99 protein-coding genes, 1 tRNA gene, 1 other RNA gene and 2 pseudogenes (1 of these 103 only partly in view) are annotated in these 115,343 nt (G+C 59.2%); 70 read left to right on the top strand and 33 right to left on the bottom strand.

What is annotated here, in order from left to right; translation table 11 throughout:
* Positions 1–111 precede the first annotated feature (111 nt).
* Positions 112–315 carry a hypothetical protein gene (locus ACA060_RS08880; protein WP_497316671.1) on the top strand — a complete coding sequence of 68 codons (204 nt, stop codon included), beginning with the start codon at positions 112–114 and terminating at the stop codon, positions 313–315.
* Here ACA060_RS08880 and ACA060_RS08885 read toward each other — a convergent pair.
* The 3 genes from ACA060_RS08885 to ACA060_RS08895 form a co-directional block, all read right to left on the bottom strand.
* Positions 300–560 carry an ogr/Delta-like zinc finger family protein gene (locus ACA060_RS08885; RefSeq protein WP_221106938.1) on the bottom strand — a complete coding sequence of 87 codons (261 nt, stop codon included), beginning with the start codon at positions 558–560 and terminating at the stop codon, positions 300–302. The genes ACA060_RS08880 and ACA060_RS08885 overlap by 16 nt on opposite strands.
* Before the next feature lie 80 nt (positions 561–640).
* Positions 641–1,507 carry a phage portal protein gene (locus tag ACA060_RS08890; RefSeq protein WP_497316673.1) on the bottom strand — a complete coding sequence of 289 codons (867 nt, stop codon included), beginning with the start codon at positions 1,505–1,507 and terminating at the stop codon, positions 641–643.
* The gene (locus tag ACA060_RS08895; protein ID WP_497316675.1) at positions 1,419–3,482 is read right to left on the bottom strand and encodes a terminase large subunit domain-containing protein; all 2,064 of its coding nucleotides are present in this window, start codon (positions 3,480–3,482) and stop codon (positions 1,419–1,421) included. The genes ACA060_RS08890 and ACA060_RS08895 overlap by 89 nt, the downstream gene beginning before the upstream one ends.
* 162 nt (positions 3,483–3,644) lie before the next feature.
* On the opposite strand from ACA060_RS08895, the gene ACA060_RS08900 reads away from it, so the two are divergent.
* The 26 genes from ACA060_RS08900 to ACA060_RS09025 all read left to right on the top strand — a co-directional run bounded on the left by ACA060_RS08900 (position 3,645) and on the right by ACA060_RS09025 (position 23,540).
* Entirely contained in the window at positions 3,645–4,547 is a 903-nt protein-coding gene (locus ACA060_RS08900) for a GPO family capsid scaffolding protein (protein ID WP_497316676.1), read from the top strand.
* A gap of 1 nt (position 4,548) precedes the next feature.
* On the top strand, positions 4,549–5,565 hold the full coding sequence (locus ACA060_RS08905) for a phage major capsid protein, P2 family (RefSeq protein ID WP_221106935.1): 1,017 nt from the start codon (positions 4,549–4,551) through the stop codon (positions 5,563–5,565).
* A complete protein-coding gene (gene gpM, locus ACA060_RS08910) occupies positions 5,565–6,278 on the top strand; it encodes a phage terminase small subunit (protein ID WP_497316678.1) in 714 nt (237 codons plus the stop codon). Before ACA060_RS08905 ends, gpM begins: the two co-directional genes overlap by 1 nt.
* 97 nt (positions 6,279–6,375) lie before the next feature.
* Positions 6,376–6,837: a head completion/stabilization protein gene (locus tag ACA060_RS08915; RefSeq protein ID WP_497316680.1), complete on the top strand. Its 462-nt coding sequence runs from the start codon at positions 6,376–6,378 to the stop codon at positions 6,835–6,837.
* On the top strand, positions 6,834–7,277 hold the full coding sequence (locus ACA060_RS08920) for a phage tail protein (RefSeq protein WP_497316682.1): 444 nt from the start codon (positions 6,834–6,836) through the stop codon (positions 7,275–7,277). The genes ACA060_RS08915 and ACA060_RS08920 overlap by 4 nt, the downstream gene beginning before the upstream one ends.
* Complete coding sequence (locus tag ACA060_RS08925; protein ID WP_497316684.1) at positions 7,267–7,947, top strand: virion morphogenesis protein; 681 nt, start codon at positions 7,267–7,269, stop codon at positions 7,945–7,947. The genes ACA060_RS08920 and ACA060_RS08925 overlap by 11 nt, the downstream gene beginning before the upstream one ends.
* Before the next feature lie 11 nt (positions 7,948–7,958).
* Positions 7,959–9,074 (top strand): DUF2586 domain-containing protein, encoded by a 1,116-nt coding sequence (locus tag ACA060_RS08930; RefSeq protein WP_497316686.1) that lies wholly within the window; start codon positions 7,959–7,961, stop codon positions 9,072–9,074.
* 5 nt (positions 9,075–9,079) lie between these two features.
* On the top strand, positions 9,080–9,529 hold the full coding sequence (locus tag ACA060_RS08935) for a phage protein (RefSeq protein WP_497316688.1): 450 nt from the start codon (positions 9,080–9,082) through the stop codon (positions 9,527–9,529).
* On the top strand, positions 9,529–9,741 hold the full coding sequence (locus ACA060_RS08940; protein ID WP_497316690.1) for a TraR/DksA C4-type zinc finger protein: 213 nt from the start codon (positions 9,529–9,531) through the stop codon (positions 9,739–9,741). The genes ACA060_RS08935 and ACA060_RS08940 overlap by 1 nt, the downstream gene beginning before the upstream one ends.
* Positions 9,738–9,944: a hypothetical protein gene (locus ACA060_RS08945; RefSeq protein WP_123434210.1), complete on the top strand. Its 207-nt coding sequence runs from the start codon at positions 9,738–9,740 to the stop codon at positions 9,942–9,944. The genes ACA060_RS08940 and ACA060_RS08945 overlap by 4 nt, the downstream gene beginning before the upstream one ends.
* Positions 9,941–10,468 carry a lysozyme gene (locus ACA060_RS08950; protein ID WP_497316692.1) on the top strand — a complete coding sequence of 176 codons (528 nt, stop codon included), beginning with the start codon at positions 9,941–9,943 and terminating at the stop codon, positions 10,466–10,468. The genes ACA060_RS08945 and ACA060_RS08950 overlap by 4 nt, the downstream gene beginning before the upstream one ends.
* Positions 10,465–10,932, top strand: coding sequence for a lysis system i-spanin subunit Rz (locus ACA060_RS08955; protein ID WP_497316694.1), 468 nt, complete (start codon positions 10,465–10,467; stop codon positions 10,930–10,932). Before ACA060_RS08950 ends, ACA060_RS08955 begins: the two co-directional genes overlap by 4 nt.
* Positions 10,933–10,963: 31 nt before the next feature.
* Positions 10,964–11,251 (top strand): putative phage tail assembly chaperone, encoded by a 288-nt coding sequence (locus ACA060_RS08960; RefSeq protein ID WP_497316696.1) that lies wholly within the window; start codon positions 10,964–10,966, stop codon positions 11,249–11,251.
* Positions 11,252–11,274: 23 nt separating this feature from the next.
* Positions 11,275–11,415 (top strand): DUF6890 family protein, encoded by a 141-nt coding sequence (locus ACA060_RS08965; protein WP_185045103.1) that lies wholly within the window; start codon positions 11,275–11,277, stop codon positions 11,413–11,415.
* Positions 11,416–11,421: 6 nt separating this feature from the next.
* Positions 11,422–13,404 (top strand): phage tail tape measure protein, encoded by a 1,983-nt coding sequence (locus ACA060_RS08970; RefSeq protein ID WP_497316698.1) that lies wholly within the window; start codon positions 11,422–11,424, stop codon positions 13,402–13,404.
* Positions 13,401–13,718 carry a DUF2590 family protein gene (locus ACA060_RS08975; RefSeq protein WP_419711598.1) on the top strand — a complete coding sequence of 106 codons (318 nt, stop codon included), beginning with the start codon at positions 13,401–13,403 and terminating at the stop codon, positions 13,716–13,718. The genes ACA060_RS08970 and ACA060_RS08975 overlap by 4 nt, the downstream gene beginning before the upstream one ends.
* Entirely contained in the window at positions 13,715–14,890 is a 1,176-nt protein-coding gene (locus ACA060_RS08980) for a baseplate J/gp47 family protein (RefSeq protein ID WP_497316699.1), read from the top strand. The genes ACA060_RS08975 and ACA060_RS08980 overlap by 4 nt, the downstream gene beginning before the upstream one ends.
* Positions 14,883–15,494 carry a phage tail protein gene (locus ACA060_RS08985; RefSeq protein ID WP_497316701.1) on the top strand — a complete coding sequence of 204 codons (612 nt, stop codon included), beginning with the start codon at positions 14,883–14,885 and terminating at the stop codon, positions 15,492–15,494. Before ACA060_RS08980 ends, ACA060_RS08985 begins: the two co-directional genes overlap by 8 nt.
* Entirely contained in the window at positions 15,484–17,085 is a 1,602-nt protein-coding gene (locus ACA060_RS08990) for a phage tail-collar fiber domain-containing protein (RefSeq protein WP_497316703.1), read from the top strand. Before ACA060_RS08985 ends, ACA060_RS08990 begins: the two co-directional genes overlap by 11 nt.
* An 8-nt stretch (positions 17,086–17,093) precedes the next feature.
* Positions 17,094–17,804, top strand: coding sequence for a DUF4376 domain-containing protein (locus ACA060_RS08995; RefSeq protein ID WP_497316705.1), 711 nt, complete (start codon positions 17,094–17,096; stop codon positions 17,802–17,804).
* Entirely contained in the window at positions 17,801–18,721 is a 921-nt protein-coding gene (locus ACA060_RS09000) for a hypothetical protein (protein WP_497316707.1), read from the top strand. Before ACA060_RS08995 ends, ACA060_RS09000 begins: the two co-directional genes overlap by 4 nt.
* The gene (locus ACA060_RS09005) at positions 18,718–19,260 is read left to right on the top strand and encodes a baseplate complex protein (protein WP_497316709.1); all 543 of its coding nucleotides are present in this window, start codon (positions 18,718–18,720) and stop codon (positions 19,258–19,260) included. Before ACA060_RS09000 ends, ACA060_RS09005 begins: the two co-directional genes overlap by 4 nt.
* Entirely contained in the window at positions 19,257–19,967 is a 711-nt protein-coding gene (locus tag ACA060_RS09010) for a hypothetical protein (RefSeq protein WP_497316710.1), read from the top strand. Before ACA060_RS09005 ends, ACA060_RS09010 begins: the two co-directional genes overlap by 4 nt.
* A complete protein-coding gene (locus tag ACA060_RS09015; RefSeq protein ID WP_497316712.1) occupies positions 19,940–20,890 on the top strand; it encodes a hypothetical protein in 951 nt (316 codons plus the stop codon). Before ACA060_RS09010 ends, ACA060_RS09015 begins: the two co-directional genes overlap by 28 nt.
* Before the next feature lies 1 nt (position 20,891).
* On the top strand, positions 20,892–22,796 hold the full coding sequence (locus ACA060_RS09020; protein WP_497316714.1) for an SGNH/GDSL hydrolase family protein: 1,905 nt from the start codon (positions 20,892–20,894) through the stop codon (positions 22,794–22,796).
* Between the two features lie 18 nt (positions 22,797–22,814).
* On the top strand, positions 22,815–23,540 hold the full coding sequence (locus tag ACA060_RS09025; RefSeq protein WP_497316716.1) for a hypothetical protein: 726 nt from the start codon (positions 22,815–22,817) through the stop codon (positions 23,538–23,540).
* Positions 23,541–23,620: 80 nt separating this feature from the next.
* Here ACA060_RS09025 and ACA060_RS09030 read toward each other — a convergent pair whose 3' ends face one another.
* Entirely contained in the window at positions 23,621–25,132 is a 1,512-nt protein-coding gene (locus tag ACA060_RS09030; protein ID WP_497316718.1) for an ApeA N-terminal domain 1-containing protein, read from the bottom strand.
* Between the two features lie 939 nt (positions 25,133–26,071).
* Here ACA060_RS09030 and ACA060_RS09035 point away from each other — a divergent pair.
* Complete coding sequence (locus ACA060_RS09035) at positions 26,072–27,856, top strand: AAA family ATPase (protein ID WP_497316720.1); 1,785 nt, start codon at positions 26,072–26,074, stop codon at positions 27,854–27,856.
* Positions 27,857–27,907: 51 nt separating this feature from the next.
* Here ACA060_RS09035 and ACA060_RS09040 read toward each other — a convergent pair whose 3' ends face one another.
* Positions 27,908–28,831 carry a hypothetical protein gene (locus ACA060_RS09040; protein WP_497316722.1) on the bottom strand — a complete coding sequence of 308 codons (924 nt, stop codon included), beginning with the start codon at positions 28,829–28,831 and terminating at the stop codon, positions 27,908–27,910.
* Between the two features lie 520 nt (positions 28,832–29,351).
* Here ACA060_RS09040 and ACA060_RS09045 point away from each other — a divergent pair.
* The 8 genes from ACA060_RS09045 (at position 29,352) to ACA060_RS09080 (ending at position 32,733) form a co-directional block, all read left to right on the top strand.
* Positions 29,352–29,441 (top strand) — tRNA-Ser (locus ACA060_RS09045).
* 332 nt (positions 29,442–29,773) lie between these two features.
* Positions 29,774–29,956, top strand: a complete 183-nt coding sequence (locus ACA060_RS09050; RefSeq protein WP_109635988.1) for a hypothetical protein — start codon at positions 29,774–29,776, stop codon at positions 29,954–29,956.
* A gap of 123 nt (positions 29,957–30,079) precedes the next feature.
* Positions 30,080–30,400: a YbjQ family protein gene (locus tag ACA060_RS09055; protein WP_109628795.1), complete on the top strand. Its 321-nt coding sequence runs from the start codon at positions 30,080–30,082 to the stop codon at positions 30,398–30,400.
* 187 nt (positions 30,401–30,587) lie between these two features.
* Positions 30,588–30,773, top strand: coding sequence for a hypothetical protein (locus ACA060_RS09060; protein ID WP_131062468.1), 186 nt, complete (start codon positions 30,588–30,590; stop codon positions 30,771–30,773).
* Positions 30,774–31,112: 339 nt separating this feature from the next.
* Positions 31,113–31,484, top strand: coding sequence for a hypothetical protein (locus ACA060_RS09065; protein WP_010456583.1), 372 nt, complete (start codon positions 31,113–31,115; stop codon positions 31,482–31,484).
* A gap of 192 nt (positions 31,485–31,676) precedes the next feature.
* Entirely contained in the window at positions 31,677–32,105 is a 429-nt protein-coding gene (locus ACA060_RS09070) for a glycine zipper domain-containing protein (RefSeq protein ID WP_109628799.1), read from the top strand.
* Between the two features lie 126 nt (positions 32,106–32,231).
* Positions 32,232–32,414, top strand: coding sequence for a hypothetical protein (locus ACA060_RS09075; RefSeq protein ID WP_109628801.1), 183 nt, complete (start codon positions 32,232–32,234; stop codon positions 32,412–32,414).
* A 106-nt stretch (positions 32,415–32,520) separates the two neighbouring features.
* Entirely contained in the window at positions 32,521–32,733 is a 213-nt protein-coding gene (locus ACA060_RS09080) for a hypothetical protein (protein ID WP_109628803.1), read from the top strand.
* A 616-nt stretch (positions 32,734–33,349) separates the two neighbouring features.
* Here ACA060_RS09080 and ACA060_RS09085 read toward each other — a convergent pair.
* Together ACA060_RS09085 and ACA060_RS09090 are read right to left on the bottom strand one after the other, a co-directional pair.
* A complete protein-coding gene (locus ACA060_RS09085) occupies positions 33,350–33,745 on the bottom strand; it encodes a hypothetical protein (RefSeq protein ID WP_497316725.1) in 396 nt (131 codons plus the stop codon).
* A gap of 2 nt (positions 33,746–33,747) precedes the next feature.
* Entirely contained in the window at positions 33,748–38,604 is a 4,857-nt protein-coding gene (locus ACA060_RS09090) for an RHS repeat-associated core domain-containing protein (protein ID WP_497316727.1), read from the bottom strand.
* 252 nt (positions 38,605–38,856) lie between these two features.
* On the opposite strand from ACA060_RS09090, the gene ACA060_RS09095 reads away from it, so the two are divergent.
* Complete coding sequence (locus ACA060_RS09095; RefSeq protein WP_109628810.1) at positions 38,857–39,552, top strand: HAD-IA family hydrolase; 696 nt, start codon at positions 38,857–38,859, stop codon at positions 39,550–39,552.
* A gap of 120 nt (positions 39,553–39,672) precedes the next feature.
* Here ACA060_RS09095 and ACA060_RS09100 read toward each other — a convergent pair whose 3' ends face one another.
* Positions 39,673–40,419, bottom strand: a complete 747-nt coding sequence (locus tag ACA060_RS09100) for a 3-oxoacyl-ACP reductase family protein (protein WP_109628812.1) — start codon at positions 40,417–40,419, stop codon at positions 39,673–39,675.
* Positions 40,420–40,545: 126 nt separating this feature from the next.
* On the opposite strand from ACA060_RS09100, the gene ACA060_RS09105 reads away from it, so the two are divergent.
* Positions 40,546–41,469: a LysR family transcriptional regulator gene (locus ACA060_RS09105; protein ID WP_497316730.1), complete on the top strand. Its 924-nt coding sequence runs from the start codon at positions 40,546–40,548 to the stop codon at positions 41,467–41,469.
* Between the two features lie 114 nt (positions 41,470–41,583).
* Here the strand turns inward: ACA060_RS09105 and ACA060_RS09110 are convergent, their stop codons facing one another.
* Complete coding sequence (locus ACA060_RS09110) at positions 41,584–42,312, bottom strand: aspartate/glutamate racemase family protein (protein ID WP_497316732.1); 729 nt, start codon at positions 42,310–42,312, stop codon at positions 41,584–41,586.
* Positions 42,313–42,855: 543 nt separating this feature from the next.
* Positions 42,856–43,596, bottom strand: a complete 741-nt coding sequence (locus ACA060_RS09115) for a phosphoadenylyl-sulfate reductase (RefSeq protein WP_497316734.1) — start codon at positions 43,594–43,596, stop codon at positions 42,856–42,858.
* A gap of 173 nt (positions 43,597–43,769) precedes the next feature.
* On the opposite strand from ACA060_RS09115, the gene thrH reads away from it, so the two are divergent.
* Entirely contained in the window at positions 43,770–44,387 is a 618-nt protein-coding gene (gene thrH, locus ACA060_RS09120; protein ID WP_109628821.1) for a bifunctional phosphoserine phosphatase/homoserine phosphotransferase ThrH, read from the top strand.
* 152 nt (positions 44,388–44,539) lie between these two features.
* Here the strand turns inward: thrH and pabB are convergent, their stop codons facing one another.
* The 4 genes from pabB to rloA all read right to left on the bottom strand — a co-directional run bounded on the left by pabB (position 44,540) and on the right by rloA (position 49,146).
* A complete protein-coding gene (gene pabB / locus ACA060_RS09125) occupies positions 44,540–45,877 on the bottom strand; it encodes an aminodeoxychorismate synthase component I (protein WP_497316736.1) in 1,338 nt (445 codons plus the stop codon).
* A gap of 205 nt (positions 45,878–46,082) precedes the next feature.
* Positions 46,083–47,069, bottom strand: a complete 987-nt coding sequence (locus ACA060_RS09130) for an alpha-L-glutamate ligase-like protein (RefSeq protein ID WP_109628825.1) — start codon at positions 47,067–47,069, stop codon at positions 46,083–46,085.
* Complete coding sequence (gene rloB, locus ACA060_RS09135; RefSeq protein ID WP_109628827.1) at positions 47,069–48,604, bottom strand: osmotic stress tolerance membrane protein RloB; 1,536 nt, start codon at positions 48,602–48,604, stop codon at positions 47,069–47,071. The genes ACA060_RS09130 and rloB overlap by 1 nt, the downstream gene beginning before the upstream one ends.
* A 5-nt stretch (positions 48,605–48,609) precedes the next feature.
* Complete coding sequence (rloA, locus tag ACA060_RS09140) at positions 48,610–49,146, bottom strand: retropepsin-like aspartic peptidase RloA (RefSeq protein WP_497316738.1); 537 nt, start codon at positions 49,144–49,146, stop codon at positions 48,610–48,612.
* Between the two features lie 302 nt (positions 49,147–49,448).
* Between rloA and ACA060_RS09145 the strand changes: the two genes are divergently transcribed.
* From ACA060_RS09145 to prpD, 6 genes are all read left to right on the top strand, one after another.
* Entirely contained in the window at positions 49,449–50,168 is a 720-nt protein-coding gene (locus tag ACA060_RS09145; protein ID WP_178082343.1) for a GntR family transcriptional regulator, read from the top strand.
* Positions 50,165–51,055 carry a methylisocitrate lyase gene (gene prpB / locus ACA060_RS09150; RefSeq protein ID WP_010456549.1) on the top strand — a complete coding sequence of 297 codons (891 nt, stop codon included), beginning with the start codon at positions 50,165–50,167 and terminating at the stop codon, positions 51,053–51,055. Before ACA060_RS09145 ends, prpB begins: the two co-directional genes overlap by 4 nt.
* A 40-nt stretch (positions 51,056–51,095) precedes the next feature.
* A complete protein-coding gene (gene prpC, locus ACA060_RS09155; protein WP_109628833.1) occupies positions 51,096–52,223 on the top strand; it encodes a bifunctional 2-methylcitrate synthase/citrate synthase in 1,128 nt (375 codons plus the stop codon).
* Positions 52,224–52,426: 203 nt separating this feature from the next.
* Positions 52,427–55,021, top strand: coding sequence for a Fe/S-dependent 2-methylisocitrate dehydratase AcnD (gene acnD, locus ACA060_RS09160; RefSeq protein ID WP_497316741.1), 2,595 nt, complete (start codon positions 52,427–52,429; stop codon positions 55,019–55,021).
* Between the two features lie 55 nt (positions 55,022–55,076).
* Entirely contained in the window at positions 55,077–56,267 is a 1,191-nt protein-coding gene (prpF, locus tag ACA060_RS09165; RefSeq protein WP_497316743.1) for a 2-methylaconitate cis-trans isomerase PrpF, read from the top strand.
* A gap of 212 nt (positions 56,268–56,479) precedes the next feature.
* A complete protein-coding gene (gene prpD / locus ACA060_RS09170) occupies positions 56,480–57,964 on the top strand; it encodes a 2-methylcitrate dehydratase (RefSeq protein ID WP_497316744.1) in 1,485 nt (494 codons plus the stop codon).
* Positions 57,965–58,082: 118 nt separating this feature from the next.
* Here prpD and ppsR read toward each other — a convergent pair whose 3' ends face one another.
* On the bottom strand, positions 58,083–58,901 hold the full coding sequence (gene ppsR, locus ACA060_RS09175) for a posphoenolpyruvate synthetase regulatory kinase/phosphorylase PpsR (RefSeq protein ID WP_084318745.1): 819 nt from the start codon (positions 58,899–58,901) through the stop codon (positions 58,083–58,085).
* A gap of 174 nt (positions 58,902–59,075) precedes the next feature.
* Between ppsR and ppsA the strand changes: the two genes are divergently transcribed.
* From ppsA to ACA060_RS09215, 8 genes and pseudogenes are all read left to right on the top strand, one after another.
* Positions 59,076–61,451: a phosphoenolpyruvate synthase gene (ppsA, locus tag ACA060_RS09180; protein ID WP_109628842.1), complete on the top strand. Its 2,376-nt coding sequence runs from the start codon at positions 59,076–59,078 to the stop codon at positions 61,449–61,451.
* Positions 61,452–61,549: 98 nt separating this feature from the next.
* Positions 61,550–62,540, top strand: a pseudogene (locus ACA060_RS09185) (alpha/beta fold hydrolase).
* A 121-nt stretch (positions 62,541–62,661) separates the two neighbouring features.
* A complete protein-coding gene (rraA, locus tag ACA060_RS09190) occupies positions 62,662–63,153 on the top strand; it encodes a ribonuclease E activity regulator RraA (RefSeq protein WP_046816185.1) in 492 nt (163 codons plus the stop codon).
* A 26-nt stretch (positions 63,154–63,179) separates the two neighbouring features.
* Positions 63,180–64,175: a divalent cation transporter CmaX gene (gene cmaX, locus ACA060_RS09195; RefSeq protein ID WP_497316747.1), complete on the top strand. Its 996-nt coding sequence runs from the start codon at positions 63,180–63,182 to the stop codon at positions 64,173–64,175.
* A 63-nt stretch (positions 64,176–64,238) separates the two neighbouring features.
* Positions 64,239–64,487, top strand: a complete 249-nt coding sequence (locus ACA060_RS09200; protein ID WP_007944521.1) for a hypothetical protein — start codon at positions 64,239–64,241, stop codon at positions 64,485–64,487.
* A gap of 2 nt (positions 64,488–64,489) precedes the next feature.
* Positions 64,490–65,314, top strand: coding sequence for a mechanosensitive ion channel family protein (locus ACA060_RS09205; protein WP_008027407.1), 825 nt, complete (start codon positions 64,490–64,492; stop codon positions 65,312–65,314).
* 87 nt (positions 65,315–65,401) lie between these two features.
* Positions 65,402–65,992 (top strand): RNA polymerase sigma factor SigX, encoded by a 591-nt coding sequence (sigX, locus tag ACA060_RS09210; RefSeq protein WP_497316749.1) that lies wholly within the window; start codon positions 65,402–65,404, stop codon positions 65,990–65,992.
* 107 nt (positions 65,993–66,099) lie between these two features.
* On the top strand, positions 66,100–67,134 hold the full coding sequence (locus ACA060_RS09215; protein ID WP_497316750.1) for an OmpA family protein: 1,035 nt from the start codon (positions 66,100–66,102) through the stop codon (positions 67,132–67,134).
* 85 nt (positions 67,135–67,219) lie between these two features.
* Here ACA060_RS09215 and cobA read toward each other — a convergent pair whose 3' ends face one another.
* The 7 genes and pseudogenes from cobA to ACA060_RS09250 all read right to left on the bottom strand — a co-directional run bounded on the left by cobA (position 67,220) and on the right by ACA060_RS09250 (position 77,225).
* Positions 67,220–67,984, bottom strand: coding sequence for a uroporphyrinogen-III C-methyltransferase (gene cobA, locus ACA060_RS09220; RefSeq protein ID WP_497316752.1), 765 nt, complete (start codon positions 67,982–67,984; stop codon positions 67,220–67,222).
* 10 nt (positions 67,985–67,994) lie between these two features.
* The gene (locus tag ACA060_RS09225) at positions 67,995–70,709 is read right to left on the bottom strand and encodes a nitrate reductase (RefSeq protein WP_497316754.1); all 2,715 of its coding nucleotides are present in this window, start codon (positions 70,707–70,709) and stop codon (positions 67,995–67,997) included.
* A 2-nt stretch (positions 70,710–70,711) separates the two neighbouring features.
* Positions 70,712–71,968, bottom strand: a pseudogene (locus tag ACA060_RS09230) (NAD(P)/FAD-dependent oxidoreductase); the annotation flags it as partial.
* Between the two features lie 326 nt (positions 71,969–72,294).
* A complete protein-coding gene (locus ACA060_RS09235) occupies positions 72,295–73,965 on the bottom strand; it encodes a bifunctional protein-serine/threonine kinase/phosphatase (RefSeq protein WP_497316756.1) in 1,671 nt (556 codons plus the stop codon).
* 7 nt (positions 73,966–73,972) lie between these two features.
* Positions 73,973–75,184: a nitrate/nitrite transporter gene (locus ACA060_RS09240; RefSeq protein WP_497316758.1), complete on the bottom strand. Its 1,212-nt coding sequence runs from the start codon at positions 75,182–75,184 to the stop codon at positions 73,973–73,975.
* Positions 75,185–75,422: 238 nt separating this feature from the next.
* Positions 75,423–75,998 carry an ANTAR domain-containing response regulator gene (locus ACA060_RS09245; protein WP_008146285.1) on the bottom strand — a complete coding sequence of 192 codons (576 nt, stop codon included), beginning with the start codon at positions 75,996–75,998 and terminating at the stop codon, positions 75,423–75,425.
* 15 nt (positions 75,999–76,013) lie between these two features.
* Positions 76,014–77,225, bottom strand: a complete 1,212-nt coding sequence (locus ACA060_RS09250; RefSeq protein WP_497316760.1) for a CmpA/NrtA family ABC transporter substrate-binding protein — start codon at positions 77,223–77,225, stop codon at positions 76,014–76,016.
* Between the two features lie 231 nt (positions 77,226–77,456).
* On the opposite strand from ACA060_RS09250, the gene ACA060_RS09255 reads away from it, so the two are divergent.
* Complete coding sequence (locus ACA060_RS09255) at positions 77,457–78,476, top strand: quinone-dependent dihydroorotate dehydrogenase (protein ID WP_109635990.1); 1,020 nt, start codon at positions 77,457–77,459, stop codon at positions 78,474–78,476.
* 321 nt (positions 78,477–78,797) lie between these two features.
* Here the strand turns inward: ACA060_RS09255 and rmf are convergent, their stop codons facing one another.
* Positions 78,798–79,013, bottom strand: a complete 216-nt coding sequence (rmf, locus tag ACA060_RS09260) for a ribosome modulation factor (protein WP_003223300.1) — start codon at positions 79,011–79,013, stop codon at positions 78,798–78,800.
* A 531-nt stretch (positions 79,014–79,544) separates the two neighbouring features.
* Here rmf and rlmKL point away from each other — a divergent pair.
* Together rlmKL and ACA060_RS09270 are read left to right on the top strand one after the other, a co-directional pair.
* Positions 79,545–81,815, top strand: coding sequence for a bifunctional 23S rRNA (guanine(2069)-N(7))-methyltransferase RlmK/23S rRNA (guanine(2445)-N(2))-methyltransferase RlmL (gene rlmKL / locus ACA060_RS09265; protein WP_084318668.1), 2,271 nt, complete (start codon positions 79,545–79,547; stop codon positions 81,813–81,815).
* A gap of 141 nt (positions 81,816–81,956) precedes the next feature.
* Positions 81,957–84,359 carry a sensor domain-containing diguanylate cyclase gene (locus ACA060_RS09270; RefSeq protein WP_497316762.1) on the top strand — a complete coding sequence of 801 codons (2,403 nt, stop codon included), beginning with the start codon at positions 81,957–81,959 and terminating at the stop codon, positions 84,357–84,359.
* 133 nt (positions 84,360–84,492) lie between these two features.
* On the opposite strand, the gene dacB is transcribed toward ACA060_RS09270, so the two are convergent.
* Positions 84,493–85,953, bottom strand: a complete 1,461-nt coding sequence (dacB, locus tag ACA060_RS09275; protein ID WP_497316764.1) for a D-alanyl-D-alanine carboxypeptidase/D-alanyl-D-alanine endopeptidase — start codon at positions 85,951–85,953, stop codon at positions 84,493–84,495.
* Between the two features lie 234 nt (positions 85,954–86,187).
* Between dacB and ACA060_RS09280 the strand changes: the two genes are divergently transcribed.
* On the top strand, positions 86,188–86,532 hold the full coding sequence (locus ACA060_RS09280) for a YggL family protein (RefSeq protein WP_007896965.1): 345 nt from the start codon (positions 86,188–86,190) through the stop codon (positions 86,530–86,532).
* 141 nt (positions 86,533–86,673) lie between these two features.
* Here ACA060_RS09280 and ACA060_RS09285 read toward each other — a convergent pair whose 3' ends face one another.
* A complete protein-coding gene (locus ACA060_RS09285; protein ID WP_109628864.1) occupies positions 86,674–87,864 on the bottom strand; it encodes a benzoate/H(+) symporter BenE family transporter in 1,191 nt (396 codons plus the stop codon).
* Positions 87,865–88,256: 392 nt separating this feature from the next.
* Between ACA060_RS09285 and ACA060_RS09290 the strand changes: the two genes are divergently transcribed.
* Positions 88,257–89,021 (top strand): GntR family transcriptional regulator, encoded by a 765-nt coding sequence (locus ACA060_RS09290; RefSeq protein ID WP_497316766.1) that lies wholly within the window; start codon positions 88,257–88,259, stop codon positions 89,019–89,021.
* A gap of 180 nt (positions 89,022–89,201) precedes the next feature.
* Here the strand turns inward: ACA060_RS09290 and guaD are convergent, their stop codons facing one another.
* The 4 genes from guaD to xdhA form a co-directional block, all read right to left on the bottom strand.
* The gene (gene guaD / locus ACA060_RS09295) at positions 89,202–90,506 is read right to left on the bottom strand and encodes a guanine deaminase (protein WP_497316768.1); all 1,305 of its coding nucleotides are present in this window, start codon (positions 90,504–90,506) and stop codon (positions 89,202–89,204) included.
* Positions 90,507–90,514: 8 nt separating this feature from the next.
* Positions 90,515–91,360 carry a xanthine dehydrogenase accessory protein XdhC gene (xdhC, locus tag ACA060_RS09300; RefSeq protein WP_497316770.1) on the bottom strand — a complete coding sequence of 282 codons (846 nt, stop codon included), beginning with the start codon at positions 91,358–91,360 and terminating at the stop codon, positions 90,515–90,517.
* A 118-nt stretch (positions 91,361–91,478) separates the two neighbouring features.
* Positions 91,479–93,878, bottom strand: a complete 2,400-nt coding sequence (gene xdhB, locus ACA060_RS09305) for a xanthine dehydrogenase molybdopterin binding subunit (RefSeq protein ID WP_497316772.1) — start codon at positions 93,876–93,878, stop codon at positions 91,479–91,481.
* On the bottom strand, positions 93,871–95,325 hold the full coding sequence (gene xdhA / locus ACA060_RS09310; protein ID WP_497316774.1) for a xanthine dehydrogenase small subunit: 1,455 nt from the start codon (positions 95,323–95,325) through the stop codon (positions 93,871–93,873). Before xdhA ends, xdhB begins: the two co-directional genes overlap by 8 nt.
* A 266-nt stretch (positions 95,326–95,591) precedes the next feature.
* Between xdhA and ACA060_RS09315 the strand changes: the two genes are divergently transcribed.
* The 6 genes from ACA060_RS09315 to ffs all read left to right on the top strand — a co-directional run bounded on the left by ACA060_RS09315 (position 95,592) and on the right by ffs (position 105,232).
* Positions 95,592–96,251, top strand: a complete 660-nt coding sequence (locus ACA060_RS09315) for a GntR family transcriptional regulator (protein ID WP_109628876.1) — start codon at positions 95,592–95,594, stop codon at positions 96,249–96,251.
* Positions 96,252–96,253: 2 nt separating this feature from the next.
* A complete protein-coding gene (gene smc, locus ACA060_RS09320) occupies positions 96,254–99,742 on the top strand; it encodes a chromosome segregation protein SMC (protein WP_497316776.1) in 3,489 nt (1,162 codons plus the stop codon).
* Positions 99,743–100,000: 258 nt separating this feature from the next.
* Positions 100,001–100,855, top strand: a complete 855-nt coding sequence (gene zipA / locus ACA060_RS09325; RefSeq protein WP_109628880.1) for a cell division protein ZipA — start codon at positions 100,001–100,003, stop codon at positions 100,853–100,855.
* 228 nt (positions 100,856–101,083) lie between these two features.
* The gene (gene ligA, locus ACA060_RS09330) at positions 101,084–103,441 is read left to right on the top strand and encodes an NAD-dependent DNA ligase LigA (RefSeq protein WP_497316777.1); all 2,358 of its coding nucleotides are present in this window, start codon (positions 101,084–101,086) and stop codon (positions 103,439–103,441) included.
* A gap of 229 nt (positions 103,442–103,670) precedes the next feature.
* A complete protein-coding gene (locus ACA060_RS09335) occupies positions 103,671–104,837 on the top strand; it encodes a zinc-binding metallopeptidase family protein (protein WP_497316779.1) in 1,167 nt (388 codons plus the stop codon).
* 298 nt (positions 104,838–105,135) lie between these two features.
* An RNA gene (gene ffs / locus ACA060_RS09340) (signal recognition particle sRNA small type) lies at positions 105,136–105,232 on the top strand.
* A 178-nt stretch (positions 105,233–105,410) separates the two neighbouring features.
* Here ffs and ACA060_RS09345 read toward each other — a convergent pair.
* Positions 105,411–105,725: a helix-turn-helix domain-containing protein gene (locus ACA060_RS09345; RefSeq protein WP_109628903.1), complete on the bottom strand. Its 315-nt coding sequence runs from the start codon at positions 105,723–105,725 to the stop codon at positions 105,411–105,413.
* 303 nt (positions 105,726–106,028) lie between these two features.
* Here ACA060_RS09345 and ACA060_RS09350 point away from each other — a divergent pair, with 303 nt between their 5' ends.
* The gene (locus tag ACA060_RS09350) at positions 106,029–107,729 is read left to right on the top strand and encodes a putative bifunctional diguanylate cyclase/phosphodiesterase (protein WP_497316781.1); all 1,701 of its coding nucleotides are present in this window, start codon (positions 106,029–106,031) and stop codon (positions 107,727–107,729) included.
* 141 nt (positions 107,730–107,870) lie between these two features.
* Here the strand turns inward: ACA060_RS09350 and ACA060_RS09355 are convergent, their stop codons facing one another.
* Entirely contained in the window at positions 107,871–108,620 is a 750-nt protein-coding gene (locus ACA060_RS09355) for a substrate-binding periplasmic protein (protein ID WP_497316783.1), read from the bottom strand.
* A 145-nt stretch (positions 108,621–108,765) separates the two neighbouring features.
* Here ACA060_RS09355 and dnaX point away from each other — a divergent pair, with 145 nt between their 5' ends.
* From dnaX to ACA060_RS09380, 5 genes are all read left to right on the top strand, one after another.
* Positions 108,766–110,847 (top strand): DNA polymerase III subunit gamma/tau, encoded by a 2,082-nt coding sequence (gene dnaX / locus ACA060_RS09360; RefSeq protein WP_497316785.1) that lies wholly within the window; start codon positions 108,766–108,768, stop codon positions 110,845–110,847.
* 66 nt (positions 110,848–110,913) lie between these two features.
* Entirely contained in the window at positions 110,914–111,252 is a 339-nt protein-coding gene (locus tag ACA060_RS09365) for a YbaB/EbfC family nucleoid-associated protein (protein WP_109628912.1), read from the top strand.
* 243 nt (positions 111,253–111,495) lie between these two features.
* On the top strand, positions 111,496–112,530 hold the full coding sequence (gene curA / locus ACA060_RS09370) for an NADPH-dependent curcumin/dihydrocurcumin reductase (protein WP_497316786.1): 1,035 nt from the start codon (positions 111,496–111,498) through the stop codon (positions 112,528–112,530).
* Positions 112,531–112,595: 65 nt separating this feature from the next.
* Positions 112,596–113,198 (top strand): recombination mediator RecR, encoded by a 603-nt coding sequence (gene recR, locus ACA060_RS09375; protein WP_109628916.1) that lies wholly within the window; start codon positions 112,596–112,598, stop codon positions 113,196–113,198.
* 189 nt (positions 113,199–113,387) lie between these two features.
* Positions 113,388–114,536, top strand: coding sequence for an acyl-CoA dehydrogenase family protein (locus ACA060_RS09380; protein ID WP_497316788.1), 1,149 nt, complete (start codon positions 113,388–113,390; stop codon positions 114,534–114,536).
* A gap of 133 nt (positions 114,537–114,669) precedes the next feature.
* Here the strand turns inward: ACA060_RS09380 and ACA060_RS09385 are convergent, their stop codons facing one another.
* Complete coding sequence (locus tag ACA060_RS09385; RefSeq protein ID WP_497316790.1) at positions 114,670–115,218, bottom strand: adenine phosphoribosyltransferase; 549 nt, start codon at positions 115,216–115,218, stop codon at positions 114,670–114,672.
* A 79-nt stretch (positions 115,219–115,297) separates the two neighbouring features.
* A protein-coding gene (gene fnr, locus ACA060_RS09390) for a fumarate/nitrate reduction transcriptional regulator Fnr (RefSeq protein ID WP_497316792.1) crosses the window boundary here: on the bottom strand, positions 115,298–115,343 show its final stretch. The gene runs 689 nt beyond the window's last position; only the last 46 of its 735 coding nucleotides appear in the window; the start codon falls outside the window, past its right edge; its stop codon occupies positions 115,298–115,300.

Raw genomic sequence — 115,343 nt, forward strand, 5'->3', positions numbered from 1 at the left:
AAAATGACCTATCTTGAAAGTTTTACAAGGATTAAAAAAAGCGCTTGACGATTCAAAAAGCCACTAACTAAACTTCGGCCCATCGAGACCCGCCAAACAGGAAGTTTTACAATGATGGACGCCGGACCAAAAAAAACAGAGCTGATCGATGAGGCGCATAGTCTCGGAAATAAGTTCATATTTTTGATGGGTGCGTCAGCCTCAGAGCTTCAGTTGTCTGAGCGCGCTAGAAATGGCTTTTTAGAAATGAGTGCTGATGTTATAAAAAATTTCAACGAATTTGAGATTAAGTTAAAAAACTATAGGGCGAGTTGAGTACCCAGCTGATCGAATAGCTCGCGTTGTTGGGCGCGGGTAAGGTCGCGAAGTCGATCAAACACCAGGCGATCACACGATTGGGCAGAAGGGCTCAAGGTGTGAGAAAAAGTGAGGTTAGCGACCCACGTATGACCGCACGCCGCGTCACCACATTGGCAGTAAAGCTTGGCAAACTCTTTCGAAAGATCATCTCGCGAAGCGATTCGTCCTTTACTGCCACACTCTTTGCAATACACCCGCATAACGCCCCTTCCCCAAGGTTCCATATAAGGCACTATTTTGCCACAGCAAGTAGTGCTTTACTCATTTCCTGTCCCTAATATCAAGGGGACTCCTCAACTGCTGGAGCCTCCCGCCAGCCAATCCACCGATCTGGTCTCAATGAGTCGTTGAGCTGATTGAACAACTGGCAGATCGGGCGAATTTCATTGCTGGTGTACACGCGATCGATCTTTTCGATATCGCCAAAGCCTGCGTTGTTTTCCGGAATGATGCCGGCTAATGCGGGGTTCATCCGCCAGGCAGCGATCACGTCATTACGCGTGATGTTCTTGACCTTTTCCAGTTCGTCCTTGGCCTGGAAGTCACCCACCGGAATGATTTGAATCGCCTTCTCGGTACCGCCCGGGATGTTCACGAACAGCGATCGAAAGTTACCCACACCCTTGCTCGCACTGATCTGATCGCGCAGCGATACTTCGTCTTCCTCGGTCAGGTTCGGGTCGTTGGTGTAGAAGATGTAGCCTGCGTGTGCGCCGTTGCTGTAGTAGCGCCGGCGAAAGAGGGTAGCGGCTTCATTGAGTAGCAGTGCCTGCATCCCGCCCAGGTACTCGGGCACGCCGTAGATGTTTTGTTCCACGTCATAGTTCATGACGTGCTCAACCTCGTCTTCGCTGAACTCCAGTTCTTTGCCGTCTTTCTGCAGCATCACAAACCCGCCGCCGACCTTCACCCGCATATTGATCGCCGGTAGGTGATCCATCTCGAGCACCTGGCCGAAGGCATTGCGGTTGCGGCGGAAATACGCCTCGCCGAACACCATAAAATCCAGCGCTGCACAGCTCATAGTTTTGATCGAGCAGCCTTTGGACGATACGAACTCACGCAGCAACAGATTGCGTTTGAAGCCCGGAATGGCGCCGTGATGCGCGTTGGCGCGCAGCAGTTTGGCTAGGCCTTGGCGTGACACTGGCGGCGTGTAAGTTCGCCCGTCGTGTGTGGCGAACACGCCCAGGTAATGCCCGATGTTCTCGCTCAGTACCTGTTCCGGCGCACCGAATGAAAAGGCTCGCATCGGAGCGGTTGCCGGTGGTTGCTGCTGATTTTTTGCTGGTTTGCCCATGGGTGCTTGATCCGCTAAAGGTGTAGCGGCTGCGCCGCTGTTTGTTGGTGTTAAGGGGTTCATGGGCGAGGGCGTGCATGATCGCCCAGGCAATGTCGGCGTGGCCGGAGGCGTCGGTGCGCGATGCGCTGTAGGTCACTTGACCACCTCCGGTGGTACCGCGCTTGATCGTCAGGAAGGCCTGAGCGATATCGTTCCAGCCGGCGTCCCACTCGATGCGGCTGCCTTGGATCGTGTCCTGCGCCTTGAGCACCAGGGTGTTTTTGGTCTCCAAGCTGTAGTGGATTGAAGTCGCACGCGGGTAGAAGTCGCGCACCAGGTCGAACACGCCGTAACCGATGCCGGTGGTGTCGATGCCGATGTGCTGCACGTTGAAGCGCTCGGTGAGTTTCTTGACCTGCTCGGCCTGGTACTTGAACGACTGCCCCCGCCAACTGTGCTTTTCCAGAATCCGGAACTTGCCGCCGGTTTCGAGCGGTGGGGCGATGACCACGCAACTGGCGTCGTCGCGGGTGCGGCTCGGGTCGTAGCCGATCCAGACAGGGCTGTTGCCAAACGGACGCGGGTCGTCGGGTTCGTAGTCGGTCCACAACGACTGGTCGGAGTAGCAGCGTTCCAGGTCTGCCAGGGAAAAAGCGCTTTGTGTGCTGTCGATGAACTTGCACATGAACAGCTGCTGAAATTTGTCCTCGTCGTACTCCAGCTGCAGCTGCTCGAGGTCGAACAGATCACAGCCGCCGGTGATGGCGTCGAGGATCGTAATGACCTTGCGCCATTGCCCGTCCGGACACAGCGAACCCGCTGCCGCTTGTGCCTCACTGGGCCACGGATCCTTGGCGTTCTTGCGTTTGCTGTTGCGGAATTTCTCTCCGGTCCAGAACGGATAGGCCTGGTGCGACACGGCGCTGGGCGTTGAAAAGTAGGTCTTGCGCCACTTCTTGTGCGTGGCCATGGCACTGGCGACGGTGTTCAGTTTTTCGAAGTCGCGGATCCAGAAGTATTCGTCAACGTAGACGTGGCCATGGTGACCCTGGGCGGTGCTGCTGTTGGTGCTGAGAAAGCGCAGCTCGGCCCATGGCTTGCCGTCTTTGCTCAAGACGATCGGGTTGCCGGTCAGCTCCAGGCCGAACCACTCTTGGGCGAACGACACGATATAGCTACGGAAAATCTCGGACTGGGCGCGGCTGGCCGACAGGAAAATCTGGTTGTCGCCGGTCAACACGGCGTCCATGAACGCTTCGCCGGCGAAGTAGTAAGTCAGGCCCACCTGGCGGCTTTTGAGGATGTTGCGGATCCGACTCGTCAGCGGATTCTGTTTGGCAGCAAACAGCTCCTTTTGATAGCCGTACATTTTGCTGATGAACTTGTCGAGAAAGTCGACTTCGGTCAGTTCGCCAACTTCATTTTTAGCCTTCTTCTCACGCTTTTTCCCGCCCTTGTCGTGGCGATCGCCTCGCTCTCGGCGCTCGCTGCGTTGCCCTTCACGGCGCTGGCCATCGTCCGCCGGGGGATCACCGATCGGCGCCGGTACTGGTTTTACGGATTGCTTCAACAGCCGATCGCGAATGGTCGTCAGTCGATCGAGTTCGTCCAGGTCGCCTTTGGTTAGCGACGTGGCTTTATCCAGGAGGAGGGTGATCCGGCGTCCGACGGCGGTCAGCGGTTCTTCATCCGACAGCATGTCGTCCCACTCACCCTGGCGGATCCAGTAGTAAATGATCCGGATGTTGGGCAGGGACAATTGCGCCTGAATTTCACGCGGCTTGCAGCGGCGCAAATAAAGGCGTTTGGCGGCTTCTTTTAGTTCGGGGGCGTATTGCATGGGAGCAGTCTATGCGGCGAAAACGCTGGAAACGCGGGGTTAAAATCCGTGTTCGTCCTATATCTGCAAAATAGGACCTGCGCAAAAGTGGACCGTTTGTTTGGTGGTCGGCCGGTGCTTATCGTGGCGGCTCAAATCACCGATTGAGCGCAGTTATCGCCCATGCCCCGTTCCCTTGTTTCGTTCTGGAAACGTGTCGCCACCAGCGGCACCACCGCTGACGGTCGTGAAATCCTTCCCCAGGAACTGCGCGATATCGCTGAGACCTACAACCCTGCCAAGTACACGGCCGTGATCTGGTGTGAGCACGATCGCTGGTTCGGTTCCCACGGAACTGTCTTTGCGGTGCGTCTCATTGAAGACGCCGAAGGCCTGGAACCGGGTCAAGTCGCATTGGAAGCGCAGCTCAAGCCCAACGACAAGCTGCTGTGCCTCAACGACCAGGGCGAAAAGCTGTTCACCAGTATCGAAATCACCCCGAACTTCGCAAGCAGCGGCAAAGCCTACTTGTCCGGCCTTGCCGTGACCGATTCGCCGGCCAGCCTGGGTACCCAGGAACTCTACTTTTCCCGCAAGACCGGCGAGCCCGTGCATTACGCCGCCTCTGTTCCTCTCGGCGTGTTGGGTGATGAGGAACCCAAGGGCGAAATCGGCAAGTTGAACAGCCTGCTGACCCGCCTGTTCAAGCGCTTCGCTGTTGACGACACGGCCACCGAAACGACCACTCCCACCGAGAGCAAACCCCCAATGGATGAAGCTACAGCCAAGGCGTTGAAGGCCTTGATCGAACAACTCGGCCTTGTCGTCACCGGCCTCGCCGCCGTGATCGAGCCCGTGACTGTTGAAGTCGTTGACCCGGTTGTTGCCGAAGTCGATGACGTTGAAACAGCCGTTGACGCGATCGTGACCCAAGCCGAAGCGGATCGTGAATTCGCCAAGCAAGGCAGCGATAGCAAGCGTCTCGATCGCATCGAAGCGCTGCTGGAAAAAGCCTTCAACACCACCACCGGTCTGCCGCTGCCGAAAACCACCGGTTCCACCGACACTAAAAAGCGGGTGCTGTGACATGAGCCAGCAATCTTTGAGCAATCGTGCTCTGAAGCAATACGCCGCGCTGCGTGAAGCGATCGCCGAGACCTACAGTGTCGACGTCTCTCGCCAGTTCAATGTCGAGCCGAGCATTGCGCAGGAACTGAACGACAAGATCACCGAGCGTGCGGATTTCCTCGAACGCATTAACGTAGTGCCGGTGACCGAGATCAAAGGCGAAAAGGTCATGTTCGGCGTGAATGGTCCCGTGACCAGCCGCACCAACACCAAGACCACCGACCGCGAAGCCAAAGACGTTTCCGATCTGAACGGCCTGGGCTACGAACTGTTTCACACTGAGTCGGATGTCGGCCTGCCGTTCGCCAAGATCGACAGCTGGGCGAAGTTCCCGGACTTCGCCGATCGCTACTCGGCGGCCGTGCAGAAACAGATCGCCCTGGATCGCATCATGATCGGCTGGCACGGTTTGACCGCTGCCATTCAGACCAATCTGGCCACCAGCCCGATGCTGCAGGACGTGAACAAGGGTTGGCTGCAATTGGCCCGTGAGCAGATTCCTGAGCAGGTGCTGCACGAAGGCAAAACGGCCGGGAAAATCACCCTCGGCGCCGGCGGCGATTACGAAAACCTCGACGCCCTGGTGCATGACACCAAGCAGATGATCGACTCCGTATTCCGTGACGGCGGCGACCTGATCGCCATCGTCGGCAGTGATCTGTTGGCCAGTGACAAGGCCAAGCTGTATTCGAACCAGGCTGGCAAACCCACCGAGAAAGAACGCATTGAAAGCGCCCAGGTCATCGCGACCTATGGCGGTCTGCCGACTTTCACCGTGCCGCACTTCCCGGTTAACGCCGTGGTCGTCACCAGTTGGGACAACCTGTCGATCTACTTCCAGGACAGCAGCTGGCGTCGTCACCTGATCGAGAACCCGAAGCGCTCCCGCGTCGAGGATTACAACGGCCGCAACGAAGGCTACGTGATCGAGCAGTTGGAGAAATTCGCCGCCGCTGAAAACGTGGAGCTGATCTGATGAGCCTGGCATTGGCGCATAAGCGCCGCATTCAGGCCGAAGGTCCAGCCACTGCCGATGCCAGTGCCGCAGTGGTGGTGTATTCCGCTGCCACCGCGCTGGCCAGCCCAGCCAACGCCAAAAAACACCTGAAGCTGATGGAAGACGCATTGGCGCAGGACCTCGAGCGACTGAGCGCGATCGATAACCTCGGATTGCGCCAACAGCTCAAGCGTGACGAGCTCGTGCCCAAGTACCTGGACTACGTGCAGCGCTATCGCGATTCCGGATTGAGTTTCCCGAACCCGGTGGTGATGCAGGTCCTGGTGTGGCTGTTCGACACCGAGCAGTTCGAAGCGGGCCTGGACCTGGCGAACTTCGCCATGGAGCAGGGCCAGCCGATGCCCGAGCGGTTCAAACGCAACGTGCAGACCTTTGTCGCGGATGCGGTGATCGAGTGGGCCGAGGCCGAGCAAAAAGCCGGTCGCAGCCCTGAGCCGTATGTGTCCGACCTGCTGCCGCGTGTCGATGATGAATGGCAGCTCACCGAACAGATCCCGGCCAAGTACCACAAGTTGCTGGGCATCCGTGCCCTGGATGCCAAGGAGTGGACCAAGGCCATCACTCACTTTGAGCGCGCCACTGAGTTGCACGCCGGTGTCGGTGTAGGCACCCGCCTGGAAGGCGCTCGCAAGGCCTTGGCCAAACAACTGGCTGTAACAGCCGCCGAATAACCGACTACCCCCCCGGCGAGAAACTGTGGATGTGAGCCAACCATTTATGGCCTGACCCACTGAAACAGTTTTCCCGCCCCTATTCGAGTGCCCAGCAATGAGCTTTTCCGGGAAACCCACGACCTTTGTGGAACAGGCGATCGAGAACGACGGCTTTTGGCCGGACCTCTCCGTGGTCGAGTTTCAGAAGGGTTACCGCCTGCCGGCGGAGTACCTGGTAGACATGCTGGCCGCTGAACTGACCACGGCAATGACCGAGGTCAATCGCGATCTGGCCAAGCGCAAAAGCCAATGGCAGAACGTCGGCGTCACCACCGTGGAATCTGCGGACACCACGGTGCTGCCCGAGCGCACATTTCACGCAGCGACGTACAAACGCGCCGTGTACTGCCGCGCCAAAGCCAGGCTGCTGACCCAGTTCGCTACGGTCACCCGCCGTGAAAGTGCCGAAAACACCGGCAAAGAACTGCCCGAGCGCGGCGAAACCTTTCTGGAGTTCAGCCAACAGGCGGTCCGCTCACTGCAGGGCCGTGGCCGCATTACGGCGGTGCTGTTGTGATCAAACTGCGCGCCTTGACCACCTACCTGATCGAGCGACGCCTGGTGCTGCCGGAACAGCTCGACAGCTGGACCGACCAGGTGAACCTGGAGCTGATCTGGAAACCTGACCTCGACGGCCTGCGCATGGGTGACATGCGTTACAGCGCCACGATCGCGCTCGAGCGATTCGCTGATCACCCGGGGCGCTTGATGGCGTTGGTGGGCAGCTGGCTCGAGGGCAACGACCAGGACCGCGACGACCTGCCGGCGGCGAAGTTTGACATCACCATGCTCGACAACGACCTGGCCGACGTCGACATCACCCTGGAGTTTAACGAGCCGCAATACCTGGCCGAGGATCCCGCCGGCGAGATCGAGGCCTTCGGTAAGACCTGGGCGTTTGTTCCATTTGACCTGTGGATTGCCGAACACGGTGAGGTAGGCAGTCGTGGGGCGTAGCACTTTCGAGCTCGATGCCCGGGGCTATCTGGGTGTGCGCGAGCAACTGGCGTTACTCAGTCTCCCGCCACAGCTGCGCCGTCGCCTGCTGAACAACGTCACCAAGCGCGTGCGGACGATGAGCCGTAAGCGTGTGCGTGATCAGCAGAACCTGGACGGCTCGCCGTTCGAGGGGCGCAAGGGTTCTGGCAAAGGCAAAAAGAAGATGGAAGCCGGCCTGGCCAAGCTGATGCAAGTCACCCGCGTGAGTGCCGACGAAGCCGAACTGGGTTGGCGTAACGCGCTGACCAGTTGGGTCGCTGCTCAGCAACACAACGGCGCCAGCGAGCGCCGCACCGCCGCGCAAATGCGCAAATGGAACACGGTTCCCGTTGGCCTGGCCGCCACCGAAAAGCAGGCCAAGCATCTGCGTCGGCTGGGCTTCAAGGTTCGCCAGCAAGGCAAAAAGAGTCTTACACGCCCCTCCGTAGCGTGGATTCAAGAACACGTGAACTACGCCAAAGCGGGGCTGCTGATCCGCATCTTGGATGACGAAAAAACCGAAAGCAGCGGCGCGCAGAGCTGGGAAATCACCTTGCCCAAACGCCAGTTCATCGGCGTCAGCACCGAGCGAGACACCGCCTTGCTGCTGAACCAGGTGCTCCAACAAATCCTTAATTCTCCCCGCTAGCGAGGCACTGCATGGCACTCGGCAAAGTCAGCGTAAACAATCTCAATTTGGGCCAAGGCGCCGTGACTGAGATCGAGCGCTATTTCCTTTTCATCGGCACCGGCGCGAAGAGCATCGGCCAACTGATCCCTCTGAACAACGACAGTGACCTGGACAGCGCGCTGGGCATACCGGCCAGTGACCTGAAAACCCAGATCACTGCCGCTCGACTCAACGGCGGCGATCGCTGGGCATGTCTGGCCGCTCCCATCGCGGCCGAGGGTGATTGGCCTGAAGCGTTGGAAAACGCCCAGCAGCAAGGCTATTCGGTTGAGGCGGTGCTGATCACCAAACCGGTGACTACAGCGGCCCAACTGTCGGCCATGCATGACGCGGCCATCGCGCTGAACAACACCTATGGCCGTCGAGCCTTCGTCATGGCGGCGAGTGCCGGCATCACCGTGCTGCAGACCTGGGATCAATACCTGGTCGAACAACGTGCAATCACCACCGGCCTGGCCGCGCCGCGTGTCCTGGTCGTTCCCCAGTTGCATGGCAATGACCTGGGTGTGCTGGCCGGCCGCCTGGCCAACGCCGCCGTGAGCGTTGCCGACAGCCCAATGCGCGTGGCGTCTGGTGCGGTGCTGGGCTTGGGTCCTGTGCCCGCTGACGTCGAAGGCGTACCGCTGCCATCGGCGACCCGTGCCGAGTTGGACAAAGCACGTTTCTCCGTGACGCAAACCTACCCGGATTACCCGGGCGTGTTTTGGGGCGACGGCAACATGCTCGATGCGCCGGCGAGCGACTTCCAGGTGATCGAGTACCTGCGTCTGGCCGACAAGGCAGCGCGCCAGGTGCGTCCGCTGTTGATCCGTCGCGTGGGTGACCGTCGCCTCAACAACACCCCCAACAGCATGGCCGCCGCGATCAGCGCGTTCATGAAACCACTGCGCCAGATGGCCAAGTCCGCCACGTTCGCCGGCCAGGTGTTCCCAGGTGAGATCGAGGCACCCAAGGACGGCGACATCGTCCTGGTGTGGCACAGCAAAACCAAGGTCGAGGTTTACATCAAGTTCCGACCGCTCAACTGCCCGAAAGACCTGACGGCCAACATCGCCCTCGACCTTTCCACCGACGATTCGGAGTAACCCCTATGTCACGTATTGGCGGCAAGAACTTCGACGTGAACCTGGGCGATCTGCTGGTTCACGTCGAAAGCTGCACCCTGGATATCACGGACAACACCGCCGTGGCGCAGAGCGGCGGTGTACCCAACGGGCACGTCGACGGCGACGTGTCGGGCAGTGGGGAAATGGAGTTCGATACCAGCAACTTCAACCTGCTGATTGAAGCCGCTCGAACGGCTGGCAGCTTTCGCGAGCTCGAGCCATTCGACTCCATTTTCTTTGCCAAGGCCGGCGATGAGGAACTGCGTATTGAGGCGTTCGGTTGCAAGTTGAAGGTCTCGAGCCTGTTGAGCATCGATCCGAAAGGTGGCGAGAAATCCAAACACAAGGTGCCGTTTGACGTCACCAGTCCGGACTTCATCCGCATCAACGGTGTGCCGTACCTGGCCACCGCCGAGATCGAGGGGCTGCGCTGATGGGGGACTGGCTCGACAACGCCAAAGCGATCGAGGAGCTGGAGCGTGAGCGTTCAATCGCTGCCCAGCTCGCCAAACCGCGGCCATCGGGGCCGAGCCGGTCCCATTGCGATGACTGCGACAACGAGATTCCAGCTGCGCGCCAGGCGCTTGGCGGGATCTTGCGTTGCGTGCCATGCCAGTCAATTTTTGAAAAAGAGGTTCGCCGATGAGCACAAATCAGGCCGCCCAGGACACCGCCATTGTATTCCTCAAGGCGTCACCGGCAATCGGCGTGGCCGCTACCGGTGTGACAGGGGCCATCGACTGGTCAGCGGTAGCCTACATGCTGACCGCGCTCTACATGGTGCTGCAGATCGTGCTGCTGGTTCCCAAGTACCGTCAGATGCTGCGCGACTGGAAGGGCAAGTTATGAACCTGCGCACCAAGATCGCCACCGGTGCTATTGCGCTGGTCAGCGCTTCCTTGCTCGCTTTTCTAGGCCGATGGGAAGGAGAGGGCCAGAACGTGGTCTACCCCGACCAGTTGGCCCAGGGACTGCCGACGGTGTGCAAGGGCATCACCCGCCACACCAGCCCTTATCCGGTCGTGATAGGTGACTACTGGTCGGACGCTCGCTGTGACCAGGTGGAGCAGCTGGTGATCGAGAAAGGGCAGTTGCAGCTGGCCGACTGCATCACCAATCAACAGGTGGGGCAGAACACCTTCGACGCGCTGAGCAGCCACGCGCACAACTTCGGCGTGCCGTCGACGTGCGCCAGTCGTGCGGTCGGCCTGATCAACGCGGGACGAATCGCGGACGGTTGCAAGGCGATGGCCTGGGCCCCGGATAGCAAAACACCGGTGTGGGCTTTTGTTACCGACGCCCAGGGCCGCAAACAGTTCGTTCGTGGACTGCATGCGCGGCGCCTGGCGGAAGCGAGCCTGTGTGCGCAATGACCATTCCTCCGTTGCGCCTCGTCCTTTTTCTTCTGCTGTCCGGGCTGCTGGTCTGGATTGCATATGACCAGGTGCGCGATCAGCTCGAGACCGCTCGCCGCGAACGCGACGGCGTGCAGCTAGAGGTTACAGGCCTGCGCGAAGCGGCCCGTATCAGCGGTGAGATGTTGGCCGACCGCGATGCGATCGATCTTCAACGTACCCAGGAGCTGGGCCATGCGCTCAATCAAAACGATGACCTGCGCCGCGCTGTTGACGATGGCCGTCAGCGGCTGCGCCTCGCCGCCACCTGCAGCACCGCAAAGCCCGCCCAAACCGGCGCCGGCCGCGTGGCTGATGCAGACGCCGCCGAACTCACAGCAGACGCTCGATCGGATTATTTCACCCTCAGAAATCAGCTTGCCCTCAGTCGGCAAATGATCCTGGGCCTGCAGGACCATGTGCGCAGGATCTGCCTGCGCTGACCGTCACCCTTAAATCTAAAGGAACAACGAGATGACCGAGAAACGCGATATCACCCTGGAAGTCGGCGACAAAGAATTCACCTTCTCCATGACCCCGCAGGACGTGACCAAGTACTTCAACGCAATGACGGCCAACAACAAGGTCTCGCCATCGCACAACCTGCTCAGCAACACCGTGGCAGCCGATCAGCGCACCGAGCTGCGCACGCTTTTGGCCAACCCAGTGATGACGATGCAGATCTCCGGTGCGCTGCTCGAGGAGTACGCGCCGGACGTTGAAATCATCGTAAAAAAGCACTCGAGCACGCTGAGCGCCTGAGTGAAGACGGACTCGGTCAACTGATGACCTTGTCCAGTCGCTGGCTGCCTGGCGCTGAGCCCACACCGGAGGTGATGGGCGCGGCCAAGTGGTTGGAGGACGAACACTGGAGACGCATGGAAATCGCCGTGGCTAACGGCATCGCTCATGCACTGAATGGATAAATACACATGGCTGACCGCGCTGCTCGCCTGGCCTTCATCTTGAGTCTGACCGACAAGGTCACCGCGCCCTTGGGCAAAGTGAAAATGGGGTTTTCCGACCTTGCCGAAAAGAGCGAAAAAAACATCAAGACGATGGGCCTGGGGTTGGGTGGCATGGTCGGTGCCGGTGTGGCCATTACCGAATCTTTGGCGCCGGCACTGGAGATGAACCGCGCCCTGGGCGAGGTTCGCTCGCTGGGCGTGGCAGAGGATGCGTTGTCCGCACTCAATCAAAAGGCGTTGGAGTTCTCGGTTACCTACGGCGAAAGCGCACGGGACTTTGTCGCCTCGGCGACCACCGTTGAGGGCGCCATCAAGGGGCTGACCGGCAACCAGTTGGCAGTGTTCACCAATGCTTCGGACGTGATGGCCAAGGCGACCCGGACCGACGCCGAAACGATGGGGCATTACGTGGGCACCATGTACAACCTGTTCAAGGGCCAGGCCGACGCCATGGGCAAGGGCGAGTGGGTGGAAAAACTCGGCGGCCAGACAGCCCTGGCGGTGCAGCTGTTTCGCACTGACGGCGCGCAGTTGAAGGACGCGTTCAAGGAAGTCGGCTCGATTGCCACCACCGCCGGTGTGGACCTGGCCGAGCAGTTCGCCGTAATCGGCTCACTCAGCAGCACCATGGAAGGTGGGGACGCTGGCGGCATCTACAAATCATTTTTCGAGAACATCGGCGGGGCGTCGGAAAAGCTGGGAATGAAGTTCGTCGACCAGAACGGCAAGTTGCTACCGATGCTCGACATCCTCGGCAAGCTGGAAGGCAAGTTTGGCGATCTGAACAGCGCGAGTACAGGCGCCAAACTGATCGAAGCCTTCGGCGGGGAGGGCGCCCGCGTCATCACCGCATTGACCAAGGACACTGATCGCCTGCGCAACGGCATGGACCAACTGGGCAAAGTCCGAGGCCTGGAGAACGCCGAGAACATGGCCAAAGCCATGGTCGATCCGTGGCAACAATTCGCCGCTGCCGTCGAGGCGCTGCGCATTGCTTTCGGCCAGGTGCTGATTCCGATTCTGGCGCCACTCATGGATAAGCTGGTGGGCATTGGGAAAACCCTTACCCGCTGGACGCAGATTTTTCCGAACATCACCCGCGTGATCGGCATCACCACGCTGACTGTTTTGGGCATTGTGGCCAGCATGTCGTTGCTCACCCTTGTGGTCGGGATTGCCAGGACTACATGGCTTGGGTTGGTCACGGTGTGGAAAGTGGTGCAGCTGCTCAACCTGCGCACCGCTGCAGGTTTCGTCCTGCAAAAGCTGGCCATCTTGGCCTATACCGGCGTGATCTATGGTCTGAGCGCCGGCCTGGCAGTCATTCGGGGCGCCATGCTGCTGTGGCAGGGCGCGATCTGGCTGGTCAACTTTGCCCTGACCGCCAACCCGATCGGCGTCGTGGTGATGGGGATTGCCACCCTGGTCGCCCTGGTCATCGCCGCCGTCTACTACTGGGACGAATGGACTGCCGCGCTGCTCAACAGCGAGGCGTTCAAGTGGGTCAGCGATCAGTTCAAAACGCTGTCCGACTGGTTCGGCTCCATGGGCGGCTGGTCGAGCATGGCCAAGGGCGCGTGGGACAGCATCGTCGGTGTCTTTTACAAGGCCATCAACAGCCTGATCGAGATGATCAACAGCATCCCGGGCGTGAACATCGAAGCACGTTTTGGCGGCATGCCAGAAGTGCCGGGTGTCGACGCGGCGGTGAACGCGGCCAACGCCGCCAGCACCGCGCAGAAAACGCAGCAGACCATCAATGCGGCAATCCCCAGCCTTTCGCCGTCGCGAGCGTCCGCTGTGCCCCCGGGCGGGTTGCTGACCAGCATTCAGAACACCAGCAACCAGAACAAGGGCACCCACGTTGAAAACGTGAACATCCACACCGCCAAGCCGCTGACCCCACTGGAGCTGGAAAACATGGTCGCGATGGGGGTAGGCGGATGAGTCTCTATATCGATCTGCTGATCACCGATAACGACCTGACCCTTGACCCCTCCAGTCAGCCGCTGCTGGTGGACGACCGGGCCAGCATCGCCCAGGACATCGGTCACATGATCCGCGAAAGCGGGCTGCTGGTGACTCAAGTCGCCGAGCGCGATCGCTTCCGGCAAGCCGACTGCATTCAGCAACTGGAACTACTGGTTGAGGCGGACGTGCGCCTGGTACCTGGCACCGTCCGGATCCTTGAAGAAGGGAAGGGCCGGTACCTGGTCACTGCCAAAACCGTTGAATTCGGATCTGTCGAGGTAGTGCTGTGAGTGACGTAGATTTCAAACAGGCGTTAAGTGACGCCGGCATTCCGACAACCGAGGCCAAGTTGCGCGCTGCCTGGGAACTGGAAGTCGTCGCCCAGGGCAGTAAGTTGAGCAACACCAGTGCCTGGTCGCCGTTCTGGCGAGTGATCACCGCGCTGGTGACCAAGCCGGTCATGTGGCTGATCGATTTCATTGCCGGCACCGTGTTGCCGAACTTCTTCGTGAAAACGGCAGAGAAGGCGTGGCTGGACATGCTGGCCTGGGCGGTGAACGTCACCCGCAAGCCTGCGACCAAGGCCGAAGGGTTGCTGCTGTTCACCCGAAGTGCGCTGGCTGGGTTGTTGGAAGTTCCGGCCGGCACTCGCGTGCAGTCGATCGCGATCAACGGCAACGTGTACGAGCTGGTGACGGTGGCAGCGGCCAGCTTTGCCGATGGCGAATCCCAGATCCGGGTGTTGGCCCGGGCCAAGCAAGCGGGCAGCGGCTTTAATCTCGCACCAGGTTACTTTTCCATTTTGCCGGAGCCGGTGCCCGGGGTTGTTCAGGTGGTGAACGCTGACGGCTGGCTGAGCCAACCCGGCGCCGACACTGAGCCTGACGACGAGCTGCGCCTGCGCGTGCGTAACCAGTTCTCAGCGGTCAACCAATGGCACACCGATGCCGTGTATCGCGCGATGATCGCCGTGTTCCCTGGTGTGCAGCCCGACGGCGTTTACTTTGAGCACAACGCACCCCGGGGCCCCGGCAGTGCCAATGCTTTTGTGCTGTTCGAAGCCGACTCGCCGGCGGATACCTTCCTGGCTGAGATCAACCACTACATCCGCGACCAGGGCAACCATGGCCACGGTGACGACCTGCTGGTGTTGGAGATGCCCGCAACGCTGCACACCGTGCGCTTGACGGTCTGGCCCAAGGCAGAAGTCGGTGCCGAGCGCTGGCCTGCGCTGAAATCTGACATCGAGCTGTACATCCGTGCCGCGTTTCGTGAGAGCACCGCCAGCGACTACCAGCCGACGCTGACTCACCCCCAATCGCGTTTTTCCTTTAGCCGCTTGGGCGAGGAGCTGCACCAGCAATTCCCAGGCATTGATTCGCTGGACTTTGACAACGCGGACATCATTTCAAAGCTGACCATCCCGCGCCTGTCCGGGGTTGAGGTGATGTTGAATGCTTAAGTTGAGCCTCCCGTTTTGGCTTGACGGGCCGGAGCTGGCCAAGCTGAAAGCGGCCGCGCAAGCCTGGTGGATCAAGGTCGAAGACTGGCTGCACTGGCCGTTGCTGCAGATGGACGCCGAGACCTGCCACTTGAGCGTGCTCGATCTGCTGGCCTGGCAGCGCGACATCCAGCGCTTTCACGGTGAGCCCGAAAAGCTGTATCGCCGGCGGGTGAAGTACGCCTTCATCAATGCCGTGGACGCGGGCAGCACCGCCGGCATGGTCCGCATTTTCGAACGCCTGGGCGTCGGTTATGTGGAGATCCAGGAGCGCCTGCCGCACCTCGATTGGGACGTGGTCCTGCTGCACCTGTCCGACACGCAACTGAGCGAAAACCCGGTGTTGCTGCGCGTCCTGATGCAGCAATACGGCCGCACGTGCCGGCGATATGACTTCGTCACGATCACCCCCGTGAAGCTGAACATCGGCGTGGCCGATCTCAACGACGACCAACAAACCCTAATTGCCACCCTGGACGACAGCGCCAGTCGCCTGGTCGTGATCAACGAGCTCGCATTGCTCACCTTTTTGAACAACCCGTTTAGGAGCACCCATGGGAGCTAGCATCACCCTTGCCGGCGAAAGTCTTATTGCCCAGAAGCAAGGCGCCGGGGAGAAGCTCGAGGTTGCTCGCTTCGTTCTGGCGCTTGTTCCCGGCCTTGATCCGAACGCCCCAGTTGATCGCGCCGCCGGCAAGCCGCCAGCGTCTCAGATCGTCTTCACCAAAGCCTACGACCGCAAAGGCTACGTCAGCCCCAATCAGGTGATCTACAGCCTGATGGTGGGCTCCGACGTGGGCGACTGGGACTTTAACTGGATCGGTTTGGAAGCGTCGGAAGGCGTGTTGCTCGCGGTCGCGACCGTGCCGGTGCAGCAGAAGTGCAAGAACATTCCGCCGCTGCAGATCGGTAACAACGTCACCCGCAACTTCCTGGTGGAGTTCAACGGTGCCCAGGCACTGACGGGCATCACCGTCGACGCCAGTACCTGGCAGCACGACTTCACGATTCGCCTGAACGGCATCGATCTGCGCGAGCGCCTGAGCAATCGCGACGTCTTTGGTCGTGTCTGCTACCTGGCCGACAGCCTGCAGATGGAACGCAGTTTTGACCTGTACCAGGTGAAAGCGGGCATTGCCTACGTGGAGGGGATCCGCGTCGAGCTGGCTGAGCCGGTCCAGGTGCAACTGCCGGCGCTCCCCGTCAAAGCCTGGCTCGACGTTGCGCTGGCCCGTGAGGGTAGCGATGCAGTCGCGGCTTGGAAGGTGGTGTTCGGCGCCGTAAAGACGGACTACGTCGACAGCAACGGCACCGCGCATTATCTGGTGGAACTTGCCCAGGTATCGGTCTCTGAGGACATCGTTGATCTGCGCCAAAGTGAGCCGATCACCGGCGCCCTGGTCAAGCAGTTTGCGTTGCGCAATGGTGACTACGAAAACCTGCGCGCCCGGGCGACGACCAAAGACGACGTCGACCTGGGCGAACTGCCCAACGCGAAAAGCGATGACCCAGGCACAGACAGCAGCGAGATTCTGGCGACCACCAAGGCGCTCAACGCTCTGCGCAAGGTCATCGCTGACTCCGAGGTGGGTCGTATCGGCACGTTTGCAATGGCCACACCACCGCCGGGATGGTTTCGGGCCAATGGCGCGGCGGTGTCGCGCACGGTGTACGCCGCGTTGTTCGCCAAGATCGGCACCACTTACGGCGCCGGTGACGGCGTCAACACGTTCAACCTGCCGGACCCACGCGGCAAGTTCATCCGCGTTCTGGATGACGGTCGCGGCATCGATGCCGGCCGGGTATTGGGTAGCTCTCAAGCCGACGAAGTTCGTAACCACAACCACACGGGAAGCGCCAGCGCAGCGGGCGCGCACAACCATACCGCATCCAGCGATGCTCAGGGTTCCCACAGCCACCAGGTGAAAGAAGGGTCAGCAGTTCCGAGCATGCCGGGTGGCGAAATCTTGGCTTCAGGTGATGACGTGACACAGGTGGCCGGCTCTTATTCGACGACCTCCGCCGATGGCTTACACGCCCACAACATCAGCGTGAACGCAGTGGCAGCGCATAGCCACGTCATCACCGTTGGCTATTCCGGGGGCGCGGAAACACGCCCGCAAAACATCGCGTTCCTTGCCTGCATTAAGTATTGAGACCCGTCATGGATACCAAAACCGTTTATCAAACCGATCACCTGGGCATCTTCACCGGCAAGACCGTGGCCGATCGTTCGCCGTTGGAACCCGATGTTTGGTTGATTCCCGGCGGGTGTGTTGAACTCGCGCCACCGGCGGTGCCGGAAAGAAAGGCGGCGTTTTGGGATGGTCGACGCTGGCAGTTGGTTGACTCCTACCAAGGGCTGACCGCCTACAACATCCAGACCCGTGAGCCCCTGGTCATTGAGCGTGCGGGTTCCCTGCCGACCGGTTACACGCTGGAAGTCCCAGGCCCGGGCCAGATCTGGGGCAATGGCCACTGGGTTGACGACATCCCGGCCGTGATCGAATTGCGCTACGTCGCCCAACTGTCGGCGGTTAACACGGCGTGTCTGCAGGAGATCACCGGCGGGTTCTGGTCGTCGGTGTTGGGCGATCGCTATTTCTACGAAACCCAGCTTCAGGATCAGTTGAACCTGACCAGCATGATTTTGCGCGGTTTGGGCGGCGTCTACCCCTGTCAGGATCAAGCCGGGGTGAAAGCCTTCCTGGAACACACCAGCGATCAACTGCGCCAGATCGGCGACGAGTTCACCGATTTCAAGCTGCAGCGTCTGCTCAAAGCTAACGACCTCAAGCAAGCCTTGGCAGCGGCGCGAGCGACGTCAGACCTGGACGCGCTCAACGCCGTGGCGTGGGAGTCCACGCCGGTATGAATTGGGCACCCATCACCATGCGCTGGCCGGAACAGTCCACCCAGTGGCTCGCCGACCTCGAGGCGGCCAAGGATCTGGCGAGCAGCGAACTGACCAGCACTGGGCAACGCCTGGCAGGTCTGGCCGACTTGGCCACCACTTCGCCGGGACCGGTTGGCGCCGCTGCAGAAGCGGCCGTGGCCGCTGGCCGCGCCGGGCTCAGCGATGCCTTGGGCGAGGTGCCGGCCTGTCTGGTGGTGACGCCATTTCAAAGTGGAGTGGGGCAGGGACGCGGCAACCAGCGCTATCTGTCCGCACCGAACTTGCTGCAGCAGCTGGGCGAGAAGCTGGAAGACACCGGCGACGACGGTCGTCCTGCCGGGGCGCAATACGCCTTGGCGGTGATGTTCCTGGGCACGCGTTACGACAAGTTCGCGGCGACCTTGTCCCGATTTAATGCCGTACTGCCCATGCCAGATCTGCAGCGTGCCGAACGCCGAGCGAAAAACCTGTTCGCGCTGGACGCTGAAAAGTGGGAACTGCCCACCGCCGGCACGCTGCCGCGTTGGGGGGCGCTGCCCCTTGAACGTTGCACCGTGACCAAGGCCGCCACGCAAACCCTGAACAGTCAGCTGTCAGCACTGGAAAGCTATGCGGACAGTTCGCCGATGGCGGACCTGGGGCGGCTGGCTACCCGTAAAGCCAGCCAGGCCCAGGCACAGGCCCAACAGTTGGCCGACCTCAAATCGCGGTTCGCCGGCGGCACTGCGGACGACACCATGCGCGCTCGCTTGATCGGACCGGGGAATGCCGCCGAGTTGCGGCACCAGCTGCTGCAGGGTGAGGCACCCGGGCACGAGTGGGGATTGTCGGCCGGCGTGCTGCTGGTCGGCTCCCTGAAAGGGTTGGGCTTTGTTCGGGAACTGGTGGGCCTATGACCTTATTGCTTGATGGCGAACAGGTACGCGGCAAAAACCTCAAGGTCACCGCCAACCTGCGAATCGAAAGTGACGATTTGTCCGGACAGACCAGCAACACCGACTCGGCCCACAAAGGGTTCAAGCCCAAGACGCTCGCGGTCACGTTGCTGATCCCCTTTGTCGATGAGTCGCAGCTGCGCAACTTGATGCGCCTGGCCGAGGCGACCGGCACCGGTGGCCAGCTCAAAACCTATCGACTGGTCAACGACACCGCGTCCGCGTTCGGCGTGCGCCAGGTGCAATTCTCCGACGGCGTCAGCGCCCGGGAAGACGACTCGCTTCGCGCCTGGCTCGTTCAATTCACGCTGTCGGAAAAGCTCTCCAACCCCGAGCGGGTCGAGACGCGTCGAGCGTCCAAGGATGTGACGCAACAAGGCGCCCCGGGGCAGTCAGTGACGGCACCAGGTGCAGGTGAACCCGGCGCACCAGGACAGGAACTGAGCGGCTTCGAAGCCACCCTGAAAAAGTTGGATAACTACCTGGGCGGTGGGGCATGAGCATGAAGCTGCACAAGGTGCTGACCGTCGGTGGCGTGGTGTATCCCCTGATCACCGATGACGTTCGCCTTGAACTGCGAACCCCCGGCCGCGCCACGCTGACCATTCAAGCGGCGGCGCCGGTGAAGGGGTTAGTGACGCTCGATATCGGCTACAACGACAGCCCGCTGCAGCGTCACTTCATTGGGTACGTCGAGCGTTGCACGCCGTCCAACGCGATCGAGCAAGTGCTGTTCTGCCGCGAACTGGCGGCGATCCTGGCCAACCCGTTACCGCTCAACCTGCGCCATGCGGATCTGACGACGGTGCTGGGCGAGATCAACCAGAAAACCGGGTTGAGCTTTCGAGTGCCGGACAAGGCATACGCCAAGGCCAAAGCCCCGTTTTTCTACAACCTGGCCGCTGGCTACCAGGCCATGGACAGCCTGTCCCGGGTGTTCGGGATTCCCGACTTTATCTGGCAGCAGCAAGGCGACGGCGAAGTGTTTGTGGGCAGTTGGGCTGACGGCTTTTTCGGTTCCCGATCGCCGCTGCAGCTGCCCGTTGAGCTGTTCAATGGCTACCAAAATAATCAGAGCGCGATGATCGCGGCCCTTCCCGGGTTGCGACCTGGTGCATCCATCAACCAAGGCGAGCGGATCACCAACGTGACGCTCACCGGCAACCAAATGGCGATCCGATGGAAGACGCAATCCGCCGCAGCGTAGAGCGGCAATTTCCCGAACTCACCGGCGGTTATCACTTGCCGCGCTTCGCCCGTGTGGTGGGTGTAGCCGATGCTCCCGCCGGCGCCGGGATCTGCGACGACTTCCGTCCGCGCTTTGCGGTGGACCTCGAATTGTTGGGTGAAGACGACGAGCCGGATCCGGACTTGCCGGTGCTCGCCGGCGTGCCGCTGCCCATGCCCATGGGCGGCGATGAGATGGGCTTTTTCGCGTTCCCTGAAGAAGGTACGCGGGTCGTCGTGTCCTTCGCCTACGGCCTGCCAAGCAAGCCGTTTATCCAGGCGATCTTGCCGCACGGGCTGAGCCTGCCGAGGGTGCCGAAAGGTGACCAGGTGTGGCAGCACAGCGAGGCGGCCCAGCAACGCGCCGATGCGGACGGCAACTGGCTGCGCCAGACCGATGGCCGGATTCGGGACAAGTCGATCGAGCGCGAGGTTGAGAGCCTGAGCAACGTCGAGCGCCACCAGAGCAGCACGGTGGAGGTGGACGACCATTCGACTGAGTCGGTCGGGGGCATCAAGACGATCGAAGCGATCGGCGCGCTCAAGCTGCTGTCGGGCGGATCCGCCAGTCTGGCCGCATTGGATGACCTGCATCTGGCCAGCGGCCGCGACCTCAACCAGGTAGTGGGCCAGAAACTCAATCTGACGGTGGGAGGCGATCTGCTCGAGCGCATTGAAGGCACCCGCCGCAGCATCGCCTCTAAGACCTGGTTGGGCTCGGAGTCGGTGAACGTGCTGCAGGTGCTGTGCGATCTGATTGACCTGGTCACGCAGATGAACACCGAACTGGCCGCCCATGTACATGGACCGAGCCCTGTCCCCGCCAACGCCGCGAACTTCACCACCAACGCCGGTACCGGCCTACAGCTTACTGGGCAGCTGAAGCCCATCACCGGAGCCTAATTTGGAACTCAAGAGTTTCTTTGCGCAGGATGACCTGGGCAATGCCTTGCCCGCTGCGACCTGCTACCTGTACGAGCGCGGCACCGAAAACATCGTGTTCGGTTTGCGTAAGAGCAACGGCTTGGGGTTGCTCAACCCTTTCCTGGCCGACGCAAACGGATTGGCGCAGTTTGCCGCGCCCAACGGGCTGTATGACCTGCGCATCACCAAAGGGAAACGGGATTACCGTTTACCTGTCCAGTTCCTGGACGTCACCGAATCCTTGGCCGAGGCGAACGGTGCGGCGTTACGCGCAGAGTCGGCACGAGACGCTGCCCAGTTGGCTGCCGGCGTTAAAGCCAGCACGGCGGAAGGGCTGCGCACGACGACCGATGGCATGTTCTTCACCGTGGTTTCACCCGAGAACACCCATTCTCTCATTCTGTTTAAAAATGAAGCAGGGGTGGCGGTTGAGCAAACGCGCTACCCGAGTTCGACCGCCGTCGAAACGATCAATAGCTTCGTGCAGAGCAAATTCAGAGTTCAGACCGTCAATGACACGTTGGTGGCTGTGCGTGACTCTGCTGGACATGAAACGTGGATGGGCATCAACAACCGGGATGGCGGGCCGAGCAATTGGGCGCTGAAAATGTTGTACAAGTACCTGGGCGTCAAGCCAGCTTATGTCCCGGGCCTGCTCTATGCGTTTCCTGATGCCCTGGGGCGCCTGACTGACTTGTCGATCCGCGACACCGACGGTCAGGTGCCGGACTGGGTGATCTTTCGTTGGGCCAAGCGGCTGAAACCGCTGATCGGCAGTGACGACAGCCATCCGAAGACCGCCTACAACAACATGTCCAACGTGCCCAAAATGCGAATGAAGCAAGGCCAGATTCGCGCCGGTGTACCGGGGGTAAAGCTTTACCTGAAAATCATCGGAGACTCCTACTCCGCTAGCCACAACTTCTACATGAATGACCTCACCCGGTTTTTAGCCAAAGACTTTGGCTTTGGTGGTTCGGGTTACATCGGCTTCAACCACGGCTCGTCCCTGGGGGCGAAGAACTTCTTGTACAGCAACGGCAGCCTTTCCTATTTTGGCGGTAGCTGGACGCTGTCGCCGTTGGGTGCGGCGAGTCCCGATAACAGGACAATCAAGGCGGGGGCTGTGGGTGATTACGTCAGCATCACGGCCGTCGACACCGCGGATATCCAGACCGCCGCGACGCTGGCGAAGCTGCTGTTCCTGGGCGATGGCACGAACTCCACCCTACGTTATCGCTGGGGGGATGCCTTGGAGTGGAACACGCTGTCGCTGTCCGGAGTCGGTCCCCAGCAGTTGCCTTTCCCGGTCCTGCCGGCCGGCAGCAACTGGAAGTTCCGAATGGAAGTCGTCACCGGCACGCCGACGCTGTTTGGCATCTACACCGAAAACAGTGCCTCGGGTGTGGTCGTGTCGAAGTGTGCGGCCAGCGGCTCGGCCTCGGGCGATTGGTACAAGAACGATGCGGCCTGGTTAACGCAGCAGAAGACGGCCACGGGCTTCATTCCTGCAGACGCCGTGCTGGTGATGCTGGGCGGCAATGACCAGGGCGCATCGGTCACGCCGGCGACCTTTCTCGCCAACCTGCAGGGCGTGGTCGCGACTCACTTGGAAGTCCATCCCGGGGCATCGTTCATCGTGGCTATGCGGTGGGAGACCACGAGAGCCAGTCAGTACCCCATGACTGCTTACACCAAGCTCGCCGCCGCCTGGTGCTGGACGCAGGGCATCGCCTTTATGGATATGCAATACGCCGCGATGGGCGACCCCGCGAAGTACGCCAGCACCGGCCAAACCCCGCTGATCAGTGATGACAAGATCCATCCGGATCCGGCGAAGGGCGCCCCAGTGATCTCTGAATTCTTCTACACCGCGCTGCGCTGAACGCAGTAAGGAGCTTCAATGTTTTCTCTCGTGATTAGCGCACCTGGTGTGTTGTCCAACCCGCTGCCCGATACGCCGACCATTCCTGATGTGCAGTCGAACATCATTTACGAACTCGATGCCGCGAGCCTGGCGGCACTGGCCGACGGTGCCGCCGTGGACACCTGGCTTGCAAACGGGCCGGCGCCGATCGTCAACCGCACCTTCAACTTCCAGTACACCGGCTGGGGGAAACCGAAGTTTTCGCGAGCCGGCGGGCCAGGGGGGAACTCAGCCGTGTTATTTGACGGGACACAGCAGATCGGCAACGGCCCGGGCACGGTCGCTGTCACGCAGTCGATGACTTACGCGATGGTCGTGAAGGCTTCCGTCTTTGCGACGAATCAGGCGCGGCTGATGGCTTCGGGCGCCCAGATCCTCGCACCAGGTGCGAATGGCTTCTACGAAAGTATCTCGGCGGCGAGTCGACTTGAGAGTGGTGATAAGTCGACAGAATGGACGGTCATCCTGGCGGTGTTCGACGGACCCACGTCAAAAATCAAAGTCGGGACCAGCCCCATCGTCGAAGGCGCGACCGGGGTTTCTCTCAGCGGGCGCAATATTTTGGGAGGGCAAGGTTCGGCGCTGGCGACAGCGGGACTGGCGGGTGGTTACGCCTTTATCAGGGCTTACGATCGAGCGCTGAATAATTCAGATATCGAGGCGGCCTCAATCGAGCTACACAGAGCGTACGCAATTCCTTAAGTACGTCTCAGGCCCCGTATTATGGGGCCTTGTCATATGTGTTCGGGGGCGGGCAATCACTGTTAACCACAATTAAATATTTACTGCTTAGGGTGGATGTTTTTACCTTTCGCTTGTTCAGCTTCTTGTTGAGCAGCATAAAATCTAGGTACTTCTCGCTGATAAGTGCAGAAATACCATGATAAATGGTGCGAATAACCCGGGCGCCGTTCTCTCCAGCGCTTCGGGTCCCAACCACACTCAATCAAATCAGAAGCTATAAACACAAACTCAAGAGTATCGATAAGAAATGGCAATAGCGTATCGTAGTGCTTATAGCCGAACGAATCAGTACCGTGCACAAAATAGTTTCTTGCTAAGACCGCGATAATCACGACGCTATCCAAGTCTGTAAAGTGCTCACCGAAAGCGCCATGTATAACAGTAGTCTTACTAAGAATTTTGCTTTTCAGCGATCTCCCGCCCCAAAACTTCAAGGTGCCTAAAACCTGCTCTCGCTCAGGGCCCGCCTTCAGCGCTCTCATGATTTTTTTACACTGGTTTCTAGCATCGACCACGTCATCTGATAATTTACCAAGATCCTCAGGGTAAGTTGAATCAGGTAATATATCGAAAGCATTGGCTGCTGCGACTAGTCTGTTTTCATCGTATTCACGGCCGTTTTTTTGCCAATTAAGAATTCTTAATCTTGCTAATATCCACTCATCATGCCGACCCAACCAATTCCCGAATACCCGAAAAAACTGCTCGCTGTCCATATCTGGCGTAATTGGCATATCTCTATGGTTGCTGGCTTCCACCTTGCCAAGTCGGGGAGCTAAACTCCAATAAACAGACGTTCCTTCGTCCGGTATTGCTTCTTCACCCGAATCAGAACTGGAAGGCATGACCTTAATGTTCTGTACGCCTTGAGGGCGCCCGGCGATAACTGCAAAAAAATGTAATATTGAACTCACATGATCTATAACTTCATCAAAAGTTTGCGGGTGTTCGAAGTCCAGACTGGCAATAGTCTTACTTGGGCATGATATGCCTGAATCATCATTAACTTTTGAAGTGAATTCGATATTGGCTGAAAACAGTCCAATACCAATATCGACTGTGGAATTGTTTTGCTCTCCCGAAAAGTAAAAGACCACAGGCGATTGGCCGATGTCTACTTTTCTAACTGGGAAAGCGCTCGCCAACATTTCTTGAAGTTGTTCTGGGTTAGGTCGGATTGCACCAAATGTTCCACTTTTTGAGAATATAAGTCCCAAATCATCCGTTTGGAAAGAAACGGACATAAATATCCTATCGTCTTCGTCGAAGTGTTTCGGTCCTACTAGGGCGTAATGGGGGAATGTGTTTAGTTTAAATACATGTTTTGGATAAGTTCCTTCTGGTTCGGGAGGGCTGCCTACGCATTGAAATAAGCTAATTTTTTTATGGTCTAGAGATTCACCGAACAGTGAGTGCGGCTCTGGTTTGTAAGGAATTTCACGCCGACTGTTCAGGCGCAGGTTAGTGTCGTCATCATCTAGATTCAACTCTCCCAAAAACTGGTCGCCCGCGATTGTAAAGCAGCAAAATATTTTTTCTGGATGTGACATGAAAAATACCTCCTCGATTTAACGGCTGTCCCTGTTCTTTGTCTCGAAACCAAACTTTGGAAGATCGGTGTGAGCAGCACTTTAAATTACTTCTTGCTGCGATAACAGCGATTAGACGGGACGCCTGATCAGTCTACTTACGGTAGGCTCCAGCCGATCATGGCGCACAAAGTGCGCCGGTAAGATCTGATGTCGAGGTGAGGTCGGATGCAGACGAGAGGTTCTTCTGGCATTTCCTCTTTAGGAGGCGAAAATCGGCAGACGAAGAAAAAAGTCTCTGAAAAAGCACTTATCCCCCTCCCGCCGACGGGCCTTATGTCCTTTTTTTGTGCAATTCTGGGTGTAGTGCACATGGACCTGTAGCCCATGCGGGCTGTGAGCCTCTGCAAGGGATCGGCTATTGAAGAGAGTGCAAAGTTTTGAAGGAAATTGTTGGACGGTTGCACAGCGGCACTGAGCGCGGTCACGGATGGGGTAGCGACTGAACTCCCGGTTTCATTGGGCGAAAAATTTTAAAGGTGGTTTTTGGTTGATTTCAAAAAAAGCGCACGATCATTCGAGTGGAGATTGGCTGTGGACGGAGCCAGGCAAAATTTCCTGCAAGCTACGACTGACGATAGCCGGGGCGTTTTTGACGGATTTCACAGAACTGAAGACGATCGACGATTAAGCAACCGTTTCAGACCCCACCAACGTTTTTTTTGAGATTGATTCCTAAGGGGAGGTAGTCGTTTCAAAAGAGCGATATCAGCTAACACCTACACGGGAGCGGGGATTAGGCTTTGGGGCTCTTTGCATCAGCGAAAAAATTCGCTATGAGATTGCGTCCGGAGGATCGATACAGCATAAAGCACTTCAGCAGCACTGAACGCCGGGGGCACGGCGTGAGCCTGGGTTTTTCTAAAAGATAACTAATACATTGTTTCATTTACGTTGAGGGTGAATATTTTGCTAAAAGGATTTGGGTTTTCGGGGTATCGAAGTATTGGGGATAATCTGGTTAAGATTGCTCCTCTGAAAAAGGTGAATTTTATTATAGGTCAGAATAATATTGGTAAGTCTAATATTATTAATTTCCTTTTCTATCAATACCCAATACTTTTGCGCGGAGTTAGAGGTGAAAAACTTGCGGGGACTGCTCAGTTGGGTGGGACAGACGAGCATATTTCACATGGCAAGGTCGAGCGTAGAATCGCGTTTGACCTGCAGGTCTGTGATATTGATGAATATCTCGCAAAAAAGCTTACTAATGATTACTTAGATAGAAATAAGGTGTTAGCAAAGAAAGTGCTACTGAGTCCTGGGTTTAGTGATGGTGTGAGAGTATGGTTCGTTTATCTCTATGATAAGATAAACAACAAGCTGTCCCTGGTTTATGATCGAGAAGAAGTAGGGAAATTGCTTTCCGCCAATGAATGGCAAGCTTTATGGATGAGTTTGACGAGTCAGAGTAACGGAAGTTTGGATGGTTATTGGATACCTCAAACACTAATCGCACTTTCATACTTTCCAGACACTATTCCTAAAATTGAAGTGATCCCCGCGATAAGAAAAATTGGCGCTTCTGGAACTCAAGCTGGAGATTTTAGTGGCGAAGGAATAATTGAGCGGCTGGCCAAAATTCAGAATCCCCCTTTGGAAATGCAAAAGGATAAACTGAAGTTCAAAGCGATAAATAATTTTTTAGCTGACGTGCTCGAAAATCTAACCGCCTCAATAGAGATACCTCATGCTCGAGATATGATACTCGTTCATATGGATGGTAAAACATTACCGTTAGAGTCTCTGGGGACCGGTGTGCATGAAGTTATCATACTTGCAGCGGCCGCGACTTTACTTGAAGATAGTATTTTATGTATAGAAGAGCCCGAGCTACATTTACACCCTTTGCTGCAGCGAAAGCTGGTCGCTTACTTAAAAAACAAAACTAATAATCAATATTTTTTTACCACTCATTCTGCACATTTGTTGGATGCTGTAGAGGCGGAAATTTTTCATGTGACGCAAATTGACGGTGCTACTCACGTTGAGGCTATATCCAGTACAAGGCAGCGCTCGGAGATTTGTAGCAATCTTGGGTATAAAGCTTCTGATATTCTACAGGCTAATTGTGTTATTTGGGTTGAAGGGCCGTCCGATAGGATATATTTGAATTATTGGATCGCATCTCTTGGTGCTAGCTTTGTAGAAGGTGTGCACTATTCAATAATGTTTTACGGAGGTCGGCTATTTAGTCATTTGACGGCATTGGATAGCGAAGAGCAAGAACGGCTTGATGATTTTATAAGTATTAGAAAGCTCAATAGACATTCGGTAATAATGTTCGATAGTGATAAGTCTAGTTCTCATGCGAAGTTGTCACCAACTAAACAGCGACTACGAGAGGAGTTTGATGCTGGTCCCGGGTTCGCCTGGGTAACCAAGGGCCGAGAAGTCGAAAACTACTTAGATGAAACGTTGGTGGAGGCAGCGGTACTTGCGGTACATCCATCGGCGAAGGCAATAGAAAGTCATGGGCAGTGGGCAAACCTTTTGAAGTATAAAAAGACAAATGGTGGGGATTTGAGAGAGGCGAGCAAGGTTAAAGTCGCGCAGCACTATACGTCTTGTAATGTGGCTGACTTAAACTGCTTGGATTTACAAAAGCAAATGGAGAGATTGAAGGCTTTCATACTTGAATCTAATCATCAGTTTGATGGCGTGTATCCTATGGAGTATCGCTAAACCTTCGATGCTCAGCGTCCCGTTTGGGACGCAGCTTAGGCAACGCAGATTTCAGGTGAACCAGTTTCTCGGGTTTAAGCGATGCCATCGTTTTTGTTCTTGTCGGGGGGCTTTGGCGAATCCAGATAGCCATTTTTCATATTCTTCGTCCTTCGGAATCCACCCTTCCTGGCGCGGCTTTTCAAAGTTGAGCGTGGAGATGCGCGGCGGATCGCCTTTCAGTCGAGATCTATAGCGTTTATTTAGAGCTTCGCCGTGGTCGCTCAAGTCCTCGCATAACTTAATGCAGAAGAAAATCACGTCATCCGTATAGAAAGAAATTGCTTTTATGGTCCCTTCGTATTCTTGATTCGTGTGTCGTTCGTCGTAGGGCAAGCCCAGATACATATGCTCAAAGGTGGCCCCCTCTGGAAAATTCTTGTCCTTGAACGCCCTGAGAAGCTCGTTTCGGCTAGAAATGGCGCCGTTCAAGTGTGTCACAGCATTGGTTAGTGCAGTTACGGCAGGTATTGCTCGACCCACTACAAGCAGGCGACTCAACACTATTTCCTGAAGAGGCGCCACAGGAGGGGATATTTGCTGGAAAAACAATAGATTAGGATTCAGTTCCAAAGGTGTCTTGGCTTCAATCTCACCACTGAGAATTTTTGCTTCATGCGTCTGGACACGTCTTTGATCCTCATCATAGGAATCCTTCAAGTCCTTGATGTGTTGCTTTTTCAACGCCAATGCGACGCCTGATGTCGCCATGCCAAGCGCTAACGCGGCGTTTGTGTGATGAAACTCTTTCACTAGCTCCTCTCTGAATTTTCCCTTCTCGGCGATGCGTTGTGCGGCTATTGCACCAGCAAATGCTCCTGCCAAAGCCCCTATCAATGAAGTGGTGAAAGCAGAGTTCGCAAAATCCTTGGTGCTCCCCCATAACGGGGACATGAGAGGGGAGAGCGCATCGTATATCGAGACAATGTCAGACATGGTCAGTATCCCTAGAGATCGAAGTCTTTTTCGACAGAGTTGAATGCCGATGTGAGACGGGCATCGTTTTACAACGAAAGTGTCCACATTGTGTCCACGGTGTCAGCGAATTTATTCTGAAAAAGAAGGATAATATTCCATAGTTTCAGTCAGTTACGATCTATAGCCAACACATACAGATCATTTGGGTTGATAGGAAATCAACTCACTCATGACGCTATTCCTTGTATGAAAGTTGGGCAGACGTTACCCACCGCGGCAGGCCAGGTAAAGCGCCGTGACTGACCCGCCAGTCACCGTTTCCCCGCCGGGCAAGCGTAGCCCGCCACTCCTGCCGTGCATTCCTCTCCTTATAGAAGAGGGCGCGAAGCCGGAGATTGGCAGGTTTGCCATCGCCCGGAACCGACAGGAACGACTAAATCGCTAAGCGCATGAAAATTCTGCAAAAAAAGTTTGCCATCAGAAAAGCTTTCGACTACATTAGCGCGCCTCGACAGACAGAACATGTTTGACGAGATACGGTGAAGTGTCCGAGTGGCTTAAGGAGCACGCCTGGAAAGTGTGTATACAAGAAATTGTATCGAGAGTTCGAATCTCTCCTTCACCGCCAAATTCGATGTAACCAGAACCCCTGATTTCGAGAGAAATCAGGGGTTTTGTGGTTTCTGGCGTTAGTATTTGAATCATGGCACCGTTGTTGGCTCAAGCGAATAAGCGAAGTCGCTTCTGAAAATGGTGTAGGAATAGTGAAAGGCGTGTGGGAAGTAACGCAGGAGCGCCAAGCGGATGGGGGCTTCCGACGGTTCAAACGACTCAAATGAACTCTTTCGTGAAGGGGTATTCGTTTCGTACCCCTGGGGTACAAAATGAATCAAAGGCAGCGCATAGGGCGTTCCCCCCACTATTCGGAATGGACCCACGTACGTTATGCAGGAAATGACCATGAAGCAGGCAGAGCTGGAAAAGGTTCATGTGGAAATCGTCAAGCTGATGGCTGAGCAGCGAAAGCTGAACGCTGAAGCCGGCAAGATGACTCGTGAAACCTTCTGGTATCCGGTGGCTGTTGCGACTGGACTGATTGGCACGGTGGCAACCATCACGACGGTGTTGATCAAGCTTCTTTGACTCTGTAAATATGCCTGAAGAACTGTGATACCTGATTATCGAAGCCCAGCCGTTGCTGGGCTTTTTGTTTTCAACGATTGGCCGCAGAGGAATAATGCGTGCCTGAATAAAGAAGGAATTCCCATGATCACCACCACCACCCACGCCATCGAAGGCCGTCAAATCACCGCTTACCTGGACATCGTCAGCGCCGAGTCGGTGCAGGGCGTAAACGTTATTCGCGACATGTTTGCGGGAATGCGGGATTTTTTCGGTGGGCGTTCTCAAACGCTGGAGCGGGCGTTGAAGGAAGCGCGGATTCAGGCGACCGAGGAGATCAAGGAGCGTGCGCGGGCGCTTCAGGCGGATGCGGTGGTCGGGCTCGATTTTGAGATCAGCATGCCGGCCGGAAAGGGCGGGATGGTGGTGGTGTTTGTGACCGGGACGGCGGTCAAGCTGAGGTGAGTGAAGCAATAGGCCTGTTTATTCGCTAGTGGGTTTTGTAGGAAGCGGCGTGGTCCATTCGTCGGGCACGGGGAAATATGAATTACAAGTCCGGTAATGACCGGCTAGTCTCAAAAGCCTTGGTGGTCGATATTTTTCAGGCAATAGGGCTTGCCGGTATCGATCCCGCTTTGAGAGGGGAAGAGCTATGGCTGATCCGTATATCGAAGACGACGGGGCAGAATTTCCAATCAACAATTGCGTGCAGTGTGGCCAGACGGAGTATGTGGCGGGCTTTGGTGAAGATCCGCTCGAGACCAGCAAAGTGAAATCTGCAGCGACCAAAGTGTTCAAATCGAAATTCAGGCCCAAAGTGGTGCCGCCCACGAAGTAATGATCAACCGGACGAACCCCGCCAATGAGTGGGGTTTTTTGTTGTTAGAGGGGCTCGATACCCCCGGAAATGGCCGACAGACAAACGATAATTTTTCTGTTGATGTTTTTTCACAAACTTTTCACACCCGCCTACGTAGTCTCAGCTCATCCGTTAGAAAGCAGTACCCTAGCCCGTTCCCCAGCGGGCTTTTTTTTGCCTGTCATAAAACCTTTTCCATAAAAGCTGTCCAACCGTCGCCAATTGCGAGAAGGGGGGCGATTTTGTGTGGACGTTTTCCTCCTCGAAAGCATTCAATCCCCGGCTTTTCGGTATTCTCTATTTTTGAGGTTTTTCGTCATGCGTTTAACACTGCCTGCTCTGGTTCTGGGACTTCTGGTGACTCAAGGTGCGATGGCTGCCGGTGATGGCACCGCTGCGATCGGTGGTGGTCTGGGTGGTGCGTTGGGTAACGTGGTCGGCCAGAGCATGGGCGGCAGCACCGGCGCGGCAATCGGCGCGGGTGTTGCGGGCGCAGCCGGCAGTGCGGTGGCAGCACGTAAAGGCAGCCGCACCAAAGCGGCCATCGGTGGCGGTGTCGGTGCGGCCGGTGGTTCGGTAATCGGCAACAGCCTGGGCGGCAAGACCGGTTCGACCATTGGCGCAGGCTTGGGCGGCGCATTGGGCGGCGGCGTGGGCAGCAATCTGGCCAAAGGTCACAAGCGTCACTGATTCTGATCGATCGGATCGAAAAGCCCGGCTAGATGCCGGGCTTTTCGTATCTGGATGTTTCTTTTTCTCCTACTTCTAATTTACCGCTGTCCAACCTTCATCGCTGGCCGGATTCAGTGAGTGCAGGTGCTAGACTCACGCCCATCCGCAAGGCGTACTTTCACCCCCGATGCGGAATTTGAGGTTCATATCATGCGTTTGACATTGTCCACGTTGTTTCTGGGACTTCTGGTCGCTCAAGGTGCAATGGCTGCCGGTGACGGCACTGCGGCAGTTGGCGGTGGTATTGGCGGTGCACTCGGTAACGTAGTGGGTCAGCAAATGGGCGGCAGCACAGGCGCAGCGATTGGCGCCGGCGTTGGCGGTGCTGCGGGCAGTGCGGTTGGTGCGAACAAGGGCAGTCGCACAGAGGCAGCGATTGGCGGTGGATTAGGCTCGGCAGGCGGATCGGTGATTGGCAATAGCCTCGGCGGTTCTACCGGTTCGACCATTGGCGCAGGCCTGGGCGGCGCAGCAGGTGGGGCGGTAGGCAACAATCTGGGCACCGATAGTGGCAAGTCTCATTCCGGTGGCGGACACAAGCATAAGCACAAGAACAAGCACAGAAACAAAAATCACTGATTCGACATCGAGTGAAACCAGAAACCCGGCCCAGGCCGGGTTTTTCGTATCTGCCTGCAGCGCTCCGGAACGTTTGGCCCCAGGGCGCCTCGAACGTCATACACCCCAAACGTTGTGAGGACTGCCATGACTCCTGAAACCGAAGGCAAGGAAGAAAAAGGCCCGAGTGGGCTTCCGTTCATCAATGACCCCGGCAATGAAGATCCGGGTTCTCTGATGGATGACGCAACGGTACCGCTCAACGATTCCGATGACGCCGGCGATGTGGGAAACCTCGAGTATGAAGACGAGGAAGAAGACGAAGATTGACCTGCGTGGTGGCGCAATCGACCGATCGTCCCTCTGATCGAACGCAAGCATTGCCCAGCCCTCGAAATTTCAGGGCCTGCCTTTCAGGCCCTTCGAGAGGTGCTTTATGAACGCTGATCCGAAAGTCGACGATGTCGACGACACCCCTGAATACCCGCTGCCTTCGCCCACCGATTCATTGAGTCGCGATCAGCGCCCGCCTGACGACGACACCGCAGTGGAGCAAGTGCCGACTGATGATGTGAAGCGCGGCGATGTCGAGGCGATCCCCGAAGACCCAGACATTGCCGGTAACGATGGCTCCGGTGAGCCGAGCTAAAAAACCATTCGTCGATTGAGCGGCACCTTTAAAAAGCCAGCGCTGCCAGAAATCAGGTACGCACCTTTTTAAGGAGATGCACCATGATCAGGTCAACATTGATGGCCCTGACGGTGAGCAGCGTGTTGTCGATCAGTTCAATGGCGGCGTTTGCTCAATCTTCCGGCGCGCCGGTGGATAAGGGTGGAATGCCGCCGTCTACTGAAATGAATGCGGGCTCTGACGATGCGAAGACGCTGCCGCCGGGCTCCATTGGCGGTGGAAATGCGGGGGATGCGAACGGGAGTAGTACCAGCCCGGGGGCGGGAAGCGGGTCGATGAGTGGTGGAAGTTCGACTGGGAGCGGTTCTGGCGGTGGGTCTGGAGGATCCGGTAGTTCTGGTGGTTCAGGAATGAGTGGCGGTGGGAGTGGTGGGAGTTCGGGGAGTGCGGGAGGAGGGACGGGTAGTGCTGGGGGTGGGACTGGTGGTTCGGGTGGTTAATCAGAGTTCTTCCCGGGACGATAAGCCCAGTTCTAGCTGGGCTTTTTAGATGAAAGTGGTGTTGCTAAATTAATCTACCCGTCTGTAATTAAGATTTTTATGAGTGTGATCGTTATAACCCCTGACAGCTGATGCTAGTGCGCGAGCGATGCGAGCCAACGCTTATAAAAATCCCTTTGTTGTTGAATGTCAGTTGTGATGTCTTTGTCTTCAAAGTCGAAGATATTAACCACATCTTCAGTTTCAGCGGGCTTTCCCATTTGAAGTTCATACGCCACAATGCCGCCGGCCATTTGCGACGCCATACGCGAGGGATATACATTGAGCTTGGCGCCCTTGCATAGAAAATTTATTTCTGGAAAGTCGGCTCGTAACAGCCCAAAGCATTCGTAAAGATCATGAGCTGTGTACGTTTTTCTGAATCCGTTTTTCGTTGTGAAAAACAACGTCAGATTTTTTCGATCGCATTCAATTGAAACTTTCTCGGTGACACCGCAGGTGTTTATGGTTATTTCTATTGTTTTGTTCATGATCACTTCCTGCGTGGGTTAGGGGTTGAGTAGCCCTTATAGCTGCCATCGGCGTTGACGGGGGTGACGCCGAGAATGTCTCGACTGTCTACTCCTCCAGGCAAAGCTATTTCAACCTCACCTCTATGTGGCGAAATTATGCCCAGTTTTTTATTCACATCTATCCCGCTAATATTTTTTATTACATAGACGAAGCCGTCTTCATACCCGTAGCCCGTTGCAAACTTTATAGCTTCCTTTTCTGAGGTTGAAGTGCTGACAAAGAAGCTGGGAGGGCTTCGATTGTCCAGTGCGTGTAAATAGAGGTCCATGCTGTCTCCCAAGGGCTCAAAGCCAGCCTCAAATATCTCCCAAGATTCCCGTGAATCGCCGCGATATAAGTAACGGTTTTTGGGTTTAGGGGACGGGGGGCTGGGCTCACCTTCATCAACCTTAACTGTCCCCGCCGGATCCTCATCCCCAAACGAAGGCCTCTTACACCCATCCCCTCCAGGACACTCACTCAACCCCAACGGATCAACCCACCCCGTCGGATTGCGCGTGTACTGATACCCGTTTAACCCACCCGCCAACTTGCTCGGATCCGGCGTCAGATACCGTCCCACATCCGGGTTGTAATACCGGTGCCGGTTGTAGTGCAGCCCCGTCTCCGCATCGAAGTACTGCCCCTGAAACCTCAGCGGCTGATCCAGAACCTGATGGGTATCACGATTGAGGCGAGTCAGGCGGCCGTAGGTCGTGTATTGCGCGGCCCAGATGATGTCGCCGCTGTAGTCGGTGAGTTCTTGCGGTGTACCGAGGTGGTCGAGTTGGTAGTAGAACGGGCAGGCCTGGCGTGGCCCTCTGCTGTCGAGCATGGCCAGTGGGCGGAAGGTGCCCGGTTCGTAGACGTAACTGCGGTAATGCTCGATGCCACTTTCGGCGACGAGATTGTCGCCTTGCCAGAAAAACTCGGTGGTTTTGCCGTCGACGGTTTTGCTGATGCGGCGGCCGAAGGCGTCGTAGTGGTAGCTGGCGGTGCTGCCGTTCGGGAGCGTGGCGCCGATTAATCGATGCTGGCAGTCGTAGCGGTATTCGGTGACGAGTTTTTGTGCGGTGCCGCGGCGTTCGCGGATCAGGTTGCCGAAGGCGTCATAGTCGAAATGGCGATCGCCTTGCATCAGCAGGCGATTGCCTTTGAGGGTGGCCGGCCCGGGCCGGTCCTGCATCAGCAGGTTGCCGGCGGGGTCGTGGGCGAAGCTTTCGGGTTGTTGGTCGCGGGAGTGGCGGACGCGGATCAGGCGGTCAAGCGGATCGTATTGATAGCTGCGTTGGCCATGACGGGTGTCGGCGATGTGTTCGAGATTGCCGTTGGCGCTGTAGGCATAGTCGCGGCGATACAGCTGTTGCTGGGGGTGGCTGATAGCGTGGGCTTTCAGACGACCCTGTTCATCGTAGTCGTATTGGCTCGACAACATGCCTTGCTGACGCTGCAGCTCGCGGCCGGCTTTATACGTATGGCTTGTAAGGCGTGTGCCGTTGAGATCGATGGCTGTCAGCACACCGCCTTTGGCGTGGTGATAGTCGAGCTTGCTGTTGTCCGGCAGACGCAAATGGTTGAGCTTGCCGCAAGCGTCGTAGCCGTAGCGCAACGTGCCCCAACCCTGATGCTCGGTGATCAGCCGATTGTGCTTGTCGTACGCGAACTCCAGCGGATGGTCGTGACCGTCATCGACGCTGGCCAATCGGCCGAGGCTGTCATAGCGATATTCGACGTTGACGCCATCGGGCAGGTTTTTGACCAGCAGGCGTCCGGCCGCATCCCGTTGGTAGCTCGTAAACAGCTGCGAGCCGTCATCGCCGAATTCGGCTTTTTCCAGGAGATGACCATTGAGGTCGTAGGCATACGCCGTGCGTCGGCCATCGAAGCCGGTTTCCTGTCGGATCAATCCACCGGGCGTGTAGTCCAGCCGATAGTGTTCGCCGGATTCGTTTTCGATGTCCGTCAGTAGCAGCCGTGCATTGTCGTAGCGATAGCGCAACTGCGTGCCGTCGGGGTTGATCCGGCGACTGACCAGGTGCAAGTCATTGTCGTATTCAAAACGGGTGACGCGCCCCAGCTCATCGCGTTCGGCGGTGATCTTGCCGTAGGCGTTGTAGCTGAACGCGCGGCTGGCGCCGGTAGGATTCACCGTCCTGATCAGTCGGCCAACGGCGTCCCATTGGTGTTGAGTGACGGCGCCGTGTTCGTCCTGACGAGTAATCTGCCGGCCCAATACATCGTAGGAAAAACGCCGCTGACTACTGTTCGGCAACGTTTCTTCGATCAGTTGCCCGATTGCATCCCACATGAACACATGACGGCTGTTGTCTGGGTAGCGGATAGACAGCAACCGTCCTCGAGCATCGTAGTGGTAGTGAGTGATGTGGCCGTCGGGGTCGATTGCCTCGGTGACATCACCCTGAGCATTACGTTGGTATTTCCACACCGCTTTGCCGTGATATCGCGCATGCAGGAAACCGTTGCGATATTCGTAGGACGTTGGCTCTTCTTCAGGAGGAATCAGCGCAATCAGCCGGCCAATCTCGTCGTAGCGGTATTCAGTAGTCGCCCCCAGCGGCCCCTGCTCGGCAATCAACTGGCCTTTTGGGTCGTATGCCTTTAGATACTCGCCGCCATCCGGCTCGACCCGACGCACCAATCGCGCTTTATCGTCATGGACATAGACCTCTTCACTACCATCGGCGTTTTTAACCAGAACCCCGCCGTCGTCGTCCCAGACATAGCGTGTATCCATCTGTGAAAAAGTCGCCCGGTGCCTGACGCATCTGGCGGCTTTGCCGGACCTTTCCCACTCCCAAAAGAAACTGGCCCCACCGGCCAGTTGCCGCTGCAGAATCACGTGTTGATCGTCGTAGTCGTACCGTTCGGCTTCGCCGGCAGCATTGGTCGCTTCGATCAGGCGGTGTCGGGCGTCGTAACGGTAGGCAATCAGCGTTTGCTCTGTATGCCAGGCATCCACCAATCCCTCCGCGGGGTGAAACGACTGATACTCGACCGCCACGATGTGCCTGCGCTCGTAACGCAACAGAAGTGAACGGCCTGCGCCGTTGTCGATGCGTTGAATGCGATCCTGGCGGTCGCGGGTGATGTGCAGCCGGTTGTCGTAGGCATCACTGATGGTCGTCAGCCGACCATTCACAAAGTGATAAAACCGCACCTCTGCACCGGCCAGTGCGACCACCAATTCTTCAGGCTTGTTTCCCAGGTAAATCGCGGCCCGCGACAGGCTGTTATGAATTGCCGGACGCGAAAGACTGGGCTGCGGAAACGTCGTACGACGGTTTTCATGGTCGGTCCAGACGACGTGTTCTGCGTCCAGTTCCAGCCGATGTGCCAGTGAATGACTCCAGCCCCGGCCCAGCCCGCAATCGAGTTCCACGGCGCTGGTTCGGTACAACCGGGTAAACGCAAACGGCAGCAAACCGTTCAGCGATCCGTCGTCGAGGGTCAGCAATTCTTCGCCGGTGACCATCGACACCGGGCAACCGTTGGTACAGGTCAACAGCCCGCAATCGGCGCTGTCGCCGTTGGGGTTTTTCGCTTGATCGGGAACGTCGTCACGGTGCTCCTGCCGGCCCAGTCGGGTCATGGCGGCGGATTTGTCACGAGCAATGGCAACCGGGTTTTTCACTAACAAAACCGGCGTAGTGCCCGTGCTGATCTGTAACGGCACGGCGGGCGCGGGGTTCAGAGGAGCATTTCGGACATTGACTGCGAGGGGTTTGAGTACGCCCGCGTGGGTCGTCAGGTCGGACCTGGTGCCAAGCCCGGCCAACCTCAGGCTCGCGGCGGCCAGCCAGTTGCGCGCGCGGTCGGATTTGACCTTGTCCAGCACCTTCGCGCTGATGCCGAACTTCAATCCGGCAGCACCTGTGAAGCGCGCCAGCAGGAAGCCGATCAATATTCCTGTGCGAATCTGCGCCACGACTTCGGCAATGAACTGCGGCGGCAACATCCTCAGCCAACTGGTAATCGCCGCCAGATGAATGAACATCAGCGGCTCATCACTCAACACCAGCAGCAGGTTGGCGATGGACTCCGCCGAAGCCTGCAGCAGTGTTTCAAGTTCGGTTTCGGTCAGGTATTCAAGGAGCTTTTCACTGTTGGCCTGCAGGTTTGCGATCAGCGCGTAGATCTGCTTCACGTCATCCCACAACCCGTTCAATGTAGTCTCGAAACCAAGCCAGTCAGCCTGCTGCAGAAGGCCGTAGCGCTTGATGAAACCGGCCTCGGCGAACTCGGCCCACGAGGGTTCGAACTCAGTCGTCCACTCGTTGCGCAGCCAGCCTTCCAGATCGCTGATGACGCCTTGATAGGAGGCGTAGAGCGCTTTGACATGCTCGGCGGAAACATTCGGGAAGAAGGTGATGCGGTAACGCAGGCTGCGCTCGCACTCTGGGATTTCGAGGATGCCGCTGGGGCCGATCTCGTCGTAAACCGGCTCGCCGAAAGTACCGTCAGCGTTCAAAGGCTCAAGCATCACCGGGGTGTTGCCGATCGGCACGAACCGCGCGGCGTCGAACATGTGCACCAGTGTCAGGGGACCCGCTGCCGGGCACGCGGCGACGGTGGAGCTGACGGGAGTGGTGGAGTTTTTCGGCGCGGCCAGGCGAACGTCGTGACCGACCTTGAACACCTGCTCGACATCCAGCGACTGGCCGGTCCAGAAACTTTCAGCCCAGGCGTCGTAGTCATTGAGGCAAAGCCGAAAGTCACTGAGCAATGCTTCGACGTTCGGCTGCTCGGGGTCCATGGCGGCGACCACCAGCAGGCCAATGGCGTTATTCAAGGCCAGTACCTTGTCAGGTACGAACATTCGCAGTCCCTCGCGCAGATCAAGTTTGAGCGCGAGACTTTGCTTGGGATCAACGGGTAAAGAAGTCGGGAAAAGAGGCGTTTTATGTAGGGAAAATCGCTAAATGACGACGAGCACTTTTTGTATCTGTCAGGCATTGCCCGTTGCTCGATGGTCGTCGCGCTCGCTATGCTGCTGAATCCTTTAATCGATCACGGACCCGGCCGCACCTGAGCCGCCTCTGGGATGTCATTAGAAAACGGATCAGATGCGATGAATGCACCGCTGAATGAATTCGGCCCGATCAAGGCCGTGATTTTCGATATGGACGGCTTGCTGCTGGACACCGAGGGCATCTATACCGAGGTTACATCCCTGATTGCTGCGCGTTACGGTCGGGTTTTCGACTGGAGCATCAAACAGAACATCATCGGTCGTGGCGCGGGTGATCTGGCGCGGTACGTGGTCGAGGCGCTGGAGCTGCCCATCACCGCCGAAGAGTTTCTGGTGATTCGCGAGCCGCTGATGCGCGAGCGTTTTCCGCAAGCGCTGGCGATGCCCGGCGCCGAGGAACTGGTCCGGCACTTGAAAGCCAACAACATCCCGATTGCGGTTGGCACCAGTTCTTCGCGCCAGTCGTTCGGCCAGAAAACCACCTTGCATCGCGACTGGTTCGCGCTGTTCGATTTTATTGTGACGGCCGATGACCCTGAAGTCGGCGCGGCCAAACCGGCGCCGGACATCTTTCTGACGGCAGCGCGGCGCTTGGGCGTTGCGCCTGAAGATTGCCTGGTGTTCGAAGATTCGCCGTTCGGGGTTACGGCAGCGAAAGCAGCGGGGATGACGGCGATTGCGATTCCCGATGCGGCGATGGCTGACGAAAAGTACGCACACGCCGATGGGATTCTTCGTACGTTGAAGGCGTTCAAACCGAGTGCTTGTGGTTTGCCTGCCCTCGAATGGACTTAACGACGATCAATGTGGGAGCGGGCTTGCTCGCAAAGAGGGAGTGTCAGACAACATCAATGTCGCCTGACACTACGCTTTCGCGAGTAAGCCCGCTCCCACATTTGGTTTGCGTTTAAAGCATCAGGCGCCAAAACCACCGTCGATGGTCAGGCTCGCCCCGGTGATGTAACCGGCTTCCGGCCCTACCAGGTAGGCAACGAAGCTGGCGATTTCTTCGGATTTGCCGTAGCGACCCACCGCCATCAGCGGGATCAGGCTCTCGGCGAAGTCGCCACTGGCCGGGTTCATGTCGGTGTCGACCGGGCCCGGTTGCACGTTGTTGATGGTGATGCCGCGTGGGCCCAAGTCGCGGGCCAGGCCTTTGGTCAGGCCAACCAGTGCTGATTTACTCATGGCGTACGGGCCGCCACCGGCGAAGGGCATGCGGTCGGCGTTGGTGCTGCCGATGTTGATGATGCGACCGCCTTCAGTCATGTGTTTGGCGGCGGCCTGGGTGGCGATGAACACGCTGCGCACGTTGATGGCCAATGTCTGGTCGAAATCTTCGAGTTTGAAATCCTCCAGTGGCGCAACAGCCAGCACGCCGGCGTTGTTGACGAGGATGTCCAGGCGGCCAAAGGCTTCTACGGTGGCGTTCACGGCATTGCGAATGGCCTCGGCGTCGGCGCTGTCAGCCTTGATGGCGAGGGCTTTGCCGCCGTTACCGATGATGCTGTTTTGCAAGGCTTCGGCTTTGGCTGTGGAACTGACGTAAGTGAAGGCAACGGTCGCGCCTTCAGCAGCCAGGCGCTGGACAATGGCTGCGCCGATGCCGCGGGACCCGCCTTGAATCAAAGCCACTTTGCCGCTGAGGTTCTGAGTAGTCATGTCGATCTCCAGAGTCCCGAGGCGAGATTGTCTCGGTTGATGGAGCCTAGTATTGATTGAGGATTACACGCTGAGTAGACGGCAATTGCGATAGTCTGTGTAAACCAGAAGTTTATAGTGGTGCCTATGGAAACCTTCAGCAGTATCGAATGCTTCGTGCGCAGCGCCGAGGTTGGCAGCTTCGCCGAAGCCGCGCGACGCTTGAGCCTGACCCCGGCGGCGGTGGGCAAAAGTGTCGCCAAGCTCGAGGCCCGACTGGGTGTGCGGCTGTTCCAGCGCAGCACGCGCAGCCTGACGCTGACTGAGGCCGGTCATCTGTTTCTCGGCGAAGTCAGTTCCAGCCTGCACACGATTCAGAATGCGGTGGCTAACCTCGCCAGCGCCGAAGGGCGGCCGGCGGGAACACTGAAGGTCAGCATGGGTACGGTGTTCGGGCGTCTATATATCGTGCCCTTGCTGGGTGAGTTTCTTCGGCGTTTTCCGGCGATCAACCCGGACTGGCATTTCGATAACCGTCAGGTCGATCTTATCGCTCAGGGTTTCGATGCGGCGATCGGTGGGGGATTCGAACTGCCGCAGGGCGTGGTGGCGCGCAAGCTGACCCCGGCGCATCGGGTGTTGGTGGCATCAACGGATTATCTGGCTGCGCGGCCTGTGATCGTCGAGCCCGATCAACTCAAGGACCACGATGGCATCCTGATTCGCTCCCCACAGACAGGCCGTGTGCGTTCCTGGCAATTGACCAGTCGCACTCAGCAACACAACCCGCTGACGCTCAAGGCGCGAATGACCATGAGCGATTCGGAAGCGGCGTGCGCGACGGCGGCCCAGGGGTTGGGCATTGCATTGGTGAGCATGCCGTTTGCTGTGCAGTATCTGGAGGCCGGGACGTTACAACGGGTGTTACCTGACTGGTATGTCGACGACGGCAATATTTCTATCTATTACGCAGAACACAAACTGCTGCCGGGCAAGACCCGGGCGTTTGTGGATTTCATTATTGAGCTGTTTGCGGAGCAGGGGTTGGGGCGGCGGTTCAGTGCGGTTTGAGCCTGGCTTTGGACCGAGTCGCAGCCTTCGCGAGCAGGCTCATTCCTACAGGGAATTTGTGAACGACACAGTTCCCGTGTAGGGAGGCTTGCCCGCGAAGAACAATAACGCGGTCTACCTGCCGAACCGCCCCGGCCAACCAATAATGTTTTTCGGCCGCGGTGTCGCATAAGTCCTGACCTTCGACGTGGACAACCCCAACCGCACCAGCGACTCGGCAATTGTCACTGCCGCCGTGACCCCATCCACCACCGGAACCCCGGTGCGCTGGCGAATCTGTTCATCCAGCCCGGCCATCCCTCCACAGCCCAGGCAAATCACTTCGGCCTTGTCCTCCAATACCGCCAATTCCGCCTGACGAACAATCGCTTCCAGCGCCCGTTGCGGGTCAGATTCCAATTCAAGCACCGCCAGACCACTGGCCCGCACCGACGCGCAGCGGTCCCACAATCCGGACAGTTTCAGTCGATCCTCGATCAGGGGCACGGTGCGGTCCAGCGTGGTGACCACCGAGTAAGCATGGCCCAGGAACATCGCTGTGCTGGCCGCCGCATCGGTAATGTCCACCACCGGTACGTTGAGCAATTCCTGCAAACCTTCGCGACCGTGCTCGCCATAACCGGCCTGGATCACGGCGTCGAAGGGTTGATCGTAAGCCATCACCCGGTCCATCACCGCGATGGCGGCCAGATAGCTTTCGAAATTGCCCTCGACGGAGTCGGCGCCGAAGTAGGGCGTCAGACCAATGATTTCGGTACCCGGCGCGGCCACGGCTTGTGCGGAACGAGCGATGGCCTGGGTGATGGATTCGGTGGTGTTGACGTTGACCACGAGTATTCGCATGGAAAATCCTTCTTCGCTGTACAACTACGGCACGTTGATCTGGCCTTTTCGTACAAGCCAGTAGTCGACCGTACAGCGGCCGAGCAGGGCGCCGAGGCCGGACTTACGGATCTAAGTGTGTGTATGTTTTTAAATGATTGTATACAAAGAATGTATGCGCTTAAGCCAGATCCATGCCAGATACGGATCTATGAAAATCGCTTCTAATTTCGTTTTGTTGATGGATCACAATAAGTGACTGAAAAAAAGGCGATATAAATTGACCGGTTGAACAGGTATTTATTTTCCGTCGGAGGATGTGGGAAAGCTCGACTGGGGAAGTCAGGAAAAGAGGATGTAACTTTTTGGGGCGCACAAATGAAAAGTGCACACAAAAATGGCACCTATGGTGATATTTGTGTACACATCTTTGAGGCAGGTCACAGAACCTGTGGGAACGGGCTTGCTCGCGAAAGCGGTGTCTCAGCAAACGCTGATGTCGACTGAGACGCTCTATTCGCGAGCAAGCCCGCTCCCACATTTGGATCTCCACAAGGCTGGAGGTTATGCCTTGGATTTGCTGATGATATTCCCCGCATGCAACCCGCATTCTTTCTGCGTCGCTTCTTCCCACCACCAACGGCCTTCACGTTCGTGCTGGTTTGGCAGCACCGGGCGGGTGCAGGGTTCGCAGCCAATGCTGATGAAGCCGCGCTCGTGCAGGCTGTTGTACGGCAGTTCGAGCATGCGGATGTAACCCCAGATCTCTTCGCTGGTCATCTGCGCCAGCGGGTTGAACTTGTACAGGGTGCGTTCCGGGGTGGAGAAGGCGGTGTCGATTTCCATCACCGCCACAGCACTGCGGGTACCCGGGCTCTGGTCCCGACGCTGGCCGGTGGCCCAGGCGCTCACGCCCGACAGCTTGCGGCGCAGCGGCTCGATCTTGCGGATGCCGCAGCACTCGCCGTGGCCGTCCTTGTAGAAACTGAACAGGCCTTTTTCCTTCACGAACGGTTCAAGTTTCGTGTAGTCCGGCGACACCAGTTCGATGTTGATCTTGTAGTGCTCACGCACTTGATCGATGAAGCGGTAGGTCTCCGGATGCAAGCGGCCGGTGTCGAGGCTGAACACCTTGACGTTCTTGTTCAGCTTCCAGGCCATGTCCACCAGCACCACGTCCTCGGCGCCGCTGAAAGATATCCACAGGTCATCGCCAAACTCGGCAAACGCGAGTTTCAGGATGTCCTGGGCGGATTTGTTGGCATAGGTCGTGGCGAGTTCCACGACATCGAACGATGGGCTCATCAGGGCGGCTTCCTACAGGTCGGTGGCGCTGGGCGCTCTATATAGGGCCGATGGTAACAAAATCCTGCAACGCCTGGCGCGCCCTCTGCGTTGCGCGGTGCAGCTTGAGTCGCTAGAGTTCGGCAGTCCTTTTACTCGCTCGACTCAATAATCAATACAAATGGGAGTGTCTTGTGGAAATTGCCTGTCTGGATCTCGAAGGTGTACTGGTCCCGGAAATCTGGATCGCGTTCGCTGAAAAAACCGGTATTGAATCCCTGAGGGCGACCACCCGGGACATTCCCGACTACGACGTGCTGATGAAGCAGCGCCTGCGGATTCTCGACGAACACGGCTTGAAACTCACTGACATTCAGGAAGTGATCGCCACGCTGAAGCCGCTGGACGGCGCCATCGAGTTCGTCAACTGGCTGCGTGAGCGCTTTCAGGTGGTGATTCTGTCGGACACGTTCTACGAGTTCTCCCAGCCGCTGATGCGTCAGCTAGGGTTCCCGACGTTGCTGTGCCATCGCCTGATTACCGACGATTCAGGGCGGGTGACGAGCTATCAGTTGCGTCAGAAAGATCCGAAGCGGCAGTCGGTGCTGGCGTTCAAGAGTCTGTATTACCGGGTGATTGCAGCGGGGGATTCCTACAACGACACCACCATGCTGGGTGAGGCGGATGCGGGGATTCTGTTTCACGCTCCGGACAATGTGATTCGCGAGTTTCCGCAGTTTCCAGCGGTGCACAGCTTTGAGGATTTGAAGCAGGAGTTCATCAAGGCTTCGAATCGGGCCCTAAGTCTGTAAGCACAACCTGTGGCGAGGGAGCTTGCTCCCGCTCGGCTGCGCAGCAGTCGTCAATGCGGCGCATGCGTTCTATCTGACGATGCGCTGTGCCTGGTTTTGGGGGCGCTTCGCACCCCAGCGGGAGCAAGCTCCCTCGCCACAAAAGCCCGGAATCAAAGGTTTTGCAGGGTGTCGAGCAGGACCTTCACCTTGGTAATCGACTCCTGATACTCAGCCTGCCACTCCGAGTCCGCAACAATCCCGCCACCGCCCCAGCAGCACACCTGCCCATCCTTGACCAGTAAACTGCGAATGGCGATGGAGCTGTCCATCTCGCCGCGCACGTCCAGGTACAGCAACGAACCGCAATACAACCCACGCCGGGTCGGCTCCAGTTCGTCGATGATTTGCATGGCCCGAATCTTCGGCGCACCGGTAATCGAGCCGCCCGGGAAACTGCCGGCGATCAGGTCCAGCGCGTCCCGGTCATCCGCCAGCTCGCCAGTCACGCTGCTCACCAGATGATGCACGTTTGGATAGCTTTCCAGGCTGAACAACTCCGGTACCCGCACCGAACCGATGCGGCAGGTGCGGCCGAGGTCGTTGCGCAGCAGGTCGACGATCATCAGGTTTTCCGCACGATCCTTGGGGCTGGCCAGCAGTTCGGCGGCGTTGGCGGCGTCTTCGGCAGTCGTCAGGCCGCGCGGGCGGGTGCCTTTGATCGGGCGGGTTTCCACGTGACGTTCGCTGACTTTGACGAAGCGCTCAGGAGACAGGCTCAACACCGCGCCGCCGTCGGGCAGGCTCTGGAAACCGGAAAACGGTGTCGGGCACGCGGCCCGTAGTGCGACATACGCGGCCCACGGATCGCCTTGGCATTCAGCCCGGAAGCGCTGGGCGAAGTTCACCTGATAGCAATCGCCGGCCTGAATGTATTGCTGAATGCGTTCCAGGGCGTGGCGATATTCATCGGTGCTCAGATCGGCCTTCATTGGCGCTTTCAGCTTGAACGGCTCGATCGGTTCAACCGCAGGCTGACTGAACAAGGCGATCAGGCGCTGGCGCTCGCTGTCGACCAGCGACGGGTGGAAGACCAACTGACTTGTGCTCAGTTGGTGATCGCTGATCAATGCCCAGTCATACAGCCCGAAACGCGCGTCGGGCAGTTTCAGGTCGTCCTGCGCCTGGCTCGGCAGATGTTCCAGATGCCGGCCGAAGTCATAACTCAGGTAACCGATCAGGCCACCGGCGAACGGCAGCTCATCGGGAGCAGTCGCTTGACCGAGTCGCGCCAGGTTGTCGCGAAGGCGTTGCAGGAAATGCAGGCCGCTCTCGTCCGGTAATACGGCCAACTGCTCCAGCGGCCAGGCGCTGAGCAGGTCAAAACGCCCGCGATCAGCGGTGGGCCGGCCGCTGTCGAGCAGCACGGCGCCGGGGGCATGACGAATCGCCGCGAAGTACTCGGCGGGGTTGGCGCGATAGGGCAGCGAGTGTACGGAACAGGTCAACATGGGCGGGGCAGATCAGCCATCGAGGCGGGGTGGCGATTGTAGTCCTCTGCAGGATTTGCTCCTAGAGGGGATGTCGGGAACTGACCGATTAGCAGCGGCTGGCAAGAGACCTGTGGCGAGGGGATTTATCCCCGTTGGACTGCGCAGCAGACCTGATTCTGGGGCCGCTTCGCTGCCCAACGGGGATAAATCCCCTCACCACAAATCAGCCTTCGACGGCAGGAATATGCCCAAACATCTCCTGAACAAACTCAACCCGCTCCTGAACTGTCTCAACAACCCCGCGCGCCTTCAGCGCTTCCAGCCGCGCTTCAACCGCATGGGTGCGCAGCGTCAGGCCGCAATCGTTGGCAATCTGGATATTCAAACCAGGCCGGGCATTGAGCTCAAGAATCAGCGGGCCCTTTTCCTGGTCGAGCACCATGTCGACACCGATGTAGCCCAAGCCGCACAGCTCATAACAGCCGGCAGCGAGTTTCATGAAACCGTCCCAGTAGGGCAGTTGCACGCCGTCCACCGCATTGGTGGTGTCCGGGTGTTTGGTGATGATGTTGTTCAGCCACGTGCCGCGCAAAGTCTGCCCGGTCGCGAGGTCGACGCCGACGCCGATGGCGCCCTGGTGCAGGTTGGCCTTGCCGCCGGACTGGCGCGTCGGCAAGCGCAACATCGCCATCACCGGATAGCCCATCAACACAATGATGCGAATGTCCGGCACGCCTTCGTAGCTGATGCTTTTGAAGATCTGGTCCGGAATCACGCGGTATTCGATCAGCGCACGGTCGCGGTGACCGCCCAGGGAATACAGGCCGGTGAGGATGCTGGAGACATGGTGCTCGATTTCCTCATGGCTGATGATCTTGCCGGACACCGTGCGATAACGGCCCTCGAAACGGTCGGCCACCACAATGATGCCGTCGCCGCCCGCGCCCTGGGCCGGCTTGATCACGAAGTCGGTGCGCCCGCCGATGATCTTGTCGAGGTTATCGATTTCCTTCTCGGTGGAGATCACGCCATACAGTTCCGGCACATGAATGCCGGCGGCGATTGCGCGCTCCTTGGTGATGATCTTGTCATCGACGATCGGGTACAGGCTGCGCTTGTTGTACTTGAGCACGTAGTCCGCGTTACGCCGATTGATCCCCATGATGCCCCGGGCTTCCAGGGCCTTCCAGGTCTTCCAGAAGCCGAACATCAGGCGTCAGCCTTTTTCAGGAAAGCCTTGAAACGCACCAGTTCGGTCAGGCGGTAACCGCGATAACGACCCATCGCCAGCATGAAGCCCACCAGGATCAGCAGGATCGCCGGGAAGGTGAACACGAAGTACACCAGCTCCGGCACGCTCATGATCAGGTGCGCCAGGGCGGCGGCGAACAGCGTACCGATTGCCACTTTCATCGCATGCCCGGAACCGCGTTCTTCCCAGGTAATCGACAGGCGTTCGATGGTCATGGTCAGAATCACCATCGGGAACAGCGCCACGGACAGCCCGCGTTCCAGGCCGAGTTTATGGCTGAACAGGCTGATCGCCGCGATCAGCACCACCACGAACGTCAGCACCACCGACAGCCTCGGCAGCATCTGCAACTTCAAGTGTTCAAGGTAGGAGCGCAGCGACAGCCCCAGCGCCGTGATGACCGTAAACAGCACGATGCCGAAGCCGAGCTGGGTTTCGCGGAAGGCGAGGGCGATCAGCACCGGGGTAAAGGTGCCAAGGGTCTGCAAGCCGATCAGGTTGCGCAGGATCAGGATCACCAGCACGCCGATCGGGATCATCACCATGATCATGAAGGTCTGCTGGGTTTGCAGCGGCAGACCGTACAGCGAGTATTCGAGAAAGTTGGCGTCGGTGTTTTCGTCGGTCAGCTTGGCCAGGCGAATCGCGTTCATTTCACTGTTGTTCAGGCTGAACGTCACGTTGGCTTTCTTGCCGCCATCGACGGTGATCAGGTTTTCGTCGCCCGTCCACCACAGCAGGCGGTCGGTCGGCAGGCCTTGTTCGCCGGTTTCCGGGTTGAAGTACAGCCAGTCGGTGCCATTGAAACTGCGCAGCCAGAGTTCCGGTGTTTGCGGCTGGTCGGCCACCAGACGAATGGTGTGGACCTTTTCCACCGGCACGTGGGCGATGGACAGCACCAGCTCGACGATTTTCGCTTTGTGTCCAGGGGACGGATCGCCACCCAGCAACAGCTTCACGTTGTCGTCGTTGAGATTGTTGACACGCTTGATGGCTTCGCCGATGAAGGTTTCGACGTCGGCCGAGTGTTGGCGGATTGGCGCGAGCAGCGCTTCGGCGGCGACTTTTTCCGCGCCTTCGACGGCGATGCTGTCGCGGAAGGTCGGGCCTTTGACCTTGGATTTTTCGCCGGTGTAGCGCTTGGTCAGCACCAGGCGGTAATAAAGGGTCTGATTGCCCTTGGCCCGGCGCGCCGACCAGGTCACCTTGCGGTTGCCGTCGACGCGGTTCACGGCCACGCCGTAGTTATTGGAAATGAAACTCTCGTTGAGGCTGACGTAGTCGCGGCTCAGCGGCGGCACGAACATCTGGATCTTGACCGGGTCTTTGGCACTGGCGACGAACTCGACCTTGGCGTCGATGTTCCACAAGTCGTCGGTGGCGTCTTCGGTCACGGGAATGCCGAGCACGAAAATCTGATAGGCCGTAACTGAAATGCCCAGCACCACCAGGATGGCGATCAGGAATTTCAGGTGAAGGGTAAGAGAGCGCATTGGAATTACTCTGCGGTATGTGCGTCGGTGGCGCAGGCGGGTTTGCCAGCAGCGTATTTAAGACTGGGGTCGACCAGCGCGTCGAAGCGTTTCAGCGCTTCGGAGCCGATCAGCAGCGGATATTGGAAGGCACTTCGGTCAGTTAGGTTCACTTCTATGCTGCGTAAAGCCGATCCCATGCAGATATCCAGCTCGATCACCGGACGAGCGGTGTATTTCTTGCCTTCATCCGGGTCGTAGTCGCCAGCACGGCGCTTGATCTTGCTGACGCGGGCCAGTGGCCGTTCGATGGGGTGCGAATGCGCGGCGTCGATGGCCAGATAAAAGCGTACCCAGGACTCGCCATTGCGTTTGAAGCGTTTGATATCGCGGGCACTCAAGGACGCTGTTTTCGCCCCGGTGTCGAGTTTGGCGGCGACTTCCAGGTTGATGCCGTTCAGAGACGCGTACTCGTTGAGGCCGTACACGGTCTTTTGCCCCGCCGCGGCGAAACCGGGCAGGCAAAGAAGATAAAGGAAGGTGGGGAAGGGCTTGAGTCTCATAAATCCTGGTGCGCAGCGGTCCGTACTTCGATTCAAGGCCCTGGCATCGCTGCGCAAGCTCCCTCGTATGCCTATCAACTATTTTTGACAAGCCGTGCAGATGTCACAAACAAATGCGGGCGGCATTCTAGCACGGTGGGTTTATGGCGCCACCGCTGGCAGGCGGCTATAAACAGAGGGGCTGCTTCCTTGTGGTGCAGTCGGTTATTAGACGATTGTCGACAATACCTATTTATCCTTTGACTGTTGCGCCTGTTTTCGCTAGTTTTTGCGGCATTGGCTTTCAAGGTGTCGACAATATGCTGGATCAACTCGATCCCCCGGTGATAACGCAAGACGATTCGGAGACGCTGTCCGAAAACGTCTTCCGCCGTATTCAGGCGGCCATCGTCAAAGGCGAGATCGCCCCGGGCAGCAAGATCTCCGAGCCGGAACTGGCCCGTACCTATGGCATCAGCCGCGGGCCGTTGCGCGAGGCGATCCATCGTCTGGAAGGCCAGCGCCTGCTGGTCCGCGTGCCGCACGTCGGGGCGCGGGTGGTTTCGCTGAGCCATGCCGAGCTGCTGGAACTCTACGAGATTCGCGAATCGCTCGAAGGCATGGCTTGCCGCCTGGCGGCCGAGCGCATGACCGTCGAAGAAATCGACGAACTGCGCCGGGTCCTCGAAACCCACGAGCGCGATGAGGCGTTTCAGGCAGGCGTTGGCTATTACCAGCAGGAAGGCGACTTCGACTTCCATTACCGGATCATCCAGGGCAGCGGCAACCGCACCCTCACGCAAATGCTCTGCGGCGAGCTCTATCAGCTGGTGCGCATGTACCGCATCCAGTTTTCCACCACACCCAATCGCCCGCACCAGGCCTTTGCCGAGCACCACCGAATTCTCGACGCCATCGCCGACCGTGACGGTGAGCTAGCCGAGTTGTTGATGCGCCGCCACATCGGCGCCTCCAAACGCAATATCGCCCGTCACTATCAGGACGGCGCTAACCAGACAGCCACTGAACGAGGTGAGTCATGAGTTCCAACAAGAGCACTCCAGGCCAGCGTTTCCGCGATGCGGTCGCCAGCGAACATCCGCTGCAAGTGGTCGGCGCGATCAACGCCAACCACGCGTTGCTGGCCAAGCGCGCCGGTTTCAAGGCTATTTACCTGTCGGGTGGCGGGGTGGCTGCCGGCTCCCTCGGCGTGCCGGACTTGGGCATCACCGGTCTGGACGACGTGCTGACTGACGTGCGTCGCATCACCGACGTGTGCGACCTGCCGCTGCTGGTGGACGTGGACACCGGTTTCGGTTCCTCGGCGTTCAACGTCGCGCGCACCGTCAAGTCGATGATCAAGTTCGGCGCGGCGGCGATTCATATCGAAGACCAGGTCGGCGCCAAGCGCTGCGGTCACCGTCCTAATAAAGAGATCGTGTCGCTGCAGGAAATGGTCGACCGGATCAAGGCGGCTGTTGATGCGCGCACCGACGACAGCTTCGTGATCATGGCCCGCACCGATGCGTTGGCGGTGGAAGGTCTGGAATCTGCTCTGGATCGTGCCGCGGCGTGCATCGAGGCCGGCGCCGACATGATCTTCCCGGAAGCCATCACCGAACTGGACATGTACAAACTGTTCGCCAACCGCGTGAAAGCGCCGATCCTGGCCAACATCACCGAATTCGGCGCGACCCCGCTGTATACCACCGAGCAACTCGCCGCTGCCGACGTGTCGCTGGTGCTGTACCCGCTGTCGGCTTTCCGTGCCATGAACAAGGCCGCGGAAAACGTCTACACCGCGATCCGCCGCGACGGCACGCAACAGAACGTCATCGACACTATGCAAACCCGCATGGAGCTCTACGATCGCATCGACTACCACACCTTCGAGCAGAAGCTCGATGCGTTGTTCGCGGCGAAGAAGTAAGTCGAATAACTCCCTAATAAATTCAAGATTGGAGACAGCAATGGCCGAAGCAAAAGTACTCAGTGGCGCCGGGCTCCGTGGCCAGGTTGCCGGGCAAACCGCTCTGTCAACCGTGGGCCAGTCGGGCGCAGGCCTGACCTATCGTGGCTACGACGTTCGCGAACTGGCGGCTGACGCACAGTTCGAAGAAGTGGCTTACCTGCTGCTTTACGGCGAACTGCCAACCAAAGCGCAGCTCGCCGCTTACATCAGCAAACTGGGCAAGCTGCGCGACCTGCCGCAAGCGCTCAAAGAAGTGCTGGAACGCATCCCCGCCGACGCCCACCCGATGGACGTGATGCGCACCGGTTGCTCGTTCCTGGGCAACATCGAACCGGAGAAAGACTTCTCCGAACAACACGACGTGACCGACCGTCTGCTGGCCGCGTTCCCGGCGATCATGTGCTACTGGTATCGCTTCAGCCACGACGGCAAACGCATCAGCTGCGTGAGCGACGAACAGTCCATTGGCGGCCACTTCCTGCACTTGCTGCACGACAAGAAGCCGAGCGAGTTGCACGTCAAGGTGATGAACGTTTCGCTGATTCTCTACGCGGAACACGAGTTCAACGCCTCGACGTTCACCGCACGGGTATGCGCTTCGACGTTGTCGGACATGTATTCCTGCGTCACTGCCGCCATCGGTTCGCTGCGTGGTCCGTTGCATGGCGGCGCCAACGAAGCGGCGATGGAAATGATCGAGCGCTTCTCGTCGCCTCAAGAGGCCGTCGAGGGCACCCTTGGTATGCTGGCGCGCAAGGACAAGATCATGGGCTTCGGTCACGCGATCTATAAGGACAACGATCCGCGCAATGAGGTGATCAAGGGCTGGTCGAAAAAACTCGCTGAAGAAGTGGGCGACACCGTGCTGTTCCCGGTTTCCGAAGCCATCGACGCCACCATGTGGGAGCAGAAAAAACTGTTCCCGAACGCCGACTTCTACCATGCGTCGACGTACCACTTCATGGGCATCCCGACCAAATTGTTCACACCGATCTTCGTCTGCTCGCGCCTGACTGGCTGGGCAGCGCACGTGTTCGAGCAACGTGCCAACAACCGCATCATCCGCCCAAGCGCCGAGTACGTCGGCGTCGAACAGCGCAAGTTCGTGCCAATCGAACAACGCTGAATGGTGAAGGCCTGACACAGGGATTTGAACGTTACGCAAATCCCTGTGGGAGCGGGCTTGCCCGCGATGACGGAGTCACATTCGACATAAATGTCGCCTGACCCACCGCAATCGCGGGCAAGCCCGCTCCCACAGGGGTTGTGTTGAATTCAAACCGAATGCCAGGCCCCACCTTTTGCAATTACCGTGACCGAGTCCTGACGATGAACACTGAATTCCGCAAACCGCTGCCCGGCAGCCATCTGGATTACTTCGACGTCCGCGCGGCTGTCGAAGCCATCCAGCTCGGCGCCTATGACACCCTGCCGTACACCTCCCGCGTGCTGGCGGAAAACCTGGTGCGTCGCTGCGACCCGGCCACGCTCACCGAATCCCTGAAGCAATTCATCGAGCGCAAACGCGACCTCGACTTCCCGTGGTTCCCGGCCCGCGTGGTCTGCCACGACATCCTCGGCCAGACCGCGCTGGTCGACCTCGCCGGCCTGCGTGACGCCATCGCCCTGCAAGGTGGCGACCCGGCGCAAGTAAACCCGGTGGTGCCGACGCAATTGATCGTCGACCACTCCCTGGCCGTCGAGCGCGGTGGCTTCGATCCGGAGGCGTTCGAGAAGAACCGCGCCATCGAAGACCGTCGCAACGAAGACCGTTTCCACTTCATCAACTGGACCAAAAAGGCCTTCAAGAACGTTGATGTGATTCCACCGGGCAACGGGATCATGCACCAGATCAACCTGGAGAAAATGTCTCCGGTAATCCAGGTGCGTGACGGCGTGGCGTTCCCCGACACGTGCGTCGGCACCGACAGCCACACCCCGCACGTCGATGCGCTGGGCGTGATCGCCATCGGTGTCGGTGGCCTGGAAGCCGAGAGCGTGATGCTCGGCCGCGCTTCCTGGATGCGCCTGCCGGAAAGCGTCGGCGTTGAACTGACCGGCAAGCTGCAACCGGGCATCACCGCCACCGACATGGTGCTGGCGCTGACCGAGTTCCTGCGTCAGCAAAAAGTCGTCGGCGCATGGCTGGAGTTCTTCGGTGAAGGCGCCGCGGCGCTGACCCTCGGCGACCGCGCGACCATCTCCAACATGGCCCCGGAATACGGCGCCACGGCGGCGATGTTCTACATCGACCAGCAAACCATCGACTACCTCAAACTCACCGGCCGTGAAGACGAGCAAGTGCAGTTGGTCGAGAACTACGCCAAGACCACCGGCCTCTGGGCTGACAGCTTGAAGCAGGCGCAATACGAGCGCGGCTTGACCTTCAATCTGTCATCGGTGGTGCGCAACATGGCCGGCCCGAGCAACCCGCACGCCCGTGTCGCGGTGTCGGACCTCGCCGCCAAAGGCATCTCCGGTCAGTGGGACGACGTACCCGGCCAGATGCCGGACGGCGCGGTGATCATCGCCGCCATCACCAGCTGCACCAACACCAGCAACCCGCGCAACGTGATCGCCGCCGGCCTGCTGGCGCGCAACGCGAACAAACTCGGGCTGACCCGCAAGCCGTGGGTCAAATCTTCCCTGGCGCCGGGCTCGAAAACCGTGGCGCTGTACCTCGACGAAGCAGGCCTGACCGACGAACTGGAGCAACTGGGTTTTGGTGTTGTGGCCTTCGCCTGCACCACCTGCAACGGCATGTCCGGCGCGCTCGACCCGGTGATCCAGCAAGAGATCATCGACCGCGACCTGTACGCCACCGCCGTGCTCTCCGGTAACCGCAACTTCGACGGCCGGATTCATCCGTACGCCAAGAACGCGTTCCTGGCTTCGCCGCCATTGGTCGTCGCTTACGCCATCGCCGGGACCATCCGTTTCGACATCGAAAAAGACGTGTTGGGCCTGGACGCAGACGGCAAGGAAATCCGCCTGAAAGACATCTGGCCGAGCGACGAAGAAATCGACGCAGTGGTCAAAGCATCGGTCAAGCCGGAGCAGTTCCGTCAGGTCTACATTCCGATGTTCGCCATCCACGAAGACACTGGCCCGAAAGTCACGCCGCTGTACGACTGGCGCGAGATGAGCACCTACATCCGCCGTCCGCCGTACTGGGAAGGCGCACTGGCCGGTGCCCGTCCGCTCAAGGGCATGCGCCCGTTGGCGGTGCTGCCGGACAACATCACCACCGATCACCTGTCGCCATCGAACGCGATCATGCTCGACAGCGCCGCCGGCGAATACCTGGCGAAAATGGGCCTGCCGGAAGAGGACTTCAACTCCTACGCGACCCACCGCGGTGACCACCTGACCGCGCAGCGCGCCACCTTCGCCAACCCGAAACTGTTCAACGAAATGGTCCAGGAAAACGGCAAGGTCAAGCAGGGTTCGCTGGCCCGCGTCGAGCCGGAAGGCCAGGTCATGCGCATGTGGGAAGCCATCGAAACCTACATGGAGCGCAAGCAGCCGCTGATCATCATTGCCGGCGCCGACTACGGTCAGGGGTCGTCCCGCGACTGGGCGGCCAAGGGCGTACGCCTGGCCGGTGTGGAAGCGATTGCCGCCGAAGGTTTCGAACGCATCCACCGCACCAACCTGGTGGGCATGGGCGTGTTGCCGCTGGAGTTCAAACCGGGCACCGACCGTCACACATTGGGCATCGATGGCAGTGAAACCTACGACGTCATCGGTGAGCGCACACCGCGCGCCGACCTGACGCTGGTGATCAACCGCAAGAACGGCGAACGCGTCGAAGTGCCGGTGACTTGCCGCCTCGATACCGCCGAAGAAGTGTCGATCTACGAGGCTGGCGGCGTGTTGCAGCGCTTCGCGCAGGACTTCCTGGAATCGGCCGTCGCCGTCTAAATCACGACGTGCGGACACGGGATGTTGAGTCCCGTGTCCGCTTTGAAGGAGCACCATGGCTCACGCACCTCAGATCAAAATCCCCGCCACCTACATGCGCGGCGGCACCAGCAAAGGCTTGTTCTTCAGCCTGAAAGACCTGCCCGAAGCGGCACAGATTCCCGGCCCGGCACGCGATGCCTTGTTGCTGCGCGTGATTGGCAGCCCCGACCCGTACGACAAGCAAATCGACGGCATGGGCGGTGCAACCTCCAGCACCAGCAAAACCGTGATCCTGTCGAAAAGCACCAAGGCCGATCACGACGTCGATTACCTGTTCGGTCAGGTCTCGATCGACAAGCCTTTCGTCGACTGGAGCGGTAATTGCGGCAACCTTTCTGCAGCGGTCGGTTCGTTCGCCATCAGCAACGGCCTGGTAGACGCCAGTCGCATTCCGCACAACGGCGTTGCCGTGGTGCGCGTATGGCAAGCCAACATCGGCAAGACCATCATCGCCCACGTGCCGATCACCAATGGTGAAGTGCAGGAAACCGGTGATTTCGAACTCGACGGCGTGACCTTTCCCGCCGCCGAAGTGCAGGTCGAATTCATGGACCCGGCGGCGGAAGAAGAGGGCGGCGGTGGTTCGATGTTCCCCACCGGCAACCTGGTGGATGACCTGGAAGTGCCCGGCGTTGGCACCTTCAAGGCGACCATGATCAACGCTGGAATCCCAACGATTTTCGTCAACGCCGAAGACATCGGTTACACCGGCACCGAGTTGCAGGGAGCGATCAATGGCGATCCGAAAGCGTTGCTGATGTTCGAGACCATCCGTGCTTATGGCGCGCTGCGCATGGGCTTGATCAAGGACCTGGACGAAGCGGCCAAGCGTCAGCACACGCCAAAGGTGGCCTTCGTGGCCAAGCCGGCGGACTACGTGGCGTCCAGCGGCAAGGCGATTAAGGCAAGTGATGTCGACCTGCTGGTGCGCGCACTGTCGATGGGCAAACTGCATCACGCGATGATGGGCACGGCGGCGGTTGCCATTGGTACGGCGGCAGCGATTTCCGGCACCTTGGTCAACCTGGCAGCAGGCGGTATCGAACGCAACGCCGTGCGCTTCGGCCATCCGTCCGGCACGTTGCGCGTCGGTGCCGAGGCCAGTCAGGTGAACGGCGAATGGACCGTGAACAAAGCCATCATGAGCCGCAGTGCGCGGGTGTTGATGGAAGGCTTCGTGCGCGTGCCGGGTGATTCGTTCTGACGCAAATCCAGAAATAAACACTAAACCCTGTGGGAGCGAGCCTGCTCGCGATGAGGCCATAACATTCAACATCCTTGTTGCCAGTCATACCGCCATCGCGAGCAGGCTCACTCCCACAGTGGATCGCATTTCAATAATAAGAATGTTGTCACCGACTGAGATTTAACTGAACCGAGGTCCCATCAACGAAGCACTAACCGAGTGAATCGAACATGAGCACCAACGTCGACCTGAACAACCGCCCCGACTACGACACCGTCCTGCAGGACATCGCCGATTACGTCCTCAACTTCAAAATCGAATCCAAAGAAGCGCTGGACACCGCCCGCAACTGCCTGATCGACACCCTCGGCTGCGGCCTGCTGGCCTTGCGTTTCCCCGAATGCACCAAACACCTCGGCCCGATCGTCGAAGGCACCGTCGTCCCGTTCGGCGCGCGGGTTCCCGGCACCCGTTTCCGGCTCGATCCGGTCAAGGCGGCGTGGGACATCGGCTGCATCGTGCGCTGGCTCGACTACAACGACACCTGGCTCGCGGCCGAGTGGGGCCACCCGTCCGATAACCTCGGCGGGATTCTCGCGGTGGCCGACCACGTGTCACAAAAGCGCCTGGCCAATGGCGATGAGCCGCTGACCATCCGCGCGGTGCTCGAAGCCATGATCATGGCCCACGAGATTCAAGGCGTGATCGCCCTGGAAAACTCCTTCAATCGTGTAGGGCTCGATCACGTCATCCTGGTGAAAGTCGCCTCGACCGCCGTCACCGCCAAACTCATGGGCGCCAATCGCGCGCAACTGCTGTCAGCGTTGTCCCACGCCTTTGCCGACGGGCAAGCGCTGCGCACCTATCGGCATGCGCCGAATGCCGGGTCGCGCAAATCCTGGGCGGCGGGCGATGCGTCCAGCCGGGGCGTGCGCCTGGCGGACATCGCGATGCGCGGCGAGATGGGTATTCCCGGCGTGCTGACGGCCAAGCAGTGGGGTTTTTACGACGTGTTGTTCAGCCACACCAACAACGATCTGGCGCTCAAGCCGGACGACAAGCGCGCGTTCAGTCTCTCCCGCAGCTACGGCACCTACGTGATGGAAAACGTGCTGTTCAAAATCAGTTTTCCCGCTGAATTCCACGCACAAACCGCCTGTGAAGCGGCAGTGACCCTGCATCCACAGGTTAGAAATCGTCTGCATGAAATCGACAAGATCGTCATCACCACCCACGAATCGGCGATCCGCATCATTTCCAAGGTTGGCCCGTTGGCCAATGCCGCGGACCGCGATCACTGCATTCAGTACATGACCGCCGTGCCGCTGGCGTTTGGCAACCTGGTCGCCGAGCAATACGAAGATGACTTCCATGCGGCGCATCCGATCATCGACGTGCTGCGGGAAAAAATGGTCATCGTTGAAGAGCCGCGATTCACCCGCGAATATCTGGAAGCTGACAAGCGTTCCATCGCCAACGCGATCCAGGTGTTTTTCAAGGACGGTTCAAACACCGAGAACGTGGTGGTCGAGTACCCGATCGGTCATCGGCGTCGCCGTGCTGACGGGATTCCGTTGCTGGAGGATAAGTTCAGGGCGAACCTGGCGACACGCTTCACCGCGCAGCGCAGTGATGAGATTTTCGAGTTGTGCAAGGATCAGGCAGCGCTTGAAGCGATGCCTGTTAATCGGTTTGTGGATTTGTTTGTTATCTAGAGGACCGCGTTATCGTTCAATCGCTAGCAGGCTAGCTCCCACAGTTGATTTGTGTTCACCGCAGATCAACTGTGGGAGCTAGCCTGCTGGCGATGAGGCCATGACAGGCAATGGAGAATTACTTGAACCGCCGCTCAACACCTTTTTCGACGAGGATCTTCGCGGAAATTTCTTCAACGGAAAAATGCGTGGAGTTGATGTTGGGAATGTTCTCCCGACGGAACAGGTTTTCCACCTCGCGCACTTCGAACTCGCACTGGGCGTAGCTCGAATAGCGGCTGTTGGGCTTGCGCTCGTTGCGGATGGCGGTGAGACGGTCCGGGTCGATGGTCAGGCCGAACAGCTTGTGCTGGTGAGCACGCAGGGCGTTCGGCAAGGTCAGGCGTTCCATGTCGTCTTCGGTCAGCGGGTAGTTGGCCGCGCGGATGCCGAATTGCATGGCCATGTACAGGCACGTCGGCGTCTTACCACAACGCGACACGCCCACTAGGATCAGGTCGGCCTTGTCGTAATAATGCGTGCGGGCGCCGTCGTCGTTGTCGAGGGCGAAGTTCACCGCCTCGATGCGTTCCATGTAATTGGAGTTACCACCAATGGAATGGGACTTGCCGACGGTGTAGGAGGAATGCTCGGTCAGTTCCTGTTCAAGCGGCGCCAGGAAGGTCGAGAAAATGTCGATCATGAAACCATTGGACGTTGCGAGGATCTCACGGATGTCCTGATTGACGATGGTGTCAAAGATAATCGGCCGGAAGCCGTCGGTTTCGGCGGCTTTGTTGATTTGTTGTACCATGGCCCGCGCTTTATCCACGTTATCGATGTACGGACGCGTGAATTTGCTGAAGGTAATGTTTTCGAACTGCGCCAGGAGGCTTTGACCGAGGGTTTCGGCGGTAATACCCGTGCCATCGGAGATAAAGAAAGCAGATCGTTTCATTTGCACCTTGGGCCTTAAGCTAGTGAAGATTTCTGGATATGATAGGCGCGATTTGCCGGCCGCCAGTGGCCCGCATTCTCACTTATTTTCCAGGTCCAGGCCATACAGCCGGTAAACGCTCCCCCGAGCCGCCGGCTTCTGAGCTTTTCCAACACAGTTAGTGGAGAGATCACCTTGGTAGAGTACGTAGTTTCCCTCGATAAGCTCGGCGTCCATGATGTAGAGCACGTAGGGGGCAAGAACGCATCCCTGGGCGAGATGATCAGTAACCTCGCAGGCGCCGGTGTATCGGTGCCCGGTGGCTTCGCCACGACAGCTCAGGCTTATCGTGATTTTCTGGAACTGAGCGGCCTGAACGATCAGATCCACGCCGCCCTCGACGCTCTCGACGTCGACGATGTCAACGCCCTGGCCAAGACTGGCGCCCAGATCCGTCAATGGATCATGGAAGCCGAATTCCCCGAGAAGCTCAACGCCGAGATCCGCACTGCGTTCGCCACGCTGTCGGCCGGCAACCCTGACATGGCCGTGGCCGTGCGCTCTTCCGCTACCGCCGAAGACCTGCCGGACGCTTCCTTCGCCGGTCAGCAAGAAACTTTCCTGAACATCCGTGGTGTCGAAAACGTCATTCGCGCCGCCAAAGAGGTGTTCGCCTCCCTGTTCAACGACCGCGCGATTTCCTACCGCGTCCACCAGGGCTTCGACCACAAGCTGGTGGCCCTGTCGGCTGGTGTGCAGCGCATGGTCCGCTCCGAAACCGGCACTGCCGGCGTGATGTTCACCCTCGATACCGAATCGGGCTTCCGTGACGTGGTGTTTATCACCGGCGCCTACGGCCTGGGTGAAACCGTCGTACAAGGCGCGGTGAACCCGGATGAGTTCTACGTCCACAAAGGAACGCTGGAAGCCGGTCGTCCGGCCATCTTGCGTCGCAACCTGGGCAGCAAGGCCATCAAGATGATCTACGGCGAAGTCGCCACGGCCGGTAAATCGGTCAAGACCATCGACGTGGACAAGGCTGATCGCGCCCGTTTCTGCCTGACCGACGCTGAAGTCAGCGAACTGGCCAAGCAAGCGATGATCATCGAGAAGCACTACAAGTGCCCGATGGACATCGAATGGGCCAAAGACGGTGACGACGGCAAGCTCTACATCGTTCAGGCCCGCCCTGAAACCGTGAAGAGCCGTACCTCGGCCAACGTCATGGAACGCTACCTGTTGAAAGAAACCGGCACCGTGCTGGTTGAAGGTCGCGCCATCGGCCAGCGCATCGGCGCCGGCAAGGTCCGCATCATCAAGGACGTGTCCGAGATGGACAAGGTCCAGCCAGGCGACGTACTGGTCTCCGACATGACCGACCCGGACTGGGAACCGGTCATGAAGCGCGCCAGTGCCATCGTCACCAACCGTGGCGGTCGTACCTGCCACGCGGCGATCATCGCTCGCGAACTGGGCATCCCGGCCGTGGTCGGTTGCGGCAACGCCACCCAGCTGTTGAAAGACGGCCAGGGCGTGACCGTGTCCTGCGCTGAAGGCGACACCGGTTACATCTTCGAAGGCGAACTGGGCTTCGACATCAAGAAAAACTCCGTGGACGCCATGCCTGATCTGCCGTTCAAGATCATGATGAACGTCGGCAACCCGGACCGCGCCTTCGACTTCGCGCAACTGCCGAACGCCGGTGTGGGCCTGGCCCGTCTGGAGTTCATCATCAACCGCATGATCGGTGTTCACCCCAAAGCGCTGTTGAACTACGACGGCCTGCCGCAGGACATCAAGGACAGCGTCGACAAGCGCATCGCCGGTTACGACGATCCGGTCGGCTTCTACGTCGATAAACTGGTCGAAGGCATCAGCACCCTGGCCGCTGCGTTCACCCCGAAAAAGGTCATCGTGCGTCTGTCGGACTTCAAGTCCAACGAATACGCGAACCTGATCGGCGGCAAGCTCTACGAGCCGGAAGAAGAAAACCCGATGCTGGGCTTCCGCGGTGCTTCGCGTTACATCAGCGAAGCGTTCCGTGACTGCTTCGAACTCGAGTGCCGCGCCCTCAAGCGCGTGCGCAACGAGATGGGCCTGACCAACGTTGAAATCATGGTGCCGTTCGTCCGTACCTTGGGCGAAGCGAGCCAGGTGATCGATCTGTTGGCGGAAAATGGCCTGGCCCGCGGCGAGAACGGTCTGCGCATCATCATGATGTGCGAACTGCCGTCCAACGCGATCCTCGCTGAAGAATTCCTCGAGTTCTTCGATGGCTTCTCCATCGGCTCCAACGACCTGACTCAGCTGACGCTGGGCCTGGACCGTGACTCCGGGATCATCGCTCACCTGTTCGACGAGCGTAATCCGGCGGTCAAGAAGCTGCTGGCCAACGCCATTGCCGCATGCAACAAGGCCGGCAAATACATCGGCATTTGCGGTCAGGGCCCTTCGGACCACCCTGATCTGGCCAAATGGCTGATGGAGCAGGGCATCGAAAGCGTTTCGCTGAACCCCGATTCCGTACTGGAAACCTGGTTCTTCCTGGCTGAAGGTCAGGCTTCGGCTTGATGGTGTGAGTGAAGCCCCGGCAGCTTTAGTGGCCGGGGCTTTAAGATTCAAGTAGGGCGGGCTCCTCTGGATGCCGCCCTTTTTTGTGCAAGAGCATTATGCAAAGCAGCAGCAACCTATTTCCTGTCGCCCTGATCAGCGCCGAGCGGCGCGGTGATCTGAGCGAAGATGTCTATCGTTTGAAACCCGGCAACAGCCCTGACGGCACCGTCGAACTGGCTGTGACGCGTCTTGGCATGGCCGATGAACCGTCCGTGCGTGGCGTGCCGGTGATTCTGTTGCACGGCAGCTTTTCCAATCGCCGGTTCTGGTTCTCGCCGAAAGGGCTGGGGCTGGGCGCCTACCTGGCGCGTCTGGGCTTCGATGTCTGGATTGCGGAGATGCGTGGCCACGGCCTGTCCCAGCGCAACCAGGACTACCGCAAGAACCGCGTCAGCGACTACGCCCGTTACGATCTGCCGGCCATTGGTGCGTTCGTGCGTGAGCAGAGCGGCCAGGTCCCGCACTGGATCGGTCACTCGCTGGGCGGCATCACGCTGGCGGCGGCACTGGGTGGGGAATACATCGGCGAGCCTGTCGTTGCGTCTGCGGCGTTCTTCGGCACGCAGGTCAGTCGCACCTACTGGCCGTTGAAGATTCCACCAGTGGAGTGGAGCGGGCGCTTCATTCTCAAGCGTTTCGCCCAGCTGTCCGGTTCACGGCTCAAGCGCGGCCCGGAGGACGAGCCGATTGGCCTGGCCCTGGAAAGCATGCGCTGGTATGGCCTGTTCGGACGCTTCGGCGATGCGGACAAGGATTGGTGGGCGGGATTGGCCGAGGTTCAGGTGCCGGTGCTGGCAGTGAGCGCCGCTGGCGATCATCAGGATCCGGCGTGGGCCTGTCGCAAGTTGTTCGATCAGGTGGGTTCCGAACACAAGCAATTCATCAACCTTGGCCGCGAGCAGGGCTTTGGCGATAATTTTGGTCACGTGGAAATGCTCGTCAGCAAAGCCGCTCAAGCCGAAGTCTGGCCGTTGGTGGCGCGTTGGCTGGCGGATCAGCAAACGCCTTTGCTGGGAGGAAAAGCCGGATTTGGCCTCGGCAGTCTGAGCCTGATGCTCTAACAAGGGCATTTCGCTCTGTTCGGCTTGAGGCTAAGATATGACGCATTGAGCTGTTCCGGTCACTTTGCGACACACTCGATTGTCTTCCTCTTTACAGGAGTTTCTCGATGAACCATTACCTCACGCCTGACCTGTGCGACGCCTATCCGGAGCTGGTGCAGGTGCTGGAACCGATGTTCAGCAACTTTGGCGGCCGTGACTCGTTCGGCGGCGAAATCGTGACCATCAAGTGCTTCGAAGACAACTCGCTGGTCAAGGAACAAGCCGAGCTCAAGGGCAATGGCAAGGTGTTGGTGGTCGATGGCGGCGGTTCCCTGCGTCGTGCGCTGCTGGGCGACATGATCGCCGAGAAAGCCGCGAAAAACGGTTGGGAAGGGCTGGTCATCTACGGTTGCATCCGTGACGTCGACGTCATCGCGCAAACCGACCTGGGGGTTCAAGCCCTGGCCAGCCACCCGATGAAGACCGACAAGCGCGGTCTCGGCGATCTCAACGTGGCGGTAACCTTTGCGGGCGTGACCTTCCATCCGGGCCATTACATCTACGCGGACAACAACGGGGTGATCATCTCGCCAAGCCCGCTGAAGATGCCTGAATAAAGCCGCGAATCAACAAAGGGGTGAGGATGTTCGAGGAAGACAACGCGCAGTGGGGGCTGGTGCATGCCCTGGTGCTGGATGGTAAAGGCGGTGCGCGTTCGATAGCCCGGACTGAACTTGACGACTTGCAGCTGCAGGCCCATGAAAGCCTGTGGCTGCACTGGGATCGCAGTCACCCGCAAACCCAGACCTGGCTGCGCAAATCCAGCGGTCTGAGTGAATTCAGCTGTGACCTGCTGCTTGAAGAGAACACCCGCCCGCGTCTATTGCCGCTGCCGGACTCTGAACTGCTGCTATTTCTGCGCGGGGTCAACCTGAACCCGGGTGCCGAGCCGGAAGACATGGTCTCGGTGCGGATCTTCGCTTCTGCGCAACGCGTCATTTCCCTGCGTTTGCGCCCATTGCGCGCCACCGATGAGTTGCTGGTGCAGCTGGCTGAAGGCAAAGGGCCGAAAACCGCCTCCGAACTCATCCTTTATATGGCTCAGTACCTCACCAACAAGGTGCAGGATCTGGTCAGTTGCCTCTCGGAAGTGGTCGATGAGGAAGAAGAAAAGCTGGATGCCGACGAACGGTATACGCCCGAGCATGGCGCCATTTTGCAGATCCGTCGAAGGGCTGCCGCACTGAAACGTTTCCTTGCGCCGCAGCGGGAAATTTTCGGGCAGCTGACGCGGATAAAACTGCCGTGGTTCGTCGAAGACGATGGTGATTACTGGAACGAATTGAACAACAGCCTGACCCGTTATCTCGAGGAGCTGGAATTGACCCGGGAGCGGGTGGGGCTGGTCCTCGAGGCCGAGGACAGGCGTTTGAGCGTGCGCATGAACCGCACGATGTACCGCTTCGGGATCATCACCGGGATCTTTTTGCCGATGAGTTTTCTGACCGGTCTGTTGGGCATCAACGTCGGTGGCATTCCGTTCTCGGCAAGCCCTTATGGCTTCCTGATCGCGTGCCTGATGATGGTCTCGGTGGCGCTCGGGCAGTGGTGGTTATTCCGCCGTTTGCGATGGGTGTGACGATGACTCATGTGACCCGGTCAAATTTGACCGCGTCTTTCACAGACATCACGAGAGGTGCGTATGCACGATCCGTTTGAACAGTCTTTGCGCGACATGCTGAACGCTTCGCCGTCCACCCGTGACGACGATGCGTGTCTTGGGCGTGTCCTGAAAACCGCCAACCGCCAGGTCGGCGCTGGCGATCTGTTCAGCCTGCTGGGCCGCTGGTTGCCCGCGCTGATGATTGCTCTCAATAACGGCTCGGCCCACGTCTCGCCGGTATCCCGCCACCGTAAACCTACCGTTCGCACCGCTGATAAGGCTGATTGAATATGGAACTTGATCTCTGGACTCAGAGCCTCGTCACTGCAATGACTGCGTTATGGACCAAGGTGGCAAATTTCATCCCGAACCTGTTCGGCGCACTGGTTGTGTTGCTGTTGGGTTTCGTCGTTGCGAAACTTTTGGACACTTTGCTGTCCAAGTTGCTCGCCAAGCTGGGCCTTGATCGCCTGATGGGCGGCACCGGTCTGACAAAATTACTGTCCCGGGCCGGCCTGCAAGTACCGATCTCGACCCTGATTGGCAAGATTGTCTACTGGTTCGTTCTGCTGATTTTTCTGGTTTCTGCCGCAGAATCCCTTGGACTTGAGCGAGTTTCGGCTACGCTGGACATGCTTGCGCTGTATTTGCCGAAAGTATTTGGCGCCGCGCTGGTGCTGCTGGTGGGTGTTTTGCTGGCGCAACTGGCCAATGGGCTGGTGCGTGGTGCAGCAGAAGGCGTAGGGCTGGATTACGCCGCGGGCCTGGGGCGAATTGCCCAGGGCCTGGTGATTATCATCAGTATTTCTGTCGCAATCAGCCAGTTGGAGGTCAAGACTGACCTGCTCAACCATGTGATTGTGATCGTATTGATTACCGTTGGTCTGGCGGTTGCGCTGGCCATGGGGTTGGGAAGCCGGGAAATTGCCGGTCAGATTCTTGCGGGAATCTATGTGCGTGAGTTGTATCAGGTTGGGCAACAAGTGCGTGTTGGCGAGGTCGAAGGTCAGATCGAAGAGATCGGCACGGTTAAAACCACATTGCTGACCGATGAGGGTGAGCTAGTCTCTCTCTCCAATCGGATCCTCCTGGAGCAGCATGTGAGTAGCCGCTAACCCGGCAAACCCTGCTAATGTATGCCGCCGCAAAGTGCCCTGTAAGGGCTGCGGCGGACATTGACCTGACTGTCGGCCCGACTTGTTTTGAATAAAGCTCAATCGCTCTCCACGCGCTACGACCCCCGCGAGCTCTCTGATGAGGAGTTGGTCGCGCGCTCGCATACCGAGCTGTTTCACGTAACACGCGCCTATGAAGAACTGATGCGGCGTTACCAACGAACATTATTTAACGTCTGCGCACGATATCTGGGGAACGATCGCGACGCAGACGATGTCTGTCAGGAAGTGATGTTGAAGGTGTTGTATGGCCTGAAGAACTTCGAGGGGAAATCGAAGTTCAAGACGTGGCTCTACAGCATCACGTACAACGAATGCATCACGCAGTATCGGAAAGAACGGCGAAAGCGTCGCTTGATGGACGCTTTGAGTCTGGACCCCCTTGAGGAAGCGTCTGAAGAAAAGTCGCCGAAACCCGAGGATAAGGGTGGACTTGATCGCTGGCTGGTGTATGTGAACCCGATTGACCGTGAAATTCTGGTGCTACGATTTGTCGCAGAGCTGGAGTTTCAGGAGATCGCAGACATCATGCATATGGGCTTGAGTGCAACAAAAATGCGGTACAAACGTGCTCTAGATAAATTGCGTGAGAAATTTGCAGGCATTGCTGAAACTTAGTTCGGCGCAAATATCTCTTACGTGTAGGCAAGTTCTGATAGACTTGCCGCCGAGTTGTCCCCCGGTTTGCGGGACTGCTTCACAATCACCAGATGGGGATTTAACGGATGAAACTGAAAAACACCTTGGGCTTGGCCATTGGTTCTTTGATTGCCGCCACTTCGTTCGGCGCTCTGGCACAAGGCCAAGGCGCAGTTGAAATCGAAGGCTTCGCTAAGAAAGAACAATTCGACAGCGCTCGTAACTTCAAGAACAACGGCAACCTGTTCGGCGGTTCCGTTGGTTACTTCCTGACCGACGACGTAGAACTGCGTCTGGGCTACGACGAAGTGCACAACGTTCGTTCCGACGACGGCAAGAACATCAAGGGCGCCAACACCGCTCTGGACGCTCTGTACCACTTCAACAACCCAGGTGACATGCTGCGTCCTTACGTCTCTGCCGGTTTCTCGGACCAGAGCATCGACCAGAATGGCAGCAACGGTCGTAACCGTTCTACCTTCGCCAACGTTGGCGGCGGTGCCAAGCTGTACTTCACCGAGAACTTCTACGCCCGTGCTGGCGTTGAAGCTCAGTACAACATCGACCAAGGCGACACCGAGTGGGCTCCAAGCGTCGGTATCGGTGTGAACTTCGGTGGCGGCTCCAAGCCTGCTGCTGCTCCAGTTCCAGCACCCGCTGAAGTCTGCTCCGACAGCGACAACGATGGCGTGTGCGACAACGTTGACAAGTGCCCGGACACCCCAGCCAACGTAACTGTTGACGCTGATGGCTGCCCAGCAGTTGCTGAAGTTGTTCGTGTTGAACTGGACGTGAAATTCGACTTCGACAAGTCGGTAGTCAAGCCTAACAGCTACGGCGACATCAAAAACCTCGCTGATTTCATGAAGCAGTACCCATCGACCAGCACCACTGTTGAAGGTCACACTGACTCCGTCGGTCCTGACGCTTACAACCAGAAACTGTCCGAGCGTCGTGCAAACGCCGTTAAGCAAGTTCTGACCAACCAGTACGGTGTTGAATCGTCCCGCGTTCAGTCTGTTGGCTACGGCGAATCCCGCCCAGTTGCTGACAACGCTACTAAAGCTGGCCAAGCTGTAAACCGTCGCGTAGAAGCGTCGGTAGAAGCTAACGCTAAGTAATTAGCGCGCAGCTCTGAGAAAAGCCCGGCTTAGGCCGGGCTTTTCTTTGTCTGCGATTTGGTGAGCGAGGGGGAATCAGTGACATTCAGGCTGATTGATCGGCCGTCATCGCGGGCAAACCGCGCTCCCACAGAGATGGAGTCGCAACGGCTGCTACCGTGCCGATCACCAGAATCGCCGGGCTTTTGAGTTCGAAGCTGTGGGCAGCTTCTTCCATGGCCGTCAGATCGCTCCGACATTCTCGTTGGTGCGGCAAAGAAGCGTTTTCAATCATCGCCACCGGCGTATCCGCCGCCATCCCCCCAGCCAGCAGTTGCTCGCGAATCTCGCTCAGCTTCGCCACGCCCATGTAAACCACCAGCGTCGTGCCACCCTGTGCCAGGGCCTGCCAGTTCAAGCTACTGCCATCCTGAGTGTGGGCGGTGACCAGCGTCACGCCACGGGCAACGCCTCTGAGGGTCAGCGGAATATCGCATTGCGTCGCACCCGCCAGCCCGGCAGTGATGCCGTTGACCAGTTCGACTTCAACCCCGCGCTCGCGCAACCACTGCGCTTCTTCGCCGCCACGACCGAAGATGCACGGATCGCCGCCCTTGAGCCGCACCACGCATTTACCCTGGCGGACATAACGCAGCATCAATCGATGAATAAAGGCTTGAGGCGTGGAGCGACAGCCGCCGCGTTTGCCCACGGGAATGATCCGCGCGCCGGGGCAATGCTCCAGCACTGCGTCATTGACCAGATCGTCGATCAACACCACATCCGCTTCACTCAACGCCCGAACCGCCTTGAGGGTCAATAATTCAGGGTCGCCGGGACCCGCACCCACCAGCCAGACTTTTGCGCTCATAGTGTTTTCCTCACGAGATGACGGCGATCGGCTGCGCAGTGGCAGCCAGCAGGCGCTTGATTTCCGGGACGCAGGAGCCACATTGCGTGCCGCAACCCAATTCTTGTTTCAAACCCTGCAAGTCCAGGCCACGGCTGATGCCGGCGCAGACCGCGCCTTGGCTGACGTTCTTGCAGTTGCACAGGATTTTTGTACTTGCTGTGGCAGTTCCAGCGTTGCCCGGTGGCGCGCTCAGCGGTGCCAGCAGCCAGCGCCGCAGTTGTTCGTCCGCGCGCCCCTCAAGCCAAAGGTTTTGCAGCCAGTGTTGGGCGAGGGTTTCGCCGGCCAGGCGAATCGCAGTGATCCGGCCGTTGTCGATCCGCACGCGTTTGCCGATGGCGCGGCGTGGGTCGTCATAGGCCAGCACCGGGCCATCGGTGAGCGCCAGGCATTGATCAATATCGCGCAGCAATTGCGGATCAGGCGCGATGGCGCTGGCAGCGCGTATCAGCAGCGCGGGGCGCTCGCGGCCGACAAGGCTGAGGCTGGCGTAGGAAAACGCCTCACAGAGCGGTCGTAGGGTCTCGAAATGCTGTTGAACATTGCCCTCTACCAGGGCGAATAGCTCCCAAGGCAGGTGCACAGGCTCGATTCGCACGCCGCTGTGTTTCAGTTCCGGTTGTTTCGACAGCGGATCGAAGGCGGGCAGAGTGAGGGTATTTACGCCGCCCTTGAGAAAGCGGTCACCGAAATGCATCGGCAGAAAGGCCTGGCCGGGCCGCATGTTGTCGTCGCTGGCGACCGGCACGATTACCGCGCCTCGCCGACTTTTCAGGCTGATCAGATCGCCGGGTTGCAAGCGATGCCGGCTCAGCTCATCCGGGTGCAGGCTCAACACGGCTTCGCTGACATGTCCGAACAGCTGCGCGGCGGTGCCGGTGCGACTCATGCCGTGCCATTGATCGCGCAAGCGACCGGTGATCAGCGTCAGCGGGAAGTGTGCGCCGCGTTGTTCCTTGGCGGCGCAATACGGATCAGCCACAAACTTCGCGCGCCCGCTGGCAGTCGGGAAAACACCGTCGAGGTACAGGCGCGCAGTGCCTGCGCTGGCGCCAGCAGGGAAAGGCCATTGTTGAGGGCCGAGGCGGTCGATCAGTTCATGGCTGATGCCGGACAAGTCCAGATCACGCCCGCGGGTCAGGTGTTTGTATTCGTCGAAGACCTGCGCCGGCGTTTCAAAGGCAAACAGGCTGTCTTGGCCGGGGCGAAGATGGTGTTCCAGGCGTTGTGCGAAATCCACGGTGATCGCCCAGTCGGCGCGCGCTTCACCCGGTGCGACGATGGCTCGGCGAACGTGGGAAATACGCCGTTCGGAGTTGGTCACGGTGCCGTCTTTTTCGCCCCAACTGGCGGCGGGCAGCAGCAGGTCGGCGAATGCCGCGGTTTCGGTGGTGCGAAAGGCTTCCTGCAACACCACGAATGGGCAGGCTTCCAGGGCAGCGCGCACAGCGGTCTGGTCCGGCAGCGATTGCGCGGGGTTGGTGCAGGCAATCCACAGGGCTTTGATTTTTCCACTTCGAACCTGCTCAAACAGCTCGATCGCGGTAAGTCCGGTGTTTTCCGGCAGTTGCTCAACGCCCCAATAAGCCGCCACTTCCGCGCGATGCTCTGAATTAGCCGCTTCGCGATGGCCTGGCAGCAGGTTCGACAGACTGCCGGTTTCCCGTCCGCCCATGGCATTTGGCTGACCGGTCAGGGAGAAAGGTCCTGCGCCGGGACGGCCTATTTGCCCGGTGGCCAAGTGCAGGTTGATCAGTGCGCTGTTTTTAGCGCTGCCGGCGGTGGACTGGTTCAGCCCCATGCACCACAGCGACAGAAACGTCTTGGAGGTGCCGACCCATTCGGCGCATTCCTGTAATTGCTCGACCTCGATCCCACACAGTTGCGACACCATTGACGGCGTGTAATCGCGCACCAGGTTTTTCAGTTCGGCCAAGCCTTCGGTGTGAGCCTGGATGAAGTCGCGGTCGATCCAGTCTTCCCACAGCAGCAGGTGCAGAATCCCATGGAACAACGCGACATCGGTCCCGGGAAGCATCGCCAGGTGCAGGTCAGCCAAATCGCAGGTGTCGGTACGACGGGGGTCAATGACGATGACTTTCATCTGCGGGCGGCGGGACCGGGCTTCTTCCAGGCGGCGAAACAGTACCGGGTGGGCGTAGGCCATGTTACTGCCGACGATCATCACGCAGTCGCTCACTTCCAGGTCTTCGTAGCTGCACGGTGGCGCATCGGCACCCAGGCTGCGCTTGTAGCCGACCACCGCAGACGACATGCACAGCCGCGAATTACTGTCGATGTTGTTGGTGCCCACCAGCGCCCGCGCCAGTTTGTTGAAGGCGTAGTAGTCCTCGGTCAGCAACTGCCCGGAGATGTAGAACGCGACGCTGTCCGGGCCGTGTTCGGTGATGGTTTGAGCGAAGACATTGGCCGCATGATCGAGGGCGGTGTCCCAATCGGTGCGGCTGCGTGCCAGGCCTTTGCCCAGGCGCAGTTCGGGATACAACGCTCGCGCCGTCAGGTCGCCGGTCAGGTGCAGGGTCGAACCCTTGCTGCACAATTTGCCGAAGTTGGCCGGGTGGCTCGGATCGCCGCTGACGCCGAGGATTTGCTCGCCGTCATGCTCGATCAGCACGCCGCAGCCGACCCCGCAGTAGCAGCAGGTGGAAGCGGTGATCTGGTTCATCAGCTTGCTTCCCGGCCTGAGTGTCCTGCGTCGCCGAGGGCCGGCCCCGGAAACGAAGAGCTGCCGAACATCAGGTGATCGCGGATCTCGTCGATGGCGTGATTCTCACGGATCTGCCGGAAGTACCAACCGCCATCTTCCGTATCGCCATACAGGCAAGCGCCGACCAGCACGTCATCCTTGATCACCAGTTTTTTGTAGATCCCGCTGATCGGGTCGGAGAGGGTGATGGTTTCGGTGCCTTCGCCGCCCATGAAGTCGCCGGCGGAAAACAGATCGATGCCGGTGACTTTCAGTTTGGTCGAGGTCACCGAGCCCTTGTAGGTGGCGAAGCCCAGTTGCGCGAGGTGGTTGGCGCAGACCTTGGCTTGCTCGAACAGCGGCGCGACCAGGCCGTAGGCGGTGCCACGGTGGCTGGCGCATTCGCCGATGGCATAGACCCGAGGGTCGTAGGTTTGCATCGTGTCATTGACCAGGATTCCGCGATGGCAAGGGATGCCGGATTTTTCTGCCAGTTCCGTGCTTGGGCGGATGCCGGCCGCCATGACCACCAGGTCGGCGGGGATAATGTCGCCGTTCTTGAATTCAACCGAGCCGACCCGGCCGTTACCGGCATCGTGCAGGGCCTGGGTCTGTTCGCTCAGGCGAAAATGCAGGCCACGGGCTTCCAGGGCGGTTTGCAGGAGTTGGCCACTGGTTTTGTCCAGTTGCCGTTCCAGCAGCCACTCGCCAATGTGCACCACCGTGACGTGCATGCCGCGCAACATCAGGCCGTTTGCAGCTTCCAGGCCGAGCAGGCCGCCACCGATCACCACGGCGTGCTTGTGGGTTTTCGCGGTGTTGATCATGGCTTGGGTGTCGGCAATGTCGCGGTAGCCGATCACGCCCTGCAAGGTGTTGCCGGGAATCGGCAGGATGAACGGGGTCGAGCCGGTGGCGATCAACAGGCGATCGTACTCGGCCTCGGTGCCGTCATCGGCGATCACGCGGCGTTTGATCCGGTCGATCTCCACCACTTTGCGGTTGAGCAGCAACTTGATGTGGTTGTCCAGGTACCAGTCGAGATCGTTGAGTACGATCTCTTCGAACGTCTGCTCGCCGGCCAGTACCGGCGACAGCAGGATACGGTTGTAGTTGGTATGGGGTTCGGCGCCGAAGACCGTGATGTCGTACAGCTCGTTACTCAGCTTGAGCAGTTCTTCCAGGGTGCGGACCCCGGCCATGCCGTTGCCGATCATCACCAGTTTTAATTTCTTCATCAGGTTCTCCGGGGAGCTCGGACCCGCCTCATCTGGGCTGTCAGGTCTTGCTCGACATATTTTGCGCAAACAAAAAAAGGCGTCCCGCTAGTTGCCTAGCGAGGACGCCTTTGTCCTGGTCCCGTTCTCTCGGGAAGCGCACCCTTCATCGTTGAAGGCTGGGCTTTATGTCTGTTGGGAGAGGTAATGCAGTGGTTGTGCCAAGTGCTTCAGATTCTCGGATTTCTACGGTTTTATCGCGCTCTCGGCATTTTGATAGGGGCGCTTTTGCACCGATTAAATGCACGTTGCCCGCAATTGGCGCGGTTTTTGTGAAGGGGGCAGTGTTAGCCGTGAAATAGCACGACCAGCAGCACCAGATTCACCACCAACGACACCAGCGCCAACGTCCGCCATACCTTCAACGGCTCGCGCTCCAGCAAGGGCCTGGGCCGCACACTCAAGCTGCGCCGCTCACCCTGTTCTAATAGCAGCAACCATTCCTCCGCCGTTTCAAAGCGCTGACCCGGATCCACCGCCACCGCGCGTTCCAGACTTTGCGCGATCCAGTCCGGCAGGTCGGGGCGGTAGCGGCTGGCGCTGACAGGCACGCCAAACCGTGGACGCTGGAAGGCTTCGATTTCGCCGTAGGGATAATGCCCGGTCAGCAGGAAATACAGGGTTACACCGACTGCGTACAAATCCTGCTGCGGTGTCGGTGCCTCACCGCCAAAGGCTTCCGGCGCGATGTAGCTGGGAGTTCCGGGCAGTGCAGAGGGCTGATCCTCGGACAGACCGGGGCAGTAAGCGAGGCCGAAATCCAGTAGGCGCAACTCACCGTCGTCCCCCAGCAACAGGTTCTCCGGTTTGATGTCGCGATGAAGAATCTGTCGGCGATGCAGCATGCCGACGGCCTTGAGCAGGCGCTCGGCCAGATCCTGCCATTGCGCCAGCGGCAGCGCTGCTACCCGTTCGTGCAACTCCGCCAGGGTCGATCCGGAATATTCACGCATCACGTAGTACAAATGCTGACGCTGACTGGCGGCATGGACTTCAGGAAAATGCCGTCCGGCCACGCGCTTGAGAAACCATTCCTCCGACAGCAAGGCCTGCCCGGCCAGATGATCGTCGCGCAGCGCAGCGGGCAGGGTTTTCAGCAGCCAGGGTTGTTGTTGGCTGTCGCGAACCCGATAGAGCAGTGACTGCTGGCTCTGGCCGAGAATCCCTTCGACCTGCCAACCCTCGAACGTCTGACCCGTTTTCAGCGCGGGTGGCAGCGGCCATTGCTGCAAATGAATCAGTGCATCGCCGATGCTCGTTTCACCGAGGGCATCGACCCGCACCAGCAGGGCGCTGGCATTGTCCTGGCTGCCGGCCAGATGCGCCGCGCTGACCAGGGTTTGCGCAGCGCTGTGCAGGTCCGGCTGGTCGCGCAGAATCGCCGCGATAGCCGTGTCACCCAGCACAGCCCAGATACCATCGCTGAGCAGCACAAAGCTCTCATCGAGGCGCAATTCACCGTCGAGAAAATCCAGGACTAAATGCTGATCGAGCCCCAGTGCACGCTTGAGCACATGCTGCATGCCCGGTTGCTCCCAGACGTGATCCTCGCTGACCCGTTGCAAGGTGTCGGCGTGCCAGCGGTAAACCCGGCAATCACCGACATGGGCCAGGGTAAAACGCCTGCCGCGCATGACCAAGGCACTGACCGTGGTGAGCAGCGGCTGCCCACCGCCATTGGCCTGCAGCCAGCGATTTTGCGCCAACAGCAGGCGATCCAGCGCTTGCGCGACACCCCAGGTTTCCGGGGTGGCGTAATAGTCCAGCGCCAGGGCCTGCAAGGTCGAGCGAGCGGCGAGCCCACCGTCGGCGCACTGGCTGACCCCGTCGGCGATGGCGAACAGGTAACCCTTGCTCGCCGCCAGCGCCGGGGCCGGAGTGACCAGGCGCAGGGCGTCCTGATTTTCCTCGCGAGGGCCGATGGCGCTCGCTTCGGCAAAACTCAGTTGCAGGCTCATTGCGGTCTCAGACCCGGGCAGCGGTCACAGCGGCCGAACCCCAAGTGGTTCTCCAGCGACGTTTCACGCCGTGAAGACCGAACCAGGCGAGCACGCCAAGGCTGGCGAACAACCACAAGGCCAGTTGATAACTGCCGGTGCTTTGCTTGATCGCACCCATGCCCGCCGCCAAGGCGAAGCCGCCAATGCCGCCGGCCATGCCGATCAAACCGGTCATTACGCCGATCTCCCGACGAAAACGCTGCGGGACCAATTGGAAAACCGCGCCGTTACCCGCACCCAAACCGAGCATGGTGCAAACGAAAAGCGCCAGTGCCGCGTAAGAACTCGGCAGGTTGAAACCCACCGCCGCGATGCAGACCGCTGCGACCGTGTACATCCCCAGCAATGTGCGGATCCCACCAAATCGATCGGCCAGCGCGCCGCCCAATGGACGCATCAGGCTGCCACCGAACACGCAAGCTGCGGTGTAGTAACCAGCGGTCACCGGGTTCAAGCCGTATTGGTCGTTGAAGTAGCCGGGCAGGGCGCTGGCCAGGCCGATGAAACCGCCGAAGGTCACGCTGTAGAAAAACATGAACCACCAACTGTCGCGGTCGCCCAACGCCTTCAAGTAATCGGACATGGACTTGGCTTTCGGCCGCTCAGGGGCGTTTTTGGCCAGCCAGGCGAAGACGATGATGGTCAGGATCAGCGGGATCAGGGCGAAACCGAACACGTTGCTCCAGCCAAACGCGGCAGCCAGGACTGGAGCGATCAGCGCAGCAAGTACGGTGCCCGAGTTACCGGCCCCGGCGATGCCCATGGCCTTGCCTTGATGCTGTGGCGGATACCACTGCGACGCCAGCGGCAGGGCGACGGCGAAGGATGCGCCGGCCACACCGAGGAACAAGCCCAATAGCAGCGCTTGTTCGTAACTGTGGATGCCGTGTCTCCAGGCAACGAACAGGGCGCAGATGACGATCACCTGGCCGATCAGGCCAGCGGTCTTGGGCGACAGGCGATCAGCCAGCAAGCCCATCAAAAAGCGCAGTATGGCCCCGGCCAGAATCGGCGTGGCCACCACCAGCCCGCGTTGCTGGGTGGTCAGTTGCAGGTCGGTGGCGATCTGCACCGCCAGTGGGCCGAGCAGGTACCAGACCATGAAGCTCAGGTCGAAATAGAGGAACGCTGCGAACAATGTCGGCGTGTGACCGGATTTCCAGAAGCTTGAATTCATCGCGCACCTCAGCTGTAGGGAGTCTCGAGAAGAGTCAGGAGCTTGCAGGTGGGGCGCCGCATCGGCCGCACCACCGGCCCCGATCTCTGGGGCCAAAACGAAAAAACGCCGCCACCCGATTCGCCATGGGCAAATGAGGTGAGCGACGTCTTTGTCGTAGGTGGGGCAACCGCCGTTGGTTACCTGTAACGATTACTTAGCCAGATCTGTGCCAACACCCTGCTTTTGTGGCGAGGGGTCAGCCGAGCAATTCGCTCATGGCAATTATCTGCTCCGCCACCTGAATCAGCTTCTGCTGCCGGCTCATGGCCTGGCGGCGCATGAGCGTGTAGGCCTCTTCCTCGTTGCAGTCCTTCATTTTCATCAGCAGCCCCTTGGCCAGCTCGATGCGCTTGCGCTCGGCCAGTTGCTGGTCGCGGGCGTTGAGCTGGGCGCGCAGGGCCTGGTCGCTTTCAAAGCGGGCCATGGCCACGTCGAGAATCGGCTGCAAGCGTTGTGCGTGAATGCCTTCGACGATGTAGGCACTGACCCCGGACTTGATCGCCTGGCGCATCACGTCGGGATCATGTTCATCGGTAAACATCACAATCGGCCGCGGTTGATCGCGGGAAACCAGCACCACTTGCTCCATCACATCGCGGCTCGGTGACTCGGTATCGATCAGAATTACATCAGGACGCACCGTTTCGACGCGCGCGGGCAGGTCAATGGTCAGACCGGATTCATCAATGACCTCAAACCCGGCTTCGGTCAGCGCCGCTTTCAGGCGGCCGACTTTTTTTGCTGTGTCGTTGATCAGCAGGATACGCAACATATTCGCAGTCTCCTGTCAGCGGCTGGCGATGAGGGGCGAGCTGTCGCTCATGGCGTGCAGCTTGAAACTGCGGGCATAACCGGCCGGGTCGGAGCCGTCCCAGATTTTGCCGTCGATCAACTGGCTGCTGCGCATTGCCTCGCCCTCGGAGGCAACACCGACTGCGCTGGCGGCCTCACGGTACAAGTCTAGTTGCTGGACCTGACGGGCCACGCCGAGGTAATCCGGGTCGTCGCGCAACAAACCCCAGCGGCGGAACTGAGTCATGAACCACATGCCGTCGGACAAGTACGGCACGTTGACCTCGCCGTTCGCATGAAAACGCAGCGCGTGCGGGTCCTGCCAGCGATTGCCGAGGCCATCGGCGTAGTCACCGAGCAAGCGCGGTTCGATGCAATCGAGCGGCGCATCAAGGTATTCGGGCGCACTCAACAGCTTCGCAGTGCTGCGGCGGTTTTCGTTGCCGTCTTCGATGAAGCGACTGGCCTCGAGGATCGCCATCACCAACGCCCGGGCGGTGTTGGGGTATTGCTCGACAAAGGCGCGGGTGCAGCCGAGGACTTTTTCCGGGTGGTCGGGCCAGATGGTCTGGCTCGTCGCCATGGTGAACCCCAGGTTCTGCTTTACCGCGCTGGCGGACCACGGCTCGCCGACGCAGAAGCCATCGATGCGCCCGGCTTGCAGGTGCGCGACCATCTGTGGCGGCGGCACCACCACGCTGTCGACGTCCTGCAACGGATGAATGCCCTGGCTCGCGAGCCAGTAATACAGCCACATCGCATGGGTGCCCGTGGGAAATGTCTGGGCGAAGGTCAGTTTTGGGCGACTTTGGTGCACGTGCCGGTCCAGTGCTTCAGGACTGGTCACCCCCAAGGCCTGCAAGCCGTGAGAAAGATTGATGCTCTGGCCGTTCTGGTTCAGGCCCATGAGCACCGCCATGTCGGTCGGCACCACGCCGCCGATGCCCAGGTGCACGGCATAAATCAGGCCATACAGGCTGTGGGCGGCGTCGAGTTCGCCGCTGACCAGTTTGTCTCGCAGGTTGGCCCAGGACGACTGGCGCTTGAGGTTCAGGGTCAGGCCGTAAGGCTGTGCAAAACCTTGCGTGGCCGCGACCACCACCGAGGCACAGTCGCTCAAGGCCATGAAGCCGAGGTTGATTTCAGTCTTTTCCGGGGCATCGCTGCCATTGACCCAGGCCAACGGGCCCGCTGTGGTTTCATTCATGGCTAAACACCTTCCAAAAAAAAGCGCCGTACCGGGCTGCTTGCCAGGGCAAGGCCAAGTGACGACGCCTTTGTCTTTCGACTCATCCCGCCGTTGGCATGAGTGCTGATGTCAGTGTTGGTGCAAGGCATATGCCATCGCTCGCTGATTTTGTTGTGCGCCTCGCTTGCGACCGCGATGCACGGCTATAATTGCCGCCTCATTTCGCCGCCAATCGAGTCAAAACCGCCCATGTACACCCTGGCCCGTCAGCTGTTGTTCAAACTTTCCCCGGAAACCTCCCACGATCTGTCCCTGGACCTGATCGGCGCGGGCGGACGTTTGGGCCTTAACGGTTTGCTGTGCAAGGCACCGGCGAAAATGCCGGTGAATGTCATGGGTCTGGAATTTCCGAACCCGGTGGGTCTGGCGGCCGGTCTGGACAAGAACGGCGCGGCCATCGACGGTTTTGCCCAGCTGGGTTTCGGTTTTGTCGAAATCGGCACCATCACCCCGCGTCCGCAGCCGGGCAACCCGAAGCCACGGATTTTCCGTCTGCCGGATGCCGAGGCGATCATCAACCGCATGGGGTTCAACAACCTCGGCGTCGATCACCTGCTGGCCCGCGTGGCGGCGGCCAAGTACAAGGGCGTGCTGGGCATCAACATCGGCAAGAACTTCGATACGCCGGTTGAGCGCGCAGTCGACGATTACCTGATCTGCCTGGACAAGGTCTACGCCCACGCCAGCTACGTGACGGTCAATGTCAGCTCGCCGAACACCCCGGGCCTGCGCAGCCTGCAGTTCGGTGATTCGCTCAAGCAATTGCTGGCTGATCTGGCGACCCGTCGCGCAGAACTGGCGTTGCGCCACGGCAAACATGTACCGCTGGCGATCAAGATCGCACCGGACATGACCGACGAAGAAACCGCGCAGGTCGCGCAAGCGTTGATCGACACCGGGATGGACGCGGTGATTGCCACCAACACCACCCTGAGCCGCGTGGGCGTCGAAGGCATGGAGCATGGTGACGAGGCGGGCGGTCTGTCCGGCGCACCGGTTCGCGAGAAGAGCACCCATACCGTGAAGGTACTGGCGGCGGAACTGGCCGGGCGCTTGCCGATCATCGCCGTGGGCGGCATCACTGAAGGCAAGCACGCAGCCGAGAAAATCGCCGCGGGCGCGAGTCTGGTGCAGATCTACTCCGGCTTCATCTACAAAGGCCCGGCGCTGATTCGCGAATCTGTCGACGCCATCGCCGCCCTGCGCTGAACCCCTGTGGCAAGAGTGCTTCTGGGCTGAGGTGAGTTCTCTGTGGCGAGGGGATTTATCCCCGTTCGGCGGCGAAGCCGTCGCAAATCCGGCCAATGAGTTTTGACTGATTCACCGAGTTGCCTGGGTTTGGGGCCGCTTCGCGACCCAACGGGGATAAATCCCCTCACCACAAAAGCGATTTCCCCAGTGTGTGTTTTTACAGGCATAAAAAAGGGCACCTCGAAGGTGCCCCTGGGCCGGAGCCCGCCGCCCGGATGGGGCGTGCGTGGTAAGTCGTTACGTAATCAGATTGTCGTGTCGGAGTGTTGTGCCCTGTGTTTAGCCGACGGCGTGAAGTTCGTTGAGTCTGTGGATTCCCGCAGTGCCGGTCATACCGTCCCAGTTGTCGCCGCGTCCTTCTCGCCAGCCGTTAATCCAGGCTTGGCGTACCGACGGTAGAGTAAATGGGCAAAGCTCACGGGATTTGCCACCAACGCCATATTGATATCCGCGCAAAAATGCTCTTTCCAACGGATCACGCTTAAGTCTTCTCATAGGGTGTTGCCCTCACTTGTTGACTGTATTTATCGCGTCGACCTCAATTGAGGTCTGGCAGAAAAAAACTCCTGCCGTTGGGGCTCGCTGCCGGCGTCGCGAGCCAAGGTGTTGACGCCGTTGCGACGTCAACCTGTGTTGAGTTCTAACCAATGCGTCACATCGAGGGAATGATCGTTTTGTCATAAGAACGTAACCAGAAAGATGCTAAGGCCATAAGTAACACGATGTTGTCCAGTGTTTATTGGTCAAAGCCCTGTATGATCGGCCCCCCGCAGGATGACGGGGTTAATCCTTTAGTGAGAATGGCTCCTGTTGAGCAGGACGACTATTCGACGAAGGGTCGGCTTATGACATTTTGTTGCATCAACTTTTTTATCTGCCTGTGCATCTAAGCTCTTCTAACCTGAGCAGCACGGGTGGGACGGCACACCTTCGTGCCACGCGGGCGCTCTTTTAGAAAAGCGCCTGATTGAAAACCGGGCCGGCAATGCGTTGCCGGTTCACTTAGCTAAAGGCTCTGGAATTACCATGTCCGATCGTTTCGAACTCTTCCTCACTTGCCCAAAAGGTCTTGAAGGCCTGCTTATCGAGGAAGCCGTCGGGCTTGGCCTTGAAGAAGCGCGTGAGCACACCTCTGCTGTGCGCGGCATGGCCACCATGGAAACCGCTTATCGCCTGTGCCTGTGGTCGCGTCTGGCGAACCGGGTCCTGCTGGTGCTCAAGCGTTTCCCGATGAAAGACGCCGAAGACCTGTACCACGGCGTGCTCGACATCGAGTGGCAAGACCACATGCTCAATGACGGCACCCTGGCCGTCGAGTTCAGCGGTCACGGCTCGGGCATCGACAACACCCACTTCGGCGCCTTGAAAGTCAAAGACGCCATCGTCGACAAACTGCGCACCCCGCAAGGCGACCGTCCGTCCATCGACAAGCTCAACCCGGACCTGCGCATTCACCTGCGCCTGGACCGTGGCGAAGCCATTCTGTCCCTCGACCTGTCCGGCCACAGCCTGCACCAGCGCGGTTATCGCTTGCAGCAGGGCGCGGCGCCGCTGAAGGAAAACCTCGCGGCCGCGATCCTGATCCGTTCCGGCTGGCCACGTATCGCGGCCGATGGCGGCGCACTGGCTGACCCAATGTGCGGTGTCGGTACGTTCCTCGTCGAAGCAGCGATGATCGCCGCCGACATGGCGCCGAACCTGCGTCGCGAGCAGTGGGGCTTCACCGCCTGGCTCGGTCACGTGCCGGCGCTGTGGAAAAAGCTCCACGAAGAAGCCACCGAACGCGCTGCGGCCGGCCTGGCCAAGCCACCGCTGTGGATTCGCGGTTACGAAGCCGACCCGCGCCTGATTCAACCGGGCCGCAACAACGTCGAGCGTGCAGGCCTGAGCGAGTGGATCAAGATCTACCAGGGCGAAGTCGGCACGTTCGAGCCGCGTCCGGACCAGAACCAGAAAGGCCTGGTGATCTGCAACCCGCCGTACGGCGAGCGTCTGGGCGATGAGGCGAGCTTGCTCTACCTCTACCAGAACCTCGGCGAGCGTCTGCGTCAGGCGTGCCTGAACTGGGAAGCGGCCGTGTTCACCGGCGCGCCGGACCTGGGCAAGCGCATGGGCATCCGCAGCCATAAACAGTATTCGTTCTGGAACGGCGCCTTGCCGTGCAAATTGCTGCTGATCAAAGTTACCCCGGACCAGTTCGTCACCGGCGAGCGTCGCACCCCGGAACAGCGTCAGGTCGAGCGCGAGCAGGCGGAAGTCGAAGTTGCAGACAACGATGTAGCGCCGGGCAAGTACGAGAAGTACAACAAGAACGGCAACCCGATCAAACCGGCCCCGGTGGTGATCGAGCAACCGCGCTTGAGCGAAGGCGGGCAGATGTTTGCCAACCGCCTGCAAAAGAACCTCAAGGCGTTGGGCAAGTGGGTCAAGCGTGAAGGCATTGATTGCTACCGCGTCTACGATGCCGACATGCCGGAATATTCCATGGCCATCGACCTGTATCAGGATTGGGTCCACGTCCAGGAATACGCCGCACCGAAGTCCATCGACCCGGAAAAAGCCTCGGCGCGCATGTTCGATGCCCTGGCCGCGATTCCCCAGGCGTTGAACATCGACAAGAGCCGCGTGGTGGTCAAGCGTCGCGAGCGTCAGAGCGGCACCAAGCAGTACGAACGCCAGGCAGCGCAGGGCAAGTTCGTCGAGGTCAACGAAGGTGGCGTCAAGCTGCTGGTCAACCTCACCGACTACCTCGACACCGGTCTGTTCCTCGACCACCGCCCAATGCGGATGCGCATCCAGAAAGAGGCGGCCGGCAAGCGCTTCCTCAACCTGTATTGCTACACCGCGACGGCCAGCGTTCACGCGGCCAAGGGCGGCGCGCGCAGCACCACCAGCGTCGACCTGTCGAAAACCTACCTGGACTGGGCGCGTCGCAACCTGTCGCTGAACGGTTTCTCTGACAAGAACCGCCTGGAGCAGGGTGACGTGATGGCGTGGCTCGACGCCTGCCGTGACGAATACGACCTGATCTTCATCGACCCGCCGACGTTCTCCAACTCCAAGCGCATGGAAGGGATCTTCGACGTGCAGCGCGATCAGGTGCAATTGATTGACCTGGCCATGGCGCGCCTGGCGCCGGGCGGCGTTTTGTATTTCTCCAACAACTTCCGCAAGTTCACGCTCGAGGAAAACCTCACCGAGCGTTATGCCGTTGAAGAAATCACCGCCCAGACCATCGATCCGGATTTCGCCCGTAATGGCAAGATCCACCGTGCCTGGAAAATCACAGCCCGTTGACAGATCAGTGATTGGATCCACAGAGCCTTGATTTTTAAAGGCTCTTGGGTTCTTTCTGTGCTGGTCAAATTGATGGCTAATAGCTATAACTCAACTCATGGCCAATGGGCTTTCCCGCACCTGGCGTTTTGAGTTGCGTTTATGTCGTTGCACGCCGTGCGTCCCAAGATCCTGGGTTTTATCAGCGAAGATGTCTCGGCCTGGCTGGTCGCGCTGCTGGTATTGCTCGTCGGCGGGATTCTTACCGGATTGCTGGCCTGGTCGACGCTGAATCTATATCACCATCAATTACGGCAACGTTTCCAGCTGCTCGCCAGCGAACGTTACAGCCGCATCGAAGAACGTTTCGAAGATCAGGAGCAGCGCCTCGACGGCCTGCGCCGGTTCTTCGCCAATTCCGAGTCGGTCTCCCGCGAGGAGTTCGACGGCTACACCCAACCATTGCTGCACCGCACCCAGGCGTATTCATTCGCTGCGCGGGTCACACGCGCCGAGCGGGCAGAGTTCGAGCGCAAGGTGCGCGAAGAAGAAGGTTTGAGCGACTTCACCCTGCGTGAGCTCAATGCCGAGGGCCAACTGCAATTGGCCGCCGAACGGGATGAATACGTGGCGGTGCTCTACAGCCAGACCCGAAGCCGGCTCGGCTCGCCGCTCGGCTACGACTTGTTTGCCCAGCCGTTGCGCCGCGCCACCCTTGATCGGGCCGACAAATCGGGCAGCATGGCGGTGTCGCAACCGATGCATCTGGTCGGCATCGAGCCAGCCTATGCGCGGGGTGTGCTGTTGGTGGCGCCGGTGAAGCGTCAGAGTGATGCGGCGACGCCGGCCGCCAAGCCCTTCGGTTATGTCATGGCCGTGATCAGCATGCGTCAGCTGCTGGCGGACGGGTTGCCGGAGGCCAGCTATGACTACCTCTCGGTACGCATCCTCGACCTGTCCACCGACGACCAGCACGAAGTGCTTTACGAGTCTTATAACTCGGCAGCGCCCAGCGAATTATCTGCGACACGCTTGTTGCGTATGGCCGACCACGACTATCAAGTCGACATATTACCCAGCGAAGCCTTTCTGAAAGCCAACCATTCCTCGGTGACCAGCCTGGTGGTGCTTGGGGGGTTGCTCAGTGTGCTGCTCAGTGCGTTGCTCTACGTGTTGGTCAGCCAACGCCAGCGTGCGTTGAAAATGGTCGAGCAGCGCACCCAGGAGTTGCACGACCGCGAGCAGGAATTGCGCGGCACTCACGGCCAGTTGCGCGGCGTGCTGGATGCCGCGACGCAAGTGGCGATCATCGCCACCGACCTGCGTGGTGTCATCAGCACCTTCAACGCCGGGGCCGAGCAGATGCTGGGTTACTCCAGCGCTGAAGTGGTCGGGCACATGACCCTGGAAAACCTGCACTTTCCCCGGGAGCTGGTGACTCGCGCGGCGGAGTTGAGTGCGCGCTATGGCAAGCCGATCCCGACCTGTCAGGCAATGTTGGTCGAAGGCGGAGAACAGGGCGGTCACGAAGCGCGGGAATGGACGCTGGTCCGTCAGGACGGTAGCCATTTGACCGTTAATATGCTCGCGACCCCGGTACTCGACGAGCAAGGCCTGTGGGTCGGGCATCTGGCGGTCTGCATCGACATCACCGAACGCAAACGTGTTCACGAGGCCCTGGCCGCGCGCGATCTGTTGCTGAAAAAACTCAGCGCCCATGTGCCCGGTGGCATTTATCAATTCAAGATGGAATTCGACGGTCGTTTCAGCGTGATCTACGCCAGCGACGGGATTCGCGAGATCTACGAGCTCGAACCGGATGTGCTGCTGCTCAACGCGGAAGCGATCTTTACGCGGATTCATCCACAGGACACGACTCGCGTGCGCGCCTCGATCCGCGCGTCGGCGGACACCCTCAGCCCGTGGCGCGAGGAATACCGGGTGCAACTGCCTCAGCGCGGCCTGCGCTGGGTTCGCGGCGAAGCGACCCCGGAGGAACTGCCGGGTGGCGGCGTGCTCTGGCACGGTTACATCTCGGACATTTCCGACCTCAAGCGGGTGGAAGAAGAGCTGCGGGCGCTGTCGATCACCGACTCGCTGACCGGCATCCACAACCGCCGCTACTTTCAAGAGCGCCTGACCACCGAAATGGCCCGGGTCGAGCGCGGTGGTGGCGAGTTGTCGGTGATCATGCTCGACATCGACCACTTCAAACGCATCAATGACCTGCATGGCCACGCCGTGGGTGATCGGGTGTTGCAAGCCGTGTGCGAGCGCATCGGCCATCGTCTGCGGCGTACTGATGTGTTCTGCCGCCTGGGGGGCGAGGAATTCATGGTGTTGTGCCCGGACATCGATGCCGAACAGGCTCACGTGCTGGCCTTGCAGTTGTGGCAAGGGTTGCGCAGTTCACCGATCGAAGGCGTAGGAACCGTGACCGCGAGTTTCGGGATTGCCAGTTGGCGAGTCGGGGAGGGCGCGGATGCGCTGTTGCTGCGGGCGGATTCGGGGGTGTACGCAGCGAAGCAGGCGGGACGGGATCGGGTCGAGCCGCAAACCAGCTAAAGCCACCTGCAAACCCTGTGGGAGCGGGCTTGCCCGCGATGAGGGTGTGTCAGTCGATATCAATGTTGACTGATACTCCGCTATCGCGAGCAAGCTCGCTCCCACAATGATCTTCAGTGTTTGGAGGGGCGGGTTAGAGCACCGAAGCCGTTTCCGGCACTTTCGGCTGGCGATACAGGTCAAGAAGTACCTGATCCAGCACCGACGATGCGCCAAACGGGGCCTTGTCGTTGAGGATCGCCACCACCGCCCAGGTGTTGCCGTTGACGTCACGGCTGTAACCGGAGATCGCGCGCACGGTGTTCAGGGTGCCGGTCTTGACGTGGGCTTCGCCGCGCATCGCCGTGGTCTTCAGGCGTTTGCGCATGGTGCCGTCGGTGCCGGCAATCGGCATCGAACTGATGAACTCGGCGGAATACGGGCTGCGCCAAGCGGCTTGCAGCATCGCCGCCATTTCACGGGCGCTCACACGTTCGGCGCGGGACAGGCCGGAGCCGTTCTCCATCACCAGGTGCGGCGCGGTGATGCCTTTCTTCGCCAGCCACTGACGCACCACGCGCTGGGCAGCCTTGGCGTCGTCGCCGTCGGCGTCGGTGCGGAATTTCTGGCCCAGGCTCAGGAACAGCTGCTGAGCCATGGTGTTGTTGCTGTATTTGTTGATGTCGCGAATGATTTCCGCCAGATCCGGCGAGTAAGCCCGGGCCAACACCTTGGCGTTGCTCGGCGTCGGAGACAGACGATCCCTGCCCTGAATGCTGCCGCCCAGTTCCTTCCAGATCGCCCGCACGGCACCGGCGGTGTAGGTTGCGTGGTCGAGCAGCGACAGATAAGTCTGCGAGCTGCAGCCTTCGCCCAACTGACCGCCGACCGTCACGGTCACGCTGCCATCGGCCTGGGTCACCGGGTTGTAACGCACGCCACCGGTGCATTGCTTGGAATTGACCGCTTTGACCTGGTTTTCGATATTGATGCTGGCAATCGGCGGCTCTACTGACACCAGGACCCGGCCATTGTCGTTGCGCGCCACGAAACGCAGGGCCTTGAGGTTCACCAACAGCGAGTCGGGTTTGACCAGGAACGGTTTGTTCTCGTCATTGCCGTCGTCGTTGAACTCCGGCAGTTGCGGTTGCACGAAGAAACCGCGGTCCAGCACCAGGTCGCCGGTGATTTGCGTCACGCCGTTGGCGCGCAAGTCACGCATCAACAGCCAGAGTTTTTCCATGTTCAGTTTCGGATCGCCGCCACCCTTGAGGTAGAGGTTGCCGTTGAGGATGCCGCCGCTGAGGGTACCGTCGGTGTAGAACTCGGTTTTCCACTGATGGTTCGGGCCAAGCATTTCCAGCGCGGCATAGGTGGTCACCAGCTTCATGGTCGAGGCCGGGTTGACCGATACGTCCGCGTTGTAAATGGTCGGGGTGCCCGGACCGTTCAACGGGATCATCACCAGCGACAAGGCGTTGTCCGGAAGCTTGCTGGCCTTGAGGGCCTTTTCGACGTTGGGTGACAGACCGGTGTTGATAGTGGCGGCGGAAACGGAGAAGGCCAGAGGAAGAAGGAAACCGGCCAGCAACAATGGACGTAAAGATTTGATCATCTGAAATACAACCCTGCATTCGAGGGGAAAAAAGGCGAGGGCATGAAGATAAATTCCCTCAGTGGTCATGAAAGTGTCGGCATTATGCCCCAAGGTGTAACGGCTTGTGCCTTGCCGTGGCCCTCTAATCCGCAATTTTTTTACCGACGGTCACTGACGCGCCCCAGAGAGTCGGGCAATTAGCGGCTTAAACTGCTAAAGTGCCGCCCGTTATTACTTATGAGGATTGTTCCAATGGCGACTAACCGTTCCCAGCGTCTGCGCAAAAAACTGTGCGTCGATGAATTTCAAGAGCTGGGTTTCGAACTGAACCTGGATTTCAAAGAAGATTTGGCTGATGAAGCCATTGATGCTTTCCTCGACGCGTTCCTGAAAGAAGCCATGGAAGCCAACGGTCTGGGCTATGTTGGCGGCGACGACTTCGGTCTGGTTTGCCTGCAGAAACGTGGCTCGGTGTCCGAAGAGCAGCGCGCTGCTGTTGAAGCCTGGCTCAAAGGCCGCAGCGAACTGACCGAAGCAACCGTCAGCCCGCTGATCGACGTCTGGTACCCGGAAAAGCCGATCAATCCGGTAGCTTGATGTCAAAAAAAACGGCGACCCAAGGGTCGCCGTTTTTTTATGCCTGCAAGATCAAGAGCTCGCAGCCTCGTTGCACTCGACAGCTGCTACATCGGAATGCGCTCCCTGTAGCAGCTGTCGAGTGCAACGAGGCTGCGTCTTTCAGGCCTTGCGCCAATTCAGAATCACCAGCGTCAACACCCCCGCGACAATCCCCCAGAACGCCGAGCCAATGGAAAACAGCGTCAGCCCCGACGCCGTGACCATAAAGGTAATCAACGCCGCCTCACGTTCCTTCACTTCGGTCATCGCAATGCTCAGGCCATTGATGATCGAGCCGAACAACGCCAGCGCCGCAATCGACAGCACCAGCTCTTTAGGCAGCGCCGCGAACAACGCCGCCAGCGTTGCGCCGAACACACCGGCAATCCCGTAGAAAATCCCGCACCAGACCGCCGCCGTGTAGCGCTTGTTGCGATCCTCATGGGCATGCGGCCCGGTGCAGATCGCCGCGCTGATGGCCGCCAGATTGATGCCGTGGGAGCCGAACGGGGCCAACAGCAGCGAGGCGATGCCGGTGGTGGTGATCAGAGGCGAGGCGGGCACGGTGTAGCCGTCGGCGCGCAATACGGCGATGCCGGGCATGTTCTGCGAGGTCATCGCCACCACAAACAACGGAATGCCGATGCTGATGGTCGCGGCCAGGGAGAAGTGCGGCGTGGTCCAGACCGGCGTCGCCACTTCCAGATGGAAACCGCTGAAATCCAGCAACCCCATAAACCCCGACAGCGCGGTACCGATCAGCAACGCCGCAAGCACCGCATAACGCGGCGACAGGCGCTTGACCAGCAGATAAGTGAAGAACATTCCCAGCACCAGCCCGGTGCGATGCTGCGCGGCGACGAAAATTTCGCTGCCGATCTTGAACAGAATCCCCGCCAGTAGCGCTGCGGCCAATGACGCCGGGATCTTTTTCACCAAGCGTTCGAAGCTGCCGGTCAGACCGCAAATGGTCACCAGCACTGCGCAAGTGATGTAGGCGCCGATGGCTTCGCCGTAGCTCACGCCGCCGAGGCTGGTGATCAGCAACGCCGCGCCTGGGGTCGACCAGGCAATGGTGATCGGCGTGCGATAACGCAGGGACAGGCCGATCGAGCACACCGCCATGCCAATCGAGATCGCCCAGATCCACGAGGAAATCTGCCCGCTGGTCAGGCCCGCCGCTTGTCCGGCCTGAAACATCAGGACCAGGGAGCTGGTGTAGCCGGTCATCATCGCAATGAAACCGGCGACGATCGCCGACGGTGACGTATCGGCCAAGGGGCGGAGCTGCGTGTGCGTGGCGTCGTTCATGACAGCGGTGTTCCTTATGGCTAACGGTGACTTCAGCGTGGCTTTTGTGGCGAGGGAGCTTGCTCCCGCTCGGCGGCGAAGCCGTCGTAAACCCTGCTGACACGTTTTGATTGAAGCTGCGATCAGGTTGGTTTTGGGGCCGCTTCGCAGCCCAGCGGGAGCAAGCTCCCTCGCCACAGAGTTTGTACGGATCTCAAATTTATGGATTCAAGCCTAAACTCAAAAGTAACCAACCGTTGCGATACAGCAGAAGCGACAAACAGCCGTACAGTCGTGTTGCCACCATCCATTGTGTACAATCGCGGTGTTTTTTACGCGATACTTGCCAGCGACCTACTGTGCCGTATTACAGTCACGGTCAATTCGCCGCAGTTCTCCCGACTCGAGTGCCCATGAACGAACAGTTGCAGCCCCTAAAGAAACAACCGCGAGCAGGCAAAGCCGGCCGCAGCGGTACCCAGGACGATATTGTCTACGCGCATATCTTCGAGGCCATCCTCGAACAGCGTCTGGCGCCCGGCACCAAGTTGAGCGAAGAAGCGCTGGGGGAAATTTTCGGGGTCAGTCGCACCATCATTCGCCGCGCGCTGTCGCGCCTGGCCCATGAAGGCGTTGTGCTGCTGCGTCCGAATCGCGGCGCTGTCGTCGCCAGCCCGAGTGTCGAAGAGGCCCGTCAGGTGTTCCTCGCGCGGCGTCTGGTCGAGCGCGCAATCACTGAACTGGCGGTTCAGCATGCCACTGCCGAGCAGATTGCCGAGCTGCGGCAGATGGTCGACGACGAACGGGACAGCTTCTCCCGCGGTGATCGCGGTGCGGGTATCCGTCTGTCGGGTGAATTCCACCTGAAACTGGCCGAAGCGGCGAAGAATGCGCCGCTGATCAGCTTCCAGCGCAGCCTGGTGTCCCAGACGTCGCTGATCATCGCCCAGTACGAGAGCGGCAACCGTTCCCACTGTTCCTACGACGAGCACACTCAACTGATCGACGCCATTGAAGCGCGCAACGGTGAGTTGGCGGTGAACCTGATGATGCATCACATGGATCACATCGACAGCAAACTCAACCTCGACGAAGAAAGCGCGTCGGATGATTTGCATGCGGTGTTCTCGCATTTGTTGCAGACCAAGAAGCCGGGGCGGCCTGCGGTCAAGCTTTAAGATAGACCGAGGCGACCCAATCGCTGGCAGGCCAGCTCCCACAGTGATTGGTGCTGCCCACACTATTTACGGTATATCCAAAAAACTGTGGGAGCTGGCCTGCCAGCGATAGCGATCTGACCGGCAACAAAAATCCCCCGGGCTGCAAAGCAACGGGGGATTTTTTATGCCTGGAAGAACTTACCGCTGATGCACCTGATTCCCCGCCGCATACGTCTGCAACACGGTCCGGTCATCCCCCAGCGTCATCAACACAAACAACGTCTCGGCAATGTTATTGGCCTGCTTCAAGCGATAGCTCAGCAACGGCGTGGCGTTGTAGTCCAGCACCAGGAAGTCAGCGTCGGTGCCCGGTTGCAGGGTGCCGATCTTGTCTTCCAGACGCAGCGCCCGCGCACCGCCGAGAGTCGCCAGGTACAACGATTTGAACGGGCTCAGTCGAGCACCTTGCATCTGCATGACTTTGTACGCCTCGTTCAACGTTTGCAGCAGCGAGAAACTGGTGCCGCCGCCGACGTCCGTGCCCAAACCGACATTGAGTTTGTGCTTCTCGGCCATCGGCAGGTTGAACAGGCCACTGCCGAGGAAGAAGTTGGAAGTCGGGCAGAACGCAATCGCCGAACCCGTCTCCGCCAGCCGCGCGCATTCGTCGTCGCACAGGTGCACGCCGTGGGCAAACACCGAGCGCTCGCCCAGCAATTGGTAGTGATCGTAAACGTCCAGGTAGCCCTTGCGCTCGGGGAACAGTTCCTTGACCCACTCGACTTCCTTGAGGTTTTCGCTGATGTGGGTCTGCATGTACAGGTCCGGGTATTCACTCAGCAACTGGCCGGCGAGGGTCAGTTGTTCCGGGGTGCTGGTCGGGGCAAAGCGCGGGGTGACCGCGTAGTGCAAGCGGCCCTTGCCGTGCCAGCGCTCGATCAGCGCCTTGCTTTCGACGTAACTGGATTCGGCGGTGTCGGTCAGGTAGTCCGGTGCGTTGCGGTCCATCATCACCTTGCCGGCGATCATCCGCAGGTCCAGCTGTTCGGCGGCCTCGAAGAACGAAGTCACCGATTGCGGGTGCACGCTGCCGAACACCAGGGCCGTGGTGGTGCCGTTGCGCAGCAATTCCTTGATGAAAATGTCCGCGACTTCATCGGCGTGAGCCTTGTCGGCGAACTGGCTTTCGCATGGGAAGGTGTAGGTGTTGAGCCAGTCCAGCAATTGCTCGCCGTAGGCGCCGACCATGCCGGTTTGCGGCAAGTGGATGTGGGTGTCGATGAAACCCGGGGTGATCAGCGCGTCCTGGTAATGAGTGATCTCGATGTCGGCCGGCAGGGTTGGCAGCAATTCGCTGGCGTGGCCGAGGGCACTGATCTGGCCGTTATCGACCACCAGCAGCCCGTCTTCGAAATACTCGTAAGAGGCTTCGATACCCACTTCGGCAGGGTCGGCGATGCTGTGCAGGATGGCGGCGCGGTAGGCTTTGCGAGTCAGAGACATGAGCTTTCTCAGTTGGAGGCTTGGCTGCGGCGTGAAGCAGGCAGCAGTTTGGCAATCGATGATCCGGCGCTGGCGGTTTGCTGGCCGAAACTGGCGTTATAGGTGGAGATGATTTCGCCGGCGATGGAGATGGCGATTTCCACAGGCAACTTGCCTTTGACTTCGCCGATGCCCATCGGGCAGCGCATGCGTTGCAGCACGGCGCTGTCGAAACCACGGTCACGCAAGCGGTGTTCGAACTTCACCCGTTTGGTCTTCGAACCGATCAGGCCGAAGTAGGCGAAGTCGTTGCGCTTGAGGATCGCGGCGGTGAGTTCGAGGTCGAGCTGGTGGTTGTGGGTCATGACGATGCAGTAGCTGCCGGCGGGCAGGTTGTCGATTTCGTCCACCGGTTCTTCGGCGACGATTTTGCGCACACCGTGAGGGATCTGTTCGGGGAATTGCGCTTCCCGCGAATCGATCCAGCGCACCCGGCAGGGCAGGCTGGCGAGCAGCGGCACCAGCGCCCGGCCGACATGGCCGGCACCGAACACGGCGATTTGCGCCTGGACCTGGCCCATCGGTTCGAACAGCAACACGGTCACGCCGCCGCAGCACTGGCCCAGGCTGGCGCCGAGGCTGAAGCGCTCCAGGTGCGTGTCTTGTTTGCCGCTGGCCAGCATCTCGCGGCCGATCTGCATGGCCTTGTATTCCAGGTGCCCGCCACCGATGGTGTCGAAGGTCTGGGTGGCGCTGATGACCATTTTCGAACCGGCATTGCGCGGCGTGGAGCCGAGCTCTTCGATGATGGTCACCAAGACGCAGGGTTCACCCTGGGATTGCAGGTCGGCGAGGGCGTCGATCCAGTTGTACATATTTCACCTCTACATCTCTGGTGTCTGTTCGGGCCTCATCGCTAGCAGGCTAGCTCCCACAAGGGAATGCATTCCAAATGTGGGAGCTAGCCTGCTAGCGATTGGCCGCGCCTCGGTATCAGAGCGAAGCCAACTCCGGCTCAGCCTCAACGGCTTTGGCCGCCTTCAACTGCCGCATCTGCTCACACCCCCACAACACCCGCTCCGGGGTCGCCGGGGCATCGATCTTCGGTTGATGCATGTAGTCACCGAGGCTCGCCACCGCATCCTTGATCGCGCACCACGACGCGATGCCGAGCATGAACGGCGGCTCACCCACGGCCTTGGAATGGAACACCGTGTCCTCCGGGTTCTTGCGGTTTTCCACCAGCTTCACCCGCAGGTCCAGCGGCATGTCGGCCACGGCGGGGATCTTGTAGCTGGCCGGACCGTTGGTCATCAGTTTGCCTTTGTTGTTCCACACCAGTTCTTCCATGGTCAGCCAGCCCATGCCCTGGATGAAGCCACCCTCGACCTGGCCGATGTCGATGGCCGGGTTCAGCGAGTCGCCGACGTCGTGGAGGATGTCGGTACGCAGCATTTTGTACTCGCCGGTCAGGGTGTCGATGATCACCTCGCAACAGGCGGCACCGAAGGCGTAGTAGTAGAACGGCCGACCACGCGCCTGGCTGCGGTCGTAGAAAATTTTCGGGGTCTTGTAGAAGCCGGTGCTCGACAGCGACACCTGGGCGAAATACGCCTGCTGGATCAGCGCTTCGAACGTCAGGATGTGATCGCGAACCCGCACATGGCCGTTGTGGAATTCCACATCTTCTTCGCTGACCTTGTACTGGCGCGCGGCGAATTCCACGAGGCGTTTCTTGATGATCTCAGCCGCGTTCTGCGCCGCTTTGCCGTTCAAATCGGCACCACTGGAAGCAGCGGTCGGCGAGGTGTTCGGCACCTTGTCGGTATTGGTGGCGGTGATCTGCACGCGGTCCATTTCCACCTGGAATACTTCGGCCACCACCTGCGCAACTTTGGTGTTCAACCCTTGACCCATTTCCGTGCCGCCATGGTTCAGGTGGATGCTGCCGTCGGTGTACACATGGACGAGCGCACCGGCCTGGTTGAGGAAGCTGGCGGTGAAGGAAATACCGAATTTCACCGGGGTCAGCGCCAGGCCTTTTTTCAGGATCGGGCTGTTCGCGTTGTAACGACGGATCGCTTCGCGGCGCTCGGCGTACTGGCTGCTTTCTTCCAGTTCGGCGGTCATTTCCTCGAGCATGTTGTGCTCGACGGTCTGGTAGTAATGGGTGACGTTGCGCTCGGTCTTGCCGTAGTAGTTGGCCTTGCGCACCGCCAGCGGATCGAGGCCCAGATGACGGGCGATCGCGTCCATCACTTCTTCGATGGCGACCATGCCTTGCGGACCGCCGAAGCCACGGTAAGCGGTGTTAGACGCGGTGTTGGTCTTGCAGCGATGACCATTGATGGTCGCATCGCCCAGGTAGTACGAGTTGTCGGCGTGAAACATTGCGCGGTCGACAATCGAGGCCGAGAGGTCCGGCGAGCAGCCGCAGTTGCCGGCCAGTTCCAGGGCGATACCGTGCAGGCGGCCGGTGCTGTCGAAGCCGACGTCATACTCGACGTAGAAGGGGTGACGCTTGCCGGTCATCAACATGTCTTCGACGCGCGGCAGGCGCATCTTGGTCGGCTGGCCGGTGAGGTGCGCGACCACTGCGCACAGGCATGCCGGGCTCGCGGCCTGGGTTTCCTTGCCACCAAAACCACCGCCCATGCGGCGCATGTCGACGACGATTTTGTTCATCGACACGTCGAGCACTTCAGCGACAAGCTTCTGCACTTCGGTGGGGTTCTGCGTCGAGCAGTAAACGATCATCCCGCCGTCTTCAGTCGGCATCACCGAAGAGATCTGGGTTTCGAGGTAGAAGTGTTCCTGGCCACCGATGTGCAGCGTGCCTTGAATACGATGTTCAGCGGTCGCCAAGGCGCCGGCCGAATCGCCGCGCTGATGGGTGTGGCTGTCGAGCACGAAATGGCGTTTGCGCAACGCTTCGACCACGTCCAGCACCGGCTCGAGATCTTCGTATTCGATGATCGCGGCCATCGCGGCTTTGCGGGCGGTTTCCAGGTCCTTTGCGGCAACGGCGAGCACCGGTTGACCGACGAATTGCACGTCATCAATCGCCAGCAGCGGATCACCCGGTAGCAACGGACCGATGTCTTTCAGTCCCGGCACGTCTTCGTGGGTAATGACGATGCGCACGCCTTCGAAGGCGTAGCAGGGCTGGGTATCGATGCTGATGATTTTCGCGTGGGCACGGTCCGACAGGCGTGCGTAAAGGTGCAACTGATTGGGAAACTCCAGCCGGTCGTCGATGTACTGCGCCTCACCGGACACATGCTTGGCGGCGCTGTCATGCTTGACGCTGCGGCCGACACCGGTGGTCAGGTCCTTGGCGAACAGTTCAGCCAGTTCGGCCTGGGTCTTCTCTACGGCGTGATGGTTAGACATAAGCGGTCACCCGAGTCTCGATGTGCGGCGTTTGCAGTTCGATGAAGTATTTGCGCAGCAGGTTTTGCGCGCTGAGCAGGCGATATTCCTTGCTGGCGCGGAAGTCCGAGAGCGGCGTGAAATCTTCGGCCAATGCGGCGCAAGCGCGTTCGACGGTGGCGTGGTTGAACGGTGAGCCGAGCAGCACGGTTTCGCAGTTGTTGGCGCGTTTCGGAATCGCGGCCATGCCACCGAACGCCAAACGGGCGTCGGCGATCACGCCGTTTTCGATGCGCAGGTTGAACGCGGCGCAGACGGCGGAGATGTCATCGTCCAGGCGCTTGGAAACTTTGTAGGCGCGGAACAATTGTTCGGCGCTGGCACGCGGCACGATGATCTTTTCGATGAACTCGCTTTCCTGGCGCGCGGTGACCCGGTAATCGATGAAGTAATCTTCCAGCGCCATCGTCCGGCGGGTTTCGCCCTTGCACAAAACGATCTGTGCACCCAACGCGATCAGCAGCGGAGGCGAGTCACCGATTGGCGAGGCGTTGCCGATATTGCCGCCGAGGGTGCCCTGATTGCGAATCTGCAATGAAGCGAAGCGTTGCAGCAATTCGCCGAAGTCCGGGTATTCGGCCTTCAAGGCTTCGTAGCAGTCGGAGAGGGCAGTCGCGGCGCCGATTTCGAGGCGATCGTCGAAACGTTCGATGCGCTTCATTTCAGCAACGTTGCCGACGTAGATCATCACCGGCAACGCGCGATGAAACTGAGTGACTTCCAATGCCAGATCCGTACCGCCGGCCAGTAGGCGGGCCTGTGGATAAGCATCGTACAGATCGGCCAGATCGGCCACGGTCAGCGGCACCAGGCAGCGTTTGTCGCCACTGTTGAGTTCGCCGATGTCGGTGGGAGCGATGGCTTTCAGGCGGGCGATGGTGTCGGCTTCGCGAGCGTCGAACTGATCCGTTTGCTTGTCGCAGCAGGATTGTTCGGCGGCTGCCAGAATCGGCCGATAGCCAGTGCAGCGGCAGAGATTGCCGGCCAGCGCTTCGTGGGCTTTATGGGCGTCGGGTTGATCGCTGTTCTTTTGCAGCGCGAACAGCGACATCACGAAGCCCGGGGTGCAGAAGCCGCATTGCGAGCCGTGGCACTCGACCATGGCTTTCTGCACGCTGTGCAGTTCGCCCTGGTGCTTGAGGTCTTCGACGCTGATCAGTTGTTTGCCGTGCAATGACGACACGAACGTCAGGCACGAGTTGAGGCTGCGATAGCGAATGTGTTCGCAGCCATCGTCATCCGTTTGCAGCTCGCCGACCACCACGGTGCAGGCGCCGCAGTCACCGCTGGCGCAGCCTTCTTTGGTGCCGGGTTTGCCCACATGGTCGCGCAGATAATTGAGCACGGTCAGGTTTGGGTCCAGGGCGTGCTCGCTACGGAGTTCCTGGTTAAGTAAAAACTGGATCACGGAAGGCCTCGCAGACTCATTATTGTTGTTAACCGACTTGGACCGAATTTATCAGGTCTGACTTTGCGGTCAATGATTTTCTGACTTAAAGGTCAGGAAACAGCATTTTGTCGATCAACGACTCGTTCCTTCATTATTGACCCTCGCGGGTTAGCCTGCTTTTTGCTTGATTCGTGCCAAAAACCGCTGAGTGGGCACTCCGCCATGACCCTTCATGTGCGCTACACTGCGCCGCTTGTGCAGATCGAAGAATTTGAAGGACACACATGACGTTCAAGGCGCCGGACAGCCTCGCCGAGCAAATCGCCCATCACCTCGCCGAACGCATCATTCGCGGCGAAATGAAGCCGGGAGAGCGCATCCAGGAACAGAAGGTCACGCTGGCCCTCAATGTCAGCCGCGGTTCGGTCCGTGAGGCCTTGCTGATCCTCGAGCGCCGCCACCTGATCGCGATCCTGCCGCGACGCGGTGCCCACGTCACCGAGCTCACCGCCCATAAGGTGCAGAGCCTGTGCACGCTGATGAGCGAGCTCTATATTCTGCTAGGCAATGCCGTGGCCAAAGGCTGGCAGGTCCAGGCCGACATGGCGCCGTTCGTGCAGATCCAGCAGCGCCTGGCCGCCAGCTACGAACGTCAGGACATCCGCACTTTCGTCGACGACAGCTTCAACGTGATGCGCGCCGCGTACCCGTTCGCCAACAACCCGTACTTGCAGGAAACCGTCGAGAACCTGCAGCCGGCCATGAGCCGCGCGTATTTCCTCGCCCTGGACCAGCGCAAGGCGTCGATGAGCGAGTTCCTCGAACTGTTCGAACGCTTGCTCGCGGCCGTGCTGGCTCGTGACTTTCCGCAGATCCGCGAAGTGCTGACGGCCTATGCCCAGCGCAGCAGCGATCTGGTGGTTTCTGCCCTGACGGACGCTTAAGCGTGCGGCTCAAGTGCATAAAACTGGCAGGGTTCAAATCCTTCGTCGACCCGACCACGGTGAACTTCCCGAGCAATATGGCGGCAGTGGTCGGGCCCAATGGCTGCGGCAAGTCGAACATCATCGACGCCGTTCGTTGGGTGATGGGCGAAAGTTCGGCGAAGAACCTCCGTGGCGAGTCGATGACCGACGTCATCTTCAATGGTTCGACCAGCCGTAAGCCGGTGAGCCAGGCGAGTATCGAGCTGGTGTTCGATAACTCCGACGGCACCTTGCTCGGTGAATATGCCGCCTATGCGGAAATTTCCATTCGCCGCAAAGTGACCCGCGACAGCCAGACCACTTACTACCTCAACGGCACCAAATGCCGCCGTCGTGACATCACCGACATTTTCCTCGGCACCGGCCTGGGCCCGCGCAGCTATTCGATCATCGAGCAGGGGATGATCTCCAAGCTGATCGAGTCCAAGCCCGAAGATCTGCGCAACTTCATCGAAGAAGCGGCGGGCATCTCCAAGTACAAGGAACGTCGGCGCGAGACCGAAAACCGTATCCGCCGCACCCATGAAAACCTGGCCCGCCTGACTGACCTGCGCGAAGAGCTCGAGCGTCAGCTTGAGCGTTTGCACCGCCAGGCCGAGGCCGCCAAGAAGTATCAGGAATACAAAGGCGAGGAGCGTCAGCTCAAGGCCCAGCTGTCGGCCCTGCGCTGGCAGGCGTTGAACGAACAGGTCGGGCAGCGCGAAGCGATCATCGGCAATCAGGAAGTCACTTTCGAAGCCTTGGTCGCCGAGCAGCGCAATGCCGATGCGGCTATCGAGCGCTTCCGTGACGGGCACCATGACCTGTCAGAGCGCTTCAATCTGGTGCAGGGACGCTTCTATTCGGTCGGCGGCGACATCGCCCGGGTCGAGCAGAGCATCCAGCACGGTCAGCAGCGCTTGCGGCAATTGCAGGATGATCTGAAAGAAGCCGAGCGCGCGCGCCTGGAAACCGAATCGCACCTGGGCCACGACCGCACCTTGCTGCTGACCCTCGGCGAAGAGCTGGACATGCTCACGCCGGAGCAGGAAGTCACCAGCGCCGCCGCCGAAGAAGCCGCCGCCGCGCTGGAAGAATCCGAGACCACCATGCACGCCTGGCAGGAGCAGTGGGACACGTTCAACCTGACTGCCGCCGAGCCGCGCCGCCAATCCGAAGTTCAGCAGTCTCGCATTCAGCAACTCGAAACCAGCATGGAGCGTCTGGCCGATCGCCAGAAGCGCCTTGGCGAAGAGCGCGCGTTGCTCTCGGCGGACCCGGAAGATGCCGCGATCATGGAACTCAGCGAGCAACTGGCCGCGAGCGAAGCGACGCTTGAAGATTTGCAGGCCAGCGAAGAAGCCCAGGTCGAGCGCCTTGAGCAACTGCGTCAGGAATTGCAGTTGGCTTTGCAAAATCAGCAGCAGGCCCAAGGCGATTTACAGCGCCTTAACGGTCGTCTCGCGTCCCTCGAAGCGTTGCAGCAAGCCGCGCTCGATCCGGGCACCGGCACCGCCGAATGGCTGCGCGAACAGCATTTGGCGGACCGTCCGCGTCTGGCCGAAGGTTTGAAAGTTGAAGCGGGTTGGGAGCTGGCGGTGGAAACAGTGCTCGGCGCCGACCTGCAAGCGGTGCTGGTGGATGACTTCGGCGATTTCGATCTGGCCGGGTTTGCCCAGGGCGATTTGCGTTTGCTCAGCCCGGCCAGCGATGGCGTGCGCGTGCCGGGCAGCCTGCTCGACAAGGTTGAAGCGCAGATCGATCTGTCGCCGTGGCTGGGGCAGGTCAAACCGGTTGAGAACCTTGAACAGGCGTTGGCTTTGCGCAGTCAATTGACTGCCGGCCAGAGCCTGATCAGTCGCGACGGCTTTTGGGTCGGGCGGCACTTTCTACGTGTGCGGCGGGCCAGCGAAGCGGAGAGCGGCGTGCTCGCTCGTGGTCAGGAAATCCAGCGTCTGAGCATCGAGCGTGAAGAGCGCGAAGCCACGGTCGAAACCCTGGAAACCCAGCTGCAAAACCTCAGGGCGCAGCAGCGTCAGCAGGAAAACGGTCGCGAACATTTGCGTCGTTTGCTGCAAGACGAAGCGCGTCAGCAAGGCGAATTGAAAGCCCAGTTGTCTGCCGGCAAAGCCAAGGTTGAGCAACTGACGTTGCGTCGTACGCGCCTCGATGAAGAACTCACCGAGCTGGCCGAGCAACGGGCGCTTGAGCACGAAAACATCGGCGAAGCGCGTCTGCAATTGCAGGAAGCCCTCGACGCCATGGCGCTGGACACCGAGCAGCGTGAGTTGCTGCTGGCCCAACGCGACAGCCTGCGCGAGCGACTTGATCGGGTGCGCCAGGAAGCCCGGCAGCATAAGGATCACGCTCATCAACTGGCGGTACGCCTCGGCTCGCTCAAGGCGCAACATGACTCGACGCGTCAGGCGCTGGAACGGCTGGAGATGCAGTCCGAACGCCTGACCGAGAAGCGCGAACAACTGAGTCTCAATCTGGAGGAGGGCGAAGCGCCGCTGGAGGAGTTGCGCCTCAAGCTCGAAGAGTTGCTCGACAAGCGCATGACCGTCGACGAAGAACTCAAGACCGCGCAGATCGCTATGGAAGACGCCGACCGCGAATTGCGCGATGCGGAAAAACGTCGCAACCAGGCCGAGCAGCAATCGCAGTTGATCCGCGGGCAGATGGAAACCCAGCGCATGGAATGGCAAGCCCTGACCGTGCGCCGCAAAACGCTGGAAGATCAGTTGCTGGAAGACGGCTACGACCTGCATGGCGTGCTCGCCACGCTGACCGCCGAGGCCAGCGAGAAGGACGCCGAAGAAGAACTCGAACGCATTGCCGCGCGTATTCAGCGCCTCGGTGCGATCAACCTGGCCGCCATCGACGAATACCAGCAACAATCCGAGCGTAAACGTTATCTGGATGCGCAGAATGACGATCTGGTGGAAGCACTGGACACCCTCGAGAACGTGATTCGCAAGATCGACAAGGAAACCCGCAACCGCTTCAAGGATACCTTTGATCAGATCAATGGCGGTTTACAGGCTCTTTTCCCAAAAGTTTTCGGTGGAGGGCGCGCGTATTTGGAACTGACGGGCGAAGATCTACTCGATACAGGGGTAACGATCATGGCGCAGCCGCCAGGAAAGAAGAACAGCACCATCCATTTGCTCTCCGGTGGCGAAAAAGCCCTGACCGCATTGGCCCTGGTTTTTGCGATCTTCAAGTTGAATCCGGCGCCGTTCTGCATGCTCGATGAAGTGGATGCACCCCTGGATGACGCTAACGTTGGACGCTACGCACGGTTGGTCAAAGAGATGTCGCAGACGGTGCAGTTCATCTACATCACCCACAACAAGATCGCCATGGAAATGGCTGAACAATTGATGGGTGTGACGATGCACGAACCGGGTTGCTCGCGTCTGGTAGCAGTGGATGTCGAGGAGGCGATGGCGATGGTGGAGGCCTGAGTCGGCGCTTGTAGGGCAAGTATTTTGGGTCTGTAGGACTTTTTTACCTGTCTTGACTTGCTGGCCAATCGACATATTCGCGCAAGCCGGTGTGACAGACGGTGTAAAGTTGCCTTTGGTCGTGCTAGTTTAATGTCAATTTTTCGTATACGTGGGCAAAACGCCTGTCAGAACATAGAGTTGGCGCCACGTTTTAAAGCGGTTTACGAGTTGTAAACCCCTTATTTTTCAGCATTTTTTATAGAGGCACGGGATTACATGGAAATCGGTCTGCGCGAGTGGCTGATCGTCATCGGCATTATTGTCATTGCCGGTATTCTTTTCGATGGCTGGCGTCGCATGCGCGGCGGCAAGGGAAAACTGAAATTCCGTCTTGACCGAAGTTTGTCCAATCTGCCGGACGAGGACACCAGCGCCGAGCTGTTGGGCCCGCCCCGCGTGCTGGACACGCATAAAGAACCACAACTGGACGAGCACGATCTGCCGTCGGTGAGCATGCCTGCACGTGAACCGCGTGAGTCGGGTTCCAAGCGCGGCAAGCGTGGCCACGGCGAACCTTCCCAGGGTGACATGAACCTCAGCCTGGACCTGGACGGCGGCCCGAGCTTCAGCAGCCGTGACGACGATTTCCCGGATGATACCAAGTCCTCGCCTTCGGTCAGCGACAAGGAACAACCGCAAGCCGAAGAAGTGCTGGTGATCAGCGTGATCTGCCGTGACGCAGCCGGCTTCAAGGGCCCGGCGCTGTTGCAGAACATTCTGGAAAGCGGCCTGCGTTTCGGCGAGATGGATATTTTCCACCGCCACGAAAGCATGGCCGGCAACGGTGAAGTCCTGTTCTCCATGGCCAATGCGGTCAAGCCGGGCATCTTCGATCTGGACGACATCGACCACTTCAGCACCCCGGCGGTGAGCTTCTTCCTCGGCCTGCCAGGCCCGCGTCATCCGAAGCAAGCCTTCGACGTGATGGTGGCCGCGGCGCGCAAACTGTCCCAGGAGTTGAACGGCGAACTGAAAGACGACCAGCGCAGCGTGCTGACCGCCCAGACGATTGAGCATTACCGTCAGCGTATCGTTGAGTTCGAACGTCGCGCCCTGACCCAGAAGCGTTGATTCAAAACGAAGCTCTCTATGTCAGGAGAGCTTTTTGTGGCGAGGGAGCTTGCTCCCGCTGGGCTACGAAGCAGCCCCCTTCATTCAGACACACCGCAATCGCTGGCTTTACGACGGCTTCGCCGCCGAGCGGGAGCAAGCTCCCTCGCCACAGAACATGCGTCGTTACGCTATTGTTTAGAAGATTGAGCAGCCTCGGCTGCTCTTTTGCTTTATGAGAGACCACCCATGACCGCCGCCAAAACCCGCATTCTAGAGCTGCGCGCTGAGCTGGACCAGCACAACTACCGTTATCACGTGCTGGACGAGCCGAGCATTCCGGACGTCGAATACGACCGGCTGTTCCACGAGCTCAAGGCCCTCGAAGCGGCCAACCCCGACCTGATCACCAGCGACTCGCCGACCCAGCGCGTCGGCAGCGCGGCGCTGTCGGCGTTCACTCAGGTGCGCCACGAAGTGCCGATGCTCAGCCTCGGCAACGCCTTCGAAGAAACCGACATGCGCGAGTTCGATCGCCGGGTGACTGAAGGCCTCGACCTGCCGGTCGGCGACTTGTTTGGTGGCGGCGCGGCGGTGGAATACAGCTGCGAACCGAAGCTCGATGGCCTGGCGGTCAGCTTGCTGTATCAGGACGGCGTGTTGGTGCGCGGCGCGACACGCGGCGACGGCACCACCGGCGAAGACATCAGTGTCAACGTGCGTACCGTGCGCAATATCCCGCTGAAACTGCAAGGCACCGGCTGGCCGGCGACCCTGGAAGTGCGCGGCGAAGTGTTCATGTCCAAGGCCGGTTTCGAACGCCTTAACGCCACGCAACTGGAAGTCGGCGGCAAGACCTTTGCCAACCCGCGCAACGCGGCGGCCGGCAGCTTGCGCCAGCTGGATTCGAAGATCACTGCCAACCGTCCGCTGGAATTCTGCTGCTACGGCATCGGCCAGATTTCGGCGGACATTGCCGACACGCACATTGGCAATCTCAAGCAGCTCCAGGCGTGGGGCATGCCGATCAGTCGCGAACTGAAACTGGCGCACGGCATCGATGAGTGCCTGGATTACTACCGCGACATCGGTGAGCGCCGTAACGGCCTGGCCTATGAAATCGACGGCGTGGTGTTCAAGGTCAACAGCATTGCGTCCCAGCGTGAGCTGGGTTTCCGCGCTCGCGAGCCGCGCTGGGCGATTGCCCACAAATTCCCGGCCATGGAAGAGCTCACCGAACTGCTCGACGTGGAATTCCAGGTCGGCCGCACCGGCGCCGTGACGCCTGTGGCACGGTTGAAACCGGTCAAGGTCGCCGGTGTCACCGTGGCCAATGCGACGTTGCACAACATGGACGAAGTGGCACGCCTGGGTCTGATGATCGGCGACACCGTGATCATCCGCCGCGCGGGCGACGTGATTCCGCAAGTGGTGCAAGTGGTCATGGAGCGTCGCCCGGACGATGCGCGTCCGGTACAGATTCCGGAGCAGTGCCCGGTTTGCGGCTCGCATGTCGAGCGCACGCAACTGGTCAAGCGCAGCAAGGGGCGCGAGACCGTCAGCGAAGGCGCGGTGTACCGCTGCGTCGGTCGTCTGGCCTGCGGTGCGCAACTCAAGCAGGCGATCATTCACTTCGTCTCCCGCCGCGCGATGGACATTGAAGGCTTGGGCGACAAGAGTGTCGAACAATTGGTCGATGAAGGTCTGGTGAGTTCTCCCGCCGATCTGTATGCCTTGAAGTTCGATGACATTGTCGACCTGGAAGGCTTTGCCGAGCTGTCGAGCAATAAGCTGCTCGCCGCGATCGAAGACAGCAAGACACCGAGCCTGGCACGGTTTATCTACGCCCTCGGGATTCCCGATGTCGGCGAGGAGACGGCCAAGGTCCTGGCGCGGTCTCTCGGCTCGCTGGAGCGGGTTCAGCAGGCGTTGCCGCAAGTGCTCACGTACTTGCCGGATGTCGGCCTGGAAGTGGCTCACGAGATTCACAGCTTCTTTGAAGATGCGCATAACCGGCAGGTGATTGCGGATCTGCTCAAGCACGGTATGCAGATTCAGGATCAGGGCGAGCTGGGGGCCGAGTTTGCGGCCAGCACCACGTTGGGTGGGTTCCTCGACAAGTTGCACATTCCGTCGGTCGGGCCGGGCGGGGCGCAAAAGCTCGCGGACAAGTTTGGTTCGCTGGAATCGGTCATGAGTGCTGACTGGTTGGACATGCGCCAGGCCTTGCCGGAAAAGCAGGCGAATTCGGTTCGCGAGTTTTTCGCGATTGAAGAAAATCGCCAGCGTTCGATTACTGCTGAGGCGCAACTGGCCGATTTCGGCATGCACTGGCAGAGCGAGAAAAAAGTCGTCGAAGGCCTGCCGCTTGCCGGCCAGACCTGGGTGTTGACCGGTTCGCTGGAATTGATGAGCCGCGACATCGCCAAGGACAAACTCGAAAGCCTCGGAGCCAAAGTGGCGGGTTCGGTGTCGGCCAAGACTCATTGCGTGGTGGCGGGGCCGGGTGCCGGTTCGAAGCTGACCAAGGCTAACGAATTGGGACTGAAAGTGCTCGATGAAGAAGCGTTCGTCGATTTCCTGAAAAAACACGACATCTCGATCTAACACTGAACTTGTGGTGAGGGAATTTATCCCCGTTCGACGACGAAGTCGTCGCAAGGCCGTTGCCCGCAATCTGTCTGTGATAATGCGGTTGCCGGATCTGGGGTTGCTTCGCAACCCAACGGGGGATAAATCCCCTCGCCACAAAAGCAATGCACGCAGGTGTGTTCTCGTGGGAACGATCTTCGCTGGGGAATGATCTAGTCTTGGCAAGCCCCAGGGAGAGATCGTCATGTACCGCTTCTTCGAACAGCTGAGCTCACGCATCGCCGCGCCCTTCGTGGGTGAAAGTTCGCGCAACAGCAAGGTCTGGCATTGCCGCTGCGGGCAGTCGCTGTTCTTTCGCAACAGCCAGTGCCTGGCCTGTTCGGCAGCGTTGGGTTATCAGCCGGAGCAAAGTCGCTTGTCCTCGCTGCAACCAGGCTTGCAAGCGGATACCTGGTTGCTCGACGCCGACCCCGAAGCCGGTTTGTTCCGACGCTGCGCCAACCTCGATTCCCCGGCCGCGTGCAATTGGCTGCTGCCGGCCAATGACCACGATGCGCTGTGCATCGCTTGTAGCCTGAATCGCACCATCCCTGACCTGTCGATTGCCGAAAACCACGAACGCTGGCGCCAGGTCGAAACCGCCAAGCGTCGCCTGGTCGCGCAGTTGATCAGCCTGGGGTTGCAGGTGATCCCCAAAACCGTCGACGAGCAAACCGGTCTGGCCTTCGATTTCATCGGTGTCGACCTTGAAGGCAAACCGCCGACCACGGGTCACGCCAACGGCCTGATCACCCTTGATATCAAGGAAGCCGACGATGCCCACCGTGAAAAGGTCCGGGTGCAAATGCACGAGCCTTATCGCACGCTGCTCGGGCATTTTCGTCATGAGGTCGGTCATTACTACTGGGATCGGCTGATCGCCAACGGTCACTGGCTGGAACCATTTCGCGGGCTGTTCGGCGACGAGCGTGTCAGCTACGCCGACGCCCTCGAACGCCATTACCAGCAAGGCGCGCCGCTCGACTGGCAGCACCAGTGCGTCAGCGCCTACGCCACCATGCATCCGTGGGAAGACTGGGCGGAAACCTGGGCGCATTACCTGCACATGATGGACGCGGTGGACACCGCGCTGGGGTTCGGCATGAGCGCGCGGGAAATGGACTTCGACTACCAGCCGTTTCCGTCCAGCACGCTCTACGATCCACGGCATCCCGGCGGCGCGGCGTTCCTGTCGTTCGTCAACGCATGGATCGAACTGGCCGGCATGCTCAATGAACTGTCGCGCAGCATGGGCCAGCCCGATTTTTACCCGTTCGTCCTGCCGCCGGCAGTGATTGCCAAGCTGCACTTCATCCATCTGGTGATCCAGCAAGAGGGCGGCAGGGCGGATGAAGTGTTGCAAGACCTGTAGCCGCCCGCGTCCGCTTGTAGCAGCTGTCGAGCTTGCGAGGCTGCGTTCGGCTGCGCAGCAGTCGTAAATCCGGTATGCGCGGTTTACCTGAAAAACCAAGTCGCCTGATTTTACGACTGCTTCGCAGCCGAACGCAGCCTCGCAGGCTCGACAGCTGCTACAAGACTGCGGTGTTCTGCAGACTTTGCATGTCCTTGAAGCAGCACATATTTTTTAATCCCCCCGAACGGTTGTAACTTCGTCTCAGATAGGTACAATGGCGCGGCTCGCCGTCAGGTGAGCGTCGTTATGGTGACCCCATCGGTCCCCCCGCAACGATTACCCGTGAACCTGGTCAGATCCGGAAGGAAGCAGCCACAGCGGGAACATTGTGTGCCGGGGTGTGGCTGGTGGGGTTGCCTCCATAACGCACCGCGAGTTCTCTCTCGCGTTATCTATCCAAAAGACTTTTGTTGTGCTGCCATGGCGTTTGTTCCAGGTGGTTTTTTGTCGTTTCCGATTTACAGAATGAACGTAAAAAAGGAGGCCGACGTGTCGTATCAGACACGTCGGCCTCCTTTTTCATTTCCGCCACTAAGGCTTGGACAAGGCCTGGTCAACCGCTGCGATCAGCTTTCCCAGATCCTTCGGGGTGGCTTTGTGGATTACACCGAACAGATATGCCCGCTGTTCCTCTTCATCGCCTAAATCCGCGAAAAAGGCTTTCAGCTTGACGTCCAGCACGTCGGCAAGCAGGAACAAGGCTTCAACGCTGGGGGTATAGGTTCCGGTTTCAAAGCGGCTGATGGTTTTAGGGTCAAAACCGGTTTTTTCGCCGAGTTCAGCCTGAGTAAGCCCCGCGACCTTGCGGTAGCGTCGGATGGCTGGACCCAAACTTGAAATTTGCATCGCTTAATTCCCATTTAGAATCAAGAACTTAACGATAGATTTTTGCATTAGACAACTGCATGATCCATCACCTTGCTTTGCAAAATGTGATGTGTTTCGTAGAATCGCCGCCAATAAGGGGTGATTGGTGACCTGTTTCCCGAAAATGGGCGATGCGAAACCGCCAGCATTGCGCTCCTTTGCGAGCCTTGCACGAGGTTTTTGAGACTAGCTGATCTTCGGTTCTGCGAGTTCATCAAATGCTGGCCATGGAGTGAAAACGTGTTTGCGCAGTCCCACCGCTAGCGACAGCGAGCCTGATTCATGGATGAGAAGTACCGCAGGGCCGTGGATGCCGCCGCCATTTTTTCCGAGACCGACCTGAGCGGCCGGATCACCCACGTCAATGATCAGTTCTGCGCGGTGTCCGGCTATAGCCGCGACGAGTTGCTCGGGCAGAATCATCGTCTCCTCAATTCCGGCGTGCACACCGCGGAGTTCTTCGCCGGCATGTGGCGCACCATCGCGCTGGGCGAAGTCTGGAAAGGCGATATCTGCAATCGCGCCAAGGACGGCAGCCTGTACTGGGTGGAAAGCACCATGGTGCCGGTCCTCGATGACGCCACCGGACGGGTTGATCGATACCTGTCGATTCGTTTCGACATCAGCGAAAAACGCCAGTTGTTGCATTCCCTGCAATGGCGGGTCGGCCATGACGTGCTGACCGGGCTGCCCAATCGCGCATTCCTCTCGGATCTTCTGGATCAGGCGCTGGAGTTTTCCCGGCAGGAAAACATTCCGCTCGCCGTGTGCATGCTCGACCTTGACGGGTTCAAGGCGGTCAACGACGGTTACGGGCACGCCAGTGGCGATCAATTGTTGGTGGAAGTGGCCAAGCGCTTGCGCCAGATCGTGCGCGGCGAAGATGTGGTGGCGCGGCTGGCCGGTGACGAGTTCGTGCTGGTGTTGCGTTACGTGCGGGATCTGCCGGAATTGCGCGCGGCGCTGAACCGGGTGCTGGGGGCGATCTCGGCGCCTTACACCTTGCACGGCAAAGACATCAATGTGTTCGCCAGCATCGGCGTCACGCTGTTTCCCCTCGACCATGAAGATGCCGAAACCTTGCTGCGTCACGCCGATCAGGCCATGTACGTGGCCAAGCAGCGCGGGCGCAACCGATTCCATCTGTTCGATGTGTCCCGGGATCAGGAGGTCAAGGCCACTCACCAGACGGTCGAGCGCGTGCGCCAGGCGCTGGCCGCCGATGAGTTGCGTCTGCATTTCCAGCCCAAGGTCAACATGCGCCTTGGTGTAGTGGTCGGTTTCGAGGCGCTGTTGCGCTGGGAACATCCGCAAAACGGCATGGTGCCGGCCCGGGAGTTCTTGCCGTTTGTGGAAGAGACGGACCTGATCGTCGACATCGGTGAATGGGTGATGGATCAGGTGCTGACGCAGTTGCACCGCTGGCAGCAGGCGGGGCAGGGCTGGCCGATCAGCATTAACATCGCGGCACGGCATTTTCAGCGCGCGGATTTCGTCGATCGGCTCCGGCAAGTCCTCGCCCGGCATGCCGAAGTTGCGCCGCAGATGCTCGACCTGGAAATCGTCGAGTCGGTGGCGATCGAAAATATCCAGCACGTCAGCGCCTGTCTGCAGGCCTGTCAGGCGCTCGGGGTGCAGTTTTCACTGGGCGATTTCGGCACCGGCTATTCATCGCTGAGCTACCTCAAGCGTTTGCGCACCCAAACCATCAAGATCGATAAATCCTTTGTGCGCGACATTCTGGATGATCGCGATGACCTGGCGCTGACTACGGCAGTGATCGGACTGGCCCGGGCGTTTGGCCGGCAGGTGATTGCCGAAGGGCTGCAAAGTATCGAGCACGGGGAATTGCTGTTGCGACTGGGGTGTGAAGTGGCTCAAGGCAATTTCATCGCCCGGCCAATGCCGCCCGCCGAAGTGCCGGCGTGGGTCGCCGGGTTTGTCGCGCCGCCGCAATGGCAAGCGATGGATCAGGTTGGCTGAAGTCTTGAGATCACCACTGGACTCATGTGGGAGCGGGCTTGCTCGCGAAAGCGGTGTATCAGTCGACATCAACGCTGAATGACACACCGCTTTCGCGAGCAAGCCCGCTCTCACAGGGGCCCGAGTTGATTAGAAAGATCGCTAAGGCGCACCAGGCTCCGAACCTATATAAAGCCGGATAATGTCATCAATCTCCCCCGACATTTTCATCCGCAGCAACGTGCGCAATATACGTTGCACCGGCACCTTGGGGTCGTTGCGCATGTAGCAACCGACACTCTGTTCCTGCAGCACCGCCACGCCTTTGAGTTGCTTGTCGGGTAACAGGCGTTGATTGAACCAGTCCAGCGTCCATTGATTGCTCACGGCATAGCGATAGCGCCCGGCGTGGAGTTTTTCCAGCACCTGTTCCTGGTTGCGCGCGTCTTCACGGTGCAGTCGGTCGGTATCGAACAGCGGTTGCAACGTTGGGTAGCTGTAGCCGAGTACGGTGCCGACGGCTTGTCGCGACAGGTTTGCAGGCACTACCGAGGGCAGCGGATCTTGCCGGCTGATCAGCATGTCGCGCTGAAACCAGAGCGGAATGCTCCAGATGTAGTCGCCGGACTGATTCGGCAGCCAGGACTGCGCGGCATAGCAGCGCACGTCGACCTCACCGTGTTCCATGGCGCCTTGCACCCGCGCCCGCGGCAGCACGTGAAATTCGGCCGGCACGCCGACCTGGGTGGCAAGGCTGAGCATCACGTCATACAGGATGCCCTGGGTTACACGCCCGCGCTCCAGTTGCACCATCGGCATCGCCCAACTGTCGGGCACCACGAAACGCAGCGGCGCTTCAGCGGCGGCGACGTTCAGGCTTATCCACAGCAGTGCCCCTAAGGCAAAACGCATAAACGCTCCGGTACGTCGCAAACCTGAGCCGATAAAAGCCCCCCCAAAGTGCATCTTAGCCAGATTAGACGAGCGCACCGGATGCAATTTTGGCCTTGCTCCGCTAGCATTAGCCGCTTCTGTTCCTTAGTTGCGACGGTTTTCGATGAGTTATCAGGTTCTTGCACGTAAATGGCGTCCGCGCTCGTTCCGCGAAATGGTCGGCCAGACCCATGTGCTCAAGGCTCTGATCAATGCCTTGGACAGCCAGCGGCTGCACCACGCCTACCTGTTCACCGGGACGCGCGGGGTCGGCAAGACCACCATCGCGCGCATCATCGCCAAATGCCTGAACTGTGAAACAGGTATCACTTCGACGCCTTGCGGCGAGTGCTCGGTGTGCCGTGAAATCGATGAGGGCCGCTTTGTCGACCTGATCGAGATCGACGCCGCGAGCCGGACCAAGGTCGAGGACACCCGCGAACTGCTCGACAACGTGCAGTACGCGCCGAGCCGCGGGCGCTTCAAGGTCTACCTGATCGACGAAGTGCACATGCTCTCCAGCCATTCCTTCAATGCGCTGTTGAAAACCCTTGAAGAGCCGCCGCCCTACGTCAAGTTCATCCTGGCGACGACTGACCCGCAGAAACTTCCTGCAACCATTCTGTCGCGGTGCCTGCAGTTCTCCTTGAAGAACATGACCCCGGAACGTGTGGTTGAGCATTTGACCCACGTGCTGGGCGTCGAGAACGTGCCGTTCGAAGACGATGCATTGTGGCTGCTGGGCCGCGCCGCCGACGGTTCGATGCGTGACGCCATGAGCCTGACCGACCAGGCCATCGCCTTCGGTGAAGGCAAGGTCATGGCCGCCGACGTGCGGGCCATGCTCGGCACGCTTGATCACGGTCAGGTCTACGACGTTCTGCATTCGCTGATCGAAGGCGACGCCAAAGCCTTGCTCGAAGCCGTTCGTCACTTGGCCGAACAAGGCCCGGACTGGAACGGCGTGCTCTCGGAAATTCTCAACGTGCTGCACCGTGTCGCCATCGCCCAGGCCTTGCCTGAAGGCGTCGACAACGGTCACGGCGACCGCGATCGGGTGCTGGCCCTGGCTCAAGCCTTGCCGGCCGAAGACGTGCAGTTTTATTACCAGATGGGCCTGATCGGTCGGCGCGATTTGCCGCTGGCGCCGGACCCGCGTGGTGGCTTCGAGATGGTCCTGCTGCGAATGCTCGCGTTCCGACCGGCGGACACGGCCGACGCCCCGAGGCAACCGCTAAAGCCAGTGGGGATCAGCCAGGCCACAGTTGATTCCGCAAATTCAGTGGCTGCCGCGCCGGTTGTGGCGCCGGTAGTCGCTGTGGCAGTTGCCCCCGTTGTGCCCGCGCCTGAACCCGTTGCGGCGGCGGTTGCTGCTCCAGCGCCTGAGCCGGTTGCGCCCGTTGTCGTGACCGAGCCCGTGGTCGAGCCTGTCGCGGTTGAAGCGGTGGTCGACTTGCCGTGGAATGACCCGGTTGAGCCCGAACCCGTCCAGCAACCCGCCGTCGAGCCGGTCCTGGAAACTGCCAGCGAACAACCCGATCTACCGCCCATGCCGTTGCCGACGCCTGACAGCGTGGTGCCGGACGCGCCGGAGTGGGCCGCTGCGCCGATCCCGGAGCCGTCAGTGGCCGAAGTCGATGCCGCCACCCCGGGCGTGGACCTGGATGACGAGCCGCCGCTGGACGAAGACTACATCGAGCCGGACATGGATTCGGCCTACAGTTACCTTGATGAACTGGCCAGTGAACACACCGCCGAACCCGCGCCGGAAGCCGAGCCTGAGCCGGCCGCCATGCCCGCCACCGGTCTGGCCCTGCAATGGCTGGAGCTGTTCCCGAAACTGCCGATCTCCGGCATGACCGGCAGCATCGCCGCCAACTGCACCCTGATCGCCGTCGATGGCGACAATTGGCTGATGCACCTGGACCCGGCCCACAGCGCCTTGTTCAACGCGACCCAGCAACGCCGTCTCAACGATGCGTTGAACCAGTTTCACGGGCGTACGCTGACCCTGACCATGGAGCTGATCAAGCCTGAGCAGGAAACCCCGGCCCAGGCCGCGTCCCGTCGTCGTGCGAACCGTCAGCGCGAGGCCGAGGAGTCGATCCACGGTGATCCGTTCATCCAGCAAATGATGCAGCAGTTCGGTGCGGTGGTCCGCAACGATACTATTGAACCTGTCGAAGCCCTGGTCAGTCAGGGCTAATAACTGAAGGCGCTAGGCCCTTAGGGCCGGGCGCTGTTTAATCCAAGTACTTTTGAGGTGATTCCCATGATGAAAGGTGGCATGGCCGGCCTGATGAAGCAGGCACAGCAGATGCAGGAAAAAATGGCCAAGATGCAGGAAGAACTGGCCAACGCCGAAGTCACCGGTAAAGCCGGCGGCGATATGGTCACCGTGGTGATGACCGGTCGTCACGACGTCAAGCGCGTGACCATCGACCCAAGCCTGGTTGAAGGCCTGAGCGAAGACGACAAAGAGATGCTGGAGGCCGTGTTCGCCGCCGCCGTCAACGACGCCGTGCGCAAGATCGAAGCCAACAGCCAGGACAAAATGGGCAACATGACCGCTGGCATGCAACTGCCACCGGGTATGAAACTGCCGTTCTGATTCGCCAAAGCGCGTCGGATGAGCTACAAAAAAATGCCAGGCATCGCGCCTGGCATTTTTGTTTTTGCCTGGCGGCGCGAAGCGGCCCCGCTCTTTAGCTGAAAAGAAGGGGGCCGGCCGCTGCGCAGTCCAGCGGGAGCAAGCTCCCTCGCCACAATGAAAGGCAGAAACATCGAACGCCACACCACCACAAAGGTCTTCTCCCCTATACCGCCGAATTCATCGATCACAGGAGACGCTCACATGCCAGACGCATTGACCCTCAACCAACGTATCGTCCTGGCGTCCCGCCCCGTAGGCGCACCGACGCCAGAGAATTTCCGCCTGGAACGGGAGGCCCTGCCGGACCTGGCTGACGGTCAGGTCCTGCTCAAAACGCAATACCTGTCGCTGGATCCCTACATGCGCGGCCGTATGAGTGATGCGCCGTCCTACGCCGCACCGGTGGAAATCGGCGAGGTGATGACCGGTGGCGCTGTCAGCCGCGTCGAGCGCTCGCTGAATCCGAAATTCCACGAAGGCGACCTGGTGGTGGGCGCCACCGGTTGGCAGAGCCACAGCATCAGCGATGGCCGCAACATCATTCCGGTGCCGTCCGGGTTGCCGAGCCCGTCCATGGCCTTGGGTGTGCTGGGCATGCCGGGCATGACCGCGTACATGGGCCTGATGGACATCGGCCAGCCCAACGCTGGCGAAACCCTGGTGGTCGCGGCGGCGTCGGGTGCGGTGGGTTCGGTGGTCGGCCAGGTGGCGAAGATCAAAGGCCTGCGCGTAGTGGGCGTGGCGGGCGGAGCGGAAAAATGTCGCTACGTGATGGAGGCGTTGGGATTCGATGCCTGCGTCGACCACAAGAGCCCGAACTTCGCCGAGGAACTGGCACAAGCGTGCCCCGAGGGCATCGATATCTACTACGAGAACGTCGGTGGCAAGGTGTTCGACGCGGTGGTGCCGCTGCTCAATGCCAAGGCGCGGATTCCGCTCTGCGGCCTCATCGCGTCCTATAACGCCCACGAAGCACCGACCGGCCCGGATCGCCTGCCGCAGTTGCAGCGTACGTTGCTGACCAAGCGCGTACGCATCCAGGGCTTTATCGTGTTCGACGACTACGGTGATCGTCAGCCAGAGTTCGTCAGTGCCATGGCGCCGTGGGTCCGGGACGGCAAGGTCAAGTTCCGCGAAGACGTGGTCGATGGCCTTGAGAATGCCCCCGAGGCGTTCATTGGTCTGCTTGAAGGACGCAACTTCGGCAAACTGGTGGTACGGGTCGCCCAGGACTGAATAATTGACGCTATACAGAGGCGCGGGTATAAACCGCGTCTCGTTGATTTGTCGGACGTTTCCCCATGAGCTTCAGCCCTTTGATTCGCCAACTGATCGATGCCCTGCGAATTTTGCCGGGTGTCGGTCAGAAAACCGCCCAGCGCATGGCGCTGCAACTGCTTGAGCGTGATCGCAGCGGTGGTTCGCGACTGGCGTCGGCACTCAGCCAGGCCATGGAAGGGGTGGGCCATTGCCGGTTATGTCGCACGCTGACCGAAGATGATCTCTGCCCGCAATGTGCCGATACGCGCCGTGACGACACCTTGCTCTGCGTGGTGGAAGGTCCGATGGACGTCTACGCCGTGGAGCAGACCGGGTTCCGGGGTCGCTATTTTGTGCTCAAGGGCCATCTCTCGCCGCTCGACGGCCTGGGACCCGAGGCCATTGGCATTCCGCAGCTGTTGGTGCGGATTGAAGAGGCGGGCACCTTTACCGAAGTCATCCTGGCGACCAACCCGACCGTCGAAGGGGAGGCGACGGCGCATTACATTGCCCAGTTGCTGAGCAATAAAGGCCTGGTTGCTTCGCGTATCGCCCACGGTGTGCCGTTGGGTGGCGAGCTGGAGCTGGTGGATGGCGGAACGTTGGCGCATTCGTTTGCGGGGCGTAAGCCGATCGCTTTGTAATGTGTGTTGTTTGGGTTGACGCCTTCGCGAGCAAGCCCGCTCCCACAGGGGGGCGCATACGCCGAAAGTCCAGTGTGGGAGCGGGCTTGCTCGCGAATGGCGCGCCTCGGTCCACCTGATTCACACAATCCTGTTGAAAACCAAGCAAGCGCTCGGTTAACTTCGCTGAACCTTCAGTGGAGTTCGCCGATGCCTGCCTTTCAGGAATACTTCGATCCCAGCCACCAATTGGTCCGCGACAGCGTCAGACGTTTTGTCGAGCGTGAGATCCTTCCGGACGTTGATCAGTGGGAAGAAGCGGAAAGCTTTCCGCGCGAGCTCTACCTCAAGGCCGGTGCGGCGGGCATCCTGGGGATCGGTTATCCCGAATCTTTGGGCGGCAGCCACGAAGGCGACCTGTTCGCCAAGGTCGCGGCCAGCGAAGAACTGATGCGTTGCGGCTCTGGCGGTCTGGTGGCCGGCCTCGGTTCGCTGGACATCGGCCTGCCGCCGATACTCAAGTGGGCCAGTCCCGAAGTCCGTGACCGCGTCGTGCCGCCAGTGCTGGCCGGCGAGAAGATCAGCGCGCTGGCCGTAACCGAACCCAGCGGCGGCTCCGACGTCGCCAACCTGCAAACCCGTGCTGTGCGTGACGGTGATTTCTACCGGGTCAGCGGCAACAAGACCTTTATCACCAGCGGTGTGCGCGCGGATTTCTATACCGTTGCGGTGCGTACCGGCGAGCCGGGTTTCGGCGGCATCAGTCTGCTCCTGATAGAAAAGGGCACACCGGGTTTCACCGTAGGGCGGCAGTTGAAGAAAATGGGCTGGTGGGCGTCGGATACCGCCGAATTGTTCTTCGACGATTGCCGGGTGCCTGTAGGAAATCTGATTGGCGCCGAGAACATGGGCTTCGCCTGCATCATGGGTAACTTCCAGAGCGAACGCCTGGCGTTGGCGTTGATGGCCAACATGACGGCGCAGTTGGCGCTGGAGGAAAGCCTGAAATGGGCGCGTCAGCGTGAAGCCTTTGGCAAACCCATCGGCAAATTCCAGGTGCTCAAGCACCGCCTCGCGGAAATGGCTACGGCGTTGGAGGTGTCACGGGAGTTCACTTACCGTCAGGCGGCGAAAATGGCGGCGGGGCAGAGCGTGATCAAGGAGATTTCCATGGCGAAGAATTTTGCGACCGACACCGCTGACCGGATTACCACGGATGCGGTGCAGATTTTGGGTGGTTTGGGTTACATGCGTGAAAGCCTGGTGGAGCGGTTGTATCGGGATAACCGGATACTGTCGATCGGTGGCGGGACGCGGGAAGTGATGAACGAGATTATCAGCAAGCAGATGGGGCTTTAATCGGCGGTGTAGCGGCTGACACCATCGCGGGCAAGCCCGCTCCCACAGAATTATCGTCAGACACAAATCTTGTGTACGGCGTAGGTCACTGTGGGAGCGGGCTTGCCCGCGATGGCGTCAGTACAGGCGCCGCTTACTTCTCGCTCAACGAAAACTGCGTCAGGCAAAAAGTCGCAATCCCCATCTCTTCCAGCCGCTGCGACCCACCCAGCTCCGGCAGATCAATAATCGCCGCCGCTTCATGAACCCGTGCGCCCATGCGCCGGATCAGGTTCGCCGCTGCGATCAGCGTGCCGCCGGTGGCGATCAAATCATCAAACATCACCACCGAGTCGCCTTCGCACAAGCTGTCGGCGTGTACTTCGAGAAAGGCTTCACCGTATTCGGTCGCATAACCTTCGGATAACACGTCGGCCGGCAGTTTGCCTTGCTTGCGGAACAGCACCAACGGCTTGTTCAACTGATAGGCCAGGATCGAGCCGATGAGGAAACCACGGGCATCCATCGCCCCGATGTGCGTGAAGTCCGCCTCGACATAACGATGGGCGAAGCTGTCCATCACCAGGCGCAGGGCCGTGGGCGACTGGAACAACGGCGTAATGTCGCGAAAGATCACGCCCGGCTTCGGGAAGTCGATCACGGGACGGATGAGGGATTTGATGTCGAAGGCGTCAAAGGCCATGGTCGAAGAATCCTGGCAGGCTGCAAACGTCGCAGTATAACGGCGGCTGAACCGTTTCGCTCAGCCGCAATCGCCAGAATCAGCCTTCGAGGGAACCACCGGCCAGGGCGCAGAGCTGGATCGGG

This window comes from Pseudomonas sp. LBUM1671 (assembly GCF_059695685.1).

Coding starts and splice junctions, on each gene's coding strand:
- ACA060_RS08880 (WP_497316671.1), top strand. CDS start 112: ATGATGGACGCCGGACCAAAAAAAACAGAGCTGATCGATGAGGCGCAT.
- ACA060_RS08885 (WP_221106938.1), bottom strand. CDS start 560: ATGCGGGTGTATTGCAAAGAGTGTGGCAGTAAAGGACGAATCGCTTCG.
- ACA060_RS08895 (WP_497316675.1), bottom strand. CDS start 3,482: ATGCAATACGCCCCCGAACTAAAAGAAGCCGCCAAACGCCTTTATTTG.
- ACA060_RS08900 (WP_497316676.1), top strand. CDS start 3,645: ATGCCCCGTTCCCTTGTTTCGTTCTGGAAACGTGTCGCCACCAGCGGC.
- ACA060_RS08905 (WP_221106935.1), top strand. CDS start 4,549: ATGAGCCAGCAATCTTTGAGCAATCGTGCTCTGAAGCAATACGCCGCG.
- gpM (WP_497316678.1), top strand. CDS start 5,565: ATGAGCCTGGCATTGGCGCATAAGCGCCGCATTCAGGCCGAAGGTCCA.
- ACA060_RS08915 (WP_497316680.1), top strand. CDS start 6,376: ATGAGCTTTTCCGGGAAACCCACGACCTTTGTGGAACAGGCGATCGAG.
- ACA060_RS08930 (WP_497316686.1), top strand. CDS start 7,959: ATGGCACTCGGCAAAGTCAGCGTAAACAATCTCAATTTGGGCCAAGGC.
- ACA060_RS08935 (WP_497316688.1), top strand. CDS start 9,080: ATGTCACGTATTGGCGGCAAGAACTTCGACGTGAACCTGGGCGATCTG.
- ACA060_RS08940 (WP_497316690.1), top strand. CDS start 9,529: ATGGGGGACTGGCTCGACAACGCCAAAGCGATCGAGGAGCTGGAGCGT.
- ACA060_RS08945 (WP_123434210.1), top strand. CDS start 9,738: ATGAGCACAAATCAGGCCGCCCAGGACACCGCCATTGTATTCCTCAAG.
- ACA060_RS08950 (WP_497316692.1), top strand. CDS start 9,941: ATGAACCTGCGCACCAAGATCGCCACCGGTGCTATTGCGCTGGTCAGC.
- ACA060_RS08955 (WP_497316694.1), top strand. CDS start 10,465: ATGACCATTCCTCCGTTGCGCCTCGTCCTTTTTCTTCTGCTGTCCGGG.
- ACA060_RS08960 (WP_497316696.1), top strand. CDS start 10,964: ATGACCGAGAAACGCGATATCACCCTGGAAGTCGGCGACAAAGAATTC.
- ACA060_RS08965 (WP_185045103.1), top strand. CDS start 11,275: ATGACCTTGTCCAGTCGCTGGCTGCCTGGCGCTGAGCCCACACCGGAG.
- ACA060_RS08970 (WP_497316698.1), top strand. CDS start 11,422: ATGGCTGACCGCGCTGCTCGCCTGGCCTTCATCTTGAGTCTGACCGAC.
- ACA060_RS08975 (WP_419711598.1), top strand. CDS start 13,401: ATGAGTCTCTATATCGATCTGCTGATCACCGATAACGACCTGACCCTT.
- ACA060_RS08985 (WP_497316701.1), top strand. CDS start 14,883: ATGCTTAAGTTGAGCCTCCCGTTTTGGCTTGACGGGCCGGAGCTGGCC.
- ACA060_RS08990 (WP_497316703.1), top strand. CDS start 15,484: ATGGGAGCTAGCATCACCCTTGCCGGCGAAAGTCTTATTGCCCAGAAG.
- ACA060_RS08995 (WP_497316705.1), top strand. CDS start 17,094: ATGGATACCAAAACCGTTTATCAAACCGATCACCTGGGCATCTTCACC.
- ACA060_RS09000 (WP_497316707.1), top strand. CDS start 17,801: ATGAATTGGGCACCCATCACCATGCGCTGGCCGGAACAGTCCACCCAG.
- ACA060_RS09005 (WP_497316709.1), top strand. CDS start 18,718: ATGACCTTATTGCTTGATGGCGAACAGGTACGCGGCAAAAACCTCAAG.
- ACA060_RS09010 (WP_497316710.1), top strand. CDS start 19,257: ATGAGCATGAAGCTGCACAAGGTGCTGACCGTCGGTGGCGTGGTGTAT.
- ACA060_RS09015 (WP_497316712.1), top strand. CDS start 19,940: ATGGAAGACGCAATCCGCCGCAGCGTAGAGCGGCAATTTCCCGAACTC.
- ACA060_RS09025 (WP_497316716.1), top strand. CDS start 22,815: ATGTTTTCTCTCGTGATTAGCGCACCTGGTGTGTTGTCCAACCCGCTG.
- ACA060_RS09030 (WP_497316718.1), bottom strand. CDS start 25,132: ATGTCACATCCAGAAAAAATATTTTGCTGCTTTACAATCGCGGGCGAC.
- ACA060_RS09040 (WP_497316722.1), bottom strand. CDS start 28,831: ATGTCTGACATTGTCTCGATATACGATGCGCTCTCCCCTCTCATGTCC.
- ACA060_RS09050 (WP_109635988.1), top strand. CDS start 29,774: ATGAAGCAGGCAGAGCTGGAAAAGGTTCATGTGGAAATCGTCAAGCTG.
- ACA060_RS09055 (WP_109628795.1), top strand. CDS start 30,080: ATGATCACCACCACCACCCACGCCATCGAAGGCCGTCAAATCACCGCT.
- ACA060_RS09060 (WP_131062468.1), top strand. CDS start 30,588: ATGGCTGATCCGTATATCGAAGACGACGGGGCAGAATTTCCAATCAAC.
- ACA060_RS09065 (WP_010456583.1), top strand. CDS start 31,113: ATGCGTTTAACACTGCCTGCTCTGGTTCTGGGACTTCTGGTGACTCAA.
- ACA060_RS09070 (WP_109628799.1), top strand. CDS start 31,677: ATGCGTTTGACATTGTCCACGTTGTTTCTGGGACTTCTGGTCGCTCAA.
- ACA060_RS09075 (WP_109628801.1), top strand. CDS start 32,232: ATGACTCCTGAAACCGAAGGCAAGGAAGAAAAAGGCCCGAGTGGGCTT.
- ACA060_RS09080 (WP_109628803.1), top strand. CDS start 32,521: ATGAACGCTGATCCGAAAGTCGACGATGTCGACGACACCCCTGAATAC.
- ACA060_RS09085 (WP_497316725.1), bottom strand. CDS start 33,745: ATGAACAAAACAATAGAAATAACCATAAACACCTGCGGTGTCACCGAG.
- ACA060_RS09090 (WP_497316727.1), bottom strand. CDS start 38,604: ATGTTCGTACCTGACAAGGTACTGGCCTTGAATAACGCCATTGGCCTG.
- ACA060_RS09095 (WP_109628810.1), top strand. CDS start 38,857: ATGAATGCACCGCTGAATGAATTCGGCCCGATCAAGGCCGTGATTTTC.
- ACA060_RS09100 (WP_109628812.1), bottom strand. CDS start 40,419: ATGACTACTCAGAACCTCAGCGGCAAAGTGGCTTTGATTCAAGGCGGG.
- ACA060_RS09105 (WP_497316730.1), top strand. CDS start 40,546: ATGGAAACCTTCAGCAGTATCGAATGCTTCGTGCGCAGCGCCGAGGTT.
- ACA060_RS09110 (WP_497316732.1), bottom strand. CDS start 42,312: ATGCGAATACTCGTGGTCAACGTCAACACCACCGAATCCATCACCCAG.
- ACA060_RS09115 (WP_497316734.1), bottom strand. CDS start 43,596: ATGAGCCCATCGTTCGATGTCGTGGAACTCGCCACGACCTATGCCAAC.
- pabB (WP_497316736.1), bottom strand. CDS start 45,877: ATGTTGACCTGTTCCGTACACTCGCTGCCCTATCGCGCCAACCCCGCC.
- ACA060_RS09130 (WP_109628825.1), bottom strand. CDS start 47,069: ATGTTCGGCTTCTGGAAGACCTGGAAGGCCCTGGAAGCCCGGGGCATC.
- rloB (WP_109628827.1), bottom strand. CDS start 48,604: ATGCGCTCTCTTACCCTTCACCTGAAATTCCTGATCGCCATCCTGGTG.
- rloA (WP_497316738.1), bottom strand. CDS start 49,146: ATGAGACTCAAGCCCTTCCCCACCTTCCTTTATCTTCTTTGCCTGCCC.
- prpB (WP_010456549.1), top strand. CDS start 50,165: ATGAGTTCCAACAAGAGCACTCCAGGCCAGCGTTTCCGCGATGCGGTC.
- prpC (WP_109628833.1), top strand. CDS start 51,096: ATGGCCGAAGCAAAAGTACTCAGTGGCGCCGGGCTCCGTGGCCAGGTT.
- acnD (WP_497316741.1), top strand. CDS start 52,427: ATGAACACTGAATTCCGCAAACCGCTGCCCGGCAGCCATCTGGATTAC.
- prpF (WP_497316743.1), top strand. CDS start 55,077: ATGGCTCACGCACCTCAGATCAAAATCCCCGCCACCTACATGCGCGGC.
- prpD (WP_497316744.1), top strand. CDS start 56,480: ATGAGCACCAACGTCGACCTGAACAACCGCCCCGACTACGACACCGTC.
- ppsR (WP_084318745.1), bottom strand. CDS start 58,901: ATGAAACGATCTGCTTTCTTTATCTCCGATGGCACGGGTATTACCGCC.
- rraA (WP_046816185.1), top strand. CDS start 62,662: ATGAACCATTACCTCACGCCTGACCTGTGCGACGCCTATCCGGAGCTG.
- cmaX (WP_497316747.1), top strand. CDS start 63,180: ATGTTCGAGGAAGACAACGCGCAGTGGGGGCTGGTGCATGCCCTGGTG.
- ACA060_RS09200 (WP_007944521.1), top strand. CDS start 64,239: ATGCACGATCCGTTTGAACAGTCTTTGCGCGACATGCTGAACGCTTCG.
- ACA060_RS09205 (WP_008027407.1), top strand. CDS start 64,490: ATGGAACTTGATCTCTGGACTCAGAGCCTCGTCACTGCAATGACTGCG.
- ACA060_RS09215 (WP_497316750.1), top strand. CDS start 66,100: ATGAAACTGAAAAACACCTTGGGCTTGGCCATTGGTTCTTTGATTGCC.
- cobA (WP_497316752.1), bottom strand. CDS start 67,984: ATGAGCGCAAAAGTCTGGCTGGTGGGTGCGGGTCCCGGCGACCCTGAA.
- ACA060_RS09225 (WP_497316754.1), bottom strand. CDS start 70,709: ATGAACCAGATCACCGCTTCCACCTGCTGCTACTGCGGGGTCGGCTGC.
- ACA060_RS09235 (WP_497316756.1), bottom strand. CDS start 73,965: ATGAGCCTGCAACTGAGTTTTGCCGAAGCGAGCGCCATCGGCCCTCGC.
- ACA060_RS09240 (WP_497316758.1), bottom strand. CDS start 75,184: ATGAATTCAAGCTTCTGGAAATCCGGTCACACGCCGACATTGTTCGCA.
- ACA060_RS09245 (WP_008146285.1), bottom strand. CDS start 75,998: ATGTTGCGTATCCTGCTGATCAACGACACAGCAAAAAAAGTCGGCCGC.
- ACA060_RS09250 (WP_497316760.1), bottom strand. CDS start 77,225: ATGAATGAAACCACAGCGGGCCCGTTGGCCTGGGTCAATGGCAGCGAT.
- ACA060_RS09255 (WP_109635990.1), top strand. CDS start 77,457: ATGTACACCCTGGCCCGTCAGCTGTTGTTCAAACTTTCCCCGGAAACC.
- rmf (WP_003223300.1), bottom strand. CDS start 79,013: ATGAGAAGACTTAAGCGTGATCCGTTGGAAAGAGCATTTTTGCGCGGA.
- rlmKL (WP_084318668.1), top strand. CDS start 79,545: ATGTCCGATCGTTTCGAACTCTTCCTCACTTGCCCAAAAGGTCTTGAA.
- ACA060_RS09270 (WP_497316762.1), top strand. CDS start 81,957: ATGTCGTTGCACGCCGTGCGTCCCAAGATCCTGGGTTTTATCAGCGAA.
- dacB (WP_497316764.1), bottom strand. CDS start 85,953: ATGATCAAATCTTTACGTCCATTGTTGCTGGCCGGTTTCCTTCTTCCT.
- ACA060_RS09280 (WP_007896965.1), top strand. CDS start 86,188: ATGGCGACTAACCGTTCCCAGCGTCTGCGCAAAAAACTGTGCGTCGAT.
- ACA060_RS09285 (WP_109628864.1), bottom strand. CDS start 87,864: ATGAACGACGCCACGCACACGCAGCTCCGCCCCTTGGCCGATACGTCA.
- ACA060_RS09290 (WP_497316766.1), top strand. CDS start 88,257: ATGAACGAACAGTTGCAGCCCCTAAAGAAACAACCGCGAGCAGGCAAA.
- guaD (WP_497316768.1), bottom strand. CDS start 90,506: ATGTCTCTGACTCGCAAAGCCTACCGCGCCGCCATCCTGCACAGCATC.
- xdhC (WP_497316770.1), bottom strand. CDS start 91,360: ATGTACAACTGGATCGACGCCCTCGCCGACCTGCAATCCCAGGGTGAA.
- xdhB (WP_497316772.1), bottom strand. CDS start 93,878: ATGTCTAACCATCACGCCGTAGAGAAGACCCAGGCCGAACTGGCTGAA.
- ACA060_RS09315 (WP_109628876.1), top strand. CDS start 95,592: ATGACGTTCAAGGCGCCGGACAGCCTCGCCGAGCAAATCGCCCATCAC.
- zipA (WP_109628880.1), top strand. CDS start 100,001: ATGGAAATCGGTCTGCGCGAGTGGCTGATCGTCATCGGCATTATTGTC.
- ligA (WP_497316777.1), top strand. CDS start 101,084: ATGACCGCCGCCAAAACCCGCATTCTAGAGCTGCGCGCTGAGCTGGAC.
- ACA060_RS09335 (WP_497316779.1), top strand. CDS start 103,671: ATGTACCGCTTCTTCGAACAGCTGAGCTCACGCATCGCCGCGCCCTTC.
- ACA060_RS09345 (WP_109628903.1), bottom strand. CDS start 105,725: ATGCAAATTTCAAGTTTGGGTCCAGCCATCCGACGCTACCGCAAGGTC.
- ACA060_RS09350 (WP_497316781.1), top strand. CDS start 106,029: ATGGATGAGAAGTACCGCAGGGCCGTGGATGCCGCCGCCATTTTTTCC.
- ACA060_RS09355 (WP_497316783.1), bottom strand. CDS start 108,620: ATGCGTTTTGCCTTAGGGGCACTGCTGTGGATAAGCCTGAACGTCGCC.
- dnaX (WP_497316785.1), top strand. CDS start 108,766: ATGAGTTATCAGGTTCTTGCACGTAAATGGCGTCCGCGCTCGTTCCGC.
- ACA060_RS09365 (WP_109628912.1), top strand. CDS start 110,914: ATGATGAAAGGTGGCATGGCCGGCCTGATGAAGCAGGCACAGCAGATG.
- curA (WP_497316786.1), top strand. CDS start 111,496: ATGCCAGACGCATTGACCCTCAACCAACGTATCGTCCTGGCGTCCCGC.
- recR (WP_109628916.1), top strand. CDS start 112,596: ATGAGCTTCAGCCCTTTGATTCGCCAACTGATCGATGCCCTGCGAATT.
- ACA060_RS09380 (WP_497316788.1), top strand. CDS start 113,388: ATGCCTGCCTTTCAGGAATACTTCGATCCCAGCCACCAATTGGTCCGC.
- ACA060_RS09385 (WP_497316790.1), bottom strand. CDS start 115,218: ATGGCCTTTGACGCCTTCGACATCAAATCCCTCATCCGTCCCGTGATC.